We start from the raw sequence: 115,343 nt of genomic DNA on the forward strand, positions 1-115,343 counted from the left end.
ATCTTCGTCGGCGCCGGCACCGCGTCCAGGACGCGGTTTATGTAGGTTACGGCATATTCCTGAAAGCGCTTGCCTCCGAGGATCTCGCCGGTGCCGCTGGGCTCCGCGACACAGATGACGTCCGCTCCGGCCTTGACCTGCGCCCGCCCGAAGGCTATGAGGGCGTCGGAGATTATTCCCAGCAGGCGATGGCACGCCTCCGGCCGTTTGCGAAATTCCATCAAGAGGCTGCTCATATCCACAAGAGTGCCGGCGACGCTGATCGGCCCCGTGAGGTTGCCGACGACCGGCACGCCGTCTCCCGCGGCTTTCAGGAGGTGTATCGCCTCAAGGACGACGGACGGACGCCCCTTATCGGGATCGAACGGCCTGAGACGGTCCGCCTCCAGCGCGGAGGAGAGCGGGGAGCGGACCACGTGAGGCTCCACCTCTCCGTCTCCCATATCCACATCGGCTCCCAACGCTTCGGCCTCCACCGTCATACAGAAGGGGACGCCGTAGTTCTCGAAACCGCCGTTTTGGCAGAGAGCGCGGGTCAGCGAGGCCATTTTCGCCGGATCGAGATGCGACTCCGGCCATGTACAGCCGGTCGCTCTCATGATATCGGAGACGATCATGTTCATCATTCCGCCCGGACAGACGCAGGGAGGGCGGTCAACGGCCGCCAGATGCGCCGCCGCATAGAGCCGCTCCGCCAGCGTCATCGGCACCGGGCCTGCGCTTTCGCCGTGAGCCTGTTGACGAGCCTGACCGCGTCGGTCGCGTTCGCCGAATAGCCGTCCGCGCCGATCTTGGCGGCAAAGGAGGAGGAGACGGGAGCTCCACCCACGACGACATACACCTGGTCGCGGATCCCCTCCCGGACGAGCAGGTCGATGATCTTTTTCATGTTCTTCATCGACGTGGACATCAGGGTCGAGAGGCCAAGGACGCGGGCTCCCTCGTCTTTCACGGCGGAGACGAACTTTTCCACCGGCACATCGCGCCCCAGGTCGACCATCTCATATCCGGCGGATTCCAGCATGATCTTCACCAGATTTTTGCCGATGTCGTGCGTGTCTCCCTGCACCACGCCGATGACGACTTTGCATTTCCCGCCGGCCTGATTTTTCGGAAGCAGGGGGCGCAGGACGTCGAGCCCGTTGTACATGGCGGAAGAACAGATAAGAAGCTCGGGGATGAAGTATTCTTCCTGCTCGTAGAGGTCGGAGGCCCTGTTCATGCCGTTCACCAGTCCAAACAGGATGCCGTCCGTCGGATCGAAGCCAAGCCGCGCATACTCTTTCGCGGCCTCGGTCACCTCGTCCTCTTCCATCTCCAGAACGCAGCGGGAGAGTTCCGCTAAAAGTTCTTCTTTTGTCTTTGTCATATCAAGCATCCGTCCCTTCTTCATCCGGCATCTGTTCCTTACAGGCGGCGATCATCTCCCGGACGCGGTCCGGGCACACCGGGTAACCCACCTCGCGGACTGTGTCCAGCATGGTTTGGATGTTTTCCGGCGGCGTTTCCACGGGCAGGCTGCAGCCGGACATTACGACATATCCTTTGGGATTGTCATGACCGTCGAGGATGCACTCCAGAGTTTTCAGCCTCACGTCAAGTACCGTGCCGGAATACATGATGCCGCCGGGGTCGACGTTGCCAAGGATCTTTGTCTTATCTCCCACCGCCAGCTTGCAGCCGGCTATGCTGGCCACGTTGTCGATGCTCAGGCCGGCGATGCCGAGGCCGGCGAGGTCTTCCCAGATTTTGTTGGTCTGTCCGCAGACGTGGATGATTACGCCCTTGCCGCGGCTTTTGATGAAATCCACCAGCTCGCGGAGATAGGGGAGGGAAAATTCGCGGAAGTCCTTGGGGCTGATGACGGTGCACGACGACATCGGTTCGGAGATGGTCGGCGTAAGGCCGATATCCATCGCGGCCGCGGCATAAGCCTTCACCGTTTCCAGAGATACGCGGCAGAGACGGTGGACCGACTCGGGGTCTTTCTTGAGCATGCCGAGAGTCTTATCCACGCCCATGAGGAAGAAGGCGTTGGTAAAAGCGCCGACGACGCCGCAGGAGCAGCCGATCTCGCCCTTGACCTCGTCGAGCAGGTATTTCATCGCCTCAAGCTGCACGGGGAGCCGTCCGTCCTTATAGGGATCGGCCGGCGAAAGCGTGCCGATCAGGCTCACATCGGAGATCGCCGGCTGCTCGAGGTCGGCGGTGTCGTCCTCGGGAAACTTTACCTTCGCACCCATCGCCTCGGCCCACGGGAAAAGGTCGGTGAAGATACGGATGCTGTCATAGCCGAAACGGCGGTAAGAGGCGACCTGCGCCTGCGCGAGGATCTTGGGGTCGCGGTTGAACTGGGATATTTTACAGCCGTATATGCGGGCCACCCCGTTCGCCACATTAGGGTTGCAGGGCAGGCGATCCGCCTGAAGCCCCTTCGCTATCGCCGCGCCCCGTTCGGCGGGGGTCATTTGATCCAACATAAAAAATCTCCTCCTTTAAATCAAAGATTTCTATTTTATGAAACGTTTATCCGGCCCGGAGAGGGGCCTTAATTGTTGATCGTCCAGTGCAGGATGCGCCCCTTTATCAGGTCGAAGGCATAAAGGATGATCAGCAGTACGATCGCCATAAATATGAATCCGACCGCGACCAAGTCAAAGCGTCCGAAATCCGAATAATACTGAATGAAATAACCCATTCCCGATGTTACTCCGAACATCTCCGCCACGGCCAGAAGCATAAAGGCGAGCTTCAGGGCGATCGTGCAGCCGGTGAGGATCGCGGGAGAGGCCGCCGGCAGCACTATGCGGAAGAGGCGTTGAATGTTGGGGATCTCAAGCGTCGCGGCATTTTCAAGATAGCGCTTGTCGATGGTCATGACCGCGGTGATGGTCGAACCCAGGATGATCCAGAAACACCCCAGGAAGATTATAAAAATGGAGGCGACGCGGAAAGAGGGGAAGAGGTTGATCGCGTACGGAGTGAGCAGCGTTACCGGAATGGCGCTGAACGCGTTGATATAGGGGGTAAGATTTTTGCGCACCAGCTTTTGGGAGCCGATGAAGGCCCCCAGCCCGATCCCCAGTATCAGCGCGAGCATATACGCCCACACAAGCAGGGAGAGGGAGCTCCACAAACCGTCCATCAGCTGCCCGAAATATTCAACAAAGAGCGGCGGTACCTTGGTGATGCTGTGGAACAGAAAGGGGTTGAGCACATGGAAGACGTCCGTCAACAGGACATATCCGCCAAGCACCCCGATAAAGATGAGAGTGACCCCCAGTCTGTCTTTAATAAAATTCATCTATGACTTCACGACCTTTCCAGAAAAAGCCGCGGCTTTGCGCGGCCGCGTGTGCCGTCAGCGCGGAACATCCCGAAGCCGGCGCGCGCGGCACCGGCCCGGGATGTTCCGCGCGCCGGAATCCTACAGATTATTTGCTTTGAACTGCTCCATCTTGTACTTAAAGAACTGGCTGTCAGGATAGTCCTTGATAAGAGACTCCAACGCTCTCTTATATATGGAAGAATTCATGTGTTCTTCCAGCTTCACGTTGCCGACGGTCAAGTAGCCGAAGTTGGACATCTTGTTCCACATCTTCTCCACGCTCTTTGTGAAGGGGTCCGTGTCATACTTCATGTGCGGGCTGAGCACAAAGCTGTCGGCGGTCTCTTTTTTAAGGTCAAGGTTTTCCACGACGAGGTCGGAGACCTCGTTCATATTGGTCCGCATATACTCTTCGGCGCGCAGATAGGAGCGCAGCAGGCGGTAGATGGCCTCCTCGTTGTTCTGCAGATACTTGTTGGTGCAGAGCATCCGGCAGCAGGAGTGGTTGGGCCAGAGCTCGTCGGGCCACATCTTGACCTCCAGTCCGAGGTCCCTCGCCTGGATCTGATAACCGGTCGCGGTGGCGCCAAAATCGACTTCGCCGTTGGCGATGGCCTGCAGCACGTCGGTATTCTTTTTATACTCAAAAAATTTGATCATGTCAGTGTCGTTCTTATCGCCGATAACGGTGTTGCCTCCGTAGGAAAAGGGATAGCCGGCGTCGTAGAGGATGCCTTTAAGTACGATATCGGGCGTGCCGCCGCGGGTGATGCCGATGCGTTTGCCCTTGAAACTCTCCAGCCCCGTATAGACGGTCCCCGGCTTGCCGTAAACGGGCGTCTCGCCGATGATCATGTAGCCGCCGAAGATGTTGAAGTCCTGCCCGTTGGCGATATAGATCAGCGGGCCGCCTGTTCCGTATGTCGAAAGGACGTCCACCTGATCGGCCATCAGCGCGGAGGCGGCGTCAGACAAATTGCTGAGCCACACCATCTCCACATCGACGCCCTCCTCTTTATTGAAGCCATGCTTATTGGCGATAAACTGGAATACCTGGCCGGAGGTGGGCTGCGCCGCCACGCGGACCTTTATCACGTCCGTAGGTTTGGCGCTTGTAGCCGCGCCGTCCCCGCCGCCCTTCATCATAAAGAAGGCCGCGGCCGCCGCTGCCACTACGACAGCACAGATGATCACTATTTTCTTATTCATTTTTCGTAAGTCTCCTCAATATCGTTATTTCGGTCGTCAATGATAAATTTTTAAATTCTCCGCTTACACGGCTATCTTCAGGGGGATATCTTCCGCGGATTCCTCGGAAGCCCTTTCGTTGGCGTCGGTGTAGATCAGACTGATAAGATGATTGCGCAGAGCCGCGATCCCGGGATCGACGTACATGTTTTTGCGGGTTGGGCGTTCCTCTCCGGCAAAAGAATGATGATACATGACCTCGGCGGGCGACTGGCTCAATACGTAAATATCCGTCGCCAGCAGCAGCGCCTCGTCGACCTCATGGGTCACGAAGAAAACGGTCTTGCGTTTGTCGCCCTCCTGCTGCCAAAGTTTGAGGACCAGATCCTGAAGCTTGGCCTTGGTCACGGCATCCAGCGAGCCGAAGGGCTCGTCCATCAGCAGGATCGGCGGATCGATGGCGAAAGCCCTGGCGATGCCGCAGCGCTGCTTCTGTCCTCCGGATAGCTCTCCCGGCAGCTTGTCGTACAGCGATTTGTCCATCCCGACGTTGTTCATCCAGTGAAGGGCGAGTTCCTTGCGCTCCTCCTTATTCTTCTCAGGATAGCGGCGCTCCAGGGCGATGGTGATATTCTCCCCCGTCGTCATCCAGGGGAAAAGCCCGTAATCCTGAAAGACCATCCCGCGCTGAAGCCCGGCGCCCCTGACAGGTTCGCCGTCGACGAGGACGCTGCCGCCGCTGGGTTTCTCCAGCCCCGCCAGCAGGCGGAGCAGGGTGCTTTTTCCGCACCCGGACTGCCCGAGCAGACAGACAAATTCCCCGGACCGCACATTCATATCGATATCGTTTAAGATAACTTCATTACTGCCGCTGTAAGAAAATTTGAGGTGGTTCACAATTACATTGAGCATATTTTACCTACTTCCAACATAAGTGATAGATATTTGCCTTCCATGTCCCGGAAACCTGCCGGACATTCGATAATATGCCGACGGTTATCTGCCGATAAAAGAGATGGCGGCACCCGCCCCTAACGGGACATTCAAGGGCGCGGCGCTGATAAAAAATTCCTGGATTGCGTTGACCGGCTTTTCTCTAGTTTTCCATAAATGAACAAACCTTATCCGCTCAAACCGCCTTAAAACGGCTCAATCGGCGAAAAACAACGAACGGCGACCGAGCACAGCGGCGGCGTTGTGCTTCAAAGAGGCATAACGACAAAAACCTCCCCTCGTCACACGAGGTCAAGGTCCCGCATAGAGCAGGGATATTATCGTCTTTGCGTTAACAAACGGATTTATTTTATGGAAAGTCTTCTTACTCTTTTGGCGGATTCTGAGCAGGAGACTTGGCAAAAGCCCGCACCACAGGCCTGTCGACATTACGTCACATATACGTCTCCTCCTTTCAGAACCATTCCCGGCAAGTTAAATGATCATTGCCTTATATCTATAATATCCACAAATAATTATAAAAACAAGGCTTAGTTCTATTATGTTTTTATGCTGGTGAATAAAATAACGGCAAACGACATGCGGCCGCCGGATAAGCGGGCCAAAGGCCGGGGTCTTGACGCCGCAAGTCCAGCCGTTGATTTTTATACGCCTGTTGAATGGCGTTCACGTCTGTCAGCCCCGCAGAGCTCTGTGCCGGCGGTTCTCTCTTGAATAGAGGTTATGCGTGCAGCGCATCATGCAATAGACGGCTGCGGCGGCGACCAGCAGTTCGGTGACCGGCATCGCGAACCAGAGGGCTTTGGCTCCCGCGGCGGCGGGCAGGAGGTATATGAGCAGGCCGCTTATCACCATGCCGCGCGAAACGGAGATAAAAAACGATATCTCCGGCCGCATCAGGGACTGGAAATAATAGGCGGAGAAGATGTTGAAGGGCAGCAGCAGGAAAGATAGGCCGTAGCAGCGGATGATGTAGGGCGCGGCGGCAAGCACGCCAGCCGTCGGAGCCATAAATATGCGGATAAATCCGTTGGGCATCGTCAGCGCCGCGGCGGTCCAGGCGAGGCTGAAAAGGGCCGCCGTCACCAGGGCATATCGCAGCGTGGCCCTGATGCGCCCCCACCGGCCCGCGCCGAAGTTCGTCGATATTATCGGCTGTGAAGCCTGCCCGATGCTGTAGGCGCAGCATTGGACGATCGTGCTGATGTTGACTACGACGCCGTATACGGCGAGCGCCTCCGTGCCGGAATATCTCATTATCTGGCGGTTGAAAAGCACGGTGAGTATCCCCATCGCGGCGTCGATAAAAAAGGTCGAGAAGCCGGTGACAAATATCCTCCGCAGCTTTGCCGTCAGTTTTACCGGCTTTACCAGCCGCAGCGTGTTGTTTTTTGATAAAAAGTGGCAGAGCATCGCGGCGAAGGTGAGCGCCGCCCCGATCGCCGTGGCAAGCCCCGCGCCCATGATGCCCATATTGCAGGTGAAGACGAAAAAGTAATCGCCGGCGACATTGAAGAGTCCGCCGAAAAGCACCGCGGCGGTGGCGAGCCCGGGGCTGCCGTCGTTGCGCAGGAAAGCGGCCAGCATCTGGTTGAAGACAAACAGCGGAACGGCGAATTTTATCGGCTGAAGGTACTGCCGCGCAAGCGGCAGAAGAGTTTCCTCCGCGCCGAAGAGCAGCAGCATCCGCCTGTCGAAAAAAACGATCGCTATCCAACTGACGGCTGAAAATATCACCGTTCCGATAAATGCCGCCGTGAAATACTCGTTCCCATTGCTTTCCCCCTCGCCGCCGCAGCCTTTGGCGACGCAGAAGAGCACTCCGCCGCCGATCCCGGCGAGCAGACCAAGGCTGTATATGAGGTTCCACACGGGGGCGACGACGGCAAGCGCCGCCGCGCCGTCCGGCCCCTGATATTGCCCGACCATCGCCATGTCCGCTATCCCGTATATGGAACTTATCATCGCGCTGCCGAAGGCGGCGCCAAGGTACCTGAAATATATGGTCCTGATTTTCGTGTGCAAAAGATCCATGACGATCCCCCTTAAATAAAAAGCAAAGAGCCGGACAAGATAACGGGCGTTCCAGCCCGTCACCTTATCCGGCTCGTCATTTCCAACGAATGATCCGCCCTCCGAGTGAGCGTTGTAGTTTATAGCATCAACGGCCGAAAAAGGCAAGCGGAGGGTTTTTTCAGAGGAAAAGCTGATTTTATGAGGCACTCGCTGGATATCCCCATTTTTTCGCAAATTAACAGCCTTTTCTGGGATATATTTGAAATTTAATTAATTTAATTAAGCAATTTTACTGACCGGTGAATGATGTTCATGAAATATAAAAGAGAGGGTGATCCGGTGTTGTAAAACATTGTATACACCTGGGGTTGCTTAGGAGGGGGGACCTGGTCAAAGTTTTCCGCAGAGCTGGTATGGGTCAAGGTTTATCGCTGATTTTTCTTTTTTTCCGGGGTACGGAATCAAGAAAGGGGATATTAAGGGTATGAAAGATCTGTTGAAATTGACGCCAATTTGCGTGATCGCGGGGCTGATGCTCTCAGGAATGGACATTCTTATCGCCGCGCCGCTCTCTTTTATGTATGCCTCTATCGTTGCCATGGCTGTGGATCATTACAAGTTCCAAGAGCTTGTGGACGCCGCTCTCGATAATCTCAAGCACTTTCTTATTGTGTTCCTTATTCTGGAATTGGCTTATGCCGTCGCCGAATGCTTCATGTCCACCGGCGTCGCCGCCTCCGTCATCAACATGTCGCTCGCCGCGGGCCTTGACGCGCGGAGCATCGCCGTCGTCGCCTTCCTTCTGACCTGTGTGCTTTCGACGGCCACCGGCACCTCCTGGGGCACCTTTGCCGCCTGCGCGCCGATCTTCCTCTGGCTCAACCATATCGTCGGCGGCAATATACTGCTGACGATAGGCGCTATCGCCGGCGGTTCCTGCTTCGGCGACAATATCGGACTCATTTCTGATACGACGATCGTCAGCTCCGGGATACAGCAGGTCGAGGTCATCAAGCGTGTACGCCATCAGGGCGTATGGTCGCTGCTTTGCCTCATCAGCGGCGCGATCGTATTTTATATCGCCTCACTGGGACTATCCGGAGAGGCGGCGCAGGCCTCCGACGCGATAGCGCAGATCCCCGCCGACGTCTGGCAGAAGCTCGGCGAGGAACGCCCATCGGCGGTCACCCTGCTGAACCTTGTTAAGGAGGGCGTGCCCTATTACATGGTCATTCCCCTTATCATAGTCATTGGTACCGCGGTCAAAGGTTACAGCACGCTTATTTGCTTAGGATCAGGCATCTTCTTTTCGCTGGTCTTCGGGCTCATCTCCGGCACCGTGACGGGGCTGAACGGATTTTTCGACGTGGTCTATACGGGATTCTCGGACGCCGGCGGCTGGTCCATCGCGATGATGCTCTGGGTCGGCGCCTTCGGCGGCGTCATGCGCAAGATGAACGCCTTCGACCCCATAGCCGTCCTGATCGCGCGCATGGTGCATAAGGTCCGCCACCTGATGTTCGCGAACTCCGTTCTTTGCCTGCTCGGCAACGCCGCCCTCTCCGATGAAATGGCGCAGATCGTCACCATCGGCCCGATCATCAAAGGCATCACGGAAGAAAACGTCGTTGCCTCCAAGGAGGACATGTACACGCTGGCCTTGAGGAACGCGACCTTCTCGGACGCGATGGGAGTCCTCGGCTCACAGCTCATCCCGTGGCACTGCTATATGGGATTCTTCCTCGGCATCAGCGCCTCCGTCTATCCGCTGGCGACCGGCATCACGGCTGGGGACATCATCACGCACAACTACTTCTCGATGATCGCCGTCGCCTCGATGCTGATCCTCACCTTCACCGGCTGGGACCGCTACATCCCGCTCTTCAAGCTGCCGGAGGAGCCGCAGGTCTATCTCAAGAGCGAAGCGGCGCAGTTCGAGGGCAAGTAACGGGATATTAACAGGCGCGGCTCCGGAACCGCCGCGTCTTTAATATAGACAAAAAGGGCTCCCCGACGCCGGTATGCCTCTCCGGCGCAGGGGAGCCCTTTGCCGCGCCGTAATGATTTTGACGAAACCCGCCGTTACCTTAATGATTTTTTAATAATTCCCTTATATACTTACTTTAAAGAGATTTCAAAGCTACAGCAAGGAGGAAGTAAAGATGAAAAGAATAATCAGTTTGGCCGCGATCGCGGCGGGGGCCCTATCTCTGGGAATGGCGGCAGTTTCGGCCGAAGCAGCGAAGCTGATCGGCGAGACGAAGGCGAAGGAGATCGCCTTTAAACACGCCGGAGTGAATCCGCAGCAGGTCCAGTTTAAAAAAATGAAGCTCGACAAGAAGTATAACCACACCGAATATGAGCTGGAGTTTTATGTGGGCAGCACGGAGTATGAGTACGAGATAAACGCGGAGACCGGCGAGGTGCTCAAATTCTCGCGTGAGGAGAAGAACCGCGCAACACCGCAGACTGCGGGGCCGGCCGGCCTGATCGGCGATGCGAAGGCTAAGAGTATCGCCCTGGCGAGGGTCGCGGGCGCCAAGGAGAGCGATCTCAGGAAGTTCAAGCTCGATAATGACGACGGGCGGCAGGTCTACGAGGGCGAGATTTTCTATAATATGAAAGAGTATGATTTCAAGATAGACGCTAAAAGCGGAGAAGTGCTCAAGTGTGAGATAGGCAACTAGGGAGCCGCTGATTATATGCACCATTGATGGAAAAACTAAGTTCGATTACGAAAATTAAAGATTTTCTATCTTACTTACCGCGTCACAGACAGCCCCTGACCGTGGCTCCAACGTATGCAAATACGCCTGATGGAACTACCGGCCGATTCGCACAAATCAGAGAATCACTGATTTGGCTCTCTGTCCGTCCGCCCCGTTCAGGGACTGCCTGTTTAGCGGCTGGTACATCTGATGTACAAACCAGCCGATTCGCACGAAATCAAAGATTTCGGCTCTCTGGCTGTAATCAGCGGACGATACATCAGGTTTTATATGACAAAGTGTGAATTAGTCAGTGTTTCCCTAGTATTTTCAGCGGAGGACTGAGGGATCGGTCCTCCCCTGTCTTATTTGCCGCGAAAGGAAGGCGTTTTTATGAGAATACTTGTCGCGGAAGACGAGAGGGACTTGAACCGCCTGATCGCGAAGTCTCTCGAGGAGGCCGGCTATAGTGTTGACCGCTGCCATGACGGCGGCGAGGCGATGGATTTCATCCGCTCGGCGGAGTATGACGCCGTCGTCCTCGACGTGATGATGCCCGTCATGAGCGGACATGAGGTCGTCCGGCAGATGCGCGCGGAGGGGATCGCCGCGCCGGTACTTTTTCTGACCGCCCTCGACAGCGTCGACGACAGGGTCAGGGGTCTCGATCTCGGCGCCGACGACTATTTGATAAAGCCCTTCGCCTTTCCCGAGCTGCTGGCCCGCGTCCGCGCGGTCACGCGCAAGTACGCGGGCGTGAAGAGCACGGTTATCGAAATAGGCGGACTTAAGATCGACACGGTCTCGCACCGGGTATCGCGGGACGGCAAAGAGTTGGCGCTCTCCGCGAAGGAGTTCGCCGTGCTTGAATTTTTGGCGAGGAACAGCGGCGCGGTGCTTTCGCGGGAGAGGATAGAGAACAATGTCTGGAACTATGACTATGACGGCGGCTCAAATGTCGTCGACGTATATATAAGCTATCTCCGCCGGAAGATCGACGACGGTTTTGAAAAGAAGCTGATCCACACGGTGTGGGGCGCGGGCTGGACGCTGAGGGAGACTGAATGAAGAGTTTCTCGGTGAAGGCGCGCGTTACTATATGGTTCACGCTTCTGATGCTGCTGATAACGGTGGCGTCTCTCGGCTTTATCATCACGGTGGGCGGCTCGCTGATGGAGAGCTACTCGCTGAGCCGTCTCGAGGAAACGGTGGACGACAATGCGGATGAGATCAAGTTCGGCAGAGACGGCCTGGACGTCGGCGACGATTTTGAACCCTACGCGGGCGGCGCCTACACGCTGGTCTACTCTGGCGCGGGGCTCCTGCTCCATGGGCGCGTACCGCCCGGATTCAATCCCGGCGAACCTTTCCTGGAGGGCGAACCCTACATTGTCGCCTGTCCCGGCGGAGATTTTTACCTCTATGACCGGCGCTTGGATGGAGGCGCGCTGTGGCTGCGCGGGGTGCTTCCCGTTTCCGCCGTCGGGGGCTTTCCTCTCATCGCCGCCCGGCTCGCCTTCTTTATCCTGCCGCTGCTTGTCTTGCTCGCCGCGGGCGGCGGCTACCTGATCGCCAGGCGCGCCTTTCTCCCGATAGAGAGGATCATCGCCGCGGCGGACGCGATAAGCGAAGGGCGCGACCTCTCGGCGCGTATCGGCCTGCCGCCGCGCGATGACGAGATACACAGGATCGCCTCCTCCTTCGATAATATGTTCCGACGCCTTGAGGCCTCTTTTGAGGCAGAGAAACAGTTCGCCTCCGACGCCTCCCATGAGCTGCGCACGCCGACGGCGGTGATACTCGCGCAGTGCGAGGCGCTTGAGAAGGGCGGGCGCGAGAGAGATGAATACGCGCAGGGGATCGCGGCGATCAAACGTCAGGCGCTGAAGATGTCGAAGCTCATCGGCGCGCTGCTCCAGATAACGCGGCTTGAGCAGGGCACGGCGAAAGCCTCCTTTGAGCGCGCCGACCTGAGCGAACTTGTCAGCGTCGTATGCCGCGAGTCGCGGCTCCTCTGGAAAGACGCGGCGTTGGAGACGGAGATCGAAGATGGTATATACGCGGATTTTGACGTGGCGCTCATCTCGCGCCTGACCGGCAACCTGCTGGAGAACGCCTTCAAGTACGGCGGCGGCCTGGTGCGCGTATCGCTTCGCAGGGAGCCGGAGGCGATAAGGCTCTGCGTCTCCGACAACGGCCCCGGCATCCCCCGCGCCGAACTTGAAAAGATTTGGCAGCGTTTCTACCGCCTGGAGAAATCACGCTCCGGCGGCGGACTGGGGCTCGGCCTCGCGCTCGTGAAACAGATCGCCGATATCCACGGGGCGAAGGTGACGGCGGAGAGCGGCGCGGACGGCACTGTATTTACGCTGCTGCTGCCGGTGATCTCGCGTGGAGAGGGAGAAACGCCGCTCACCGCTTATTAGTATCTAAAAGGTAACTACGATACAATATTGTGCTTACTTTACGACGGGAACCGATAGGATTATCTTATAGTCACGCTCCGGCGCGGGCCGGAGATTCTGAGATAATTAGGAGGAACCCGATATGGACAAAAACTGTTTTGAAAAAATTACTCTCGCGAAGGGCGAAGTAAACCTTTATGATTTCGGCGGCATGAAGCTCCACGCTTACCGGACCAACGACTTTCTCGCGGACGAGGTGTTCGTCGTTGAAAAGGACGGGCAGGCCGTCGTCATCGAGTCGCCCTGTTTCTTTGATAATGACAGGGAGCTGGAAGGATATATCGCCGGTACGGGGCTTGCGGTCGCGGGACTGCTGTTGGCCTATCACATGGCGGGCGGCGGTTTCCTTCCCGGCGTGAAGCGTTACGCGACGAGGCAGGCCGATGAGTACGGACATCGCGGCGGCGGCAAAGCGCTCATCGACAGCTTTACGGACGCCTTTGGCGCGGCCTTCGACAATGCCGTCCATCAGGTGACGGACTATGTCGAGCCCGGCGAGGTCACGATCGGCGGCATCCGTTTCAATATCATTCCCACGCACGAGGCTTTTGACGTCGAGATACCGGAGATCGAGGCCGTCTACACACATATGCTCGGCCACGACTGCCACTCGATCGTGGCCGGCGCGGCGCACGCCGGGGCGATGATCGGCCGGCTGAAAGGCTTCCTCGCGAAGGGGTACCGGCTGGTGCTCACCTCGCACTACACCCCCGAGGACTTGAAGGATGTCGAGACGAAGATCGCCTATTTGGAGGCGCTCACGGAGATCGCTTCCGGCTGCGCCGGCGCTGATAGCTTCAAAGCCGCGGTCAAAGAGCGCTATGGAAATTACGGCGGTGAAAATTATCTTGATATGACGGCGCGTTTTTTCTTCGGCTAACGAAGTATAGAAGAACGGCGATGGCTTGAGAGGAAAGATCATGACACAGGAGGAACGGCTCGATTACCTTATCTGGGCTTTGGCGGCGGAAGAGCCAAAGTATGCCGGTTTGAAAGTTCCCGCGGATACGGAGGAAAAAAAGAGGCTGCTTCGCGCGCTCTTCAATCTGCGCCCGCCGCGGGCCGCCGGCGAGAGGCTGCTGGCGGTACAGGACGCCTATCTTAAGGAAGAACTGTCTGCCAGGGGCGCCGTACCGGCTGATGAACTGGCTTCGGCGGCGGGAGACGGCATCTGCCTCTGGCAGGGCGATATCACGACGCTGGCGGCGGACGCCGTCGTCAACGCCGCCAACAGCGCGCTGCTTGGCTGCTTTGTGCCCTGCCACCGCTGCATTGACAACGCGATACACACATACGCCGGCATCCAGCTGCGGCTCGCCTGTCATGAGATCATGAGGCGGCAGGGGCACGCGGAGCCGGCGGGAGGCGCGAAGATAACTTCGGCCTTTAACCTGCCGAGCCGCTATGTGATCCACACCGTCGGGCCGATAGTCGACGGCGAGCCGACCGGGCGGGATTGTGCCGAACTGGCCTCCTGCTACCGCTCCTGCCTGAAGCTCGCGAAAGAAAACAAACTGCGGAGCGTCGCCTTCTGCTGCATTTCGACGGGAGAGTTCCGCTTTCCCAACGAGGCGGCGGCGAAGATCGCGGTGGAGACGGTGCGGGAATTTCTCCGGGAAAAGAACGCGGGGATGAGGGTGATATTTAATGTATTCAAGGATATCGACCGTGAAATATACGCGAAATTGCTGCGCTGAGCCCGCGGAACGGCTGCGGGAAGCGCTGGCGGGCGCGGATGCCGTCCTCGTGGGCGCCGGCTCCGGCCTCTCCGCCGCCGCGGGGCTCGTCTATTCGGGGCCGCGCTTTGAACGAAACTTCGCCGGCTTTATCGCGAAATACGGCTTCACCGACATGTATTCGGCGGCCTTCCACCGCTATCCTTCACTTGAGGAGCACTGGGCCTACTGGAGCCGCCACATCTGCCTCAACCGCTACGACCGGCCGGTGGGCGCCCCATATCGCGACCTGTTGGCGGCGGTGCGGGGGAGGGACCATTTTGTCCTGACGACGAACGTAGACCACCTCTTTGCCGACGCTGGCTTTGAGGCGGACCGCCTCTTTCCCACACAGGGCGATTACGGCCTCTGGCAGTGTTCGCGTCCCTGTCATGATATGACCTACGGCAATGAGACGGCGGTACGGCGGATGGCCGCCTCGCAGCGGGAGATGCGCGTGCCGCAGGCGCTGGTTCCCCGTTGCCCGCGCTGCGGCGCGCCGCTGGCCATGAACCTCCGCGTTGACGGCAGCTTTGTCGAGGACGCGGCCTGGCACGCTGCGAAGGGGCGCTATCTGGCCTTTCTGCGGCGCACGGAGGGCCTGCGCGTGGTATTTCTCGAGCTTGGCGTGGGCGGCAATACCCCCGGGATAATAAAGTATCCCTTCTGGCGGATGGCGTTGGCAAACCCTGATTCGCTCTATATCTGCGCGAACCGCGGCGAGGCCTTCGCGCCCGCCGAACTGGGGGAACGCGCACTCTGCATAGACGGCGACATCGCCCCGCTGCTGGCCGCGGCGAGGGACCGCGCCGCCGGCTGATCAGGATAGGCCCGTAAATGAGAAAAGAGACTCCCCGTCAATTTTCGGAAGTCTCTTTTTCTCTCTGTTCCGTATGTCAGGCTGCCGGAATCAGTTTTTTGTCAGCAGCGCGAGCGCCCCTCGGACCTGAAGTTCGACGCCGGTCATTATGCAGCGTTCGTCCGCTTCAAACCTCGCGCTGTGCAGGGGAAAGTTTGTTTCTCTATCGGAAAAGCCGCAGCCCAGCTCATAAAAGCAGGAGGGGCGCGCCGCGGCGAAGTATGAAAAGTCTTCCGTGCCTAAGGTCGGTTCTTTTTTTATGACGACGTTCTCCGCGCCGATCGCCGCGCGCGCCGAATCGACGGCGATTTCCGTCACGGCGTCGTCGTTTATCAGCGCGCCGTAGCTTGGGCGCAGGATCAGCTCCGCCTCCCCGCCGAAAGCGCGCGCGACGCCATCCGCGGTCTCCTGTACGCGGCGGCGCAGCAGCAGGCGCGTCTCTTCGCTGAGCGAGCGCATGATGCCCGCCATCTCGACGCGGTCGGCGATGATATTCCCCTTTGTTCCGCCCGCGATCTTTCCCACGGTGACCACGGCGGAGTCGAGCGGCGAGAGGTTTCGGCTCGTAATGTTCTGGAGCGCGGAGATGAGCTGCCCGGCCATCGCCACCGCGTCGCAGCCCTCTTCGGGATGCGCGCCGTGGCAGCCGCGCCCGTGTAGTATGAGCGTGAATTCGTCGGAGGCGGCGTGCATCTTGCCGAACTTGAAGGCGGCTTTTCCGGCGGGGACGGAGGGGTTGACGTGGAGCCCGAGCACGCGGCTGACGTAAGGCGCTTCGAGGCAGCCCGCCGTGATCATGCGCTCGGCCCCTCCCGTGCCCTCCTCCGCGGGCTGAAAGAATATCTTTACATTTCCCGGCAGCTCCGCCTCCATCTCTTTGAGCACGACAGCCGCGCCGAGGGCGACGGCGGTATGGACGTCGTGGCCGCAGGCGTGCATTACGCCTCTCTTTTGCGAGGCGAAGGGCAGTCCCGTATCCTCGGTGAGAGGCAGCGCGTCGGTGTCGGCGCGCAGCGCCACGGTCTTCGCCCCTTCCCTCGGGGCGATCGCCGCTATGACCGCCGTGCCGTCGAGCGTCAATTTATGTCCGATCCCGTAACGGGCCAGCGCCTCCGAGATGCGCGTGCAGGTCGGCCCCTCTTCGCCCGAAAGGTCGGGATATTCGTGCAGCGCGCGCCGGAATGCCGTTATCTCCGGCAATATTTTCGCGATCTTTTCTCTGATATCCATGGACCAGGCCCCCTTAAAATTTAATCAACACCGCCGCGGCGATGAAGAGCATCATCGCGAGCCACATGATGCCGAAGAGCTTGAGGAAGAACTTCCACCACTTTGAGAGTGAAATGCCCGCGATACCGCAGCCGGTGGCGATGCCGCATGTCGGCCACAGCAGATTTGAAAAACCGTCCCCAAGCTGGAAGGCGAGCACCGTGACCTCGCGAGAAAGCCCTGCGACGTCGCCGAGCGGCGCCATTATCGGGATGATCGTCGCCGCCTGCCCGCTGCCGGAGGGGATGGCGAAGTTGATGAAGGTCTGGATGAAGAGCATTCCCTCCGCCGCGATGATCGGCGGCGTGCCCTCTATCATCGCCGCCATGAAGTTGATGATCGTGTCTATAATATGCCCGTCGCGCATGACGACGAGGATCGCGCGCGCCACGCCGACGATCAGCGCGCCGAAGACGATGGCGCGCGCCCCGGCGAGCAGCTCCTCCGCGATCTTGTCGGCGCTCCAGCCGAAAATGAGGGCGACCGCGATCCCCATCAGGAGGAATACCGCCGTAAGCTGCGTGTTGCCCCAGCCCAGATAGAGGCAGCCGTAGAAGATGAGGGTCAGGCTTATAAAAATAACGGCGAGCGAAGCGGATTCCCGCCGTCCCATTTGTAACCTTTTAAGCTCCTCGCTGTCGTAGGAAAATAGCGCCTCGCCGCGCGGGACGAGCGAGCGCGAGGGATCTTTTTTTATATGCCTGCCGTAGCGGAAGATCCACCAGAGCGCGATCGCCGAGAAGACGACGAAGATCGCGATACGCATGCCGAATCCGGAATAGAGCGGGATGCCGGCGATCGACTGCGCCACCACGATGGTATATGGATTTGTCAATGCGGCGGCGAAGCCGACCCCGATGCCGAGCATGACCACCGCGAAGCCGAACATCGCGTCATAGCCCATCGCCACGCCGACGCCGACCATGATCGGTATCATGCCGTTGAAGTCGTTCCACATGCCGAAGAGGCTCGCGCCGAGAGCGAAGAAGAGGTAGAAGATGACGACGACGATGTTCTCACGCCCTTCGAGCTTTCGCAGCAGCGTGCCCAGCATCTTTTCAAAAGATCCCGTCTTGATGACAAGGGCGAAGGCGGCGTTGACGATGAAAATGAGCGCCACCAGGTCCGCCACCTCTATAATGCCGCGCTGGAAGGAGCTGAAAAAGCCGAGAATGCCGACAGGGCTCGCATCGGTGAGATAGCGGAAGGAACCGGGGACGACGATATTCCTCATCGTGCCGTTTACGTCGACGGACTGATATTGGAATTCGCCTGCCGGAATGATCCAGGTCAGCAGACAGGCCGCCGCGACGATATAAAAGAGCAGTACATAGGTGTGCGGCATTTTGAATTTTGCGGTTGATGATCTCATTTTTTCTCCAATAACTCCTTTTTGCCGCTGCCTTGCCGGCCGAGAGGCGGCATCCGTTCTGATAACCGGTAAAAACAAAAAATCCAGCACAAACTAAACGCCTTCCGGCGTTAATTTGGCTGGATCTCTCAGATTATATCCCCGCGCTGAACGCGCGGGTCAACTGACAAGGCAGTCGTTATTCAGTTTTTTCTCGGAGGGCGTTTTGCCGTCCCCCTGTGCGCACGATTATATATTATTTTTCTTCCCCGTCAACCGCCATCTTCGTTTTTCCGGAAGCCGCGGGACCGTGAGCGCTGAGCCAGGTGCGGTACTTTTTTACCGCCTCCATGTAGGCCATCTGGATCGCCTTCTGCGAAGAGGCGAGGTATGAACCGCGGATGAGTTCCAGCAGCTCCTTGTCCACCTCCGCGAGCGAACGGCCGAGGAAAAGCTCTTTGATAAAATTGCTGGTCGCCGGCAGCATCACCGTCACGTCAAGGTCGACGATCTTTCCCGTACCGGCTTCGGCGATGAAGACAATAAAAAAGTGCGAAAAGCGCGCGGTGATAGGGTTCTTCTGCTGCGTCCGCGCGTTTCCGATTATACAGAGCTTATCAAATGGCATACGGACGATCCTCCCCTCTGTTTAAGATGCCTCTTATCTGCCTCAATTATACCGCGAAGGAGCGACGATATCTCCCGTAACGGACAAGAAAGATGGCGATAGCGCCGCAGGGGTAAGATAAAAAGTGCTAAATAACATTGACCTTAATAGACTATTTGTGGGACTGTCAAAACTTGTAGAAAACGCGCAAAGACAGGACAGGCCGCGGTACTGGAGAGTCATCTCTCCGTACCGCGGCCTCACAACGGCAGCGCGGGCGGTGCCTGGCCGCCTCTTGACGGGCGAAGGAGCCCTGTCTCCTACGCGAGCCCCTTTACGAACTCGCTGAGCTTCGCGAGGCCCTCTTTCAGTTCTTCCTTACTGCAGGCGTAGCCGATGCGGAAGCAGTGCTCTTCGTCGAAGCAGGAGCCGGGCGTTAGGAAGGCTCCCGTCTCCGCGAGCAGTCGGGCGCAGAACTCTTCTGACGGCATATCGACATCGCAGTATAACAGCGCCGTCGTGCCGCACTGCGGCTTCACGTATGAGAAACGCGGCTCCTTCGCGATCCATTCGTCAAGGATCGCCAGGTTTTCGCGCACGATCGCCCTGTTGCGCGCGATGATCGCCTCCTTCGCCTCGAGGGCGACCGTTGCCAGCGCCTCGTCGATCATGCCGCAGCTTATTGTGTCGTAATCGCGGTGCAGCAATATCTCGCGCATCGCCTCCCTGCTGCGCGTCGCGATCCAGCCCAGGCGCAGTCCGGCGAGGGAAAAAACCTTGGACATACTGCCGACGGCGATCCCCTTCTCATAGAGGTCGGCGATCGACTCGGGATAGCCCTCCTCCTGTGTGAGGAAGCGGTAGACCTCGTCGCAGATGACGTAGGCCCCCACGCGGCGGGCGATCCCGACGATCCCGCGCAGCGTCTCCTCCGGCATCAGCGCGCCGGTCGGGTTGTTGGGATTGTTGATGCAAATGACTTTTGTCTTTTCATTGACGAGCGTGCGCAGCCTGTCGAGGTCCGGCAAAAAATTCTCTTCCCTCTTCAGCTTCAGTATGCGCACCTTTGCGCCGTATGACTCGGGAATCGAATAGAGCTGCTGATAGGTCGGCATTACCGAGACCACCGCGTCGCCGGGTTCGACTAGCGAGTAGAGCGCGAGGTGGTTTGCCCCCGCCGCGCCGTGCGTCGTGACGACATCGTCCGCGCCGGCGGAGCGGTAAAGCCCGCAGATAGCCGCCTTCAGCTCCTCCGCGCCGAAAATTGCACCGTAAGTCATGCGCCGGCGGGAGAGCGTATCAAAAAATTCCCGGCGGCCGCGCCCCGCGAGGCTGAAAAGCTCATCAAGGCTCACGGAATCGACGCAGGTCTCCGCGATATTGTATTTCGCCTTTGTTTCGTTGAGGTTCATCCATTCTTCGACTTTGAATGTGGCTATCTTCATCTTTCTGCCCCTTTTCTATGAATTTGTCAGTAACCGATATTCAAATCGGAAAAGCCGTTCTGTACGTGGATGCCGATCTTTTCCACCGCCGCCGCCGTATCGCGGCTTCTGAAAAGTTCCAGCAGCTCCCGATGCTCCGAGAGGCTGCGATTGTTGGCGAAGTCAAGATAATTTTCGTAGAGGATCATATAGATATCGGTACGGTTGATGGCGATCCTGATGTGCTGGCAGAGGATGTCGTTTCCTCCCGCCTCGGCGATGCTCAAATGAAAGCTGCTGTTAATGTCAGAATAGCGGTCCGGGTTGATCCTGCCGTCGTAGACCGCCTGTTCCTCTTCGATATTTTCTTCGAGGCGCGATATCAACAGCGGCGTGACGTTGGGCATCGCCGCCTCCGCTCCCCATTGTTCGAGCTTCGCGCGCACCTCGTAGGCGTTGATGATCTCCCGCCTGGTCGGCGAGGCGACCCATACGCCGCTGTTCGGCACCATCTTCAGCCAGCCCTCCGATGCGAGCTTGCGCAGCGCCTCCCGCACCGGCGTGCGGCTCACGCCGATCTCCTGCGAAAGCGATATCTCGGCGAGCCGCTGCCCCGGCGTGAGTCTTTTGAGCATTATCATCTTCTTTATCTCCGTATAGGCGACGCCCGGCGCCGTCTGTTCCAGAAAACTGTCCATAAAAAATCCCCTTAATTGTTTTATTGTATCCCATTGTATATATTGTACCTCCGTTCATGTAATAAAAACAATAGGCAATTTTGTTGACGAATGAATCTTTTTGATTATAATACAATTGTATTCAATAGAATACATAGGGATGCAACGAGATCCAACTGTAACGAACAACTATATTATGGAGGTGCGGCAATGAAGTATACGCGTATGCCAATCGAGAAGGAATCGCCGGAGCAGTTCGGATATGAGAAGATCAAAAACAATCTCACCGAGACCTCCGTGCGCGACCGCAATATCAGGGACCTGGGGATAGTGCTTGACGATATCCTGCTGCCCTATGGGGACCATCTCGGCGATCCCCGCCTGAGAAGGCTGATCGCGGAGCAGTCGGGCATTACGGACCCGGACTGCGTGATCGTCACCGGCGGCGCGGCCTCCGCGCTCTTCCTCGTCGCGTCGTCGCTGCTTGAGCCCGGCGACCACATGATCGTCGCGCGTCCCAACTACGGGACGAATATCGCCACGCCGGAGGCGATCGGCGCGGATATCAGCTATCTTGACCAGAAATTTGAAGAGGGTTTCCGCGTCGATATCGAAAAACTTGAGTCGCTGATCCGTCCCGATACGAAATACATCTCGCTGACGAATCCGCACAATCCAACGGGGACGATGATGGGGCTCCGCGAGCTCAAACGCGTCATCGCGATCGCGGAAAAGCATGGCGTCCGGCTGCTCGTAGACGAGACCTACCGCGATATGTTCAAGGACGAAAGGCTTCCCGTCGCCGCCTCGCTATCAAAAAAGGTCATCTCGATCTCTTCGCTTTCCAAGACCTACGGCATCCCCGGCATCCGTATCGGCTGGGCCGTCTGTCAGGATAAGGAGATGATCGAGTTGCTCACCTGCGCGAAAGAACAGGTCTGCATCGGCGGCAGCGTCGTGGACGAATATATCGGCTATGTCGCCCTTTCACAGAAAAAAGAATGGATCGCGGAGAACGACGCGCTGATCGCCGGCCGCTTCGCGATCGTCAAAGAGTGGGTCGCGAACGAGGAGTTCATCGAATGGGTGGAGCCGCGCGCGGCCTGCACCTGCTTCCCGCGCATCAAAGAGAGCGCCGGCGTCGACGTGGAAAAGTTCTATAAGATCATGAACGACAAATACGGCACCTATATAGGCCCCGGCCATTGGTTCGGCTTCGACGACCGCTACATGCGCATCGGCTACGCCTGGCCGCTTGAAGATGAACTGAGAGCGGGCCTCGCCGGCATCTCCGCGGCGATAAGGGAAGCGAGAAAGTAAGAGAAAGGGCAACGCCGGGGGGTGGCTGCCTGACGTTGCCCGGAGAACCGAGATGAATGAAAAATACCCGATTCTTGAGATAAATAAAAATATAATCCGCAGGAACGCCGAGACGATTCTTGTGCTTTGCAGGAAAAACGGTGTGGAACCATTTGCGGTCATCAAAGGTTTTAACGCTCTTGACGGTGTCACGGAGGCGATTGTTGAGGCAGGCTACAAGACTCTCGCCAGCTCGCGGCTGCCGCACCTCGCGGCAGTTAGGCGTTCCGCCTATGACGTTGAGACGCTCGCACTGCGCATACCGATGCTTTCCGAAATTCCTGAAGTCATTGAATATTGTGATATCAGCCTAAATTCAGAGCTTGAAACGCTGAAAGCTCTGGACAAAGAGGCGCGGAGTGCTGACAAGATCCACAAAGTCATACTGATGCGTGACCTTGGCGATCTGCGCGAAGGGATTTTTGAACGTGAACGCTTTATTGAAACGGCGATATCTGCGGAAAAACATCTTCCGAACCTACGTCTGTTTGGTGTGGGTACAAACCTGACCTGCTACGGTTCCGTAATTCCGACCGTTGAAAATTTGTCCGTCCTTGCGAAGGACGCGGCGGAGATAGAACGCGCGATCGGCAGGGAACTTGAGGTTGTTTCCGGAGGCAACACGACTTCCATACCTCTAATGGTCAGTGGCAAGATGCCGAAGAAGGTCAACAATCTGCGTATAGGAGAGGCAATAACCGTTCCATGCGACCTTGCCGGGCATTGGCATTGCCCAGTGGAGGGGCTTTCCAACGAGGGGCTTATACTGCGGGCCGAGGTTATCGAAGTTGGCTCGAAGCCGACCCATCCAATAGGCGAGCTTGGCGTCAATTGTTTCGGTTCCTATAGTGATTATGAGGACAGGGGCGTTCGCCGTCGGGCGCTTGTCGCGCTTGGGGCTTTTGATATTGGAGCGTGCGATAAGCTTATACCTCAGGACAAAGGCGTAAAAATACTCGGCGCAAGCAGTGATCATATGATAATAGACATTGAGGACAGCAGCGTGAACTACGGGCTGGGAGACGTAATGTCTTTCACCCTGCACTACCAGGCGATGCTTTTCGCCACCGCGAATCCGTTCATCACAAAAAAATACGTCAACTGAACAAAAGCGAACGATCAGGAGGAGCCATGACAAAAATAATAAAATTCTGCGTGGCGGGCTTTGGAAACGTCGGAGCCCGGTTCATGAAACTACTGCTCGAAAAAGAAGCGCAGCTCAAAGAAGAATATGACTGTGAAATGTGTTTGACGGGAATCTGTACCCGTTCGAAAGGCGCTCTTTTGAATAGCGGCGGTATCGCGATAAAAGAAGTGCTAGAAATGAATGAGAAACTTGGGCGCTTCGACCCGGGGCGCACCGATTTCGTTTCCTGCGATACTTCCGAAATGATCCGCAGGGCCGACGCCGAGCTTTTTATCGAGCTGACGACGCTCTCCATCAGTGACGGCGAACCGGCGACCGGTTACATCAGAGAGGCATTGAGGCGAGGCATGGACGTGATAACGGCTAACAAAGGGCCGGAAGCTTGGCACTTTGACGAGCTTGCGGCGCTCGCCGAAGCAAAAGGGCGTCTCTTTCTTTACGAGACGATCGTGATGGACGGCACACCTGTTTTCAATCTCGTAAAAGAGACCCTGCGTGGGAATAAGGTCCTCGGTATCAAAGGCATCCTCAACGGCACGACGAATTTTGTCCTTGGCGAGCTTGAAAAGGGGGGCACATACGAAAGGGCGTTAAAGGAAGCTCAGCGTATCCAACTGGCCGAAGCTGATCCGTCGATGGATGTGGACGGCTGGGACGGAGCGGCGAAAATATGTGCGCTGGCGAATATTCTTATGGGTGCGCGCACGAATCCGAAGGCCGCTTCGGTAACAAGCGTCGCGAGGGTAGGCCAAGAAGATATCAAAAAAGCGCGCGAAAGGGGCCGCAAAATAAAATACATTTGCAGCGCGGAGTGCGACGAGCAAAGCGGAATAGTAGATCTTCGTGTGGAACCGCGGGAAATTCCGTTCGACGATCCTCTTTGCAGCGTCAATGGAACGTCGGCAGCGATCACCTTTTACACAGACTTGGCGGGCGAGATATCGATCGTACAGACGAACCCCGGTATTTTACAAACGGCATATGGAGTATACAGCGACCTGCTCACACTTATAATGTCTCAAAAGTAAAAATCAATACGAAACGCATTTAGAAATGGGGTAATGATATGTTAACTTTTCTGAAGCTTTCTCCAGTCATCCTTCTCGCGGTAATGGTCATAAACGGTATCGATATTCTCATATCCGCCTCCATCGGATTATTCGTTGCTGCGTTTATCTGCAAATGCACGGAAAAAATGAAATTCGGTGACATCATGAACGAAGCTGTGGAGGGCGCCAAAGATGCGACTCTGCTTGCCTTCATTTTGATGCTGGCCTATGCTTTGGCCGAAATATTCATGAGTACTGGTGTTGGTGCGGCGGCGATATCTATCTTTATTCACGCCGGTGTAACAGGAAAAACAGTTGCCGTCGTGGCGTTTCTTACGACCTGCGCGTTATCCGTCTCTACCGGCACGTCTTGGGGAACCTTCGCCGCTTGTATCCCCATCTTTATCTGGCTCTGCAACGTAGTAGGCGGCAATCCCGCGATGACCTTCGCAGCTGCGGTGGGAGGTTCGGCATTCGGCGACAATATCGGACTCATATCCGATACGACGATACTCAGCTCCGGGTTGCAGGGAGTAAAAGTTGTCGACCGTATCCGTGCCCAAGGCCCGTGGTCCGTGATCTGCGTCATACTTTCTGCCATATGTTTCTACGCTTTCAGCGTGGCGATGGATCTTCCCAACACTGTCGGTGACCCAGCGCAGATTTTGGCAAGCATGTCGAAGGAGACTGTTGCTATACTCCAGGAGGAACGCCCGACCGTACTGACGTTGCTGGCGCAGGTGAAAGACGGTGTTCCTATTTATATGATTATACCCGTAATAATAGTTATCACGATGGCGGTCATGCGTATGGATACGATTAGCTGTCTTTCAACGGGCATTGCCTGCGCGATACTCTTTGGTTATGTGGCGGGAACCGTGACCTCTTTTAAAGATGTAGTCGACCTCGTGCAGTCAGGGTTTGAAAGCGCTGGCAGCTGGGCGGTGATCATGCTTTTCTGGGCGATGGGCTTCGGTGCGGTCATGCGCAGGATGGACGCCTTTGGCCCCATCGCCGCTCTCTTCGTCAGGGTAAGTCGCCGGGTGCGCCATTTAGTCGTGTGCAACGGAGTTCTTTGTCTCATCATCAACGCCACGCTCAACGAGGAAATGTCGCAGATGGCTACCGTAGGGCCGGTAATAAAAGATATCATCGATAAAAACGTGGAGGGCTCAGAAGAAGGCAAATACAAACTGCGCAACAGAAACGCCCTCTTCTCCGATGCTGTCGGCGTGCACTCCGCCGCGCTGATCCCCTGGCACACCGGCGTTGCCTACTACATGGGGCTCGCGGCTGCGGTTTACCCTCTCTACCATTTCACGATCGGCGATCTTTACTATAACTTTATGGGGATAATATGTGTGATCTCGATATATGTTTTGACTTTTACGGGCTGGGACAGGTTCATACCGCTTTTCGGCTTGCCGTCTGAACCTGATGTGAAACTGAAAAAGGCCGAAGCCTAGCCTAACTTCGTGAGGAAATTATTGTAAACGCTGTACGAGTGGGAGGATCGGAGAAATTCCGATCTTTCCACTCTTCGTCTGGCGGACCAATATGAACCGCTGTCCGCCAAACGGCGTTTTTTCCGCCGGATATCCGCTGCTCCCCGGTTTCAGTGCGTTCGGCATGTTGCCGCCGGCATAGCATAAAATGAAACGATACTGAATATGCTAAAATAAACAGAGCTTATTTGTATGGGGAGTGTTCTTTTGAAGAGTTTGAAGAGGATCCTAACGGCGCTTTTCATCGCCGCCGTCACGACCGCCGCCGCTTACGCCGGCCCCTCGCTGCAAAGCCGCTCGACACTGACGCAGCCCGACGGCGGGAGTTTTGCCGCGGTGAAGCGCGGAGACGAATTTATGCACTGGTACGAAACATCTGACAAATACGCCGTGCTGAAGGATGACGCCGCCGGCTGCTGGGTCTTTGCCCTCGCCTTGGCGTCGGGCGGACTGACGCCCTCCTCGGTCCCCTATTCGGAGGGCGCCTCCGCTCCGGACGGCGCCGTTAAGAATTTTATCCCCGCCAAAGAGACGGTGAACAAGCTGCGGGAAAAATACGCCGGCCCCGCCTCTTCAAGGACAAGCTCGGCCAAAGCCGCCGCCGCGAAGACATGGACCTCGAATCCCGTTTCAGGCGAGCGCGATGCGGTGTTTATCCGCGTCAACTTTCAGGATATTAAATTTAAGTCGACAGCCGGAGATTCCAGAGCGCAGATATGGGGCGCGGAGCATTCCGTCCGCCGCTATTATCTCGACCAGTCGCACGGAGAGCTGAGTATCGTCTCGGCCGACTTCGGCGCGGCGGGCAGAAAAGATATCGTCGAGATCACTATGACTTCCGCCGATTACAACGAGGGAAAGCATCCCGACCGTTTGCTGAGCGACGAAACCTACGGCGGCGATTATTATAAATCGCATAAAAACGAAGTCGCTTTCGTGACCAGCGTCCTCAAGCGCACCGGCCTTGACTTCGGAAGATTTGACAAGAACGGCGACGGTATTATCGCGGCGGACGAACTTGTCGTCTATCTGCTTTTCGCGGGCTATGAGAAATCCGCCTCCGATAAAACCCCCTCCGTCTGGATGCACGCATGGGAATCGTGGGACGGCGAGGGGGCCGAACATATCGTCTACGCCTCGAACGATATTATCCTGGGGCATTGGTCTTACGGCGGAGAGCTTTCGGAGCTGATGGTGCAGTCCCGGGATGTCTCCCTTCCGGTCGTCGGCGGCATCGTCCACGAACTTGGCCACCAGATATGCAGTCTGCCCGACCTCTATGACGTGGCCGGCGCCAACAGCGGACTCGGCGTCTTTTCCGTGATGGCCGGCGGCTCGTGGGGCTGCAGGAGCGGCGGCGTGGAACTTCCCGGCGCGACGCCGCCAAACCTCGACGCCTGGAGCAGGAAGTATCTCGGCTGGGACGCCCCGGAGGCGCTGACGCCGACAGGTACGTCCGTCAGCCTTATCTGCGGCACGCCGAGGAACGGTAATTTCCCGATCGTGCGCCTCAACTCCCCCTATCTCGATTCCACTTATGAATATATTCTTGCCGAAGTCAGGAACCCCAACGCCGCCGACTGGGACGGCGGTATCGGCGGGCGCTTGGAGAGCAGGGGCGTGGACGTGCCCGCGTCGTTCAAAGGCGGCGTCCTGCTGCAGCATATCGACGAACGCTCCGGCTCCGGCTCGCTGGGTGGGGGAAACGATTTCAACGCCTATACCGAGCAGGGACATCAGGGCAACATGGCGATCTGGGCCGACGGCGATCCTCGCGCGGAGGAGGCTGGGCAGGGAAGCTATCTGTCACTCTGGTATGCCGGCAACGGCATGAAGCCTGATACATATTTCTATGGAACGCGCGACGCGGCTGTCGCCAAACAGTTCTCGGGAATCGAGCTTTCCGCCTTTTCGCCGTCCGGCGAAGTCGCCTCCGTCGCGGTAACGCAGGCGGGAACTGGCGGCGGCGGCTGCGCGGCGGCGGTATTCCCGCTGCTTCTGCTCGTCGGCGCGCTGCCGTTTATCTTCAGGAAGAAGAAATAAGATACCGACGGCGGGGGATCCGGCAAATCCCCCGCTTTTTGCAAAGGAGGCCGATCCCATGAAAAAAATATCCTTCACGCTGCTGCTGTCTCTGATGATCTGTGCTTCCGGCGCCTGCGCGGGCCCGGCGCTTGACATTCCCAGGAAAGCGACGCAGCCGGACGGTTCCGTGATCGAGATACGTAAGCGGGGCGACGAGCGCGCGCACTGGTATGAGAGCGAAAACGGCGCTTACGCGCTGCTTTGCGACGCTAAGACCAAGTGGTGGTATTTTGCCGTCTCAAAAGAGGGCCGTTTGGTCTCGTTGGGCGTGCCCTACCGTGAAGGCGCATCAGCGCCGCTCGAGGCGGCGAAAAACTATCGCCCGGCGGCGGATACGCGCTCCGAAAATAAGCGACCGACGTGCGCCGGCGCAAACCGGGACTGACGATTCTACAAAAACGATGAATATTCTTCTCTCCGCGAATATTTGAGCGCGAAGAGTTTTTCCGCCGCGCAGAGCAGCAGTTTGTTCAGCGACCTTGCTCCCTGCGGACATATCTTGACGCATCGCATGCAGGTGACGCACTTTTTATCGTCCGTTTTGTTCGGGGCTTCCTCCGGGATCGCCCTTACCGGACACTTGGCCGCGCAGAGGCCGCACCTCACACAGCCGCTGTCCGCCGACGGCTTGAAGGGTACGCCGCCGTAACCGCGGTAGGGTCTGTTGCCTTTGACCGTTACCGGGGCCAGTTCTTTCACATCAACGGCGGCGGATATCTTTCCCGCCGCTTTCGCGGCAAAATTGTCGATGAATTCTATATCCCGGGCGTCGGGGCGCCCGCCGGCGACCGAGCGCATGATGTTATGCTCGGCGACCGCCGCCAGCGCCGCCGCGACACGGAAGCCCTGCCCTTCCAACAGATCCTTCAGCTCCAGCAGCGCGTCGTCGTAGTCCCTGTTGCCGAAGACGGCGACGATGACCGCCGGCGTATCGCCGCCGCGGATGTTTTTGAGCCGCCGGACGGCTGTCGCGGGTACGCGCCCGCCGTAGACGGGGACGCCGGCGAGCAGCAGTTCGCGGGCGGTCATGCGGCGCACTTCGTCGTTTGCCGAATAATCGGTGACGTCCAATTCACGCGACGGCCACGGTAAGTTTCGCGCTATCTCGGTCACTATCCTGCGCGTGGAGCCGGTTGGACTGAAATATAGAGATACCGCATTGTTGATCTCCATTATTTTTCGTATCCTTTCGCCTTACGCGAGGCAGCGCGCGACGGTGATATAGTGGCAGACGGAACCGCCGATCACGAAGAGATGAAATAGCTCGTGCGAGCCGAACCACGAGAGCTTGAAACGCGGCCGTTCGAGCCCGAAGATTATAGCGCCCGCCGTGTAGAGCGCGCCGCCGGCGATCAGCCACAGCGTCGCCGAAAGCGGCAGCGCGCGTACCAGCGGCACGATGAAGAAGGCCGCGATCCATCCCATCGCCACATAAACCGAACAGGAGAGCCAGACTGGCGCTCCCATCCAGAAAATCTTCATCAAAAGCCCGGCCAGCGCCACTCCCCAAACGAGCGCCAGCATGATATATCCCACCGGATAGCCGAGCATTATCACACATATCGGTGTGTATGTGCCCGCGATGAGCAGGAAGATCGCCATGTGGTCGAGCCGCTGCATAAAGGCCGCGGCCCGGGCCCGAACGGCGCAGCACCAGTGATAGAGCGAGCTTGTGGAATAGAGCAGCACCATGCTGACGCCGAAAACAAGCACAGAGGCAAACGCGCCCGCGCTCTTCTCGCCAAAAGCGTCATAGGCCAGCTTTATCGTTCCCGCAAGGGCGAGCAGCGCTCCCGCTAGGTGTGTGAGAGAACTCGTTACCTCTCTTTTATCCTTATTCATTCCGGCGAATGCCTCCTTTAGAGCCTTGTAGGGATATTATACCGCGAATAAGAAAAGTATAATAAAACCCCTTTATATTTAATCAATAAAGATCAATAAAATTTTTCTCATTTTTATATAATCAAGTCGCCAATCCCGCCTAAAGAAATAAACCATAAGATGATAGAATAAAATAAAACATCCTTAAAGTATGCTTAATATAAAATGTCGGCGATAATAAAAAGCGGCACCCCGCAATAAATCGGAGTGCCGATGGGCATATTAAATTCATGTTCGTAACGGGATTTTATTGGCTGCGATAATTTTGCAGCTTCTTTAGGATCTCCACATCCGCCGGGCAGAAAGCATAAAGAGGTATATCCTCTCTTCTTATCCAGCGGATGTCGTTGTGTTCGAGCATTTGCGGAACGCCCTCCGCGATCTTCGCGTTGAAAAGGGTCAGGCGCACGGTGATATCGGGATAGCGGTGCTCGACCTCCATGAACACGCCGCCGACGGATATCGTGACGCCCAGCTCCTCGCGGCATTCGCGTATCAGCGCCGCCTCCTTTGTCTCACCAGGCTCGACCTTGCCGCCGGCAAATTCCCACAGCAGCCCGCGCGCCTTTTCCTTCGGCCTCTGGCAGATCATGAATTTATCGTCGTCCCAAACCAGCGCCGCCACTACTTCCGTCATGTTTGTCCCGCTCCTTTATGCTTTCGGTTCTCCGTCCATTATAATATCATTGAATAGAGCGCCGCTTTGGACGCGGATGTGATTTAATATATGGTATGAAGCGAGGAGGATAAGAACGATGCCGAATATAATCGCCGTGATATGGGATTTTGATAAGACGCTGGTCGACGGCTATATGCAGGATCCGATATTTGAAGAATACGGTGTCGACGCCGCCGATTTCTGGCGCGAGGCCAACGCGCTTCCCGGGATGTACTTGAAGACGCAGGGCGTCAAGGTCAACCCCGATACTATCTATCTGAACCATTTTATCCACCGCACGCGCGAGGGGCTCTTTCCTGGGCTCAATAATAAAAAACTTCGTGAATTCGGCGCTTCGCTGAAATTTTATCCCGGCGTGCCGGAGATTTTCAGCGTTATCAACGAACTCCTCACAAACGAGCGCAAATACGGCGATTACGACATCAAAGTAGAACAGTATATCGTGAGCACGGGGATGGCCGAAGTGATAAAAGGCTCCTCGATAATGCCCTATGTCGAGAATATCTGGGGCTGCGAGCTGATCGAAGAAACCGGCGCCGACGGTGTGCCGGTGATCGCCGAGGTCGGCTATACGATAGACAACACCACCAAGACCCGCGCGCTCTTTGAGATAAACAAAGGCGTATGGAACTCCGGCGGCCTGATCGAGGTCAATACCAACATCCCCGAGGATCGGCGCCGCGTCAGCTTCAAAAACATGATCTACATCGCCGACGGCCCCAGCGACGTTCCGGCCTTCTCCGTCGTCAACAAGAACGGCGGCGCGACCTTCGCCATCTATCCGCGCGGCAATATGAAAGCCTTCGCCCAGGCCGAGCAGCTGCGCAAAGACGGCCGCATCAACATGTTCGCGGAGGCCGACTATCGAAAAGACACCACCGCCTATATGTGGATAACCGCGAAGATACGCGAGATGGCCGACCGTATTTACGGCGAGGAAAAACAAAAGATAATAAAAAACATCTCCGAACTCCCGCGGCATCTGGCGTAGAAAGCCGTACTTCTATAGGAAACAGCGGTATCAGGGCAAAAAAAGCGACAGGGGTTGGTTCTTGGTGAACAGAGTGATCTTAGCTGAAATAATAGAAGCGTATAAGGCAAATTTTACACAAATCGATAAGGACGAACGATATAAGTGGGAAGCTGTCGCGAATTTCCAGAATAATTGGGACCCCGACGCTTCGGATTTCGCCATTATGCTTGGTAAGTCACTTGCAAAGTCTCAGAACCTTTTGTCAGCCGCGGGTTATTTTGCAAAAAGGATGATAACGGCGTTTGCGGAGAAATATCCGGACGAGGTAAAAGCGTCGTTTGCCGACCTCTTTGACGAAACGAGGCCGATATTGGAAAGAGTGCGAGATTTCAAAAGCTCAATAGAAGATATCTTTGTGCAATACGCTGTGGAGGAACCATCCAGGAAAAACCATTATCAGGATCTGCACGCGATCAGCGTATATCTTTCATTCGCGTATCCAGACAAATATTATATTTACAAAAGAGGGCTCTTTACCGAATTTGCCAAAAGGACGGATTTCATAAATGTTCCCAAGCGGGGAAGAGATGAAAACCTGCCCAGCTATTTTGAAATGTGCGATGAGATTCTGGCTTTTATTGCCGGGGACGAAGATTTGCGGGAGCTAAGCCGCTCCCGCCTTGACGATAAATGTTATGCCGATAAAAATTACCACATATTGGCCGCGGATATCGTATATTTTGGATGCAGCTGCACGCTGAATCCGCACACATGGTGGCCCGCCGAGAGCGAATACAGTCCAGGCATATCAAAGGAGGAATGGCTTCGCCTATTGGAAGACAAGACGGTCTTCACGCCGGACGCCTTTGCCGTCATGAAGCGCATGAAAGATATGGGCGGAATGGCGACCTGTACGGAACTGAGCAAAAAGTATGGAAGAAAGACCAATTTTTACAATAGTATCTCCGCTAGCCTCGCTAAGCGGGTGGCGAAGGCTACAAATTGTCCCGTGCTGGAAAGAGACAACTGGGGGTCCAAATGGTGGCCGATTCTTTTCGTCGGGCAGTATGCAAAGAAAGAAACCGACGGAAGCTATATATGGAAGCTTCGCCGCGAGCTGTCTGAAGCGCTGGACCTTGTCGACCTGAGCGATATCCCCCTTTTTGCCGCTGACGAACGAACCTTAAAACATCAATATTGGTGGCTCACCGCCAACCCCCGGATTTGGAGCTTTAGCCAGATCCGTGTCGGTGAGGAACAGAGCTACACGATACGTAATGAAAACGGCAACAAACGGAGGATCTTCCAAAATTTCCTCGACGCGAGAGCCGGGGATATCGTCATCGGTTATGAATCCACTCCTGTAAAGCAGATAACGGCCCTTTGTAAAATTTCAAGAGAGAGCGACGGTCAGACCATCCTTCTTGAAAAGACGGAGAGCCTGATTTCTCCTGTGGATTACTCTGCGCTGAAAAACATCGAAGAATTACAGGAATCGGAGTACTTTGTCAATCCGCAGGGAAGCCTGTTCAAGCTTACGGAGCGGGAATATAACATCATAATGGACGAGGTCAGAGACGCGAATCCGCTGGCCGGAGACGAAGAGCCTCCCGTATATGGCAAAGATGATTTCATTGACGAGGTATATATGGACGAAGCCCAATACGACTCTTTGGTCATGTTGCTGAAACGAAAAAAGAACATTATTTTGCAGGGACCTCCGGGGGTGGGCAAGACCTTTGCCGCAAAGCGCCTCGCCTATTCGATTCTGGGGAAAAAAGATGATCGGAAGGTTGAATTTATACAGTTCCACCAGAATTATTCGTATGAAGATTTCATGATGGGGTACAAGCCGCAGGGCGAGAACTTTGAGCTTAAGTACGGCGTATTCTATAAATTCTGCCAGCGAGCCGAAAATAACCCCGACGATAAATTCTTCTTTATTATCGACGAAATCAACAGAGGCAACATGAGCAAAATTTTCGGGGAGCTCCTGATGCTCATAGAAGACGGATACAGGGGGAAAAAGATAATCCTGGCGTACAGCGGCATGCCGTTCGCCGTGCCGGAGAATTTATATATTATCGGGATGATGAATACGGCTGACAGAAGCCTTGCGCTGATCGATTATGCCCTGCGCCGCCGGTTTAGCTTTTTTGCCTTTTCTCCCGCGTTCGAGAGCGAAGGATTCAAAAAATATCAAAAAAGACTCGGCAGCGATGTTTTTGATGAATTGATAGGAAAGATAAAAAAATTAAATAAAGCGATTACGGAAGATCCCGTTCTTGGGGAGGGTTTTCAGATCGGCCACAGCTATTTCTGTGAGCTGTCTTGTCCCGAAGAGAGAATCGCCGAAATAATAGAATATGATATCTTGCCGACCATATCGGAATACTGGTTCGATGATATAGAGAAAATCGAAAATTGGAGAAAAGAATTGCACGGTATTCTTGATGGTTGATAACAAGGGAATAATTATCAGGAATATATACTATATGCTTGCCTATGCATATAAGAACCTGCGGCAGAGAAACTATACTGATATTGCCGCCGAGGGCTTTGAGAACATACAAGACCTGTTCGCCGCGATCCTTGCCGAGGGGATATCATCCCAATTGAAATGCGGCCTCACCTTAGACTATGTCAAGTATACGGAAGAGCTCACGGCGCTGCGGGGAAAGCTGGATGTCGTCGGAAGCTGCCGTCTCAAAAAGAGGCGGGCGGGCAAGTTGTTATGCGAGTATGACGAGCTTTCAGAGAATAATCTTATGAATCAGATACTCAAGACAACGGGATCTCTCCTTATGCGGTCAAAAGAGGTGACATTGAAAAATAGGGCTGCTTTGAAAAGGGTGATGCAGCCCTTTTCCGATATTGATATGTTGAAAATAGCTGAAATTCAATGGGAAAGGCTGCGTTACCATAGAAACAATCAAACTTACCGTATGCTGATGAATATGTGCCATTTGTTGTTGAACAACCTGCTCATGTCTGACGACAAGGGCGAGATACGGTTTGCGGAATTTATTGACACACAGGCGATGCCGCGTTTGTACGAAAAGTTTATCATGGAATACTACAAAAGACATTTTCCCGAACTTCACGCGCATGCGTCGCAGATATCATGGAATACGGATGACGGATACATTGATTTTTTACCAACGATGCAGACGGACGTTTCTCTCTATTACGGCGGTAAATGTCTGATCATCGACGCAAAATATTATGGGAACACTATGCAGCAGGCGAGAGGTTTTGACGCCAGGACCCACCATTCCAACAATCTTTACCAAATCTTCTCCTATGTGAAAAATAAAGATATATCACATAATGGCAGCGTCATGGGCATGATCTTATATGCAAAAGTCGATAAAGAAACGGTCCAGAGGCATGAGTACAATATAGATGGGAACAGGATAATGATTCGTACTCTGGATTTATCCGGCGAGTTTTTTGCGATTCAGCGTCAATTGAATGAGATAGCAGCTTTGCTTAAGCCGTAGTTCTTCACAAAAATATTTTATATGCACCGAAAAAAGCCTTGAAATGTGATATATTCATCCATGTGCCGCTTTCTTTGGCAGCGGGCGGTTTGAATCATATGGATGCGGCGTGCGGCGGCCTCGTCTTGGAGGTAATTAATTTTATGACTTTAAACAACTATTGGCGCGGGGCCGGGCTGGCGCTCTTTGCGGCGGCCTGCTGGGGGCTTATCAGCCCGATCGCGAAGGTGCTGTCGGCGGCGGGGATGGACCTGATGTCCGTAATGGTCTTCCGTTCGCTCTTCACGATGACCTCCGTGGGCGTCGGACTTCTTGTGATGGGAAAGTTCGACGTCTTCCGCGTCGACCGCGAAACGCTGCGTTTCTACCTTATCTCCGGCATTCTCTCCGTCGCCTTTTCCGGCGGCGGTTTTCTCACGTCGCTCGAATACCTCACCGTCGCCGAGGCTCTTGTCATACACTATACCTTCCCGCTCGCGGCGATCATCGGCTCGCTCTTCATCACACGCGAGAGGCCGACCCTTCTGCAGACGGCCGCGGGGCTTCTGATCGTCGCTGGCGTCTATATCGGCATGGGCGGAAGCGTCGAGGCGATGAAGACGATCTCGCTGCCGGGCCTTCTCTGGGGCCTGCTCGCCGTATTCGGCATGGCGGGACAGGCGCTCGCCGCGCGCCGCTTCTCGCTCTCACATAAGATGAACGAATTCGGCCTGCTGTTCTATTCAAACGTGTTCGGGGTCGTGCTGCTGTTTCTCTTTAAAACCTTTTACTACGGCTGGGACGACCTCTGCTGTCTCACCGTGCCGCTGTTCTCGATCATGACCCTGCAGGCTATAACCGGCAGCCTGCTTGCCTACGGATCGTTCTTTGCGGCGCTGAAATATATCCCCGCGGCGGTGGCGAGCCTGCTCTGTACGCTCGAAATAGTCGTCGCCGTCGGCTTGACGGCGCTATTCGTCGATCAGATCCCTTCGGCCCACGAAATCGCCGGCTGCCTGCTGATACTGGTCGCGATAGTCTGCACCTCGATGCCGCCGCGGAAACGGAGTTAATGTGCATTGTGATATTGATGGCTGCCATTTGCATTGCACTTGAGATCTATGCGATCGCGCAGAAGCAAGCGAAGCCGAATAGGATGAATGAGATGTATAAAAATACATAATTATCAGAGGTGGCTCCGACATAGGCAAAATAAAATCCTATCCATAATAGAACAAAAGATATTTTCAAAAAGTTTTTTCTAGTTATTTTCATTAGCTATTACCTCCATTTTCTGGTGTCATGCAAGAAACCATACAATTAGTCCGACGAAAATAAGATTTAACATGCAATACCTGATGGTTTTTGATAGAATTAGACTTTCTTTACCAGTCATACCTACATTAGCGGCTCCCATCATAATTGTAGATGGAGCCATCGCTACTCCAAGCGAACCGCCTACTGATTGGGCTGCAGCCATTAAAACAGCGTTCTTTCCAAGTAATATCGCTGTTTCATACTGAAGCGCTCCGAACATGATGTTTGAGTTGGTATTACTTCCCGTAATGAATGTGCCTAAATTACCGATAAAAGGTGATGCCAATGGATAATAGTTTCCAAATGCAGAGGCCACACCTTTAGCAATTAAATTAGTCATACCAGAGTCACTCATTACTAACGCCATCATCACCATTGTTGAAATACCAACACTTGTGGGGATACATTTTTGTGTTGTCTTAATGATTGCATATTTGAAAAGTTCATGAGGATTCATAGACGTTACATAACGTGAATATACAAAGTACCCTAGAAATGCGGATAAAAATAGGATTGGTGCAGGATGCGAGAAAAATTTTATCTTGGAGTATCCTATCGTGCCTTCTACAATATAACCAAGTGCGGTCTGTGTTTGAGGATAGTCTAACCCCCAATAATAACCTGATAGACATGTTTTTACGACAGGGATTTGTGTGACGACGGACATAAAAATTAAAGCAAGATATGGTGCTGATGCTATATAAAAAGACATATTTCCTTGAAAAAAACCTTTTGGTTGTATTTCTTTTTTAGTTTTTCTGTGTAAATATGCCCATATAGCAATTATTGCACACCCTCCAGCGGCAGCCATTAAAGACGCTAATTGTGGGGTCCCGATGAAGTTCATTAACCAAAGTAAGAGAGACATTGTTGTGGCCGCGCTGACAATTGGCAAAATGCTTTTCTTTAACCCTTTTTTACCCTCGTATATGTGGGCAACCTCAAGCCCTGTAGCTAGAATCGGAATAGCAAACGATAACGCCATACAAGGGCCAATAATCTCGCCTGGTATTTTGGTGACTAGCTGTATCGAATTATAAGAGGAGCCCATTGATCCAAAAGAGATCGCCCAAGAATGGCCGATTAGGCAAGTTGCGACGGCAGTAAGCGGCTCAAACCCTATCGCCACCATGATCGGAGCGACTATAGCGACCGGGACTCCAAAACCGGCAAGTCCTTGCAGCAACGAGGTGAAACACCATGCTAATAATAGACATTGGATTAATCTGTCATTTGAAATATTGCGGATGGTTTGGCCGATGACATTTATTGCCCCGGCCTTATCTGCAATATTAAATAAAAAAATTGCACCCCAAATTATAAGCAAGACATATAATGATAAGCTCAACCCTTTGCAGTTTGCAAAAGCAACAAGTCGAACATCAGCACCGAAAAAACAGTAGGCAGTAATAACCGCGATAAGAAGGGCTATTGAGCCAACACGTGAAGTTTTCCATTTGAGCAAAAGGATTCCAACTAATAAAACTACCACAGGTGATATTGCTAATATCCAGTTTTCAATGCTTAATGGCATATATATTCATATCCTTTTTGTTGTTTTTGGGTGATATTAAAGGTAAATAAATATGATAACTAAATAGATTTTAGGATTTGAAAAATTAAAAAGCTCTCGTGCCATAGGCTCCAAAATGCTACAGCTCATATTTTTGTTATAATTCAGAATTTCTTTGGCACGAGAGCGTAATTGCAACTATGCTTTTACTATTTTTCCTCTGTAGCGTCTCGCTCTGAGAATGATGATGGCTAAAATACCTATAGTGCCTATAATGTCAGTATAAGTTTCCGGTACTATCAGCAGCATGGCACATATACAACATAACATCCTTTCGGCTATAGATAAGTTCCCCTTGTAATACCCAGTAACAACCATGCCCACTCCAACAATTCCAAGTAGTGTTGTTGAAAATGTTTGTATGATATTTCCATAATCCCCTATACCTAAAAGACCGGGGTTGTATACAAAAACGAATGGAATTAAGAAAAGAGTAAGAGCGAGGCGCATACCCTCAAGGCCTGTTTCCCATAGTCCTGTTTTGCATATACCGGCAGCGGTGTAGGAGGCAATAGCGACCGGCGGCGTAATGAGCGATATTATAGCAAAATAAAACATGAACATATGTCCAACTAATGGCTGTATATTTAGATTCTCCAAAGCTGGCCCCAACAGAATGGCGCTCATAATATATGCGGCGGTCGTTGGCATCCCCATACCCATTATTATTATCATCAACATTGCCAGCAGGAGGGCGAAGATAAGGCTTCCTGCGGATGCGGCGGCAATCAATGCACTGAACCTCAAACCCAATCCGGTGTAAACAATGACGCCGATCACTATTCCAGCAAGAGCACAGGGAAGCGCTAATCCTACGCAAGATGTGGTCGCTTCAACACCCATATCTATTATTTGCTTTATACTTAATCGGCTTTCTTTTCTGATTTGGCACAGAATGATTATTAATAGTGTAGATGCCAATGCTGCAAACATCAAAGATTTTCCGCTTGCTATGAAATATATCACTGAGAAAATTGGCAAAACCAAATAACAATATTTCTTTATCGATGCAACTAATTCAGCTTTATCGACATGAGGGTTTTTTATATTATGTTTGTCCGCTTCTAAATGAACGATCCACAAAAGTGAGATCACGTAAAGCAACGCTGGAAGAGACGCGCATTTTGCAATAGTGAGGTACGGTGTACCAATCATATCCGCCATCACGAAAGCGGTAGCTCCCATTACGGGAGGAATTAAAAGCCCACCTGTTCCACCAACTGCAAACAAAGCTGCGCTGAATTTAGGGGAGAACTTTGCTTCATTCATCATTGGAAGCATCAATGCGCCTACGGTTGCTGTATTACCCGGGCCGCTTCCGCTGATCATTCCGAAAAGCCCTGCGGAAATAACGGTTGCCTTTCCAGCTCCGCCCAACGAATTTCTGGTGAGGTATTTTGCACATGAGGCGAATAATGTTCCTGCAGGGGTTGCCGCGAGGAAGCCGCCAAAAATCATGAAGTAATAGACAGTGCTGACCGTTGTTGCTATGGGACTTGAAAAAATACCACCTGTTGTAAGAAATTGAACTTCAGTAAATACGTGAAGATCTATACCTGAATGAGTGAAAATGCTTGGGAGGTTAGCACCGAAAAAACCGTATACTAAAAATATTAGGCATACTACATTCATTGACCACCCAAGATATCTACGTCCCGTCTCGAAAATTAGGATTACATATAGGATGCATAGCGCAATGTCTAGTGAAAAAATTTCGTCCACATACGGAATCCTTGAACTTAGCCTAGTCGTGTTTAATGCTATGTAAAGTAATACTCCGATAGAAATAAAATAACCTGATGTATCGATTATAATGTTTATATACCTATTGGATGTTCCTGAAAAAGGTTTTGCAAGAAATGCGATTGCAAGGGAACATGATAACAGAATGGCCCTCATAAGCATTGCGTCCACTGGTTGGAATGCGCAATATAACTGTGCAGTAAGCCAAAATAACCCGGTGGCATATATCAAGTTTTTTCTAGTAAATGCCATGATGCCCAAACCTCTCCTTTTTTAATTTAAAAAGTTAATATATCTTTTGATATGGAAAATAAAAAGGGATGTTATTTACGCTGAGCCATTTATAACATCCCTTAAAGACAATATTTTTATTCTTTATTTAATCTGACTTATTTCCTTGAAATACATTACTGCTCCTGGATGAAGAGGAACACCGCCTAGAAATTCGGGAGATGCGGCTTTTTTGAGATCAAAATCATTAAATGATTTGTGACCTTTTGTCAGATCCTCTTTGTGTTCCATAATCGATTTTGTGATCTTATAAGCAGTCTCGTCATCCATACTGGAATGTACGATGAGCATAGTCGAAGCCATGACGGAAGGGATAGCTTGATCTTGATTTTTGAATACACCTGCTGGAAGTTTATCCGGGACTAGTCCATACTTTGTCTCCATAAGCTTCTGCTGTTCTGGGACTAATCCAAGGAATTTCATTTTCCCGGTCAATGCGATTTCGGAAACTACGGGATGACCTTTATTAACGAACAGAACAAAAGCATCGCAACGCCCATCCTTAAAAGCGTTTATGATATTTTCTGTATCCGTGAATTCAACAGAACCGCCCCATTTCTTTATATCATCATAACCAACTTCACCGCATTCTAGCAAACGCGATGTTAGCAATTCTGCACCAGAGCCCTTTGCCTGGGTATATAGACGAATTTTAGCGTTGGCTTTTAGCAATTCTTCCCATGTTTTATACGGAAGATCTCCTCTTACCATAACTCCCGCGTAATATCTGTCCATATTACCCAAAAGACATCTTATATTTTTGCTTTTTTGAAACCCTGAAATCCCTCTCATGGCTGCTGCACAGTCAACATTCAATGGCAACGCTAATTCCATCTTTTCATTTTTTTCTATAAGTTTGACATTTCCTACAGACCCCGCAAGCGGTACCGCTTCTGCCACAATACCCCCAGTATATTTTGTCACGATATCTGCAGCAGTCGCTCCCTGTACGTAATTAGAGGTACCAAGTCTATTAGAACCCACTCTAATGCGTTTTTCGGCAAAAGCTTGACTGCTAATTGTAATAAGAGCAAAGGTTAACATTGTTATGATACTAATAAGCTTACTCCATTTTTTCATTTATATGCCCTCCTCGGTCCAATATAAGAATGTAATATTTATTCTGGATATACTAAAGACTTTTTTTAAAAAATTCTCCGTTCTTCATGATAACGTGTATTTTGTCCCTATTTTGAATTATTTGGGGGTCTTTTAGCGGATCGCCTTCAACCAATAAGAGGTCTGCCAATTTCCCTTCTTCAAGCGTGCCGATTTTGTCTTGTTTTTTTAGTAGTTCGGCATTTCTTTTAGTCATTGCCAACAATGCGTTCATTGACCCCATAACCTTCGCTTTTAACTCGAGTTCTGTTCCTTTAAATGGCTGGCAATCTCCGACAAGGTCAGACCCGGATGCTATTTTAAGACCTGCTTTGTACGCAATATCCAACGCTTCAAATGCATGATCTGCTACGTATTTCATTTTACGCATAAAATAATCTGGGAATCCCATAGAGTCCCCCTTTCTGCTCATTATGTAATATGTCGATATAGTCGGCACAAGCCAGCACTCTTTGCTTTTTATCAGGGCGGCTGTCTTTGCGTCCAGGAAATTACCATGCTCTATACTGTATACTCCAGCATTGGCACATAGAGTCATACTTCTATTTGAGTAGCAATGTCCAATGGTGTCCTTGCCGGCTGCATCTGCTTCCTCGACTGCGGCTTTTATTTCTTCAATAGAAAACTGAGAAGATTCCGGTTCATCTGATTCGCTTGAACACCCGCCCCCTGTCATCAATTTAATGTGGTCTGCTCCTCGCCGAAGTTGTTCTCTTGCCATTTTTCTCACTTGATCAACGCCGTCGCACACAACTCCTTCCAGTGGATCCTCAATGGGTTCTCTTATTTCGACAGAGAGTCGATGGTCGGAGTGTCCGCCAGTCATTGTAAGAATATGGTTGCATACAGTCATTCTTGGTCCTATGGTAATGCCACAGTTTATTGCTTCTCGAAATCCTGCGTCTACGCCCCCACAGTCTCTTACAGTTGTAAATCCTTGGAATAAGGTATCTTCTAAAATTTTGAAAGCCTTCATATACCTCATTCCAATGAAATAGCGCCGCGATTTTTCCACAGAGTTATTTTGATAACTTGATGCATGTATATGTGCATCAATCAATCCAGGCATCAATGTCATGCCCTTACAATCCACTTTTTCTGTTACATGAATATTAGGTGGAGTCTGTGAAAAACCAATCTCTTTAATACAGCCGCTATCAACTAATAGCCATGCTGGATACTGTGGCTCTCGTCCTGTACAATCCAATAACGTCGCATTATAGAACAGTGTCACTATATCGCCTCCTAAAATGTCAAAAAACTATGATGCAATAAATAATTTAAGTTCAGTGAAAAGATTATATAGAATTGACATATCATATGTCTAAGACTAATATATTTATAATTAATATAGGCGCAAAGTTATAAATCGGAGGAATAGATGATGAGTCTCAGAGAACAGGAATACATGACGACGGTGGAAAAATGCGGTAGTATTTCGAAAGCTGCAGATTTACTCCATATCTCTCAACCTTCCCTTAGTCAATATATTCAAAAAATTGAAAGAAGGACAGGTTATCAAATTTTCGACAGAAGTAATAAGATTCTTTCTCTGACGGTTGCTGGTGTGGAGTATATGAATACATGTCATGAAATATTGCGATTGAGTAAAGAACTTATAAAAAAAATTGACGATATTTCTGAAATAAAGAGGGGGCGCATAGTAATAGGAGTAACATCTCATCGTAGCCCTTATTTGTTGCCAGAAATACTTTTCAATTTTCAAAGGAAGTATCCTGGTGTCAATTTAGACATCATAGAAAAATTATCTACAGATGAATTAGAGGATATAACTCTGCGCGGGGAAGTTGATCTTTTTTTTACGACCACCCCGTTAAAAAATAAAGGTTTTTCAATAGAACATTTATCGGATGATATCCTATCCTTAGTAATTCCGCCTGATAGTTACATTTCAGGAAACATGCAAAAAATGACGTTTGATGAGATTGGCGATTTTATTTGTTGTTCTTTATGTAACATGAAGTTTGTTTTATCGCCGCAAACCATGAAATTAGGCAGGTTAATACATAAATTATTTGAAAGGATAAACTTTGAGCCGCAGGTTTTTTTTGAAACATATAACATGGATACTGGAATTGCAATGGCAAGCAAGGGATTGTGTGCCTCTTTCACTTTTTCAACGTTAAAACCGCAAAAGGACTATGGAGAGGTTCCTCTTTATATACCAATCATGGATAAAGATTTTACTGTATCTCTTGTAATAGCCTTTCCTCGACAACGCTATTTGAGTAGGGCGGCGTCTGCGTTTATTCAGATGAGCAGGGAGATACTGGGGCAGCGTAACCTATTAAATTGTTAGATATAACATCGTGCTTCACCTAATCGTTGCTAAAAAGGCCACTCGGTTAGGTGCCCTAAAATTCCGCAGGATCCACCAAATAGATATTGCCGCCTATCTCCTAACACGGCGAAATTTTTCCGTGAAACGGAAAGATAAACTAAATTTCTGACATAATTTGGTATCTTACTGAAAAAATATTTGAATTTTGGCAAACAGAAAGCTATGCATAGCCAGGTTAAATCCACAGCTAACTAGTCTCCGCTGAAAAACTCAAAGAATCCAGTAATAGCCTGCATAAATCTTTAAATTTGAAGTAAAATATACGTAGAAAATATACAGTTATCAGGAGAAAACTACGATAATGAAGCCAAAGACCACAGAAGAACCTCAGGATAGATTATTTCAAGACAGGCTCGAAAACATGATCAATATGGACCATGAACTCGTAAAACTGGGCGATAAAATAAACTGGAAGACCTTCGAGAGTACATTAGGCGAGGTCTACATTGCGAACAAAGGTCGCCCCGGGCTTCCGACAAGGCTTATGGTCGGCCTTCACTATCTCAAAGGTCTTCGCGATCTTTCAGACGAAGCGACAGTTATGGAATTCCTAGAAAATCCATATTGGCAGTATTTTTGATGAACATACTAAGTTCGATTACGGAAATCAAAGATTTCCTATCTCACTTATGCGGAATGGAATACTTTATGACAGAGCTGCCGCTGGACTCCAGCTCAATGACGCGATGGCGCAAGAGGACCGGTCCCAAAGGTTTTGAAACGATGCTCAAAGAAAGCCTTGAGACGGCGATGCGCATGTGAAATGCCTTAAACCGAAAGACCTTGGCTGTGTCATCGTCGACACGACGGTACAGGAAAACGGCATAACATTTCCTACGGACCCCAAGCTCTACGCCAAGGGCATAGAATTATTGGTACGCGAGGCGAAACGAGCTGGAATGAAACTCAAACGGACCTACGCCAGGACGGTGCCTGCCCTTCAGCGCGCGAGCTGCAGGAATTTCCTGAAAGGCCGGATCGGAGATGAAATCAACGCTCTGATGGCAAGCTTTGCCCATAACCGGAAAAAGACCCTGAACCGCCTCAGGATTTTTGTTCAAATTTATCTAAAGGCAGAAAACCCGGCGTATACACATTTTGTAACATCACAGGAAATGAGAAAAATATATAAACTTACAAAAACAGAATAGACAGTGGTGTAGGTGGCAGTACGGGTAGGGGTAGGTAGTGTAGGTGTAGGGGGTACTCAAGTCGGGGATGCGGACATTTTTCCGGACCGATTTATGCTGCATAACAATGCTTCCGATTTAATAAAATTTGTGATTTCGGGGTGTTTCAGTATGAAATACCCCAACGCTTTACCACAATCTTTGATGGGGACGGTCCACTTCTTAGATGCCTCGAGTATACCCAATGTAATTATCTTGAGGGCCGACTCGTCGCTGGGGAAGATACGCCGATTGCGTGTCAGCTTACGAAGCGACATGTTGAGCGACTCTATCGTATTGGTCGTATAGATGATGTTCCGTATTTCGGCAGGGTAACTGAATATTGTGTTAAGATTTCCCCATTTACTCTCCCATTGCCTTGGTATCAGCGGATATACGGAGCCCCACTTCTCTTTAAAGCACTGAAGCGCATCAAGGCCAGCTGCTTCTGTCGGGGCGTTGTAGATGCTCTTCAGGTCATGCGATACAGTCAGAAGGCGGTCCCTTCGTTTTCCGTTATCCAGGCGCCGAGCAGTTCTTTACGGCTTTCGCTGTTGAGCCCGAGCGCGATCTGCACTGCTTTGTTGATGACTTTGCGGTCGCTGTGTATCTTTACCACCACAGCGTCAAGCCAGACTATGGGGTACATTGGGTCCAGCATCCTGTTTTGCCACTGCCGGGCGTCGTCCTCCATTGCTCCGGCAATTTCGGCCACAAGCGTCGCTGAGACGTCTACGCTGTAGAGCTCTTTGATCGTCGAGGATGTCGCGTGTGGTCATGCCTTTAGCGTAAAGGGCCATTACCGCCTTATCCAGAGGCCCGATTCGATGCTGCCGCTTGGGGACGATTTGAGGTTGGAATGTGCTTTTGCGATCGCGAGGGGTCTCTATCTTTATTTCTCCGAAGTCTCCCTTCACTGTTTTGCACCCTTTGCCGTTGCGGGAATTCCCTGATTCTCGGCCGCTTTCCGGGTTGTATTCATCGTCAAGATGGTAGTCCATCTCGGCGTCCATTATCCGTTCGATTGCGCGTTTGGTAAGCTGTTTTAGGATCCCATCTTCTCCAAGCAGGTCGCTCGGTTCCTTGTAATCTTTCAGCAGCTCGTCGATAAGTGCATCGCTTATCTTGTTCGGCTGTTCCTCTGTGTTTACTTTGCTCGTTTTCATATCTGTGCAAGGTCTCCTATCTTCTGGTAATTTGTTGTCCAGCGTATTGTCATTTTGCGTTGGCCCTTAACGGAGGCCTTACACAGATTATCTCACAGAAGAAATTGGTTGGTATATCTTTCTATGAATCAGCGTTTCCCTAGAGGTATGAGGCTATACCTCGCTTTGCCGTACTGCGTTAATGAAATGCCGATCGCGCTCTTTCTGCGTGTATAATAGACATTATGTGGAATAATATCTTATCGTGGACAGGGGCGGAGTTATGCGGGAAGAAACTTACAGCGCCGGGATGGTCTCTAAACCTTTCTGGTATCTAGAATTCAATACGGCGGCGCAGCTTGCGGCCGAAGGCTGCGGCTGGGATGAGATAAAACGGCGTGCGCTCTGCGAGAACCTTTTCGGCGCGGCGAAACTCTATCGCGCCAAAGAAATTTTTAACGCCGTCAGCCGCCGCGTTCAAACGCTGGACGGCGTGCTGCTTGCGCTCTTCTGCGAATCTGGGCTGCCTGTTAAAAAGACCTTAGCGCTCTGCGCCGTCATGCGGACGGACCGGCTCTTCTTTGAATTTGTAAACGAGGTCTATCGCGGCAAGCTCGAACTCGGCGAAGCTAAACTGCGCGACGTCTACATCAACGCATTCTTTACACAAAAGGCGGAGCAGGGCGAGCCTGTTGCATCATGGACCGACTATACTTTAAAGAAACTTGCTAACAGCTATAAAAATGTTCTCTTAGAGGCGGGCGCGCTGCGGCGCGGCAGCGACGGATATATACTGACTCCGCCGGTCCTTGCCGAACCGGCGCGGGCTCTGTTCCGGCAGCACGGCATGGGGCCTTGCGTCGCGGCACTTACGGGGGCGAAGTAAATGTCCAATACAGAACAGCGGCTTGACAGGCTCGAACAGGAGATAGCCAGCCCGCGCTTTCTTGAAAACAAAGGGCTGGGCAACGAGGTCCGCTATTACGTCTTTGACTACCCAGCGGCAGACGAGCTGGCCGTGCGCGCCCGCACCGCCGCCATACTGAAGAAGAACGCCGGCGGCGGCGCACCGTTTCGGATAGCCGCATTCGACTTATATGACCTGATTATGGACCTTCTTAACGAAAAAGGTCTGCTTGAAAAATGCTTTGAGATGGAGAAAACCAAGGGGCTGCCCTTTGTCGGCCATGCGATAGGCAGCGCGCTGCGCTTCTCGGGCGACAACAGCCCGGTCATACGGCGCATTCAGGAAAATACTCCGGACGGCGCGGTCGTCTTCCTCTCCGGCGTTGGAAAATGCTATCCTATCCTACGCTCGCACAAGATACTCAACGACCTTCATCAGGTGATGAACAAAGCGCCGGTCGTGCTCTTTTACCCGGGGCGATACGACGGGCAGGAGCTCGTCCTCTTTTCTGAGGCCGCAGCGAAGGACGACAACTATTACAGAGCTTTTAAGATCGTAGATTAAACGACAGAATAAAATCGGGAGGGACCGCGCATGCTGCTTAAAGATATGTTCGCAAAGCCGATAGACAGAGATATCCAAGGCGTCATTACGATTGGGCGTGAGGCCGATTCGAATGTCCGGCAGGAACTAGAGGAATATGTCGTGACGCGCGAGATGCAGAAACATTTCGCAGCTTTTTTCAGCAGTTATAAAAAGAGCCTGAACGAGAAGACTGACAGGACCGGCGTCTGGATATCGGGCTTCTTCGGAAGCGGTAAATCTCATTTTCTGAAAATGATCTCGTATATACTTGATAACAAAACAGCCGACGACAAGCGCGCGCTGGATTACTTCATCGACGGCAGTAAAATTGAAGACCCCATGGTGTTGGCCGACATGAAGCTCGCGGCCTCCGTCCCAAACGACGTTATCCTGTTCAATATAGACTCGAAGAGTGACGGCGGCTCCTCCGGTTCCAAAGATAAAATAACGGCGGTCTTCCTGCGCGTCTTCAACGAAAAACTTGGCTTCTGCCCTACCAACTCCATAGTCGCGCAGCTTGAGCGCGAGCTGACGGACAAAGGGCTTTACGGCGGATTCAAAGCCGCTTTTGCGCAGGCGAACGGCGCCGAGTGGCTGGAAGTGAGGGACGCCTTCTCTTTTTACCACGACGATATCGTCTCCGCGCTTGCCTCCATAGGCTTCATGACAGAAGAGGCCGCGCGTGCGTTTTGCGCCGGCGCAGATAACGACAGCGTGCCCGCCTCCGAGGATCTTGCCAGGCTCATCCAGAAATATCTCGATAAACAGGAACCAAACCGGCATATCGTCTTCCTCGCTGATGAAGTGGGCCAGTACATAGGTTCGGACGCGAAGCTTATGCTGAACCTGCAGACCCTCCAGGAAGACCTCGCTAAATACTGCGGCGGCCGCGCCTGGATAGTCGTAACCAGCCAGGAGGCGATAGACTCCATCGTACGGATCACAGGAGACGACTTCTCTAAGATACAGGGCCGCTTCGCCACACGCCTCTCGCTCTCATCCGCCAACGTTGACGAAGTGATACGCAGAAGGCTGCTTGTAAAAAACGCCCCCGCTGCGGAAACGCTCTCCGCGCTCTACGACGGCCGCGCAACTGTGATAAAGAACCTCATAACCTTTCGCGGAGAGGTTGAGCGCAAACTCTATGCTGGGCGCGGGGATTTCGCGGCGGTCTATCCTTTCGTTCCCTATCAGTTCGACCTGCTCGTCGACGTGCTGAAATCCATCCGCACGGAGGGCGCGGCGGGCCGTCATCTTGCAACCGGAGAGCGCTCCATGCTGGGGCTCTTCCAGGAATCGGCCGTACGCCTCAAAGAATGTACGGAAGGCGCGCTGGTCCCGTTCGATATGTTCTACGACGCGCTGGAACGTTTTCTTGACCATGGTATCCGCGTCGTCATAGCGCGCGCGTATGATAGCGGCATCGTCAATCCGCGCGGCGAAAAGGACTGCTTTGAAGTAAAAGTCCTCAAAACGCTCTTCATGGTGAAATACGTTCCCGGGTTTGTCGCCAATGTGGAAAACATAACCAGCCTTATGGTGACGAATATCGACGAAGATGGCCTCGCGCTGCGCGAAAGGGTACAGGCGGCGCTCGACCTGCTTTGCGGACAGATGTTTGTCCACAGGGCCGCCGACAGGTACATCTTCCGGACGGACGAAGAACAGGAAGTCGACCGCGAGATAGACGGACAGGACGTGCAGATCGCGGAAGTCACCGCCGTCATATCGTCCCTCATTTTTGAAGATATCTATCAGGACCGCAAATATAAGCTGCCGCGCCTCAATAACCGTTATGCCTTTGGATTCAACCAGTTCGTCGACGAACGGCCGCATCGCGCCGCGCAGAACAACGACATCGGCCTGCGCGTGCTGACGCCGGATTGGAGCGGCAGCCGCGATCCCGGCGTCCTCGCCCTGCGCTCCATGAAAGAGGTCATAGTGCTGCTGCCTGACGACGCCGCCTTCGCAAATGAGATACAGAAGGCGCTGAAGATCGAAAAATATCTGCGCCTCAATGTACATTCAAAGGCGCTCGTCAACTATGACAATATCAGCCGTGAAAAATCCGCCGAAATGCAGGACTGCAGGGCAAGCGCTGCGGCCTATCTGAAACAGGTGCTCTCAGATTCCGCCGTATTCGTCAACGGCAGCGAGCTGAAGCTTGGCGAGAGCGACCCCGTAAGAAAGATGAACGCGGCGATGGAGCGCCTTGTGGAGACGATGTACAGCAAGCTGGGCTACATAGACGCGCCTAAGGGCGAGGCCGACATCATCGCAATGCTGCGCGCAGAAGACAAACAGACCTCTGTGCTCGGTGAAGGCGAAACGTCGAACCACCTGGCGCTGGCCGATCTGCTGGACTTCATAGAAAACGAGACCATCAGCCATAGGCGCACATCGCTGAAAACAGCAGCGGACCGCTTTATGAAGCCGCCGTACGGATTCGTGCCGGACGACGCCGCGTGGCTTGCGGCGAAGCTATTCAAAGACGGCGCCATATCGCTCTATATAAACGGCGCGCAGATCACGGCGGGCAGCAAAACGCCGCAGGAGCTGGCCGCCATGCTGACAAAATCGGCCTTCGCTGAAAAGCTGCTGATGGAAAAACGCGAAAAAGCAAGCGACAAACAACTGCGGGCAATCAAAGAGGTAATGAAGGAGCTCTTCAGCGTCACGGAACTGCCGCAGTCCGAAGACAGGCTGCTCGCAGATTTCCGCACGCAGGCCGATAGGCTGCGGCTCAGCGAGATCGCGGAATTTCTGAAAGACACGCGCAGAGACGCCGGTCTTCCGGGCAGGGAAATACTTGAAGCCGGCGAAAAGCTGCTTATAGACCTCCGCCGCGTCACAAGCACCTCGCAGCTCTTTGCGCTGATAGAGAAAGAAAAAGACGCGCTGCTGGAATTTGCCGAAGACTACGAACCGATAAAGAATTTCTACAGCGGCGCGCAAAAAGATATATTCCTGCGCGCAATGCGTATATCCAGGCTTTGCGCTGATGCCGGCACCTTCGCGTCGCAGGAGCCTGAACTAAAAGCCGCCGCGTCGCAGATAAACGACATAATATCAAGGAACGCGCCGTACGGAGAAGTTTACAAACTGAGCGAACTGATAGAGCGCTGCAGAAAGTCTTACGGAAAAATGCTAGAAGAGATGCGCGCCCCGATACTCAGCGAGCTTGCCCAGTCGCAGGAAAACACGCGGCGCGCGCTCGCGGCTGGAGGTCCGTACAGCGAAGGCCTGCGCAGCGCCTTCGAAGGCAGCTACAACATGCTGAAAAAGAAGATATCCGAATGTGCCGGCATACCGCTGCTGCTGACGCACCGCGCAGAAATAATGAACGTTGAACGGGAGCTTGCACGGCGCATAAAGATGGAATCCGACAACAACGCCGAAAAGCTCAAAGCGATCGGCGCAAAGCCGACGGCGCCGCAGCACACCGACAACGCGCCGGAGCCGCCTGATGAAAACACGCCGTCCCGCACCGCATCCCCTAAACAGGTGAGCCTAAAATGGGCCCAGCTCGGCCTTGGCAGCACATGGCGCATAAACAGCGCGGCGGATGTGGAAAACCGCGTCGCGGCGCTGCGCGAAAAGCTCATGAAAGAGCTCGAACAGGAAGGCTGCGCGGAAATAACCGTCAGCTTCGAGGACTAGCCTACAATGGACAAGAACGCGATAAAAAAATTCGCCGTAAAAGCGCGCGTGCGCTCGATAGAAGACGCCAGATACAGGGCCCGGCTCTGCGGAATCACGGAAAACGGCATAGCGCCCGCCGCCCCCGGCTCCACAAAAGACGCGCTCTTCATCGACATAGGCGCGGCGGAGCCCGTGATGCTGACGGGCCGCGAAGCCGCCATGCGCGCCGCGCTCGCAGATAAAATAAGCGAACGCGCCAAAGGCGGAACATACGCGGAAGCCTACAAAGCAGTAATGGAAGAGGCCGCCTACACCTGGTTCAACCGCCTCATAGCAGTGCGCTTCATGGAGGTCAACGACTATCTGCCCTCCGGCGTGCGCGTGCTGTCGTCGGAAGACCGCGCAAAGGCCGAACCGGACCTGGTAACGCGCCCCTTCGACTCGGACCTGGAATTCACAGAGGCCGAACGGCAGACGGTGCAGAAGCTGAAATTCGGCGAAACACGCCAGCTCGACGAGCTCTTCCGGATGCTCTTCATAAAGCAGTGCAACAAGCTCAACGAAATACTCCCAGGCCTCTTTGAAAAGACCGACGACTGGACGGAACTGCTACTCAACATTTCATACAGCGATCCCGAAGGCCTCGTGCGCAGCCTGACGTCGGAGATATCCGAAGACGACTTCAACGTCGAAAAAGAGGGCCAGGTCGAAATAATCGGCTGGCTGTATCAGTTCTACAACACCGAGCCGAAGGACGAAGCCTTCGCGCTGCTCAAAAAGAACGTGAAGGTGACGAAAGAACGCATCCCCGCCGTAACGCAGCTCTTCACGCCGGACTGGATAGTGCGCTACATGGTGGAAAACAGCGCCGGCCGGATTTGGACGGAACACCTGCGCGCTGTGGGCCAAGCCGCCGACGACGCGCAGACGGTGGCCGGGTTCGGATGGAAATACTATCTGCCAGAAGCTCCGCAGGAGCCCGAGGTCGAAAAAGAGCTTACCGCGATGCGCGAACAGCGCCGCGACCTGCACCCGGAAGAGATAAAAATAATCGATCCCTGTATGGGCAGCGGTCATATTTTAGTCTATGCCTTCGAACTTCTGATGCAGATCTACCAGTCCTGCGGCTACGCGCCGAAAGACGCGGCAGTCTCTATAATAAAAAATAATCTCTACGGCCTGGACATTGACGACCGCGCCTATCAGCTCGCCTACTTCGCCGTGATGATGAAGGCGAGGCAGTATGACAGGTTCCTCTTCCGACACAGGCCGAGGACGAACCTCTGGTCGATACAGGAGAGCAATTTCATAACCGAAGAGCTGATCAAATACGCGGCGCACGGCGATGAAAAGCTGGAAGACGCGATAAGGAGCATAAAAGCAGACCTCAGCGACGCGAAGGAATACGGTAGCATCTTGGACGTGAAGCCTGTGGATTTCGGTGCGCTGATAAAAAGCATAGAAGAGACAAGCGAAGCCGAAAAAATCGGCATCGGTTTAGGAACGGACGCGCTGGAAGAATTGTTGCCGCTTGTGAAGCAGGCAAAGGTAATGGCGCAGAAATACGACGCAGTAATAACAAATCCGCCGTATATGGGCAGCAGCAACATGGACGCTGCGCTGTCGGAGTATGTTAAGAAGAATTACCCGGACACAAAGTCTGACATGAGCACAGTATTCATGGAAAAGTGCCTGCGGTTCTGCTCTAAAGACGGATTTATTGCTATGCTAAACATTCCTGTATGGATGTTTTTATCAAGTTATGAAAAGCTGCGGAAGAGCCTGATTGAAAAAGACTTGTTCATAAACATGCTTCATTTAGGACGCGGCGTATTTGGGTCTGATTTCGGGACTACTTCATTTGTTATTGAAAATACAAGCGTACAGAAATATATAGGAAATTATAAGCGCCTTTTCCCAAGGCAAGGTGCTGTAGATACTATTGAGCAGAAAGAAATGTGGTTTCTTGATGGATTTGGGAATTACATCGCGGATCAGGGTGATTTTACAGGAATCCCAGGAGCCCCTGTAGCATACTGGGTGAGTAGTAAACTATTATCTATAATTAGAGAGAATCGGAACTTAGACTCTTACGCATCTCCACGACAAGGTTTAATAACAGGCGATAATAATAGATTCTTGCGACTATGGTTTGAAGTAAGTGCCATTAAAACTGGTTTTTATAGTAATAAAAATTATAAATGGATGCCTATTAATAAAGGTGGCGAGTTTAGACGGTGGTACGGAAATCAGGAGCATGTTATAAACTGGGAAAATGAGGGAGCGGAAATATTAAATTACAAGGATGAATACGGAAAACTTCGTTCTCGTCCGCAAAATTTGTCTTACAATTTTCAAGAGAGCCTCAGTTGGTCTTTAGTAACAAGTGGTGGCTTTTCTGTGAGATACTACCCCAATAGCTTTATGTTTAATGTTGCTGGAATTGCTTGTTTTCCACAGAAATTTCTTCTATATATTCTCGGTTTATTGAATACAAAAATTACATCTTGTATTACTCAAATACTTAATCCCACCATTAATATGAATGCAGGGGATGTAGCAAAGGTGCCAGTTGTTATTTCATGTCCTCATGAATTAATTATTTGCAAATATGTCAGTGAAGCTATCGACATCTCCAAATCCGACTGGGACTCCTTTGAAACCTCCTGGGACTTCCAAACGCACCCGTTCCTCGCGTTCAAGACCGACGGTTTCGCCGAACACGCCTTCGACGCGTGGCAGACTCACGCCGCGGAACAGTTCGCACAGCTAAAGGCGAACGAAGAAGAGCTGAACCGCATCTTCATCGACATATACGGCCTTCAGGACGAACTTTCACCGGAAGAAGAGGATAAGGATGTCACCGTACGCCGCGCCGACCTCGCGCGCGACGTGCGCAGCTTCGTCTCCTACGGTGTTGGCTGTATCCTCGGGCGGTACTCGCTCGCCACGCCGGGCCTTGCCTACGCTGGCGGAGCTTGGAACGCATCAAAATACTCCACGTTCATGCCGGACGCCGACAACTGCGTCCCCATAACGGACGAAGAATATTTCAGCGACGACATCGTGACGCGCTTCGCGGCTTTCGTCAGCGCCGCCTTCGGCGCGGAAACGCTGGAAGCAAACCTGGACTTCATCGCGCGCGCCCTGGGCTCTAAAGGCGCAACGCCGCGCGCCGCGCTGCGGAATTATTTCCTGAACGACTTCTTTAAAGACCACTGCAAAATTTATCAGAAGCGCCCGATCTACTGGCTCTTCGACAGCGGCAAAGAAAACAGCTTCAAGGCGCTCTTCTACCTGCACCGCTATAACGCGGACACGGTCGGCAACATGCGCGTTGAGTACCTGCACCCGCTGCAGGAAAAGTACGAGCGCCGCCTAGAAATGGAAAAACAGGCCGCTGAAAAGTCCCCCAGCGCGCGCGACAAAGCCATTGCAAAAGCCGCCGCGGAAAAACTGACGCGCCAGATAAAAGAGATAAAAGCCTACGACCAGAAAATATCCCACCTGGCCGCAGCCCGCATCTCCCTCGACCTCGACGACGGAGTAAAAGCCAACTACGAAAAACTCCAAACCGCCAAAGACGCCCAAAACCTCGAGATCTTAGCTAAAATAAAGTAGAAATAATAAAAATAGGAGAACATAATGATAAAGTCTATTACATTAAGAAATATAGCTACATACGATGGCAATGGTATTCTTATCAAAGACTGTAAGCCTATTAATATAATCTATGGTGACAATGGGACAGGAAAAACTACTATCAGCAATTATTTAAAAGACATGAGTAATGTATGTTATAAAGATTGCAATGTGAAATTTGAGGAGTCAGAATTACCAGAAATATTAGTCTATAATAAAAAATTTAAAGAAGAAAATTTTGGTAATGATGAAGTTCCAGGAATATTTACTCTTGGAAAATCTTCTAAAGAACAACAAAACAAGATAAATGAAAAAAAAGGCCTACTTCAAAAAGATATAGGACAGTTAGATTTTGTGCATGATTCAATAGATAGATTAACAAAAGAAATGACTAATGATACCACCGATTTCATTGAAGTTGTCTGGGGACAACTTTATAAGAAATATGAAGGACCTTTTGCTATGGCATTTAAAGGTTACAGGGATAGTAAGCAAAAGTTTTTTGATAAAGCAATGCAAGAATATCAAGCATTAAATGAAAATAGTAATACGTATGAGGAATTAAAAGATAAAGCTGATATCCTATTTAATAAAGAGTCTACAGTTTTAAATAATATAACAAACATTGATGAAAGCAGCATAAAAAGACTTATTGATGTTGAATTCAACGAAATATGGGGAAAGAATATAATAGGAAAGCAAGATATAAAAATCGCTTCTCTAATCAATTACTTACAGAACAATGACTGGGTTCGTCAAGGACAAAATTATATAAGAGAAAATGACGTTTGCCCATTTTGTCAGCAACATACAATTACATCGGAATTCAAAAATGAATTACAGGAATATTTCAGCGGCGAATTCGAAAGAGATATAAATTTAATAAAAGATCTAATACAAAACTATGAAATTTGTTCAGCTCGGATTATAAAGCAGATAGGTGAGTTAGCTGACAAATACGAAATTAAAGTTAATAAGAATGTAAATATACCCCATTTAATAGAGGTGCAAAAATCTTTATGCGAGCAGATTAAGCATAATCTAGAATATTTTAAGAATAAATTAAAAGAACCTAGCCGAATTATTAGTATTTCCTCTACTGAGGAATCTATAAAAAAAATAGCAGATATAATAAAAAATGCTAATAGGTTTATTGATGATAATAACGCATTAGTTCTAAATCAGAAAGAAGAAATTTGCAATCTTACTAGCCTGATATGGAGTTTTATATTAAGTGAAAACAAAGATATATTTGAAGGCTATTGTAAAAAAAATGCCGGGCAGAATAATGGTATGAAAAATTTAAAAGAAAGAGTTGGGCAGATTAATCAAGATATTGCCTCATTAAAAATGGAGTTAGAAACATTAACCAAAGGGATTGTGAGTATTGAGCCTTCAATTAATGAAATGAATAATATCTTAAAATGCTCCGGCTTTTCTGGTTTTAAAATTACCAAAACAGAAAAAACGAATTTTTATCAAATTCAAAGAGACGATGGGACGTTGGTAAAAGACACGCTCAGTGAAGGAGAAATAACTTTTATAACGTTCATTTACTTCTTTCAGCTTATAAAAGGTAATTTTGATACTAATAATATTGGAAATAATCGTATTGTAATAATTGATGATCCCATCTCAAGCCTAGATACACACATACTATTTATAATTTCCAGTCTAATAAAGGCTATAATTACAGATATAAAGACTGGGGTAACAAATGTCAAACAACTATTTGTACTAACGCATAATTTATATTTTCATCAAGAGTTATCTTTTATAAACAGCAGAGAAAGTGAGAATGGAAAAACTTTTTTCTGGATACTAAGAAAAATGGACCGAAAGACAACTATTGATCATTATGAACAGCATAATCCGATACGATCTTCTTATACCCTCTTGTGGGATGAAATAAAAAATTATGATAGTTTGACCAATATCTCATTACAAAATAATATGCGTAGGATTCTAGAATATTATTTTACCATTTTAGGTGGATATAAATATGAAAATATTATAGAACGACTAGAGACAATACAAGAAAAAGAAATTTGCCATTCATTATTTTCCTGGATCAATAGCGGATCTCATGGAATAACTGATGATCTTTATTCTCCGCCGAGCAATGAAAATAACGAATTATATTTTAATATTTTTAAAAAGATTTTTGCCTTTGCGAACCAGATTAGCCATTTTAATATGATGTTGGGTTTAAAAGATGAATAACAGAATTCAAGATATTTTATCTGATTTAAGTAAATTCAAATACGAGAATGAGTGCTTAGAAGCCAAAAGCGCAGCACACGGCCTTCCGCAGAGTGTTTGGGCTACTTATTCCGCGTTTGCCAACACGCTGGGCGGGGTTATATTGTTGGGCGTTGCGGAAAACGAGGATAAATCGCTGCGTGTTGTGGGGCTCGACGATCCTCAGAAGATCATCCGAGATTTCTGGAGCGCTGTCAATGACAGGGCAAAAGTCAGCGTCAATATCCTCCATGACAGGCACGTCCGTGTCGAAGAGGCTGATGGGAATAACATCGTCGTTATAGAGATTCCCGCCGCAGATAGGCATTACCGCCCCGTCTTCACTGGCGGAGACCTGCTGAACGGGACGTTCCGCCGCAACAGTGAGGGCGATTACCACTGTTCACGCGAAGAGATAAATGCGATGGTGCGTGACCAGACGGATATGCCGCTGGATACGGCGACCGTGCCGGAAATGACGCCGGCTGTTTTCAATGCGGATACGCTGAAAAGCTACAGAAACCGATTCAGGGTCTTTAAGCCTGACCATATCTGGAACAGCCTTGAAGACGTCGAATTCCTTGAAAAGATAGGCGCTGTCAGGATAGGCGAAGACGACAGGCTGCACCCTACAAAGGCCGGCCTTCTGATGTTCGCCAATGAATATGACATCGTTAAGGAGTTCCCGAATTATTTCCTCGATTTCCGTGAGACGGAGCCCGGGGCCGAGCGCTGGTCCGACCGCGTCGTCTCTTCTTCCGGAGACTGGAGTGGCAATCTTTTTGACTTTTATTTCAAGATAATAGCGCGCATGACTGCGGGGCTTAAAGTCCCGTTTGCTCTGAAAGACGGGCTGGACCGCGTAGACGATACAGAGGCTCATAAGGCGATGAGGGAAGCGCTCGCAAACGCGCTCATTCATTCCGACTACTGCGGCAGGCGCGGCATTGTCGTAGAAAAATCGCCTGGGCGCGTTGCTATAGGCAATCCCGGCTCTATGCGCATAAGCATTGAGGAGGCTATGAGCGGCGGCGTCTCGGACCCGCGCAACGCGGTTATTTTTAAGGTTTTTTCTTTCCTTGCAATAGGCGAACGGGCCGGAAGCGGCCTCTATAATATTCGGACTGTATGGCAAAAGAACGGATGGAAACAGCCGGAGCTTACGCAAAAGCTATCGCCCGACCGCGTGACACTGATACTGGAATATGAGACTGTTGAGCCTAATCAATCTCATAATGAGACTAATGGTGAGACTATTGAGCCTGTAAATGAGACTAATAAGGATGTGAATGATACTGTAAAGCCCTTAGATGGGCAGTTAGACAAGACTAATGACACTAAGGATGCAAGGCTTATAAAGGTTATTTTAGAAAACCCGCATGCGAGTTATTCTGAGATTGCCAATAAATTGGGAGTGTCGCGGGCAAGTGTTGCCAGGAGGCTAGCAACTCTTCGTTCAAAAAATATCATTAAGCGAAAAGGGACTAAACGTTCCGGAGTTTGGATACTAATAGAAAATGCTAAATGAGACTATTTACTGGAGCTGGCGTCAATGGACCTCAAAACGATAACCGATAAACTTAACGAAATATTCCGCTCCGGCGAGCGGCTCGTCTTCTGGTATGACGCTGCCGGAGACTTTGCCGAGGATATAAACGGCCTGTCGCTTGACGGCGCGAAGGTGCTACGGTTCGAGCCCGGCGCGCAGCTCCGGATGAAATATCTGCTTGAACGCCAAGACACGGAGTCCAAGTATCTCATTTATGCGCCGTATGCAAGGCCTGATATCCGCGGCGACCATCTTGCGGATACGCTGCGGTACTCGCGCGAGTTTTTTGCGGACCTTCCGTCTCTGATATGCGCAGACCTGGGGATACCGTCAGAGCTGAAGCCCGTCGTAGTGCGCCATATAAAATTTTTCACCGCGAAGGAACGCGCCGCGCGCTTCTATGAACTGAAGGCCGAAGTATGGACGGAAGACGCCGTCGTCATCGCGATGCTTTCTGCGCTGTGCCGTGCCAAGTCGGCTTCATTTGAAGAGACGCTGCGTGAGACGCTGTGCGCCGGTACCGACGCGGATAATAAATACTTTGCGGAGTTCGCGAAGTTCGGTCTTGCGGAGCCGTTCTGGCGTTTATGCCGCGAGCGTTACGGTTTTGCAGACGCGGAGCCTACTCTCAGGCGGCTCATGCTCGCCTTTTTTATTACCTTCGCGGGCCATTTTATAACTGCCGAGCTTCCTGCGAACCTGGCCGCACACAGATGTAGAAAGGCCGGCTCGGTCGTCGCCTTTATGGATAATATGATGAACAACGTAAAGTGCGGCGGAACGTTCGACGTACTCTCGGCGTCCGCGGTGTCGGAGCTGGATGCCGCAGGCTGGCTTTCAAAGATGCAGCCGGAGGAGCTTCTTGAATGCGAGGCGTTCGCGGAGATCAACGATATAATAATAAAGTGGATCGTCGGATGCCTTATGGCGGAAAATACCGGCGCTAAGCTCTTGAGCCTGGGCATACCGGAGATTTGCCGCCTGCGCGCTGCGAAGCACTTCGGCGAAGCGTACAAAGAACGTTATGCTATGCTTGAAAAAGCATTCGCAGTCGTCGGCGCGGCGGCTTTCGTCTGCCCTGAAAAGGCCGCGGATATAGCGAAATTCTACACGTCTGCCGGATGGCGCAACGACGCCGCCTACCGGGTTTTTTATCTCCATTATGACAGACTTGCTGACAGGACGCAGTTCGAACCGCTTCGCGAACGTGTCGAAGCCATTTATACCAACGTTTATCTGGACAAACTCTGCGGCGCATGGAGCGGCGCGATAGCCGCGTCCTGCGCAGAGACGGCACTGCCTCCGCAGCAGCGCTTCTGGAACAGGTTTGTGGACCTATCTAAAGGGCGCGTCATAGTTATCATATCCGACGCGCTGCGTTATGAAGCTGCGGCTGAGCTTGCGGAGCTGCTGGCGCGTGACGAAAAATGCTCGGCGCAGATAGAGGCTATGGCGGGCGTATTGCCTTCTGTCACGAAGTTCGGTATGGCGGCGCTTTTGCCGCACCAGGCGCTTTCCGTCACGAAAGATTTCAAGGCGCTTATTGACGGGCGCCCGTGCGAGTCTACCGAACAGCGCGAGGCGATACTCCAGGCGGCCGCGCCGAAGAGCAGATGCTTGCTGTTCGACGACGTCATGAATGCAAAACGGGAGGAACTGCGCCCGATATTTGCAGATAAAGACGTTATTTATATCTACCATAACCAGATAGACGCGCGCGGCGACAAGGCAAATACTGAAAACGAGGTATTCGCCGCCTGCGAAGAGGCCATTTCGGAGATTTACGGACTTATCAGAAGCCTTACCGAGACTGTCTCCGCGCGGCATTTTATTGTCACTGCGGATCACGGATTCATATATAAACGCGACAAAGTGCAGGAATATGACAAGCTCGAAGGGCTTGCGAAGGGCGCCGGCGCGGGCAAGCGTTACGTCATTACGGGCGAACGGCCTGACGCAGATGGGATATGCAGCTTTCCGCTGTCTGCTTGGGCTTCTGCGGATGATAAGCGCACAGTCAGTGTTCCATGCGGTGTAAGCATATTCAAGACACAGGGCGGCGGGCTGAATTACGTGCACGGCGGCGCGTCGCCGCAGGAAATGATAGTTCCAATAATAGATGTGAAGACGCTGCGCGGACGCCAGGAGACGAAGCCGGCGCAGATAACGGTGTTGATGTCCGCCGGAACAAAGATAACGAGCCTGATGCAGAGTTTCGAATTCTTCCAGACGGAACCGGTGACTGACGTAGTGAAGGAAGCAGTTTACCGTATATATTTCACCAATGAAAGCGGCGGGAAGATCTCAAACGAAAACGTCTTCAACGCGGATATCCGCGAGGCTGACAGCGCAAAGCGCATAGTCAGGTTCAGATTCACCTTCAAGAACCGCAGGTACGGCACTGGCGAGAAGTTTTACCTGGTAGTCATGCCGGAGGGCGGGGACGGGTACCGCGAACCGCTTATAAGGCAGCAGGTCATTATGGACGTCGCTTTTGCCGACGATTTCGGATTTTAACGAGGAGGCCCCGGGATGGCTGACGAAGTTCAGGTCATAGATACCGCGCTTGAAGACAAGCTGAAGCAATACTTTGCCGGAAAGATCGTCCGCAAGGACCTTACGAAACGCATAAAAGAGGGCGCGAACGTCCCAGTCTATGTGCTGGAGTACCTGCTGGGCATGTACTGCTCGTCGGGCGACGAAAAGGACATTGAAGCGGGAGTCAACAGCGTGCGCAGTATCCTCGCGGAGAATTATGTGCGTCCCGACGAAGCGCAGAAGATACTCTCTAAGCTGCGCGAGGCCGGCAGCTATACTGTGATAGACAAAGTCTCCGTACGGCTTAATTTCAAAGAAGATATTTATACGGCGGAGTTCTCGAACCTGGGCATAAAGAACGTGCCGATATCCGACGATTACCCGAAACAGTTTGAACGTCTGCTCTGCGGCGGGATCTGGTGCATCGTGCGCCTTGAATATTTCTTCGATGAGAACGATAAATCACGCTGTCCGTTTATCATAGCCAAGCTCACCCCCGTTCAGATGCCGGGCCTGGATATTGCCCAGTATACCGAGGCTCGCAAAAATTTCACGAAGGACGAATGGATAGACGTCATTCTCCGCAGCGTGGGCATGGAGCCGTCGCATTTCGACGACCGCGTCAAATGGCTGCATCTGGCGCGCCTGGTCCCGCTTGTCGAGAATAACGTAAACCTGTGCGAGCTGGGGCCGCGCAGTACGGGCAAGTCGCATATATATAAAGAGATATCTCCGAACAGCATCCTCATATCCGGCGGGCAGACGACGGTCGCGAACCTCTTTTATAACATGGCTACCAAATCCGTCGGCCTTGTAGGGCTGTGGGACTGCGTGGCGTTCGATGAAGTCGCAGGCATAAATTTTAAGGATAAAGACGGCGTGCAGATCATGAAAGACTATATGGCCTCCGGCTCGTTCGCTCGCGGCAAAGAGGAGAAGAACGCGTATGCCTCGATGGTTTTTGTCGGCAATATAAACCAGAGCGTCGACGTTGTGCTGAAGACGTCGCATCTCTTTTCGCCGTTCCCGGAAGCAATGGCCAACGACACTGCGTTCCTCGACCGCCTCCACTGTTATGTGCCGGGCTGGGAGATACCGAAATACCGGCCTGAGTTTTTTACGAACCAGACGGGCTTTATAACGGACTATTTTGCGGAGGTCATGCGCGAGCTGCGCAAGCTTTCATGGGCCGACGCATATACGCGCTGGTTCAGGCTGGGCAAAGACCTCAACCAGCGCGACGTAATCGCGGTGAAGAAGATGGTGTCTGGACTTGTGAAGCTTCTTTACCCGGACGGCGCGTTCTCAAAAGAAGAGGGCGAAGAGGTGCTGCGCTTCGCGCTCGAAAGCCGCAGGCGCGTAAAGGAACAGCTGAAGAAAATTGGCGGCATGGAGTTCTACGACGTCAATTTTTCCTATATGGATAATGATAGCTTCGAAGAAAAGTACGTGCCCGTGCCGGAGCAGGGCGGCGGCAAGCTCATCTCTGACGGTCTGCTCAACCCCGGGAGCGTTTATACAGTGTCGCGCGGCTCGTCCGGCATGTTCGGCGTTTTCAGGCTTGAAACGCAGGTAACACAGGGCGGAGGAAAGTTCGAGCGGACGGGCCTCGGCTCTGACCGAGAAGCTAAAGAGGCGGCGAATACCGCCTTCGCGTATCTCAAAGCTAACGGCGGCTCGATAAGCCGCTCGATCAGCATGCAGCACAAGGATTACATGATAGATTACCGTGATATGAACGGCGTAGGCATGACAAGCAGCCTGACGCTGCCCACGGTAATAGCGATAGCCTCCGGCGCGCTGTCAAAGCCTGCGCTTGCGGGGCTCGCCGTGCTTGGTGACGTGAGTATCGGCGGTTCGATCATAAAAGTAGGCGAGCTGGCCAACGCCCTTCAGATCTGCCTTGATAGCGGAGCTAAAAAAGTGTTGCTGCCCATTACCTCCGCCCCCGATATAGCCGCCGTTCCGTCAGACCTAATAGGGGCCTTCAGTCTGATATTCTACACCACCCCGCAGGAAGCGGTATTCAAAGCGCTCGGCGCGGAATAGAAGTTTTCCCTGATTTTTGTACTTTCTCTCCGCACAAAGATCGCTGAGTCGTTGGTCTCTCAAGGTTCAGCGATCTTTATCTTTTGCAAAATTTGTAGATCAAGGCTCTCTAAAGGCACGGTATTTTTGCCAATATAGACCTATATATGTAGTCTCCGCTGAAAAACTCAAAGAATCCAGTAAGAGCCTGCATAAATCTTTAAATTTGAGGTAAAATATACGTAGAAAATATGTAGTTATTAGGAGAAAACTACGATAATGAAGCCAAAGACCACAGAAGAACCTCAGGATAGATTATTTCAAGACAGGCTCGAAAACATGATCAATATGGACCATGAACTCGTAAAACTGGGCGATAAAATAAACCGGAAGACCTTCGAGAGTACACTAGGCGAGGTCTACATTGCAAACAAAGGCCGCCCCGGACTTCCGACAAGACTTATGATCGGCCTTCACTATCTTAAAGGCCTTCGCGATCTTTCAGACGAAGCGACAGTTATGGAATTCCTAGAAAACCCATACTGGCAGTATTTTTGATGAACATACTAAGTTCGATTACGGAAATCAAAGATTTCCTATCTCACTTATGCGGAATGGAATACTTCATGACAGAGCTGCCGCTGGACTCCAGCTCAATGACGCGATGGCGCAAGAGGACCGGTCCCAAAGGTTTTGAAACGATGCTCAAAGAAAGCCTTGAGACGGCGATGCGCATGTGAAATGCCTTAAACCGAAAGACCTTGGCTGTGTCATCGTAGACACGACGGTACAGGAAAACGACATAACATTTCCTACAGACCTCAAACTCTACGCCAAGGGCATAGAATTATTGGTACGCGAGGCGAAACGGGCTGGAGTCAAACTCAAACGGACCTACGCCAGGACGGTGCCGGTCCTTCGGCGCGCGAGCTGGCAGTTTTCAAGGAGGCGCAAATACAGGAAGGCCGCCGCCTACTGCGATAAAGGCTACAGAGGCAAAGCAAAGCACAAAGAGATACCCTGCGTGCGCCATCCATATTCCGGGCATGAAAGGCGCAATGACGGTATCGCTCAAGAAAAAACTGAAGCGAAGAAACGCCATCGAGCCGATAATAGGACATTTGAAGCGAGATTACGGGATGGACAGGAATTTCCTGAAAGGCCGGATCGGAGATGAAATCAACGCTCTGATGGCAAGCTTTGCCCATAACCTGAAAAAGACCCTGAACCGCCTCAGGATTTTTGTTCAAATTTATCTAAAGGCAGAAAACCCGACGTTTTGGGGGTTCAACGCCGGGTTTTTGAGTTGGTGCTTGAAATTTTAGGAAAAACTGCGTTTTTCAGCGGCGGCTAAGTATAGCCAATTTTGCACCCTGTTTTTATATATTTTACTATAGGCACTTATAGTGTTGCGTATCTTCGTTCTATACTATCACTGGTTTCATTGGCCTACTTATCCTCAAGACAGGCTTCCATGTAGCCCAGGCCGCAGCGCAGATGCTTTTCCACGGCATCTCTCAGCGCGGCGCCGTTCCGGTCTTTGATGGCGGCGATTATTTCATTGTGCTCCTCGTAGAAGTTGTTGAGGAACTCTTCGGACGAGATCCAGATCAGCCTCGCGTACCGGAGGTTGTTCCATGTCTGCTGCAATATTTCGATCATAATGTCATTGTCGTAAAACTTAAAGATGTACATATGAAAGCGGTCGTTTGCCTCAAGGAGCCTCTCAAGGTCAGGTTTCCCGCCGGCACAGGGCTTGAACAGCTCCCTCATTTCATTGTTCAGCAGGATCATCTGGGGAATGTCGTTGGGCTTTATAAAGGGCAGCGCCCGTTCCGCAAGCGTGATTTCGAGCAGGGATTTTACCTCCTGCAGTTTGCGGAACTCCTGCTTGGATATCCTAGATATTTTCCAGCCGGTCCGCGGTATGTACTGTACCAGCCCCTCCTGCTGAAGCTTTGAGAGCGCTTCGCGGACGGGGGTGGTGCTGACCCCCAGATTCTCCGAGTATTGGTCGATGTTTATCCGTTCACCCGGGCGTATTTTGCACGATAGGATCTGTGCCTTTATGCTTTCATAAGCCAACTCGCTCAACGTAGGTACTTTGACTATGGGCTGCATCATAAATCCTCCAGACAGAATAATGGCTTGTTCGCGTCGTTTGTCCCATTATAGAATAATTCCGGAAATAAATACAATACGGCGGACCGCGCGAAAACCCTTAAAATAGGGAAGCCGCGCGGCCTGCCGCAGCCGTAGGTATATATCCTGTTGGGAACAGGTCTTTAGAAGGGCCCGAGCTTGGTGAATGTCGCGATGAGCAGTCCGACCGCGCCGATTCCCATCAGCATCGCGTAGAGCGGCAGCACCCACTTGAAGTAGGTCGAAAATGGCACTTTCGCGACGCCGATGTAGACCACGAGCGCGCCCATCGTCGGGATGACCATGTTTGTAAGCCCGTCTCCAAGCTGGAAAGCCATGACCGCGGTCTGGCGCGTGAGTCCGACTACGTCCGCAAGCGGGGCCATGATCGGCATCGTTACCGCCGCCTGACCGGAGCCGGATGGGATGAAGAAGTTGATGATCGACTGTATTACCAGCATTCCGAGTGCCGAGAGGGAAGAGGGTATCTGTTTGAGGGGGATGGAGAGGCCGTAAATGACGCTGTCAAGGATATTCCCCTTTGTCAGTACGACGGATACCGCGCGCGCGAAGCCGATGCAGATAACCCCGACAAATACGCCGGCGCAGGCCTTCCCCATTATTTCGCAGATCCGTTCGTTATTGAATCCCGCGACTATCCCCGCGATGATGCCGGAGATGAGCCAGAGCGCTCCGATCTCGGCGAAGCTCCACTTCCAGAGCATCGGCCCGACCATCTGCAAACCGATGGTCGCGAGCAGCATTATCATCAGGAGCTTCTGGCGTCCGGTCATTTTTTCCTTCTGCAGTGCGGCGATATCGATATCCGCCGCCGAAGGGTTGGTAAAGCCGGTGACGCTGGCGGAAGGATCTGCCTTTACCTTCGCGGCGTACCGCAGGACGAACCAAAAGGTGACGACCATCATCACAAGCCACACCGCGACGCGGAAAGTCATCGCAGAATAGACCGGCAGTCCGGCTATGCCCTGCGCCACGGCGACGGTGTAAACGTTTATCGGCCCGTACGCGAACGCCGCGAAGGTCGGGATCATCGCGATCGCGAGCCCGGTCATGACGTCGCAGCCGCAGGCTAGGGCGAGGGCGATCGTCATCGGGACGAACGGGATATGGAGCTCGAAGGCTCCCATCGCGCCGCGGACGGCGAAAAATGCCATCAGCGCGCCCATCACTAGAAGGTAATTGCCGCGGCAGACCTTGATGATCCAGCCGACCATCTTATGAAGAGTCCCGCTTTCCGTATAAACGTCCGTCGCCGCGATGGTGAACCATATCATCGACATAATGGCCATCGAGGCGGTGAGCCCGTCGATGATGCAGACGAACCAGTTGAAAGGTGTGACCGGCGAGGGTTCGACGAAGTGGAATGTCGCCGGATCGATGACCTGGCGCCCTGCCACCTCCACCCTGTCATACACGCCCGCCGGTACGATGTACGTCATGATTCCGGCCATTATGAGACAGAGGAGGATGATCGCCCACACATGGGGAACGCGGAAACCTTTCGTCTCGATCTCTGGTGATTGTGCTTTATTGCTCATTTTTTGTTATCCCTCCATACGAAAAAATATAAGAATCAGCGCCGCCCTGTTTTAAACGAGGATGTTCTTGTGGACGCCGCCGCCCTGCATGATCAGCAGCAGGTTTTTCCTGTGGTCCTTAAAAAGGTCGATATTATCAAGCGGGCTGCCGTTGACCACGAGGATGTCCGCGAGTTTGCCCACCTCAAGGGTCCCCGTTTCTTCTTCCACCTTCAGGACCTTCGCGTTGGTCTTTGTGAAAGCGACGATCGCCCCCATCGGGCCCATCGCCTTGGCCTGGTACGCGATGGCTCCCGAAGCGTACTTTGTGTTTTCGCCGGTAAGATCTGTTCCACCTCCTATTGGTATCCCGGCCTCCATGGCGTTCCGTATCGCCTCATATCCGCGTTCGCAGACGGAGACAAACTTGTCGTATATAAACTTTGAGATGATATCGCGGCTTTTTTCGATAACGATCTCATAGGTTATCTGCGTCGGTATGATGAAAGCTCCCCTTTGCGCGACGACGGCGGCCGTCTCCCGGGTCATCAGGTTCGCGTGCTCGATCGTGCGGATTCCCGCGTCCGCGCTGAGCAGGATGCTCCTGTTTGAATAGCTGTGGGAGGCGACGTAGCTTCCCACCGACTCGGCCACGTCCACGGCGGCCTTCAGCTCTTCAAGGGTGTATTGCGAAGTTTCCGGCCCCTGCGTGGGGCTTGCGCAGCCGCCGCCGCACATCACTTTGATGAAATCGGCGCCGCGCCTGATATTCTCGCGGGCCGTCCGCAGCATCTCCGGCACGCCGTCGGCAAGAACGGAGCGGAATCCCATATAGGGCTCCGAATAGGGACGGGTCTCCGAAGCGACGCGGTCATCGCCGTGGCCTCCGGTCTGGGCGATCGCCGCGCCGCATACCTTCAGCCGCGGCCCGGCGGCGTATCCGCGTTCCACCGCTTCTCTGAAACCGGCGTCGGCGCCTCCCGTGTCGCGCGCGTACGTATAACCCTGATCAAGCGCCTCGCGGAGATTCTTGAACATTCTTGCCGCCATCAGGCCGGGTGCGTTTCTGCGGGAGAGGTTGATCACCTCTATCTCGACGAGGCCGAGATGCATATGCGCGTCGATCAGGCCGGGCATGACGGTATTGCCCTTGCAGTCGAAGACTTCGTCCGCGTAAGGCGCGTTGATGCTCCCGCCTATCTCTTTGATACGGTCGTCTTCCACGAGGAGCGAAACGTTTTCCTTCACTTCGCCGCCGTTCCCGTCAATAAGATTTGCGTTTTTGAAAAGCTTGTATGTCATAAGATTCCCTCTTTAAGCAGGCGCGATGTTGTTTTTTTGAATTGTACAACATGCACGATATATGGTACATGTTGTATTATATATTTACCCCGGCAAATATGCAATAGGTTTGTTGAAAAGTATAAAATTACTGAAAATTAATTAAAAATATGAAAATTTGCCGGCGGGGCGATCCGGCTGCGGGTGAAAGTCGACTTGATTATCTGGGATAAAAGCTATTTCACATAAAATCGTTTGTATGCGCCGAGATAAAATATATACTTTTACGGACTCGCTGCCGGCGGCGGCGCGTCGTTAAAAAAATACCGCCGCCCTGATCCCCCACCGCCCGCATCGTTCTTTTATCTCCCCGCGCAGCCTGTGCCAGTAATCCTTTCGCCCCCGGCGGTAGATCTCGTCGTAGAGTCCCGCCAGCTCCGGACGCAGCGCGGCGGTCATGGCGAGGAGGCGTTCCCTGTTCTGGCTGCGGAAGTTCAGCGAGTCGAAATTCATCTCCGACACGTAGGGGGCTGCCGCCTCTATTATCGCGGCGCAGTCGGTGATCGCGGGAAATATCGGCGCCGCCATCACCGCTGTGTCGACGCCGGCCTCGCGCAGTTCGCGCAGCGCCGCGAGCTTTTTCAGCGGGGCGGCGGCGTGAGGCTCCATTTTTCGGCGAAAGCCGTCGTCCAGCGAGCTGAAGGAGAAGATCACCTTCACGCGGGGAAACTCTTTGAAGAGGTCGATGTCGCGCGTTACAAGCGCCGACTTTGTGAGGATCGTGATCCCGGGCTGTGCCGGCAGCAGCGAACGGAGGATGTCGCGCGTCGCTTGCGAGCGTTCCTCATAGGGGTTGTAGGCGTCGGTCATCGAGCTTAGAAGTATCTCTTTGTGGAATATCCTGGCGGGATCGACCGGAGCCGTCGGGTGTTTCACGTCAAGAAAGGTCCCCCACGGTTCGGTACGGCCGCTCCTCGCCCGCGTGATGCAGGCGGCATAACAGTAAACGCAGCCGTGCGGACAGCCGACGTAGGGATTTATCACAAAATCCGCGCCAAGTTTTGTCGGCGAGAGGAGACTTCTTACCTTTACATGCCTTACGACGACATTCATCTTTCTCCGCGCGGCCATTCTCCGGCGTTATGTTTATAGAGCAGAAAATCTATAAAGGAGTCAAGGAGCGCGCCCTCTCCGCCGGCGTCGCTTTTTATCAGCCAGGTGTTCCTCTCCGCCGGTTTCCCGCTTTTATCGTACATGGGGATGTGATAAAACTCTCCCGCGGGGTCGAGGTCTTCCACCATCGATATCCCGTATCCCAGGCCGCGCATCACCATCTCGCGGCAGATGGACAGGCTTCCGACCCGGTAGCTTTCGTTGGGGGCGACGCTGAAATGTTCGTTCCACCATCTGTTTACGATGGAACTGCTGGGGGCGCTCATCGGGTGCGAGATCATCGGCAGCAGCGGCAGGTCCATAAGATCGATCGGGCTTTTGGAAAAGATATAGCACTGATCTTTTTTCAGGAGTTTTTTGGATCCGTGAAAGCTGAAATCGCCTCTTATGATTCCCGCCTCCGCCTCGTTCGATCTTACGAGTTTCAGGACGTTGCCGCTCAGCGTCGTGATAACGTCGAAGGCCACGTTCGCGTGAAGCGCCTTGAACTGCTGCAGCAGGGCCGGCAGCGTGTATTCGCCGTATGAATTCGCGACGGCGATCTTTATGCGCCCGGAGCTTCCTCGCTCTATCGCGCCGGCCTTTTCCCTCATCTCGCCCATAAAATTGAGCAGCTTCTCCCCCTGCGCCGCAAGGTATTCGCCCTGCGGGGTGAATACTACGCCCTTGTTGCTGCGCAGGAGTATCGTCGTCCGGAACTCTTTCTCGATCTGCTGGATGCGCCGGGTCAGCGTCGGCTGGGTAATAAAGAGCCTTTCCGCGGCTTTCGTCATGTTTGGCGTACGATACAGCTCCGTCAAAAGTCTGAAGTCTTCTTCTCTCAACCTTCTCTCTCCTTTCCCGGCCATTTCCATTATACAGCTTTCGTATGGAGGACGATGAAATACGGTAATTTTACAGCCGGATGTTCCTCATTTAAAGTTATGTGCATCAAGAAATCGCATAAGAACATATATAGGGGGCATAAGGCATGGGCGAGAATATTACCCGGAAAATAATCGGAAGCCATCTGCTGGGCGGAGTTATGAGGGCGGGGGAGGAGATAGCGATCAGGATCGACCAGACGCTGACGCACGACGTCACGGGGACGCAGGCCTATCTTGCCTTCGAGACCCTCGGGATAGAGAGGGTGAGGACGGAGAAATCCGTCAGCTACATAGACCACAATCTGCTCTACGCCGACAATAAAAATCCCGACGATCACCTCTATTTACAGACGATCGCCAAGAAATACGGCATTTTTCTCTCAAAGGCGGGAAACGGCATCTGCCACACCGTCCACTTTGAGAGGTTCGGCGTTCCGGGAAAGACACTGCTGGGTTCGGACAGCCACACGCCGACCGGCGGCGCGATAGGGATGCTCGCGATCGGCGCGGGCGGCCTCGACGTCGCCATGGCGATGGCCGGCGAGCCGATATATATAAAGATGCCCGCCGTCGTCCGCGTCGAGCTCAAGGGGAAGCTGCGCCCCGGCGTCTCCGCGAAGGACGTGATCCTTGAGATGCTGCGCCGGTACACCGTAAAGGGCGGCCTCGGCAGGGTCTTTGAGTATGGCGGCGAGGGGCTTTCGTGCCTCAATATAAGAGACCGCTCGACGATCGCGAACATGGGCGCCGAGATGGGGGCGACTACCTCGGTATTTCCCGGCGACGAAGCCGTGCGCGAATTTTTCGCGGCGCAGGGGAGGGCGGATCAATGGAAGGAGCTGCTTCCCGACCCGGACGCCGGATACGACGAAAGAGCGGAGATAGACCTCTCGGAGCTGGAGCCGCTCGTCGCGATGCCCGACATGCCCGACAAGGTGGCGAAGGTCTCGGAGCTTGGCCGCGTGAAGGTCGGACAGGTCTTTATCGGCAGTTGTACGAACGCATCTTATACCGACTTTGTCAAAGCGGCGAGGATACTTGACGGGAGGATCGCCCACGAGGACGTCAGCTTCGTCGTCGCGCCTGGAAGCCGGCAGATATTCTGCGAGCTGCTGCGCGACGGCGTCATCGGCAGGCTGGTGGAGAGCGGCGCGCGCGTGCTTGAATGCGGCTGCGGCCCATGCGTCGGCATCGGGCAGGCCCCCGCGACGCACGGAGTCTCGCTGCGCACCTCGAACCGCAACTTCAGGGGGCGCGGCGGCACGCTCGACGCCTCGTTGTATCTGGCGAGCCCGGAGGTCGCTGCGGCCACGGCCCTCACCGGATATATCACCGCGCCCTCCGAGGTGTGCGACTGCTCCGTGCTGGAAAGCATAAGGGAACCGGAGACGTTCGCCGTCGACGACCGCCTCATCCTGACGCCGCCCGCGGAGGGCGGCGCGGTCGAGATAATACGCGGTCCCAACATCAAACCGATGCCGGTAAATACCCCGATGCCGGAGGAATATTCGCTTAGGGTCTCCGCCGTGCGGGGGGACAACGTCACCACGGACGACATAATACCGGCCAACGCCCAATTCTCTGCGCTGCGCTCGAACATTCCCGCGATCAGCGAAATAACCTTCGGGCGTGTCGACCCCGGTTTCGCCGCCCGCTGCCGCGAATATGGCCCGAGCATCATCGTCGGCGGAGAGAACTACGGGCAGGGCTCGAGCCGCGAGCACGCGGCGATCGCGCCGATGTACCTGGGCGTCAAGATCGTACTCGCCAAGAGCATGGCGCGGATACATAAAAACAACCTCATAAATCACGGCGTGCTACCGCTCGTTTTTAAAGACCCGCGCGACCTTTCCAAATTCTCCGAGGGGGACGAGATCACAGTCGCCGCCCCCGCGGAGCAGCTTCGGCGGCGCAGCGTCACGCTGCTTAACAAAACGACGGGGGAGAAGGCCGAGGCGCGCGCCGAGCTTACCGACCGCGAGGCGGAGATCCTCATCGCCGGCGGGCAGCTGCGCATGGCCCGGAGCCGCCGCCTGGCCGGACCGGAAAAATGACGATGAAATTTGCCTATGTGGGATGCAGGACGACGAAGGAGAGGAACGCGCGCGGCAGAGGGCTCAAGGTCTACCGCGTAGACGGTCTTGGGCGCTGGGAGGAGACGCAGCTCGTCAAAGGGCTGGAAAACCCCTCATACCTGGCTTTTGACCGGGAGGAAAAATTCCTCTACTGCGTACACGGCGACAAAGACTATGTGAGCTCATTCAAAATAGACGAAGAGAGCGGAGGGCTCACGCAGATCGGGCGCGCGGCGGCGGGAGGGAAAAATCCCGTCTTCATCTCCGTCGACAAGGGCAACAGGCGGTGCTTCGTCGCCACGCTGCAGGGCGGTAAGGTATCCACGCTGGAACGCCTGCCGGACGGGAGTCTTTCGGAGCCGGTACATGAGGCGGCGATCCCGGGCATCGAAGCCGGTTCCGTATCTTACCCGCACCAGTGTCTCCAGGATGTCGAGGGAAACTTTCTCATCGTGCCGATTCAGGGCAGAAAGACCGGCACGGGCGCGCTCAACCTTTACCGTATCGAAAAAGACGGCTCCCTCTCGCTCAGCGACCGCCGGGAGGCGCGTCAGCACGACGAACCGCGCCATTTCGCGTTTCACCCGAGCAACCGCTGCGGCTGTCTCATCAACGAAAAGGGGAACTGCGTCACCTGCTTTGACTTCGACGCCGCCGCCGGTAAGATCACGCCGAAGCAGATACTGAGTTCGCTGCCCGAATACTACACCGGCGAGGGACAGGCGAGCGCGATGCTGATCCACCCGGGAGGCCGCTTCGCTTACGCCTCTAACCGGATTCATGACAGCATAGCCTCGTACTCTATCGACCCTCATACCGGATACCTGCGGCTGCTGGGCTTTACCGACGCGCTCGGAAAAACGCCGCGCTTCATGACATTCGACGAAAAGGGCGAAAAACTTTACGTTGCGAACGAAGACAGCGACACTATCGTTGAATTCGCGATCGAGGCCGACAGCGGCCGGCCGGTCTTTACGGGCCGTACCGTCGCCGCGGAAAGCCCCGTCTGCGTTATCTTTACAAAAGAGAGGTAATTTCATGACGCATCCCAAAATATCCCCGGAACTGATCGCGCGCGCCGCCGCCCTCTCCACCCCGGAACTCTGCGACGGCATGGAGCCATTCCGCGCCATGCATTACGAGATAAAGCCGCTTGTGGGAGATCGTGTCGTCGGGCAGGCCTTTACCGCCGACCTGCCGATGGGCTCCTCGGAGCTGGCAGCCCGCATGATAGACGAGGCCGGGGCGGGCGACATCCTTGTCCTCGCGGGGCGCGGGGACTGCCGCGGCTCGCTGTGGGGAGACTACAAGAGCCTCTGCGCCTCGCTGAAAAAGATCGGCGGCGTCGTGATAGACGGCGCGCTGCGCGACATCGCAGGCTGCCGCGAAATCGGGCTGCCGGTATTTGCCCGGGCAGTCGTCTGCGGCGCGGTGAAGAAGAGCGATTACGGCGCGCTGGGCGTGACGGTCTCCTGCGGCGGCGTCTCCGTGCGCCCCGGCGACCTGATCGCGGGCGACGCTAACGGCGTCGTCGTGCTGCCCTATGAGGAAGAAGAACTGGCGAAGATACTCGACCGCGCGGAAAAGAAAAAAGCGGCGCAGGAAGAAAAAGAGCGGAAACTGCTGTCCGCGGAAATATAGCGCGAACGCGGCAGGTAACGGGTAATTTTAAAAGGGCGCGCGGCGCGGCGTGACCGTTTGCCTGCCGCAAGTCATTCCATCAGCGCCATGCAGCCTTTGATATTTCTTTCCCTGTCGATGTCGACGACCTTCACGCGCACGCCGAAACACTCACTCACCGACTTCTCCGTTATCACCTCGGAGGGCGCGCCCCAGGCGGAGATCGTCCCGCCCTTGAGCATCGCCGCGAGGCTCCCCGCGAGAAACGCCTGCTCGGGCGCGTGCGTCGCCATGATGACGCTGATGCCCCTCTCCGCGGAGAGCTTTTTCACCGACTTCAGCACCCTCATCTGATTGCCGAAGTCGAGGTGCGAAGTCGGCTCGTCGAGCAGCAGAAGCTCGGGTTCCTGCACCATCGCCGCGGCGAAGAGCACCATCTGACGCTCGCCGCCCGAAAGTTCGGTACAGTTCTTGTATTCGAGATGTTCGATGCCGAGCTCCGCGAGCGCCGCCCGGACCATCTCGTAATCCCTATGATCGGGCTGGTCGAAAAAGGCCTTGTGCGGCGTGCGTCCCATCGCGGCGATGTCGCGCACGGGGAAGGGGAATACGGGGGCCGCGCTCTGAGGTATGTAGGCGACGCGGCGCGCGAACTCCTTACGGCGCATGGTCCTGATACTCGCGCCGTCGATGCGGATCTCTCCGGCGCCGGGGACAAAGATCCCCGCGAGGCACTTGATCAGCGTCGATTTGCCGGCGCCGTTCGGCCCCAGCAGACACAGCACCTCGCCCGCCTCGAGCGTAAAGGTTATTTCCTCAAAGACCCGCCGTCCGCCGTAGGCGAAGGCGAGATTTTCAACGGAGAACCTCATCCGCGCCACCCCGCGCGCCGCCGCATGAGCAGCATCGCGAAAAATGGCGCGCCGATGAGCGAGGTGAGTATCCCCAGCGGTATCTCGTTCATCGTGAGGGCGCGCGCCGCGTTGTCTATCAGGATAAGATAGATGCCGCCGAGCGATATGCAGGCCGGCAGCAGGCGGCGGTAGTCGGAGCCGACGAGCAGCCGTCCCACGTGCGGGATCACCAGGCCGACCCAGCTTATCGTGCCGGCGAGGCAGACCGCGAGGCAGGAGAGCAGCGTGCAGACGAAGATCACCGCGCCCCGTTCAAGAGTGGTGTTCACGCCGAGCGCGCGCGCCTCCTCATCCCCCAGCGCGAGAAGATTGATGCGCCAGCGGCAGAGATAAAGCGCGCCCATGCCCGCGGCGAAAGCCGGCAGCGTCCACGAGAGGTCGCCGGCGCTGACGCGCGAGAGCGAACCCATGAGCCAGAAGATGATCGAGGGCAGTTTGTCGTAGGGATCGGCGATGTATTTGAGCGAAGAGAGCAGCGCCTGAAAGAAGGCCCCCACGATGATGCCCGAAAGGACGAGGACCAGAACGGGAGCGCCCTTAAAGAACCGCGCCATCGTATAGGCGGCGAAGACCGCGAGCATCCCGAAGCATATCGCCGAAGCCTGTAAATAGACGCCGCCGTTCGTCAGCAATATCGCGAGCGCCGCGCCGAAGCCCGCGCCGTAAGAGACGCCCAGGATGTCAGGCGAGACGAGCGGGTTCTTGAAAATACCCTGGAAGATCGCCCCCGAGACCGCGAGAGAGGCGCCGACGAAGAAGGCCGCGGTGATGCGAGGCAGCCGTATCTGGAAAAAGACCGTCTCCATCGTCTGCGGCCACGTCTTTTCCAGCGGGAAAACGGCGGAGAGCAGCATCTTGCAGAGCGTCTCCACCGGTATGCCGTAGCGCCCGATGAGCAGCGAAAGGACGAAAGAGGCGGGAACGGCCAGCGCCAGCCCCGTCTCTATCATAAACTCGTTTTTGCCGTCTCCGGGCTTCAGCATCAATGCTTTCCCTTATACGGCACGCCGTAGAAGGTCGTGTAGAACTCCTGCACGGCTTTATTCATATCGATATCCTTGAAACGTTCGGGATAGAGCTTCTTCGCCATCCAGAGCTCGCCGAGCGCCATCGACTCGGGGCAGGGATGTCCCCACGGCTTCACATACTCCGGCGTTTCGTAGACACGGCGGTCTTTGACGGCCTTGATCGGGGCCCAGGCCGCGCCCTTCGTGATCTCGGGGAGGACCTTCGCCGCGTAGCGGTCCTGCACGAAGATCACCTGCGGGTCCCACTTCAGTATCTGCTCCATATTGACGGCCTTGTAGCCGGAGATGTCGCGCGCGACGTTGATGCCGCCGGCGCGGTCCATGATCACGCCCACATACTTGCCGCTGCCATAGGTGTGGAGGTCCGGGTTCGCCATATAGCAGGTTATCTTTTTATTGTCGGGGATCGCCGAGAGTTTGTCTCCGACGATCGCGCGCTTCTCGGCGACGAAATCGTTGAGCTTCCTGGCCTCTTTCTCTTTGCCGTAGATCTCGCCGAGCAGATTGACGCCCATCCTCATGCCGATCGTGTAGGCCTTGTCGGGATTTTTCAGCTTCGGGTTCAGCTTAGAGGCCTCTTCAAAATCGGCCTGATAAAGCGAGACCGCGACCACGGGAATGCCCGCCGCCTCTATCTTCTTCAGCGTATCCTGGGGGAAATAATGCGTGACGATGACGAGGTCGGGATTCGTCTTCAGCAGCTCCTCCATATTGACCTCGGTCAGAGTGCCGACCTGCGGCAGCTTTTTGATCGGCGGATAGATATCCGCGATGCCGGGGAAGAGCAGCCCCTCCCAGCCCTTCATCACGCCTGCGAGGCGGTTCCCCGCCTGCAGCTCGAGCGTGATGTCGAGCGCGTGGTGCATGAGGCAGACGACGCGTTCCACCTTCTGCGGGATCACGACGCTGCGGCCGAGCTGATCGACGACGACGCGTTTCCCGGCGGGAACGTCGGCGGCAAGAGCCGAGGCGGCGACGAGAAGCGTAAGAGCGATTGTGAAAAACAGACGAACGATTTTGTGTTTCATGCAAATACCTCCAATATATGATATCAAGTTGCAATTATAGCACCGGCGGCGGGATTTATATACGGCCGACTGAAACTTCGCACGCCAATAAAGCGGCTCGCACCCTGAAAAATCAATATCCGGCCACTATAAAGGAGACCTTTTTTATACGAGGCTTTAAAGGCGTAGCTGGCGGTTACGCCGGATGGCGCGTATAATCGAACGGTTCTCTAAGAATTAAAAACGCATCGCGGGATAATAGATGTACAATATAACCGCCGTCTTAACAATCTGATGGAGGGGAGATTCCATGACGAAAAAGACGATAAAAGTTTGTATGGCCGGATTTGGCAACGTTGGAGTACGATTCACGCGGCTGCTGCTGGAAAAGGAACGCGAGCTGCGCGAGGATTACGGCTGCGGGATATTGGTCACCGGCGTCTGTACGCGCAGCAAGGGTACGATGATGAACCCGCGCGGCCTTGACCTCGGCGCGCTTCTGATAATGAACGAAGAGCTGGGGCGCTTCGACTCGGAACATCCTGATTTTGTCTCCGGGTGCGACACTCACGGGATGATCGCCGCCGCCGGGGCGGACCTTTTCATAGAACTCAGCACCCTGTCGATCGGAGACGGAGAGCCCGCCGCGAGCTACATCAGAGAGGCTTTCGCGAACGGCATGGACGTCATCACCGCGAACAAGGGGCCGGAAGCCTGGTGCTTCGACGAACTGAAAACGCTCGCCGAAGCCGCGGGGAAAAAATTTCTCTACGAGACCATCGTGATGGACGGCGCGCCCGTCTTCAACATGGCGCGCGCGGGGCTGCGCGGAAACAGGATCCTCGCGCTGCGCGGCATCCTCAACTCCACCACGAACTTCATCCTCGGCGAACTTGAAAAGGGCGGCAACCTGGCTGACGCCGTCGCCGAGGCGCAGCGGCTGCAGTTCGCCGAGGCGGACCCCTCGATGGATATCGACGGCTGGGACGGGGCGGCGAAGATATGCGCGCTTGCCAACATCCTCATGGACGCCCGCCTGACGCCGAAGGACGTGAAGGTCAAAAGCCTCGCGGGAACGTCGGCCGCCGATGTGAAGGCCGCCGGAACCGAAGGATGCCGCATCAAATATATCTGCGGCGCGCGGCGCGCCGACGACGGGAGCGTGGAGCTCTCCGTGGAGCCGCGGCGGCTGCCCTTTGACGACCCGCTCTGCTCCGTGGGGGGACGCTCCTCGGCCCTCATCTTTTACACCGATCTCGCGGGAGAGATAATGCTCATCGAGCGCGACCCGGATATACTGCAGACCGCCTACGGCGTCTACAGCGACCTGATGACGCTGATAGAGGATAAATAGAGCCGCGCAGGCTATAAAAAAAGAGGGGCGGTCCCGCGAAAGGCCCGCCCCCTTTTTTTGCCGTCGGGATTACCCTTGTGTAGCTGGCGGCGTGATGGTAGAATTACATACACGATATTCGCCGGTCAGTCAAGGGTTGTCTCCCTTAAATATAAAAAACTGACGCGGCGGGCCCGTGTTCTTAAATATGCCGTTTAGACTGACGACAGAAGGAGTTTTTATCTATTATGTCAAGCGAAGACAGGATACGTTTTTCTTTTTTACTTATTATCACGATAATCGTCTTTACCATGAATGTGCGGCTGATGACGCCGGCCGACCGCCGGGGCCTCGGCGAGCTGGACGCCATTTTCGACGGCTACCTGACGTCGACGGCGCGCCAGTGGGCGGAGGCCTCTCCCCCGGATATGGGAGAGGCGCGGATCGCGGAGTCGGACCGCTAAGGATGCGGAGGGAGGCGCGCCTCCCTCCGCTTTTTTGATCCCTTTTTCCGCGGCGGAGGCGGCAAACTTTTGACCGAAACATCTGGCAGCCCGCGCTGCCGGGCGGGGCGGCGCCGCGGAAGACTATTTTTCGTCAGGCGGCCGCCTTTCCGGCGGTCGTTTGCTTCGGCGTGATTATCTTTTCTTCCGGCTTTTCGTCCTGCCGCTCTTTTGAGGGGCGGGCAGCGGCCTCTGTTCGGAAAACCACTGCGCGAGTCCGCTGGCGCTCATCGCGGCGTCTTTTTTAAGGATTATCGAGGGATGTTTTTTTATCATCTTTTTAGCCATGCCAAGGTCTTTTAGCTTGGGGCAGTCCGCTAGCTGCACCGTTTTTTTGTTTTTTAGCCTGTGAAGGTAGTTTTCCAGCACTCCCAGGTCGGTATAGGTGAGTTCGTCAGGCAGTTCCGGTTCATGAAAATCGGGAGTTTGGGATAGGTCCGCCAGCGAGCGGAATGAATCTATAGATAGCTCCTCCGCGATTTTCAGCGCCAGCATCGCGCAGCCTTCGGCGTCAGAGCCCGCGTGATGCGGGCGCAGCGTGATGCCGTAGCGCCCGCACAGCGCCTCGAGGTTGTATTTGTTGTTTTCTCCGTGGATATCCGCCCTCTGGGCCAGGTCGAGGGTGCAGAGGTGTCCGTATTTTTGATACCTGTATTTTATCCGGTAGCTGCAAAGTATCGCGTCCAGAGTCAGCGCGTCGTCGCGGAAGCTGTGCGCGGCGAGAGGACGCCCCTCGATGTCGGGGAATATCTTTTCCCAGACCTTGTCGAAGGTGGGCGCGCCCTCCACGTCGAGGGATGTGATGCCGTGTATCTCCATCGCCTTTTTCTGAAAGTAGAACACGCGCTGCGGCGGCCTGACGAAAAACTCGCGGGATCGTACGATCCTGCCCCGTTCTACCGTGCATATCCCCACTTGGCAGACGGAGTTCTGGCTGTTGTTGGCCCGCTCGAAATCGATCGCCGTGAAGGTGAATTCGTCGCTTTGCGGCAGGTTTTTCTGGACGTTGATTATCATTTGCGGCTTCCTTTATATCTCATAAATTTTACGCGAAGCGGCCTCGCCGGACGCCGGCGCGGATCAATCCGCCGGCAGGCTGTCCTTTAAATAAGGCCTCGTCACGGAGCTTGCGCAGGCGAGCATTTCCCGCGGCTCTCCGTGGAAGATCACTTTGCCGCCGGAGCCGCCGCCGCCTGGCCCCATCTCTATTATATAGTCAGCCTCTTTCATGACGTCGACGCTGTGCTCGACGAGAAACAGAGTGTTGCCGGCGTCGGTCATCTCGTCCCAGAGCTTCATCAGCGTCTTTATGTCGTCAAGGTGCAGTCCGTCGGTGGGCTCGTCGAGGATGAAGATGGAGCCCCGCAGCGCGAGATGCGAGGCGAGCTTGACCCGCTGCAGTTCGCCGCCGGAAAGGGTCGTCATCGACTGGTTGAGGTGGAGGTAGCCGAGGCCGACGCGCCGGAGCGAAAGGAGTTTTTCACAGAGCGGTTTGCCGGCGAAGAATTCCGCCGCTTCGTCCACGGTCATGTCCATCACTTCGGCGATGTTCTTCCCGTTATAAGTGTAGGCGAGCGCCTCTTTGGAGTAGCGCTTCCCGCGGCATAGGTCGCAGACCGTTTCGATGGAGTCCATAAAGGCCATGCCGGATACGATCGTGCCGGAGCCGCCGCAGGCGGGGCAGCCGCCCTTGGAGTTGAAGCTGAACCAAGCGGCGGCCACCTTATTTTCTTTCGCGAAGAGCGCGCGTATCTCGTCGGAGATGTCGAGGTATGTCGCGGGCGTGGAGCGGAGGTTGATGCCGATGTTTTTCTGCCCGATGAAGATAGTATCCTCGGGACAATCCCTCTGGAATGATTCCATCAGCGAGCTCTTGCCGGAGCCGGCGACGCCGGCGATCACCGTCATCACGCCGAGCGGCAGTTTGACGGTGACGTTTTTCAGGTTATGCAGCGAGGTCGGCCCCAGCGTGAACCAGCCGGTCGGCCGCCGCAGATTCTCTTTGAGCGGGCTTTTCTTTTTCAGCAGGCGTCCGGTAAGGGTATCGGAGGCGAGAAGCTCTTCGTAGCCGCCCTCGAAAATGATGCGGCCGCCCGCGCTCCCGGCACCCGGCCCCATGTCGACGATATGGTCGGCGAGCTTGATGACTTCGCGGTGGTGCTCGACGATGAGCACGGTGTTGCCGTGATCCCGCAGCGCGCAGAGGGAATCTTTGAGAAGGCTGATGTCTTTGGGATGAAGGCCGACGCTCGGCTCGTCGAGGACGTAGGCCATGTCCGTCAGCGCCGAGTTGATGTATTTGGCGATCTTGATCCGCTGTGCCTCGCCGCCGGAAAGGGTGCCGGTGCCGCGCGAGAGCGAAAGATAGCCGAGGCCGATCTGAACGAGCGCGCCGAGGCGGCGTCCGAGCTCGCGCTTGATGTCCGCCGCCATCGGGTCGCTTATCGAGGCGACGAACTCCATCGCCTCCGGTATGGCCATCGCCGTGACGTCGGCGATGTTTTTGCCGTTGATAAGGCAGCTGCGTACCTTTTCGTTGACGCGCGAGCCGCGGCAGTCGGGACATTCGTAGCTGCTGACCATCTTGTCGAGGATGTGGCGGAAGCGTTTGCCCTCTTTTGTCGTGATGATGCTGCGGTACATGCGCGGGTATATCCCCTCGAACTTTGCGGACTTCGGCCAGTTGGCCGGCGGGTTTTTCAGCCTTATCTGCGGCGAATGGAGGAAGAGCTCCAGCTCCTCGGGGCTATAGTCCCTGATCTTCTTGTCGAGGTCGAAGAGGCCGCTGTAGGCGTAGCGCTTCCAGCGCCAGAGGCCGAGGCCGAAGGTGGGAAAGTGGATCGTGTCCTCGTCGTTGAGGCTTTTGTTGAAATCCACGAGCTTGTGGATGTCGAGATCGTTGACGATGCCGAGGCCGTCGCAGCGCGGGCACTTTCCGGCCGGATGGTTGAACGAAAAGACATCGGAGTAGCCGATAAAGGGCCGGCCGACGCGTGAAAAGAGCAGGCGCAGGATCGAATAGATATCGGTGTAGGTGCCGACCGTCGAGCGTGTGTTGGCCGCCGGCTTTTTCTGGTCGATGACGATCGTCACCGGCAGGTTGGCGATGCGCTCCACCTCGGGGCGTCCGTATTTTGGCAGATACTGCTGCACGAAGCTTGGGAAGGTCTCGTTCAGCTCGCGCCGCGATTCCGCGGCGATGGTGTCAAGGCAGAGCGACGATTTCCCCGAGCCCGAGACGCCGGTGAACACGGTCACGACCTTTTTGGGGATCTTGACGGAGATGTTTTTGAGGTTGTTTTCAAAGGCGTTTGTTATTTCGATAAATTCATGAGCCATTCTATTTTCCACTCCATTTGCTGCCGAAAGATTGCGGCTCCCTGCGCCGCCGCGGATCGCCGCGTTTGTCCGATAATCGGAGGCGAACTCTTGACATAGCTCGCATTAAATGTTCCAATATTCACTAAGGCGGATGACGCCTCCTTAATATAAAACAGAAGAATAACATAACTCCTAAGGGGGAAAAAGACAATATGAAAATATTAGCGTTACAGGGCAGTCCTCGTCTGCGCGGAAACACGGCGATCCTGCTATCCCAGTTTGTAAACGGTGCCCGTGCCGCCGGCAGCGACGTTGAGGTGATAAACCTGCAGGAGCAGAGTATCCATCCCTGCGACGCGTGCGACATGTGCGAGTGCGGCGAGCGAGATTTTTGCGTATATAACGACTCGATGCGCGAGGTGATGAAAAAGATCAAAGAGGCCGACGCCCTGGTCTTCGCGACGCCGGTATGGTGGACGGGCGCCTCTACGCTCACCAAAATATTCCTTGACCGCCTTTACGGTTATAAGACGCGTAAATACTTTGAGGGCAAGGGCGTATTCCTCATCACGACATATTTTGACAACCACGCCCATGAACAGCCGCTTCCGGGCGCGGATATCGTCGGCTATGTGTTCCAGTCCGTGTCGGATTTCACCGGCATGGAATTTCTGGGCCATCTGCGCTCCGCGGTAACGGGGACCGTTTTGGAGAATACGTCGATACTCGATAAGGCGTTTACAGAGGGAAAGAAATTCGCGAAGGTGATAACTGCGGCGAAATAAAAATTTAATCTGAATTTAGAATGATTTAAAGTTCGTCCCCTTCGATTTTCTTAAAGATCGAAGGGGACTTTATTTATGAGATATTATTGTAAGGGTTTTATGCGGCCTAAACAAAAAATATCTTGCATAAAAAATAAATATAGGCTGTTTAGTGAGTTATTGAATAAAATTAAGCAGATTTTTGGGCGGTTATGATTGCATACATCTGGGCGTTTGGGTTATGATTCCTGATAAAACAACCGTCAATCAGAGGATTTATGCATATATCTGTAAGTGCAATTTGTGATTGCCTTAAAATATTAAGTAAAAACTAATAAAGTCGTTTTTTAAAATATTTTATTCAATAGATTGCGGCTATTATTTAGGTTTTTAGAATATTGTGATATAATCCCTTTGGAGCAAGGTGTTATATTTTAATTGACCTTTTGGTCAAAATATAAGAAAGTATGGTGATCTACATGAAGAAATTGGCGGTATTTTTACTTTTTGTTTCTCTGTTGGCCGTAACCTCGGCGCCCGCGGCGGCGGCTCCCACGCCGAAAGCGGGATGGCCCGCGCAGCTTAAGTTTATGGCCGGACCTCCCGGCGGCAACTGGTTCGCGCTTGGCAGCTCCCTGGCCGATATGTGGTCGAAAAACACGATATCAGTAACCAGCAGCACCGGCGGCGGCGTCTCGAATATCATCAACGCCAACGGACATAAGGGCGATTTCGGCTTCTCCGTCACCTCGCTCCTCGGCGCGGCCATCAAGGGAGAACAGGACTTCATGGGCCGCCCCGCGAAAAACGCGGCGATCCTCGCGAACCTTTACACCCAGTACACCTACTTTATTATGCGTAAGGATTTTGCCGCAAAGAACAAGATAACGAAGCTCGGCGATATCTTTGATAAAAAGATCCCCGTCAAGATGGCAACTCTGAAGCCGGGCACCTCTTCGGAATTCGTCGTGAAGTCGCTCTTCATGAAGGGCTATGGCGTGACCTATAAAGACATCAAGAAGATGGGCGGCTCGATGGAATTTGCCTCATACGAGGGCGGAGCCGACCTCATCGCCGACGGACATATCGACCTCTTTATCTTTTCTGTGGGCAAGATCGCTTCGATCGTCATGAACATTGAAAGCAAGGCCGACATCGTCTGCCTCCCCGTTGACGACAGCGCGCTCAAGGCGCTTGCCGACGCCTACGGCACGGTCACCTTCACGATCGAGCCCGGCACCTATAAGAGCGTTAAGAAGCCCGTCAAGACCGTCGGCGACTATACCTGCATCGTCGTCCGCAATGACATTCCCGATTCGCTCGCCTACGACCTCTGCAAGTCCCTCTGGGAAAACAAGGCGAACCTCGCGAAGGCTGTGAAGGACATCGACGAACTGACGCCGCAGATCGCGGTGCCGAATGGCGTCCCGACACAGGCCGGCGCGCTGAAGTTCTGGAAAGAACAGCAGGCCAAGACGAAAAAGTAACGCCCCGGCGCGAACCTTTCTCTGAAGCGGAGGGGGCATCCCCTCTGCTTCTCTTCCCTCATTTTTATGAACCATAGACGGCGTTTCCCGCCGTTATTCGATCTGATGCCGGACAGCCCATCATGTTTAGGCCAGGAGTGTGTATAAATGCGAAAATTAAGCGGATCAAGTCAGAAATTTATGTACGTCTATTTTGTGGTTATAGGCCTCTTTCATCTCTATACCTCCGTTTTTGGAGCCTATGAATCCTACCTCCAGAAAAATATCCACCTCGGGCTCGTCCTCCCGACGGCCTTTTTCCTCTTCCCGATGTTCAAGAAGGCCCCGATGGACCGGGTCCCCCTCTATGACTGGGCGCTGGGGGCCATCTCCGCGATCCCCTCTATCTATGTCATCCTCAACTATGATGAAATCGTCATGCGTATCCAGCAGGTCGACCCGCTGACGGCGGCCCAGTTCTGGTGCGGTATACTTCTTTTCGTGCTGCTTCTCGAGGGCACGCGCCGCGTGGTCGGGCTTCCCCTTACGATCATCGCCTTCCTTTTCGCGGCATACATGTATTTCGGACAGTCTCTGCCCGGCATCATGAAGGGGCTTTCATTCTCCATGTCCGAAGTGGTCGAACAGGTCTATCTCACCGATGAGGGAATATTCTCCATGCCTCTCGGCGTCTCCGCGACTCTGGTCGCCGCCTTCCTCATCTTTGGCGGCTTTCTTGAAAAATGCGGCACCGGCCCCTATTTTATGGAGGTGGCGCAGGCCTTTACCGGCACGGCTCCCGGCGGCCCGGCCAACATCGCCGTCATGAGCTCCTGCCTCTTTGGCTCGATCTCCGGCTCCGCGGTCGCAAATGTCTACGGCACCGGCACCTTCACCATACCGCTTATGAAAAAGATCGGCTATCCCGCGCACTTTGCGGGGGCGGTCGAGGCGGTCGCGAGCTCCGGCGGCCAGATAATGCCGCCGGTCATGGGCGCGGGGGCCTTCCTTATGGCCTCCTTCCTCGGCGTTCCCTTCGTCGACATCATCATCGCGGCGATCACTCCGGCGATCATCTACTACGCGGCGGTCTTCCTCATGATCCGCCTCGAGGCGATGAAGCGCGGGCTCAGGGGGCTCTCTCCCGAGGAGCTGCCGGATAAGAGACAGGTGCTGAAAAAGGCCTACCTTTTCCTGCCGATCATCGGCCTTGTCTACTTCCTCTTCGTCGGGATGACGCCGATGCGCGCCGCGGCGATCGGAGTCGTCATCTCCTGGCTCGTTTCACTGCCGCAGCCCGATAAGCGCATGGGGCCGAAGGCGGTGATCGACGCCATTTACGGCGGCGTCAAGAATATCACCCTCGTCTGTGTCGCCTGCGCGACGGCGGGGATAGTCCTTGCCTCCGTATCCCTGACCGGCGTCGGCGTCAAGCTTGTCGGCCTTGTGCTGGCCTTTACGAGCGGCATTCCTCTTCTCGCGCTCTTCCTCGTCATGATAGTATCGCTCATCCTCGGCATGGGGCTTCCGACGACGGGCGCCTACATCCTCGCCTCGGCGCTCGGCGTTCCTATCCTCACAAAACTTGGCTTCCCGGCGATCTCGGCGCACATGTTTGTCTTCTACTACGCGATAATCTCGAACATCACGCCGCCTGTCGCCCTCGCGGCGTACGCGGCGGCTTCGATCGCGGGTTCCGAGCCTAACAAGACGGGCTTCACCGCATGCAAGCTCGGCTTCCTCGCCTTCGTGACCCCGTTTGCCTTCTGTTACGATCCGGGGATACTTTTGCAGGGCTCGATGGCGACGAACCTTTACGGCATCCTCGCCTGCGTCGTCGCCTGCTTCGGCTTTGGCTTCGCGATGATGGGATACCTGAACAGGAACCTCGTCCTCTGGGAGAGGCTGGTATTTGTCGTCTTCGCCGTCATGGGGCTCTCCCCGAGCCGCCTGATCACCACGGTCGGCGCCGTCGGCGTGATCGTGACCTGGATAATTTTATTGAAGATGGGAAAGAAAGAGGGCCAGACTCCGGCGGCGGCATAGACCCTTTCTCCTTTGAAAAGACAACGATAAAGACGGCGGGCCCGTGCGGCCCGCTATCTTCTTAGGAAAAACCAATAATCGCCGCTAAGTTCCTTTATTTCAAAGGGGCCGTGCCTTGAACAGAGGGAGAGCAGAGCGCGGTTTGAAAAATCGGCCGCGATCACGTCCTCGCTCCGCAGCAGCCCCTTATTGAAATGTGCCATCGCCGCCAGCACGGAGGCGCAGCGCCTCGCCCACGGCGCCACGCCGCAGCCGAGAACGTAGGTTATCCGCCGCCCCTCGTCAAGGAGGCCCGAGAGCGTGTGCTTGATCTCACGCAGAGGGGGCGTTTCGCCGGCGGCCTCCCCGTAGCTGAAAATCGCGCGGAAGAGCGCGCCGTTCTCGTCGCGCAGCCTGCGGTAATCGACCATGTACTCATAAGCGGCAAGCCTGCCGCCGGCGGTCGCCCCAAAAAGCCCCTTCTGCGCCGCGCAGTATGCGAGAGTCCTTTCAATACGGACGCGCATCAGCGATATCATCTCCGCGCGTGAATAACCTTGATATAGAAGGGCGTAATAAGAGTTGTCGGCCATACAGAGGGCCGCCAACGCCGCCGCTTCCGCCGCCTTCTCCGGCGCGAGCGCCTCCACGCCGGTCCTTTTTGCATCTTTCATCCTCGCCGGGCTCCTCTCTGTTGTTTTCAAAAATATTTTAAGTTATTGGACTATAAAAAGCGAGGCTTGCCAATTATCCGTAAAGCCTATAAAATGTCAGCTATGAAGAAGATGATCGTTCCGACTTCCGCCAATAAATCATGTTGTTGCTGTACGGTTTTTCATCCAAAAACCGTATGGCCGGCGCGGCTGTACGCATAGAGCCGCGGGCGAGTATCTTTCTACCTTATATAAATTATAGATATACCAAAGGGCCTGTCGCGAGACAGGCCCTTTTTTATCATCCGGGAGGGAATTTGAATGGGGATATGGAGAAACATACAAAGTGACTATACGGCTGCGAGGCGGAATGATCCGGCGATTCCCGCGGGATTCCGCGGTTTTCTTGAGGTGGTATTCTGTACGCCTGGTTTTCTCGCGATAACCGCGCACCGCGGCATCCACTACCTTCACACGCGCTGGCGCGTCCCCGTGCTGCCGCGCTTTATCTCGCTGATCGTGCGCTGGTGGACGGGGATAGAGATCCATCCCGCGGCACAGATAGGCGAAGGGTTTTTTATCGACCACGGCGCCGGCGTCGTTATCGGCGAGACGACGATCGTCGGCAAAAACGTCACCCTTTACCAGGGAGTCACCCTCGGCGGCACCGGCAACGAAAAGAGCCATAAACGCCATCCGACCCTCGGCGACAACGTCTTTGTCGGCAGCGGGGCAAAAATACTCGGGCCGATCGTCGTCGGCTCAAACTCACGCATCGGCGCCAACAGCGTCGTGCTGAAAAACGTCCCGGAGAACGCCACCGTCACCGGTATGCGGGCGCGTATCGTCAAGGTCGGCGGCAGGCCGGTCAGCAGCGCGGGGGCGGCGCTTTCGCCCGAAGAGCTGCTGGCGCGCATCATTCGCCTGGAAGAGGAGCTGTACTACCTCCAGCGTGAATTTAAACAGTGCCGCGGGGATGAGGTCGAAGAAGAGACGGAAATTTCGGATGAGCTGGAGATTGAGGTGTCCCACAAGTAAGGAGCGGTACTCCCGAAAAAACTGATAATCATCTCTGATATATCAAAATAAGTGCTCATTTTATGATAGTGTGATATTTCTGAAAGAGATATAGCGTGTTGTTAACGTTAAAATGATCCTCCCGCATGATAAGGCCTTCTTTATTGCGGCGAGGATCTTTTTCTTGCCGCGGGATTGTTTTTTGTAAGCAACGACCCATTGTTTAATCGGTGGTCGTTTCTGTGATCAAGATTTTAATAAATATAAAGGCAAGGGGGTTGTTCCAAAGTACACAGAACAAAACATAATTATTTTAGATTCAATAAAACTATAGAAATATCTGGTTGATGCAACATTGTTGATTTTTTGAGAAAAATATTCTAACGTTGACACAATTGCTCTTCTGATATATCTTGTATTCAATAAAACCGCCACATAATTTTACATAAATGTATATAGGTATAAGCACCGTATAGGCTTTTTCGGCCAAATTTGGCCGTATTTAATAAAAAGCAGAATTTGAAGGGAGAGGTACCAGTAATGAAGAAGTTTGCAATACTCATGACAGCAGTCATCGTATCCGCCATGATGGCGACGGCGGCAATGGCGGCGGAACAGATCACATTACGTTTTGCCGGTCAGCAGCCCACAGAGCATCTTTGCACAAAGATGATGCGCGATTTCGCGAAAGAGATCGAGCAGAAGACGAAGGGCCGCGTCAAAATCACAGTATTCCCCGCAAACCAGCTCGGCAGCTATGAGCTCGTCATGGAAGAGCTTATCCGCGGCACGGTAGACATGTCTGTGACATCGTTCGCCAGCGGCTTTGACCCCCGTTTCGACGTTATCTACACGAACGGCATCGTCAGCAGCTATGCCGAAGCCAAGAAAGTCTTCACTCCCGGCGCCTGGCTCCCCAACAAACTCGTCGAACTCGGCAAACCCCTCGGCGTCAACGTCCTCGGCTCCTATGTCGAAGGCATGATCGGCATCGCCTCCACGAAGCCGCTTAAAGAACCCCTCAACCCGAAGGTCGACAAGGGCGTCCTCGTCCGCGTCGCCAACATGGACGTTTACAACCTCGGCGCGAAGGCTATGGGCTTCCGCACGATCACCATTCCCTGGGCCGACATCTATCAGTCGCTCCAGACCGGCGTCTGCGACGCGGTCGACGGCATGTCCACAGCCGCCGCTTACACGACGCTGGGCGACGTTATGAAGTACTGGTACGCCACAAACTACTCTTTCGAGTACCTCCCGCTGATGGTCAGCGAAAAGGCGTGGAAGAAGCTCTCCCCCGAAGATCAGAAGATTTTCAGGGAAGCCGCGAAAAACTTCACCCTCAAATCGATCAGCACCGCCGAGTCTGAAGATACGAAATACATGAAGCTGATGGAGAAGAAGGGCATCAAGGTCCACAAGTATTCGGCGAAGGAACTCAAGCCCATCAAAGACGCCTGCGTCGGTATCTGGGACGAGCTCGGCAAGAGGGGACTTACTCCCGAACTCATGAAGGGACTCAGAGAGAACCTCGGCAAATAAAATTTCCGCGGCGCTTTTAATTTAAAAAGACGATAAAGGCCGGATAAGGGGCGTTTTGCCCTTTATCCGGCCTTTCATCATCGGAGATGAATAAACGAAGATAGGATTTTCGCCGCGGCGCCGCCCTGTCATTAGACAGGCAAACGCGTCAAGAAAGGTCAGGTAAATGGTAAACTGGGATTTACTCGGTTGCAGGAGAAAAGGTAAATTGCGGTTTAGCGGGCACTCGCAAAAAACAATTTATCGATATTCAGCGATTGCGGTTTACGCTTTTAAAGGCCCCCTCGCCGAGGGGGCCAGGGAGCCAAATCAGTGTTTTTCTGATTTGTGCGAATCGGCTGGTAGTTACACCAGGGCTGGCTCGGCGGTGTTTTTCCGCCGAGACTGGAGGAGGCTTGACCTTGGGTTTTGTTTTGATTTTAGCCTTACCATCTTCCGCATCTTCCGCGGCTGTCGCCGCGGGCTCCGTTCGGCGCGAAAACCGCGCGCCAAACGGAGCAACACTCCTTCCGTCATGACGCGGAAAAACACCGCGTCATGCCACCTCCCTCGGCGAGGGAGGCTTTAAAGGCATAAATCGCTGTTTATCTTTTCCCTACAATCGCGTAAATCGGCGTTTAGACGTGCCGGATGCTAAATAACTTACCCTCTGAGTACCGGAGCCGTATTGGTCATACGGCGATTGCAAGGCAAAGTTTCCCGTCATTAGCGGGGAACTCTTTTCAAATTATCCACATTGCCGCGGCATGCGGGTGCGTTTGCCGCAGGACACTCAGAGGGCAAGTTATGACGCAGACGGCGCGTATAAACGCCGATTTACCCTCTGTTGACCTGTTGATGCGTCTGTCGAGGCTGTAAAGTTATTTTACTTGACACCAGTCGCTTCTTTTGTTATTATGCTCGGGTTGACTGGGGAGCGTGATTGTTGTGGCGGAAAAGGATTCTTTGGACCAGCGTATCAGGGACGGGCTTCTGCTCGACAATTACGGCGCGCTGCTCACCGGGAAGCAGCGGATGGCCTGCGCAATGATACTCCTGCAGGATCTCTCGCTCTCGGAGGCGGCGGAGACGCTCGGCGTTTCGCGGCAGGGCGTGCACGACCTCATCACGCGCGCGCGCGAACATATGGAGGGCTATGAAAGTTCTTTCGGCCTGATCGCGCGCCGTCAGCAGACGGACAAAATGGAGCAGATGCTTGAAGAGAACAGGGAGCGTCTGCCGGAAGATTTTTATACGACATTCAAAAAAATCCTTGAGGCGTAGGTGACGGCATGTTTGACTCATTGAAGGAACGTTTTGAAAATATATTTTCCAGCCTCCGCGGCAAGGGAAAACTTTCGGAAGAGGATATAAATCTCGCTCTGCGCGAAGTGCGCCGTGCCCTGCTTGAGGCCGACGTCAACTATAAGGTCGTAAAGGACGTCGTCGAGGCGATCCGGGCGCGCGCCACGGGACAGCAGGTCCTCGAGTCGATAACCCCGTCGCAGCTTATTTTCACGATAGTCTATGAAGAACTGATAAAGATAATGGGAGAGGCCCCCGCGCCGCTCGTCATCTCGCCGAAGCCGCCGACGGTATACATGATGGTCGGCCTTCAGGGTTCCGGTAAGACCACCACCACGGTAAAGATCGCGCGCCGGATGTCGAAGGGGCACAAGCCCCTCGTCGTCGCCTGCGACCTGCGCCGGCCGGCGGCCGTAGAGCAGCTGCGCGTGCTCGCGGAGAAGGCGAACATCCCCTTCTTCGGTCCCGAAGCCGGCGAGACCGACCCGGTGGCGGTCGCGCGCAAGTCGCGCGCATACGCGGAGTCGCGCCTCTGCGACATGATACTGCTGGACACCGCGGGACGGCTGCAGATGGACGACGAGCTCATGCACGAGCTCGAAGCCATGAAGGCGGCGACCGCTCCGACGGAAATACTGCTTGTAGTCGATTCGATGACCGGGCAGGAGGCTGTCAACGTCGCGGGAACCTTCCACGAGCGCCTCGGCCTCACCGGCGTCGTGCTGACGAAGCTCGACGGCGACGCGCGCGGCGGCCCCTCGCTTGCGGTGCGCGCCAGCACGGGCGTGCCGATAAAGCTTGCCGGCTGCGGTGAAAAGACGGAAGACCTTGAAGTATTTGACGCGCGCCGCATGGCGCAGCGCATCATCGGCATGGGGGATATGGAAGGGCTGCTGGAAAAGGTGCAGTCCGCCACCTCGGAGTCCGATATAGAGCGGATGACCGAGAGCCTCAAGAAGAACCGCTTCACACTTGAGGACATGCTGATGCAGCTGCAGCAGATAAAGAAGCTCGGCCCCCTGGAAAAGGTGCTTGAGATGCTCCCGATACCAGGCGCGAGCAAGGCGCTGAAAAACGCCGATCTGGACCCGAAACGCATGAAACAGACCGAGGCCGTCATCCTCTCGATGACGACAAAGGAACGCCGCAATCCCGAGATAATCAAGGGCAGCCGCCGTAAGCGGATAGCCCAGGGCTCGGGCACATCGGTGCAGATGGTGAACCAGGTGCTCGCGCAGTATGAACAGATGAAGGGCATGATGAAGACCTTCGGCAAGATGTCGGGGGGTAAGGGCGGATTCAAGATGCCTCCGGGAATGGGCGGCATGATGAAGGGCAAAAGAGGTTTTTTCCGCTGAACAAGGATTGACTCGGAGAATAAAATCCCCGTTTTCAATATAAAGCTTTAAGAGAAAATAACACAGGAGGTGTTAGCGCAAATGTCAGTTCGTATTCGTCTTTCCCGTCACGGGAAAAAGAAGGCTCCCTTCTATCGTCTGGTAGTGGCCGACTCTCATTCACCGAGAGACGGACGCTTCATCGAGATACTGGGCACATACAACCCGCTCATGGAGCCCGCGGAGATCAAAATAGACGCGGAACGTGCGGCCCACTGGCTGGCCAACGGAGCTTCTCCGTCGGACACAGCGAAGGTGCTGCTTAAAAAAGCGGGAATCATCGACGCTCCCGCAGCGGAATAGGTGGACGCAGGATATGGCAGACTATGTCGACCTCGTTGACCTGATAGTACGCCGGCTCGTCACCAAGCCAGAGGAGGTCTCCGTCGCGGAGGAACGCTCCGAGGCCGGCGCCATCCTTATCACGATAAGGGTGGCATCTGACGACATCGGCCGCGTAATCGGCAAGAAAGGTTCCACGATCAACGCCATCCGCCACGTAGCGAAGGCAGCTTCGATAAAGTCCGGCGAAAAGGTGGATGTTGATGTCAAAGAAGACTGAGGGGACCCCGGAGGATAGATGCGAAATCGGTAAGATCGTGGGAGTCCACGGCGTGCGCGGCGATATGCTGCTGCTGCCGCAGACGGACTTCCCCGAGCGGTTTCTGGGCATGAAAAAACTCGACGTGACAGTCGCGGGAAAGCCCATGCGCACCTTCAAGGTGAGCAGGATCGAGCCATACGAGGGAAAAAACACCTTCTTTCTTCGCCTTCAGGGCGTAGAGAGCCGCGACGCGGCGGAAGCCATGAAGGGAGCCGTCATCACGATCGCCAAGGACGAACGGGTGGATCTTGAAGAGGATGAATACTGGCTGGACGACATCATCGGCCTTGCGGTATTCGACCACGCCACGGGGGAGAGGCTCGGAGAAATAACGGAAGTTATGTACACGGGCAGCAACGACGTTTACGTCGTCAAGACCTCCGGGGGGACCTCGAAAGCGATACCGGCAGTCGCCGACGTGATAAAAAACGTTGATCCGGCAAACGGCACCATGACAGTAAATATTCCGGAGGGTCTGTGGGACTGATATGAAAATATCGATAGTCACCGCCTTTCCAGAGCTCATGCGCAGCTACCTTGCCGCCAGCGTCTTAGGACGGGCAGTCGCGGCGGGAAAGCTGGATGCCGGCGTTATCGACATCAGAGACTTTGCGGAGGGCGACTACCGGCAGATAGACGACTACTGTTACGGCAGCGGCGGCATGATGCTGATGGCGGAACCGCTTGCGAAGGCTCTGGCCTCCGTTTCGGAGGGCGGGAAGCCGTACGTCGTCTACCCGAGCCCGCAGGGGACGCACCTTTATCAGGAGCTTGTGGAAGACCTCTCGCGCAAAGAGCATCTGGTGATAATCTGCGGACATTACGAGGGCGTGGACGAACGTTTCACGCAGAAATACGTGGACATGGAGATATCGCTCGGCGACTTTGTGCTTACCGGAGGCGAAATGCCCGCGATGGCGATAGTCGACGCGGTCTCCCGCCTCATACCGGGAGTGGTCGGCAATAACTCCTCGGTCACCGAGGACTCCTTCTACAGCGGCATGCTCGACACACCGCATTACACGCGCCCGGCCGAATGGCGGGGAGAGCGTGTGCCGGAGGTGCTGACCAACGGCGACGCGAAGGCGATCGACCGGTGGCGCCGCCGCCGTTCCGTGGAGCGGACGCTTGACCGGCGGCCCGATATCGCGGCGAGGGCGGGGATAATTCCCTGGCTTTCCGGGGGAGCCTACGTGATGGAGGTGCACTATCCGGTGCTCGATAAACGCGGAGAAAAATCATCCACCGCGATAACGGGGATGGATCTGCACGATATCGCGCGCGCCTGCCGCACCTACGGAATAAAAAAATACCTGCTGGTGACGCCGCTCGCCCAGCAGCGTGAGATGGCAAAGCGGATCGCCGGACACTGGACGTCCGGCTGGGGATCGGAATACAATCCCGACCGCAAGGAGGCCTTCTCAACGCTGAAAATATTCGCCTCCGTCCAGAAGGCGCTGGCGTGGGTGCTCGAGAAGGAAAAGAGAGAGCCCTTCAAGATAGCCACCACGGCGAAACGTCACGCGGGAGCCCGGCACTGGCTCTCCCTTAAGAGGGAGATCCTTAAAAAGGACCACAGCCCGGTCTTCATGTTCGGGACCGGCTGGGGGCTTCACGACGAGGTAATGGATATCTCCGACGCGGTGATGACGCCGATAACGGGCGGCTGCGACGGCTGGAACCATTTATCCGTGAGAAGCGCCGTCGGCATAACGCTTGACAGGTTCTTCGGCTGGCGATAGGAGCCTTTGGCTCAAAAAGTAAAAAGAGAGGCGCGCGGGAGACCGCCCGTCCTTTCAAAAGATAAAAATCATCAAAAAAGATAATTAAAGAAGGAGGGAAAACCTTATGCAGGATCCCAGAATAGCTCTGGTTGAGAAGAAATTCCATAAAGACGCAGATTCGATTCCTGAATTTCGTTCAGGGGATACGGTCAAGGTCCACGTCAAAGTAAAAGAGGGAAACCGCGAGCGTATCCAGGTATTTGAGGGCGTAGTGATCGGCCGCCAGCACGGCGGTCTTCGCGAGAACTTCATCGTCCGCAAGATGTCGAACGGCGTCGGCGTGGAAAGAATCTTCCCCGTCCACTGCCCGTCGATCGACAAGATCGAAGTGACGCGCAAGGGCAAAGTCCGCCGCGCGAAGCTCTACTATCTCCGTAAACTCAGCGGAAAAGCCGCGAGAATCAAAGAGCGCAGAGACTTCAACTAAGTTTAAACGCAGCGCCAATACTAAGCGACTCACACAAAACGCGGAGGCTTTGCCTCCGCGTTTTGTGTGAGTCGCTTATAAACGCCGATTTACGCGATTGCGGGGAAAGATAAACTGGGGTTTATATTTTTAAGCCTCCCTCGCCGAGGGAGGTGGGCCGGCGCGCGATTTTGCGCCGGGTCGGAAGGAGTGTTGCACTGCGCGGCGCATGTTTTCCGCGCCACACAGTGCCCGCGGCGCAAGCCGCGGGAGAAGATAAGGCCAGAACAAAAACAAAACCCAAGGTCAACTCTCCCTCACCCCGCTTCGCGGGGAGCTCCCTCGGCTGAACAGAGTCCCGCAAACCGGACAACGCTATAAAAGCTCCCAAGGGTATCAAAAATTTATTCAATAAAGAGACTTCGATATTGCATCGGAGCCTTTTTCAATTTTATCTGTATCCTGTCGTTATTATAATACCTTATATATTTGTCTATAGCATCTTTGGCCTCCTCGTAGTTCTCCCATTTTTACTCGGTTGACGAGTTCTGATTTAATGTGACTAAAGAAGTTTTCTGCACAGGCATTATCCAAACAATTTCCTTTCCTTGACATCGAGACCTTGAGTCCGTATCTTTGTGTCAGGTTGAAATATGCATGGCTTGTATATTGAAACCCCTGGTCGCTGTGGAGGATTGGTCCATCAGCGACCACCTTATTATTATTTTCAAATGCTTTCTTCAATGTATCGGTTACTAACTTAATATTATTATTACGACTGATTTGATATCCCTGTATGGAATTATCAAAGAGATCTTTTATCATGGAGAGGAATATATTACCCTTTTTGTTCGTATATATGTAATATCAGTAACCAGTTTCTGGTTTGGTCTGTCGGAACGAAATTCTCTGTTCAGGATATTCTCATAGCTGTGGATATTTCCTGACATCACTTTAAACTTTTTCTTTTTTCTTATTTCCGCTTGAAGTCCCGCTTTTTTCATAACACGCCTTACCCTCTTATTGTTTACATGAATGCCAATGAAGTTGTTGAGCCACAGAGTCATTCGCCTGTACCCATAAGTGTTTTTGTTGATATTCTGTCACGTTCTTATTGCTTCTATGAGAGGAACGTCTTTATCTTCCATTCCACGCCGCCTTTAGCCAACTGTAGTATGTCGAACGAGATACGGACAAAAATCTACACATTACACAGACAGAATGTTTTGTTGAAAATTCAAAAATGATTCTGTATTTAATATTTCTTTCTATCACCACCTTTGCAGCTCTAAGGCTTTTTTAATACATCGACCTGCATTTCCAGCTCTTTAATCTTTTCTATGCTATTTGTAACTTCCAATTTCTTATCTGGACAGTCTTGTTTTGAACTAGAAATATCCCCTTGTTCGATAAATTCCTTACACCATCGTCTTAAAAGAGAGGGACTTGAAATGTTAAAAGATGAGGTAACATCTACCATAGTACGTCCCTCTTCTAAATGAGCCGAAACAGCTTCAAGTTTTACAGCCTTGCTGTAGGTTCTTTTTCCTTGTATCATCCAGTAAGTCCTTCTGTCCGCTCTTATATAAAGATATCCATGTTTTAACAGAATCATGACTAACACCAAGTTCTTCAGCAATCCGCCTTCGTGGAATTCCCTGTTTGTGCATCTCAATTGCTTTTATTCTTTCTTCTGTTTTACGTTTACGCATAGAAGAGCCCCCTTTATATGTAATATGTATTTAGTTTTATTATAATCCAGGGGCTTTATTTGGCTGCCCGATTTTCGGGACTCTGTTCACCCCGAGGGGGCTCCGGCGAAGCCGGTGGAGGAGGGGTGCGCCCGACATGCACATAAACTAGGCGGTGTAAGTCCGCTACAGGCATTGCAGTGTGAACTGTTAGCCAAAGGCAAGGGTGTCCATCGTGAGGTGGAATCTGAAGGAAGCCGGAGGCAAACCCTCGGTCCGACGAACAGGGACCGCATGTGAGGCATTATGGGACGGACGAGTCTACCCCCCAAGACAAAGTCCTACACTGCACGAATCCCATGGTGTAAATGCGGCGGATATATGAGGAGAAAGTTTATGTGCTTACTCGGGGAGATCTTGCGGGGGCTTAACCTGAGTGCAATCCACCCAGAGATGGATGGATGAACCGCAAGAAGTCAGCAGAGGCCATAGTACTGGTAGAGAAAAAAAAAAAACAATACAGGAAGGGCTGAACGGTAACAAACTTCTCAGACGAAAGAAGGTCGGGCAATGCGAAGAAAGCAGAAAACTGCGCAAGCAGGCTGTTCATGCGAGGACAAGCTGGAAGCGGAAAGCACCATGAAAGCGCCGAGTATTGCCCACACAGAAAACGCAGGAGAAGAAAGAGCGCAAACGTTGCTCGAATGTATCCTCACCAGAGCGAACATGGCAGAGGCGTACAAACGGGTAGTCAAAAACGGAGGTGCGTCAGGCATAGATGGAATGACAGTCCAAGCGATGTATGGACACCTGAAGGAGCACTATCCCGAACTTATCCAAAGCCTCTATGATGGAAGCTACAGGCCCCAGGCAGTAAAGAGAGTAGAAATCCCCAAAGCGGACGGAGGAAAGCGCAAGCTGGGAATCCCCACGGTCATAGACCGTATGATACAGCAAGCCATCTCCCAAGTGCTGACGCCAATATTCGAGAAGCAATTCTCCGACGGCAGCTATGGATTCCGCAAAGGGAGAAGCGCCCATCAGGCAATAGAACAGGCTAGGATATATTACGGACAGGGATACAAAGTATCAGTGGATATCGACCTGGCCAAATACTTTGACACAGTCAACCACAACCTGCTCATAAAGATGCTTCGGGAAGAGATAAAAGACGAGCGTGTAATAAGGCTCGTCAGGAAATACCTCAAAAGCGGAGTAATGGAAAACGGGCTCATCAGCTCGACCACAGAAGGAACTCCGCAGGGAGGCAACCTCTCACCGCTCCTCTCCAACATCTACCTTACAAAATTTGACAAACTGACTGGAAAACAGAGGACACAAATTTGTAAGATATGCCGACGACTGCAACATATATGTCAAAAGCGCAAGAGCCGCCCAAAGAGTAATGGGAAACTGCGTCAATTATCTTGAAGGAACGCTGAAACTCAAAGTGAACCAAAAGAAAAGTTGTATCGGAAGCCCGACAAAACTCAAATTTCTTGGTTTCTCCCTCTACCCTAGCAAAGGAGAAACGAAGATAAGGGCACACGAACAAAGCCTGAAACGGTTCAAAGACAAAATCCGAAAACTTACCGCCAGGAATCAGGGACGCTCGATAGAGACCATCATGCTAAACCTCAGGAAATACACGACGGGATGGCTGGGCTACTATGCGATAGCCGAAATGAAAAGCGCGATGTTACAGCTGACTGGATGGATAAGACGCAGGATACGGCAAATCTACTGGAAACAGTGGAAAAGGATATGGCCGAAATACAAGAACCTCAGGCAGCTGGGGATCCATCACAGGGACGCGTGGCGATGGGCAAACAGCAGGCTCGGATGCTGGCATATAGCCAGAACGTGGATACTGACCACCTCACTGACCAACAAATACCTCGCCTCGCAGGGATATGACGATATCCTGCTGCGATATGAGGCAATGCGCGCTCGTTACCGAACCGCCGTATACCGAACGGTACGTACGGTGGTGTGAGAGGACGGCCTCTCAAATAATGGGAGGCCTCCTACTCGATTTGACTTTGGGTTTTGTTTTTGTTCTGGCCTTATCCTCTTCCGCGGCTTACGCCGCGGGCACTGTTTGGCGCGGAAAACCGCGCCAAACAGTACAACACTCCTTCCGACCCGGCGCAAAATCGCGCGCCGGCCCACCTCCCTCGGCGAGGGAGGCTTTAAAGGCGCTAAATCACAGTTTATCTTTTCCCCGCAATCGCGTAAACCCCAATTTATCATCCTCTCGCAATCGCATATAAGCGCCAATTCCCATGTCGATCTATTCACCCTAAATTATTGATTCATACCCAAACATGACGCGAAAGGGCCTTGTTATCCCCGTCACTTACTGTTAGAATAAAATCGTTCCATAAAAATATCTCTTATTTCGGGAGTTTCCGGGAGTAAGGGGCGCACATCAAAATCACATTACTGTCCGCGGCGGAATCTTCCGCGCGGGGAGAAAGGATGATCAAATATGTACAGTAAGACGGAGTTTCAGGATTCTTCATTCATTGACGACGCGGAGATATTAGGTTCGCTTGAAGAGGCGAAAAAACTCGCCAAAGACCATGGCGCGGTGCGCGCTATCCTCGACAAGGCGCGCGAGTGCGGCGGCCTCACCCACCGCGAGGCGGCGGTGCTGCTGGAGATCGACGACCCTCAGTTGGAGCATGAACTCTACGCGCTTGCGAAGGAGATAAAGGAGCGCATCTACGGCAGGCGCATCGTGCTTTTCGCGCCGCTTTACGTCGCGAACCACTGCGTCAACGGCTGCGTTTACTGCGGCTTTCACGCCGGCAATGCCGCGATGTGCCGCAAGAAGCTGACGATGGAGGAGATCGACCGTGAGGCGGACGCGATCTTGGCCCTCGGCCACAAGCGTATCGCGATGGAGGCCGGAGAGGACCCTGTGAATATACCCCTCGACTATATCATCGAGTGCATGAAGCGCGTCTACGCCTACAAGAACAGCCGCGGCGACTCGATACGCCGCATCAATGTCAACATCGCGGCAACCACCGTTGAGGAATACCGGCGGCTGAAGGCGGCGGAGATCGGGACTTTTATTCTCTTTCAGGAGACCTTCCACCGCCCCACCTACGCGAAGATGCATCCGAAGGGGCCGAAGAGCAATTACGACTGGCACACGACGGCGCTGTTCCGCGCGCAGGAGGGCGGCATAGACGACGTCGGCACCGGCGTGCTGTACGGGCTTTACGACTATAAATATGAGACGGTGGCCCAGCTGCTCTTCGCCGAATCGATGGAGAAGGCCTGCGGCGTGGGGCCGCACACGATCTCTGTTCCGCGCCTCCGCGAGGCCGAGGGCGTGGATATGAAGAAGTTCCCCTACATGCCGACCGACGAACAGTTCCTGCGCATCATCGCCGTCATCCGCGTCGCCACCCCCTATACGGGAATGATACTCTCGACGCGCGAGACTCCGGAGACACGCCGCCGGGCCCTCGACCTCGGCATCTCACAGGTGAGCGCGGGCTCCTGCACCGGCATCGGCGGCTACCACAAGGAGATCGGCCAGCCGGAGCAGCCGGACACGGCGCAGTTCAAGGTCTCTGACGAACGCACCCCCGACGAGGTGCTGACCTGGCTCTGCGAGGACGGCTATATCCCCAGCTACTGCACCGCCTGTTACCGCCAGGGACGCACCGGCGACCGCTTCATGTCTCTCGCGAAGTCGGGGCAGATACGCAACATCTGTCAGCCGAACGCCCTGCTCACCTTCAAGGAATACCTGATCGGATACGGCTCCGACCATTTGAAGGAACTTGGGGAAAGGGTGATCGCCGGCGAAGTGGAAAAGATACCGAGCGACAAGATCAAGGAGCTGACGAAGGAGCGCCTGCACAAGCTCGAAAACGGCGCGCAGGATCTCTATTTCTAATCTTTACAGGGCAAGCGGGGCCGCGGTCAAACGGCGGCCCCGCTTTTTTGATTGTCTATTGCAAAAACGACCGCAGGTAATCGTCGACCTGGTCGAAGTCGATCAGGAAGGCGTCGTGACCATTTTCGCTCTCTATCTCCTCGTAGCAGGCGGCTACGCCGCTTTCGGCGGCGGCGCGTACCGCCTCCTCCACCTGCCAGTTGGGGAAGAGCATGTCGCTCGAGATGCCGAGGCCGAGGAGCCGGCGGCCCGAGAAACGTTTCCAGGCTTCGTCGAGGCCTCCGCGCCCCGCGCCGATGTCATGCAGGTCCATCATCTTCGTTAAGTAAAGGTAACAGTTGGCGTCGAAGCGCTTGACGATCTCTTCGCCGTGGTAATGGAGGTAGCTCTCGACCTGAAACTGGCCGTCCCCGTCGCGCGTGGAGCCCTGCGCCATTTCCCGCATGTAGCGGTGGGATAAGGACTGCTCGACATTCGCTCCGTCCGGCTCCGCCTCGCCGTATCGGCTGTAGGCCTGCTCCAGCCTCTCAAAGAAGGCGCCTGAGGGCAGCGTGACGTTTTGCAGCGCGACAGAGCCTATCTCCTCTTTCATCGTTATTTTCCCGCCGCCGCAAGACCCTTTTCAAGATCCGCGATAATGTCTTCCACATTTTCGATGCCGACAGAGAGACGCAGCAGGCCGTCCGAGAGTCCGGCCGCCGCGCGCTGCGCCGTCGTCAGTTGGCTGTGCGTCGTGCTCGCGGGGTGGATTATCAATGTGCGCGACTCGCCGAGGTTCGCCATGTGGCCGATGAGGCTGAGGCTGTCGACGAGTTTGCGCCCCGCCTCTACGCCGCCTTTGACGCCGAAGGCGACCATGCCGCCGCAGCCGTCTTTGAGGTAGACCTTCGCCATGTCGTTCTGCGGATGGCTGGGCAGACCCGGATAGCGGACCCATTCCACCTGCGGATGGTTTTCAAGGAATTGCGCCACGGCAAGGCCGTTCGCGCTGTGGCGTTCCATGCGCAGCCCCAGCGTGCCGAGAGAGAGGTGGAGCAGATAGGCGTCAAAGGCCGAGGGACAGCCGCCGAGATCGCGCAGGATCGCGGCGTGGAGCTTCGCGGCCAGCGCCGCCTTGCCGAAACGCTCCGTAAAGACGATATCGTGATAGGCCCTGTCCGGCTTCGCCAGCTCGGGGAACTTATCGGGATAGGCGGCCCAGTCAAAATTGCCGCCGTCGACGACGGCGCCGCCGATGAGGTTGCCGTTGCCCGAGATATACTTCGTCGTCGAATGGACGACGACGTGCGCGCCCCACTCGATCGGGCGGCAAAGCGCCGGCGTCGCGAATGTGTTGTCGATGATGAGCGGCACCCCCTGGCGGCGGGCGATGCGCGAAAGCGCCTCCAGCGGCGCGACGTTCATCATCGGATTGCCGACGACTTCGGTGATAATGCCGCGGGTCCCGTCATTGACGGCCTGCTCCACCTGGCAGGGATGGTCGCTGTCGACGAGGATCGTCTCCACGCCGAAGCGCGAGAAGATGTTTTGCAGCAGCGTCAGCGTGCCTCCGTAGACCTTGCGTGAGACGACGAGGTTCGTGCCGGAGGAGCAGAGCGCGGTGATCAGGTGGGCAAAGGCCGCCTGCCCGGAAGAGGTGGCCAGCGTGCCCACCCCGCCCTCAAGAGCGTTGAGCCCAGCCTCAAAGGCCTGGACGGTCGGATTCGCGAGCCTCGAATAGATAAAACCGCCCTCTTCGAGGTTGAAGAGCCCCGCGGCGTGGGCGCTGTCGCGGAACTGGAAGGCCGAAGAGGCATAGATCGGCAGCCCCGCCGCCCCCGTTGCCGAATCGCAGCTCCACCCCGAGTGGAGCGCCTTTGTCATAAAACCGCGCTTTTTGTTCTCATCCATCTAAAATATCCCCTTCCGCATAATAAAAAAGGCTCTGCTAAAAAAAGCAGAGCCGGCTGAACAGATTACGAAATTTTTCGTCTACTGTCTCAGAGAGGCCCTGCCGCTATCGCACATCATCATGCACATCCGCATATATGAAAAGCTCCCCACGCAAAGCCCTCCCGAAAAAATAGAATTTCAGACATTCTAACGGCGCGCGCGATGCTTTGTCAAGGAGCAATAAAAATTCATGCAATGAAAATTCAACACGAAAATGAAAATTCGACTGTCAATAGCCAGAGAAAAAGTCACCCCAAATGGTCAAAGAAAATGTCACTATTCCTTTGAATTATGGTATCATCCTTGGTAGTCACATTTGTAGATCTGCCCCGCCAGGGGTGGTCTGAAGCAGGTTTGTGTGGTGACACAACACCTGCTTTTTTCTTTGAATCACTATGGGTCGCTTTTTTCGGCATCTCCACCTGTTTCATCAATATAGCCCTGTCGTTACGCATGATGTATATCTCTCCTTTAACGGTCTGTCTAACTTCAACGGTGCTTCCTGGAGTCATGTATATACTGCCGTCAACCGGAATATATATCCGACTGTTGTAAGATATAGTGTTTCCGCCGCCTATCTTTCTTTCACAGCGCAGAACAAAGACCAGATCCAGATCAATTCTCTTGTCGAATTTGAGATACACAGAGTTTTCTACTTTTGGTTCAACGGAAAATCTGGCGTTGTAATCATCCAGAAAGAGTGGGAGGAAGCTATTAGCCTCTTCAATGTTCCTGATTCCATTGAGCCTGAGTTCCGCCGCAAGCCTGTCCTGAAAAGTATTCCACAGCCGTTCTATACGTCCTTTAGCCTGGGGCGTATTGGCAAATATCTGCTTTATGCCTAAATCATTCAGTGCATGGCCAAAATTCGACAGGTGAATTGATACGCCTTTCAATTCGTCTTCGAGGGTCAGCTCCTTAGGAGACTTGAATATCGTGTGCCTGTCGCTGTAAATATAAAGGGGCAGTCCATAATCCCTTATACCCATCTTTATAGCCTCCGCATATCCGACAAAACATTCACTCTCTATGAAGAATGCACCGGTAACAATACCTGCGGCATCGTCCATAAAAGCATGCAGGGTTGCACTATCTCCATCTTTGCCAAACCACTTATGGCTGCTCGCGTCTGTCTGCCATAACATGCCGGACGATTCCTTCCTTTGCCTCGGACGATGTGCTTTGGGCTTTTTATTTACCGACCTCTTACTCCTTATTCCCTCCAACTTCAGAATACGAGACACCGACGACCGGCTGATACTGATACATTCCCTTTCATTAAGATGTTCGGTAAAATGAGAGATATTAAAGTCATAATACCTTTCCTTAAAAAGACTCACTACCTCCCCTCTGACCTCATCGGTAATCGCATGGACGGGATTCCTACCACGATTACCGTGAACCAACCCTTGTGCTCCTTCCTGTAAAAACTTCTTCTTGATTCTGATAAACTGCCTGACGCAAACACCGAGCAGCTCCGACGCATCTTTGTTAGTCAATCCTCCTGATAATGCGATACTCAACACCTCAACGCGCCTTACTTCCTTCTTCGTCATTGTCACTAGCTCCTGGCTCATAGTGACATTTTCTCAGATCTGTTATGGAGTGACTTTATCTCTGAGCAATAACAAAAATGAAAATTCGACTTGACAGAAAAAAAAGATAGGCGTATCATTCACTTCACCAACGAAAAGTGGTAAAGATTTTCGAAGCAAAAGGAGGCACGGATGATGGGAAAAGCATTATTTAACAACAACTATTATTATTACTTTTATGCTTATCCCCGCACATACGATGCCTCGGGGTTTCTGGTGTTTTCCACGAAGTGATTCAGACCGCATAAAGTAATAAATCTGAGAAAACTTCAAGGACCGCCGCCCGCAGGGGCAGCGGTCCTTTTTAATATCGCAGGCAATTAAAAATTATCAATAAAAATTTTCAGAGAGAAAAGGAGTAATGAAAAATGTTTGGAACGGATCTTTGGGTAATATGCGCGGGGGCTTCACTTTTATGGAGTACAGCTTGGTCGCTGGCAATGATCATAAGGAGGGTGAGGTAAAATGTTCACCTTCGCTCCGCTGTGGATAGGTTATGCTTTAATACTCGTCCTTATCGCAAAATACTCGCGCAGTCACGACGCGCTGCTTCCCGGCAAGGTAGGAGTCGTCGTTCAGGCCTTAGCCTATGTCGCCACCTACATTTCAGCGGTCGCGCTCGTCGGATTCGGCGGCCTCTGCTACCTCTTCGGCCTGCAAATGCTGCTCGTCGCCGCTGGCAACGTCTGGTTTGGCACCTGGTTCGTTTACAGATACCTCGCCTGGCCGACGCGCCTTTGGCAGAGAAAGCTTGACGCGCGCACGCCTGCCGAACTGCTCGCGAAAGCCTACCAGATACCGGTCCTGCAGACCTTCATCGGCGCGATTTCCGTCGTTCTTTTGGTAGTCTACGGCTCGGCGGTATTCAAGGGCGCGGCCGTGATGGTGGCTGGAGTGCTTCCCATCTCGGTGAACGCCGCGCTCATCGCCCTTGTAGCGATCGTCGGCCTATCGGTCATCTGGGGCGGCCTGCGCGGAGTGCTTTATACCGAAGCCATTCAGGGATTCGTAATGATCATCGGCGTCGGCGCACTGCTCATCGCACTGCTTAAAGCGGTGGGCGGCCCCGTCCACGGCCTCCAGCAACTGGCGGCGCTGCCTCCCGCGAAGGGCGCCGACAACGGCTTCCTGGCTCTTTCCAGCGGCGCCGGCGGCCTCAACGTGATCTTCCTTACAATAGTGACCTCCGTCGGCATCTGGGCACAGCCACAGCTCATACAGCGCCATTTCGCGCTGCGGAGCATGGAGGAGACGAAAAAGGCGGCGCCGCTGGCAATGCTCGCCCTCTCGGTGGTAGTTGGAGGAGCCTACTTTGCCAGCGCCCTCTCGAGGGTGATGCTGGGCGACGGCATCACCAACCCAGACATCGTGCTGCCGACGCTCGTCCACCAGCTGCTCCCGGCCTTCGGACAGCAGATGTTCGCCTTAGCGATCGTCTCCGCCTCGCTCTCCACGGCCTCCGCGCTGCTTCACATCGCAAGCGGCAGCCTCGGACGCGACGTCTTTAAAAAAGAACTCAAAGGCTGGTCATGGCGCGGAGTGGTGGTCCTTTGCACGCTGGGAAGCGGCATCTTCGCGATCAAGAGCGGCTCGATCATCGCCGTCATCTGCGCGACGAGCTGGACGCTGCTGGCCTGCGCGATCATGGTCCCCTACCTCGGACTGCTCGCCTTCGGCCCCAAGGCCGGCCCGCAGGCGGCGCTCGCAAGCTCTCTCGGCGGCTTCGTCGGCTCGATAGCCTGGTACATGACGGCCTACGCCTCGACCTCCAAAGCGATCACCGGTCTCGCCGCCCCCGGGATACTGGGCGCGATCCACCCTATAATCCCCGGGATCCTAGCCTCAGCCGCGATCTTCGCGCTCTGCGCGAAGAGGGTAAGCGTGAAAGCCGAAGCAAAAGCAGAGGCAGAGGCATAGGGAGTTATAGAAAACCGGCGATAACGTTAACCAAGGGCCTCCGAGAGGAGGCCCTTTCCTTTATAAAGCTACGTTATTGCCGCCTATAGAAGCCATCTCCAGAAAGAGCAACTATACGACGAAGCGACGTTCTGCTTAAAAAGACCGTGGCTTTAAGCGCCTAATTACAAAATGAGATCCGTAACGGCTTTACGCACAAAGAAAAACAGCTGGATATATTCACGCGTGAATTGCTGTCCGCATATCACAAGTCAAAAAACGCCGGAGAGCCGAATAATATTCCGAGGCTCTCCGGCGTTTATGTCAGCGTATCTTATATCTTAGTCTATCGCTTCTTCGGTTTCCTTAAATTCAATCCCTAATTTTTTCAGCTCTTCGAGCTCAGGCTCGTAGACCTCTGGCATCGTCGGTGAAATGACGCCTTTCTTGTTGATCTTGCCTTCCAATATAAGCTGCGCACCGATCGCTGGAGGCAGCCCCGTCAGCTTCGCTACAGAGAAATCCGTGTCGCTGCTACCGTAATCGATCAGAGTCGAGGTCTTGACGACGCGCCTGTCGGGATACTCAACCACGTAACGGTGCATCATAACGGAAAGGTCCTCTTCGCCAGAGGCAAAACCGAGCTTATCTTTATATAGACATTCGACGAAATCATACATATCACCATATTCGATAGGCACTGTCGTTTCGTCAAGCAGGCCAAGCCATTCCAGTTTCATCATCACGAAGGAGCAGTTTTCCAGTTCGAGGAAACTGCGGAGCGCCTCTTTCAGATTCTCTTCTTTGCCAACGCCCACGAGCTCACGCGTCACGTCCGCGTACGTCTTGCCTTTGAAACTTCTTTTCCGGTCGTCGTACAGGCCGAGATCCTGCATTTTGCAGATCATCTCGCACCAGCCGGGAAAACGCAGTGTGCCGCGATATACCTCTTTGACCTCCGGCATGTTGTAGGTCTTCACATACGGGGTGGAATCCGCGTTCGCATATTCTTCGAACCAGCCGAGCCCTTTTACCTCGATAAGCCCGGCGTGCGCGTACGTCTCTCCGTTCGGCCAGAGGATGACCTTGCCGTCTCTCACTATGCGCGCGTCCCTGCGGCTTGCGTGGACGAGGCTTGAAGGCGCCCACGAAAGCTTGTACCCGAGCGGATTGTTGTTCGCCGCAAGCGCGGGCAGAGCGCCGCACCACGATTTGAAAGAAAGCACCTTACCGTTGTTCTCGTGTATCTCTTCGATCGTTTTGCTGGCCGACATGTGGTCGATCCCGGGGTCGAGGCCGAGCTCGCAGAGCAGAGTGACGCCCTTTTCCTTCGCGGGGCCGTCCAGCGCGCGCATCTCGTCCTTTATATACGACGGGTTGACGTAGTCGACGCCCTTGTCCACGCAGACCTTGGCCGCCTGCGCCATGCAAGGCTGCGGAAGGAGGCAGATCACGATGTCGGGGCTGATGTCGTCGATCGATCTCGCAAGGTTCGGCAACACGTCTCCGACAAGCGCATGACCATTTTTATTGCCGTCGATGCACCTTTCGATATTTTCCTTTGAAATATCGGCCACATATACTTCGTAACTCTTATCAATCAAATAGGAGATACATGGTTTCGCAATTCTTCCCGCGCCTAAAACTAATACTTTTTTCAAAACGTTCACCCTCTTATAAGATTTAAACTCTTTTTAGTAATTCCGAAAATCTCTAATTCTCCGCGACATCGGCCGGCGCCGCAGCCTCGTCCGGTTCGTCGGAGAGGCGTTTGCCCCAGATCATGCTGCAACCGAGGATCATCACAAGCACTCCGGCAAGGACGCCAAAGAGAAGAAGCGGCGTCTCGTATATACCGGCGAGAAGATAGCCCACACTGCAGACTACGCACACCATCAAAGCGTACGGCAGTTGAGTCTTAACGTGGTCGATCAAATCACAGGCGGCGCCGATGGCCGAAAGGACCGTCGTGTCAGAAATCGGCGAGCAGTGGTCTCCAAAGAGCCCGCCCGAAAGGACCGCGCCTATCGAGGCGTACAAAGGAGCGCCAAGCTTAACGGACATCGGAATGGCAAGCGGAATAAGGATAGCGAACGTTCCCCAGGACGAGCCGGTCGCAAACGAGATGCACATCCCGACGAAGAAGAGCAGAAGCGGCACCGCAAATGTGGGAATATTGCCCCTTGCCAGCTCAACTATGAAATTGGCTGTTCCAAGCGCTTTGCAGACAGAACCTAAGACCCAGGCGAGCACCAGTATCATAAGAATAAAGGTGACGCTCTTGGCGCCGTTCATATACATTCCAAAACTTTCTTTGAATGTGGCGACCTTATTTTTGACCATGAGCAGCATGCAGACGAAGGCGCCGAGCAAATATCCGGTGCAGAGGGCAGAGCGAAGGACTGCGCCCTTGACCGGCTGCAGCGGGAAACCCTGCGGAATGAGGAGCCCAAAAATGGTTACGAACAAAACGATAAGCGGCAGCAGCATCATATTGTATGTTGCTCCGGGATGGACGTCCTGCGTATCGATCGTCGTTCTTGCCGTCTGAGATCCGGGAGCGTATGGCTGATTCAGCTCGATAGCCCTTTTTTCCGCTCTGAACATTGCGCCGAACTCTCTGCCGGTCAGCGCGACGATAGGAATCATGAAGAGAGTGCCGATCGCATAGAACTGGAACGGGATGACTCGCACAAAAGTCTCAAAATCAGTATAGCCCAGGTGAAGCGCGTCGAATTCCTTCTGCATCAGTCCCATGATGAAAATTCCCCAGCCGATGAACGGAATCAAAATGCAGACGGGCGAAGCTGTGGCGTCAAGCAGCCATGCCAGTTTTTCGCGGCTTACCTTTATCCTGTCGGTTATCGGCTGGAACGCCGGGCCGATGATAAGCGGATTTCCGGAATCCGAGAAGAAAATCAAAAGCCCCATGAACCAAACGGCCAGCTGAGCCTTGCACCGCGTATTGATGATGTGCGCGACCCTGTTGGCAAAAGCCGAAGCACCGCCGGATTCCGTAACAACCCCGACAAAACCTCCGATGAAGATCATCATCACGAGAAGGCTGGAATTGTACCCGTCGGCAGCCTGCACAAAAATATAATCTTTGATATACATAGGAACAGCGGTGATCGGGTTTCCTCCTGCCAGAACAAAAACTCCCAGAAGGCCCGACCAGAAGAGAGCGGTAATGACATTTTTGGTCCTGATCGCGATGATGACTGCCAGCAGAGGCGGCAACAATGAAAGAATTCCGTAGCTATCCATAAAAATATTCCCCCTGTTTCTCTGATAAGATTTAGAAAATCGCTGTACCTGTCCATTCCCGGGTTGTCTGGGCAGGCGATTGGCGCCAGATCGGATACTTAAGCAATTAAATTATTTTTTCACTAAGTCGTATCCTGTTCTGGATTCAATAAATGTATCTTAAGAGACTATCTGCTCAATGTCAAGCAGCAAAAACAAAATATTCTGAAAAAACCGCAAGTCTATTGAACTGTAATGAGTAGTCTAAATTTAATAAATATAGGTGACAATTATTGAGACAGAGAGGGACAACACCAGAAATACCCCTAAACAACAGGCTTAAATAGCAAATCCATAGCGTAGTTTAAGTATGACGCGAGCCGTCCTTGATTATTAACGATCAGCGGGCGGCTCGGAAAAATATGGCGTACCTTTGGGATACGATGTAATGAAATTATATTGTTTTTGTGAAAAACCCGGGGACGCAAATGCCCGCCTGCGGGTTTCGACCTGACATTTTTGAAAATGTCGTGTAGATATGCGAGCGCATCGCGCCCTCCGCCAGAGCGCCGTCGGCGGCCACGATCGCGTTGACGATCTGAAGATGCTGACTGCAGCTGATAGATTCGTCAGGATTCCGCAGGAGCTCCTTTGGGTTTGACGGCGTGTAAAACCTATCGAAATGGAATATATAAAGTTCCGACCGCCAGAACAGTTGGCGCGTGAATTTTTCTATATATGTGTTTTTGCATATCCTCGCAATGGACAGATGAAAGGCGTTGTTTACCTCAGAATATTCTTTAAGTTTGCCTTCGCTGTAAAAAGCCCGCTCTTTGTGAATCATTTCTTCGAGCAGCAGAATATCCGCTTCCGTGCGGCACGAGGCCGCCTCAAGGCTCGCGTGCCCCTCCATGTAGGCTCTGGCCTTAAAGACTTCGTACATATCCTGCGGCGTGAGTTTTGGAATGTAGCACCCTTTATTCTCTTTCACTTCCAGAAGGCCCTCCGCCACGAGCTGGCGCATCACGTTGCGCACGGGAGTCCTGCTGAGATTTAATCTTTCCGCTATTTCAGACTCGACGAGCCTGTCTCCCGGAGAAAATTCCTTGGACAGGATCATCTCCAATATAGCTTCATACGCTAAATTTTCCGCGGATTTATTCAATCATTTTCGCCTCATTTCACAATATTGTATCCAATATGTTTTTCGACGTTCATTATAACACATATATTTTATCAAAAGAGACCTTCATAGTTATTATCCCCTGCTAATTCATAAAAAATCAAAATACGACACGAATGGTTATAACGATGAACAGCTTTGCGCGTTATGATTTCATTTACGCAACATGATGTGTCCATTTTATACCCCGCCTCTGTCCAGATTTAGTTTACCACTACATGTGACGGGGCTACAGGTCCGGCTCGGCAGGTTAAAGCTCGTTTTGTTTTCACAGGATACTCACGGACAGGCCCTATCTTTCACATCGTTTTCACAGCTTTCACGTTAGAATCCGCCTCACAAGATGATAAGGGAGGCTGCGGAGATGCATCTGCTCGTAATGATAAGCGGCGCTATCGCCTGCGTTTATTTTTTCTGGCTGGCTTATATATTGCTGAAGGAAAGGGATTCGTGAGCCGCAAAAACGCGGGGAGATAAAAGGAAAAAGATATGGGAGGAAACAGCGATGGATGAAACAATGACCGCGTCAAACGACGATAAAAGGGTACTGACGGCGCTCTGTTCCGATATAAAGAGAGAGATCGCCGGCAAAAGATACGACCACGCCGAATGCGCGCTGCGGATCGCAAAGGCGATGGAGCAGTACCCGGACGCCCCGGAGCCGCATAATCTGTTGGGCATACTTCTTGAGGAGAGCGGCGACCACCGCGGCGCGATGAAGCATTTTCGCGCCGCCTGGGCTCTCGATCCCGGTTACAGGCCGGCGCATTTTAATATGGAGTCACTGGGGGGCTTTTTCCCGGAGGATTTCAGCGTTAAAAAGTACGCTTTTGACGACAGCGACTGCGGGCCGCGAGAGGACGCGGCCTCGCCGCAAAAATCAAAGGGTGTGACCGGTAAGTTTTTTAGAAAAGAGGATGGAAGAGCATGAGTTCAGTGATACAGTATGTCGTCTATGTCGCGATCCTCGCCGCGGCGGCGCTGCCGCTCGGCAGTTATATCGCCAAGGCGATGAACGGAGAGAGGGTCTTTCTCTCGCCCGCCCTCGTCCCCTGTGAGAACGCCATATACAGGATACTCGGCGTCGATAAGGACGAGGAGATGAGCTGGAAGTATTATGCTCTCTGCGTTCTGGTCTTTTCAGCGGTCTGCCTCGCCGGCCTCACCGCCATGCTGATGCTGCAGGGACATCTGCCGCTCAATCCGCAGAAGTTGCCGGGCCTCGGCTGGCATCTGGCTTTCAACACCGCCGCCAGTTTCGTCACCAATACGAACTGGCAGGCATATTCAGGAGAAAACACGCTGAGCTATTTTTCCCAGTCGCTCGGCCTGACGGTGCAGAATTTCGTCTCCGCCGGCGCGGGAATCGCGGTGCTTTTCGCGCTGATACGCGGCATCGTCAGGGTGAGGTCAAAGGGGGTCGGCTCTTTCTGGACCGATATCACGCGCGCCGTGCTTTATGTGATGCTCCCGCTTTCGCTGATCGTCGCCGTGGCGCTCGTCTCCCAGGGCGTAATGCAGAATTATTCTTCCTATGAGACGGTGGAGCTGATGGAGCCGATAGTCCTCGAGGACGGCGCGAAGGTCTCGCGGCAGGTCGTCCCGATGGGGCCGCAGGCGAGTCAGGTCGCGCCGAAGCAGCTCGGCACGAACGGCGGCGGCTATAACGGCGCGAATTCGGCAAACGCCTTGGAAAACCCCACGCCATTTTCCAATTTGCTGGAGCTTCTGTCGCTGCTGATGATCCCCGCCGCCCTCTGTTTCTCATACGGGCGGGGCGTTAAGGACAAGCGGCAGGGGCGGGCGGTCTTTCTCGCGATGTTCATCGTGCTCGCCGCCTCGCTGGCGATCGTCGGCTATTATGAACAGGCGGCGACGCCGCAGTTGGCTCAGGGCGGAAATGTCGATCTCGGCACGGTGATGCAGCCGGGGGGAAATATGGAGGGCAAGGAGAGCCGCTTCGGCATCGCGAGCTCCGCGGCGTGGGCGGTATTCACGACCGCCGCCTCGAACGGCTCCGTCAATTCCATGCACGACAGCTACACGCCGATCGGCGGCCTCGTGCCGATGCTGCTGATGCAGCTCGGCGAGGTCATCTTCGGCGGCGTCGGCTGCGGCCTCTACGGGATGATCGGTTTCGTCATTCTGACGGTCTTCATCATCGGGCTGATGGTCGGGCGCACGCCGGAATATCTCGGCAAGAAGATCGAACCCTTCGAGATGCGCATGGCCGTCCTCGTCTGCCTCGCGACGCCGGTGGCGATACTGGCCGGCTGCGGCATCGCGGCGCTGGTCCCCTCCGTGCCCGCCAGTATGAACGACCCGGGACCGCACGGTTTTTCGGAGCTGCTCTACGCCTTCTCTTCAGCCGGGGGCAATAACGGCTCGGCCTTCGCGGGCTTCAACGCGAACACCCCCTTCCTGAACTCGGCGCTCGGCCTCGTGATGATCTTCGCGCGCTTCGTGCCGATGACCGCGACGCTGGCGATCGCCGGAAGTCTGGCGGGGAAAAGGCGCGCGCCGGAATCGGCGGGGACGCTCTCCACCTGCAATATGACTTTCGCCTTCCTGCTCATCCTCATCGTGCTGCTCATCGGCGCGCTCTCTTTTTTCCCCGCGCTGGCGCTCGGACCGGTCGTCGAGCATCTGAGAATGTTCCGGGAAACTTTTTGAAAGGAAGCGGATCGCAATGTCAGTCAATAAAAATGTACCAAATTATTCAAACGGCAAGATAGCTGCGGAGGCGTTCAAAGCCGCTCTCATAAAGCTCGCGCCCGCCGCGCAGGCGAAGAACCCGGTGATGCTGCTGGTATATATTTCGGCGATACTCACCACGGCCCTCGCGGTTCTTTCGTTTTACGGCGTGCGGGACGCCCCCTTCGGCTTCACGGCGGGAATCGCCGCCGTGCTCTGGCTGACGGCGCTCTTCGCGAACTTCGCGGAGGCGATCGCCGAGGGGCGGGGCAAGGCCCAGGCCGACTCGCTGAGGGCCGCGCGCCGTGAGGTCACGGCGCATTTGCTCTCGAAGGCAGACGACCACGCGTCCGGCACGGATATCGCCTCCGCCATGCTGAGGAAGGGCGACATCTTCATCGTCCGCGCCGGAGAGCAGGTCCCCGCGGACGGAGAGGTGATCGAGGGCGCGGCCTCCGTCGACGAGTCGGCGATCACCGGCGAGTCGGCCCCCGTGATCCGCGAAGCCGGCGGCGACCGCAGCGCGGTGACGGGCGGCACGACGGTCCTCTCCGACTGGCTCGTCGTCCGCGTGACGCACTCGTCGTCCGCGTGACGCAGGAAGAGGGGGAAAGCTTTCTCGACAAGATGATCGCGATGGTCGAGGGCGCGGCGCGCAAACGCACGCCCAATGAGATAGCGCTTGAGATATTGCTGATCGCCTTCACGATGATATTCGTTCTCGTGACGATGTCGCTCTACGCCTTCTCCGGCCTCCTGGCGAATGGGGAGGGGCAGGCAAACCCGCTCTCCGTCACGGCGATGGCGGCGCTGCTCGTCTGCCTCGCGCCGACGACTATCGGCGCGCTGCTTTCGGCGATCGGCATCGCCGGCATGAACCGCCTGAACCGCGCCAACGTGCTCGCGATGAGCGGGCGGGCGATCGAGGCGGCGGGCGACGTCGACATCCTGCTGCTCGACAAGACGGGCACTATCACTCTGGGCAACCGCCAGGCGAGCGAATTCATCCCCGTCGACGGATGCGGCAAGCGCAGCCTCGCCGACGCGGCGCAGTTATCGTCGCTCGCCGACGAGACTCCCGAAGGGCGCAGCGTCGTCGTCCTTGCGAAACGGGAGTTCGGCATCCGCGAACGCCAGCTCGAAAACGAACAGCTGACTTTCATCCCATTCACCGCGGCGACGCGCATGAGCGGCGTGAACGGCAGGGATGGCGAGATCAGGAAGGGCGCCGCGGAGGCGATACGCGCTTATGTCGAGAAAGCGGGCGGCCGTTTCAGCGAGGAGTGCCGCAACGTCACAGACCGCGTCGCGAAGCTCGGCGGGACGCCGCTCGTCGTGGCAAAAAACGGCCGCGTGCTCGGAGTGATCTGCCTGAAGGACATCATCAAGGACGGCGTGAAGGAAAAGTTCGCCGACCTGCGCAAGATGGGCATCAAGACGATAATGATCACGGGCGACAATCCCGTAACGGCGACGGCGATCGCGGTGGAGGCGGGCGTCGATGATTTCCTCGCCGAAGCGACGCCGGAGGCCAAGCTTTCGCTGATCCGCGAGTATCAGGCCAAGGGGCATCTGGTGGCGATGACGGGCGACGGCTCGAACGACGCTCCCGCGCTCGCTCAGGCCGACGTCGCGGTGGCGATGAACACCGGCACACAGGCGGCGAAGGAGGCCGGCAATATGGTGGATCTCGACTCTTCGCCGACAAAGCTGATCGAGATCGTCCGTATCGGGAAACAACTGCTGATGACCCGCGGCGCGCTGACGACCTTCTCCATCGCCAACGACCTCGCGAAATACTTCGCGATCATCCCCGCGCTCTTCGTCGTGCTGTTCCCGCAGCTTCAGGCGCTGAATATCATGAAGCTCCACAGCCCCGAGAGCGCCATCTTCTCGGCGGTGATCTATAACGCGCTGATCATCGCGGCGCTCATCCCGCTCGCGCTCCGAGGGGTGAAATACAAAGAAGAGTCCTCGGGACAGCTTCTGATGAGAAACCTGATGATCTACGGCGCCGGCGGGATCATCATCCCCTTCGCCGCGATAAAGATCATCGACATGATCCTTATCGGAACGGGAATCCTGGCCTGAAGGCCGTTTGAAAAGAGGAGGCAGCCTATGACATTGAGAGCAGTTACGATTCGTTCGCTAATATATTTTGCGCTGATGACCGTGATCACGGGGATCATATATCCTCTCGCGGTGACGGGGATCGCCAAGTTGGTCTTTCCCTATGAGGCCGGCGGCTCCATCATCCGGGTCGATGGCCGGAAATACGGCGCGGAGAATCTCGGGCAGCCATACCGCTCGCCCGGCCGCCTCTGGGGGCGTCAGATGAACATCGACGCCGGCTTCACCGGCGCGGACGGCGGGCCGGCGGCCTACGCCTGGCCCTCAAATCTGAGCCCCGCCGGGAAAAAACTTGAAAGGCTGATCGCCGGGCGCGTGAAGGAGATACGCAAGGCAAACCCGGCTATGGGGGATAAGCCGGTGCCCGTCGAGCTCGTAACAAGCTCCGGCGGCGGCCTCGACCCTCACATCTCCCCCGCGGCGGCCCTCTATCAGGTGCCGCGCATCGCGGCCGCCGCCGGCCTCTCCGAGGCGGAGGTGACAAAAATCATCAAAAAACATACCGAGGGGCGTTTGCTGGGAATAATCGGTGAACCGCGCGTCCATGTTTTGAAGGTAAACCTCGAACTGGGCGGAATCCTGAAATAACCCCGCCGTCCGAAAGGGAGTGAATATTCACTATGGAAGAGCTGAAACGCCCCTCGCCGGAAGAGCTGCTCTCACGGCTGAAAGATCAGCGGGAGAAAGAGGAGGGGACGCTGAAAATATTCTTCGGCTACGCCGCCGGCGTCGGCAAGACATA

100 protein-coding genes and 2 pseudogenes (2 of these 102 cut by a window edge) are annotated in these 115,343 nt (G+C 53.8%); 59 read left to right on the plus strand and 43 right to left on the minus strand.

Annotated features, from left to right (window positions below):
- From CLOEV_RS14755 to CLOEV_RS14785, 7 genes are all read right to left on the minus strand, one after another.
- Window positions 1-704, minus strand: partial view of a uroporphyrinogen decarboxylase family protein gene (locus tag CLOEV_RS14755; RefSeq protein ID WP_034444708.1) — the 5' portion only. It extends 319 nt beyond the left edge of the window; only the first 704 of its 1,023 coding nucleotides appear in the window; it begins with the start codon at window positions 702-704; its stop codon lies beyond the left edge, outside the window.
- Window positions 701-1,369 (minus strand): corrinoid protein, encoded by a 669-nt coding sequence (locus tag CLOEV_RS14760; RefSeq protein WP_034446162.1) that lies wholly within the window; start codon window positions 1,367-1,369, stop codon window positions 701-703. Before CLOEV_RS14760 ends, CLOEV_RS14755 begins: the two co-directional genes overlap by 4 nt.
- Window position 1,370: 1 nt before the next feature.
- A complete protein-coding gene (locus CLOEV_RS14765; protein ID WP_034444710.1) occupies window positions 1,371-2,480 on the minus strand; it encodes a uroporphyrinogen decarboxylase family protein in 1,110 nt (369 codons plus the stop codon).
- A gap of 68 nt (window positions 2,481-2,548) precedes the next feature.
- Entirely contained in the window at window positions 2,549-3,304 is a 756-nt protein-coding gene (locus tag CLOEV_RS14770) for an ABC transporter permease (RefSeq protein ID WP_034444712.1), read from the minus strand.
- A gap of 123 nt (window positions 3,305-3,427) precedes the next feature.
- Window positions 3,428-4,537, minus strand: coding sequence for an ABC transporter substrate-binding protein (locus tag CLOEV_RS14775; RefSeq protein ID WP_034444714.1), 1,110 nt, complete (start codon window positions 4,535-4,537; stop codon window positions 3,428-3,430).
- 63 nt (window positions 4,538-4,600) lie between these two features.
- Window positions 4,601-5,428: an ABC transporter ATP-binding protein gene (locus tag CLOEV_RS14780; RefSeq protein ID WP_034444715.1), complete on the minus strand. Its 828-nt coding sequence runs from the start codon at window positions 5,426-5,428 to the stop codon at window positions 4,601-4,603.
- 717 nt (window positions 5,429-6,145) lie between these two features.
- Window positions 6,146-7,504, minus strand: a complete 1,359-nt coding sequence (locus CLOEV_RS14785; RefSeq protein WP_034446164.1) for an MATE family efflux transporter — start codon at window positions 7,502-7,504, stop codon at window positions 6,146-6,148.
- 466 nt (window positions 7,505-7,970) lie between these two features.
- Between CLOEV_RS14785 and CLOEV_RS14790 the strand changes: the two genes are divergently transcribed.
- The 7 genes from CLOEV_RS14790 (at window position 7,971) to CLOEV_RS14820 (ending at window position 15,194) form a co-directional block, all read left to right on the plus strand.
- Complete coding sequence (locus tag CLOEV_RS14790) at window positions 7,971-9,434, plus strand: Na+/H+ antiporter NhaC family protein (protein ID WP_034444717.1); 1,464 nt, start codon at window positions 7,971-7,973, stop codon at window positions 9,432-9,434.
- A gap of 214 nt (window positions 9,435-9,648) precedes the next feature.
- Window positions 9,649-10,173 (plus strand): PepSY domain-containing protein, encoded by a 525-nt coding sequence (locus tag CLOEV_RS14795; protein ID WP_051485146.1) that lies wholly within the window; start codon window positions 9,649-9,651, stop codon window positions 10,171-10,173.
- Window positions 10,174-10,587: 414 nt separating this feature from the next.
- Window positions 10,588-11,262 carry a response regulator transcription factor gene (locus CLOEV_RS14800; RefSeq protein ID WP_008708693.1) on the plus strand — a complete coding sequence of 225 codons (675 nt, stop codon included), beginning with the start codon at window positions 10,588-10,590 and terminating at the stop codon, window positions 11,260-11,262.
- Entirely contained in the window at window positions 11,259-12,620 is a 1,362-nt protein-coding gene (locus CLOEV_RS16275) for a HAMP domain-containing sensor histidine kinase (protein WP_051485147.1), read from the plus strand. Before CLOEV_RS14800 ends, CLOEV_RS16275 begins: the two co-directional genes overlap by 4 nt.
- Window positions 12,621-12,741: 121 nt before the next feature.
- On the plus strand, window positions 12,742-13,539 hold the full coding sequence (locus CLOEV_RS14810) for a hypothetical protein (protein ID WP_034444719.1): 798 nt from the start codon (window positions 12,742-12,744) through the stop codon (window positions 13,537-13,539).
- Window positions 13,540-13,579: 40 nt separating this feature from the next.
- Window positions 13,580-14,356, plus strand: a complete 777-nt coding sequence (locus CLOEV_RS14815; protein WP_034444721.1) for a protein-ADP-ribose hydrolase — start codon at window positions 13,580-13,582, stop codon at window positions 14,354-14,356.
- Window positions 14,307-15,194: an SIR2 family NAD-dependent protein deacylase gene (locus tag CLOEV_RS14820; RefSeq protein WP_034444724.1), complete on the plus strand. Its 888-nt coding sequence runs from the start codon at window positions 14,307-14,309 to the stop codon at window positions 15,192-15,194. The genes CLOEV_RS14815 and CLOEV_RS14820 overlap by 50 nt, the downstream gene beginning before the upstream one ends.
- 90 nt (window positions 15,195-15,284) lie before the next feature.
- On the opposite strand, the gene CLOEV_RS14825 is transcribed toward CLOEV_RS14820, so the two are convergent.
- The 5 genes from CLOEV_RS14825 to CLOEV_RS14845 form a co-directional block, all read right to left on the minus strand.
- Complete coding sequence (locus CLOEV_RS14825) at window positions 15,285-16,463, minus strand: M20 metallopeptidase family protein (RefSeq protein ID WP_008708698.1); 1,179 nt, start codon at window positions 16,461-16,463, stop codon at window positions 15,285-15,287.
- A gap of 13 nt (window positions 16,464-16,476) precedes the next feature.
- A complete protein-coding gene (locus CLOEV_RS14830) occupies window positions 16,477-17,874 on the minus strand; it encodes a YfcC family protein (RefSeq protein ID WP_034444726.1) in 1,398 nt (465 codons plus the stop codon).
- Between the two features lie 235 nt (window positions 17,875-18,109).
- On the minus strand, window positions 18,110-18,481 hold the full coding sequence (locus CLOEV_RS14835) for a DUF3870 domain-containing protein (RefSeq protein ID WP_034444728.1): 372 nt from the start codon (window positions 18,479-18,481) through the stop codon (window positions 18,110-18,112).
- Window positions 18,482-18,780: 299 nt separating this feature from the next.
- Window positions 18,781-19,905, minus strand: a complete 1,125-nt coding sequence (locus CLOEV_RS14840; protein WP_034444729.1) for an aminotransferase — start codon at window positions 19,903-19,905, stop codon at window positions 18,781-18,783.
- 26 nt (window positions 19,906-19,931) lie between these two features.
- Window positions 19,932-20,582, minus strand: coding sequence for a GntR family transcriptional regulator (locus CLOEV_RS14845; RefSeq protein ID WP_008708720.1), 651 nt, complete (start codon window positions 20,580-20,582; stop codon window positions 19,932-19,934).
- Between the two features lie 189 nt (window positions 20,583-20,771).
- Here CLOEV_RS14845 and CLOEV_RS14850 point away from each other — a divergent pair, with 189 nt between their 5' ends.
- The 6 genes from CLOEV_RS14850 to CLOEV_RS14875 all read left to right on the plus strand — a co-directional run bounded on the left by CLOEV_RS14850 (window position 20,772) and on the right by CLOEV_RS14875 (window position 28,091).
- On the plus strand, window positions 20,772-21,881 hold the full coding sequence (locus CLOEV_RS14850; RefSeq protein ID WP_034444731.1) for an aminotransferase class I/II-fold pyridoxal phosphate-dependent enzyme: 1,110 nt from the start codon (window positions 20,772-20,774) through the stop codon (window positions 21,879-21,881).
- Between the two features lie 52 nt (window positions 21,882-21,933).
- The gene (locus CLOEV_RS14855; RefSeq protein ID WP_034444733.1) at window positions 21,934-23,025 is read left to right on the plus strand and encodes an alanine racemase; all 1,092 of its coding nucleotides are present in this window, start codon (window positions 21,934-21,936) and stop codon (window positions 23,023-23,025) included.
- 26 nt (window positions 23,026-23,051) lie between these two features.
- Window positions 23,052-24,095 (plus strand): homoserine dehydrogenase, encoded by a 1,044-nt coding sequence (locus tag CLOEV_RS14860; RefSeq protein ID WP_034444735.1) that lies wholly within the window; start codon window positions 23,052-23,054, stop codon window positions 24,093-24,095.
- A gap of 38 nt (window positions 24,096-24,133) precedes the next feature.
- Window positions 24,134-25,582, plus strand: coding sequence for a Na+/H+ antiporter NhaC family protein (locus CLOEV_RS14865; protein WP_034444738.1), 1,449 nt, complete (start codon window positions 24,134-24,136; stop codon window positions 25,580-25,582).
- Window positions 25,583-25,828: 246 nt separating this feature from the next.
- Complete coding sequence (locus tag CLOEV_RS14870; RefSeq protein ID WP_034444741.1) at window positions 25,829-27,664, plus strand: immune inhibitor A domain-containing protein; 1,836 nt, start codon at window positions 25,829-25,831, stop codon at window positions 27,662-27,664.
- 58 nt (window positions 27,665-27,722) lie between these two features.
- On the plus strand, window positions 27,723-28,091 hold the full coding sequence (locus CLOEV_RS14875; RefSeq protein WP_034444744.1) for a hypothetical protein: 369 nt from the start codon (window positions 27,723-27,725) through the stop codon (window positions 28,089-28,091).
- A gap of 5 nt (window positions 28,092-28,096) precedes the next feature.
- Here the strand turns inward: CLOEV_RS14875 and CLOEV_RS14880 are convergent, their stop codons facing one another.
- The 3 genes from CLOEV_RS14880 to CLOEV_RS14890 all read right to left on the minus strand — a co-directional run bounded on the left by CLOEV_RS14880 (window position 28,097) and on the right by CLOEV_RS14890 (window position 30,224).
- Window positions 28,097-28,879: a 4Fe-4S binding protein gene (locus CLOEV_RS14880; protein ID WP_034444746.1), complete on the minus strand. Its 783-nt coding sequence runs from the start codon at window positions 28,877-28,879 to the stop codon at window positions 28,097-28,099.
- 21 nt (window positions 28,880-28,900) lie between these two features.
- The gene (gene trhA, locus CLOEV_RS14885) at window positions 28,901-29,548 is read right to left on the minus strand and encodes a PAQR family membrane homeostasis protein TrhA (protein ID WP_008708727.1); all 648 of its coding nucleotides are present in this window, start codon (window positions 29,546-29,548) and stop codon (window positions 28,901-28,903) included.
- Window positions 29,549-29,834: 286 nt separating this feature from the next.
- Window positions 29,835-30,224, minus strand: a complete 390-nt coding sequence (locus CLOEV_RS14890; RefSeq protein ID WP_034444748.1) for a (deoxy)nucleoside triphosphate pyrophosphohydrolase — start codon at window positions 30,222-30,224, stop codon at window positions 29,835-29,837.
- 118 nt (window positions 30,225-30,342) lie between these two features.
- Between CLOEV_RS14890 and CLOEV_RS14895 the strand changes: the two genes are divergently transcribed.
- The 4 genes from CLOEV_RS14895 (at window position 30,343) to CLOEV_RS14910 (ending at window position 35,794) form a co-directional block, all read left to right on the plus strand.
- Complete coding sequence (locus tag CLOEV_RS14895; protein ID WP_034444751.1) at window positions 30,343-31,257, plus strand: HAD family hydrolase; 915 nt, start codon at window positions 30,343-30,345, stop codon at window positions 31,255-31,257.
- Between the two features lie 64 nt (window positions 31,258-31,321).
- Window positions 31,322-33,700: an AAA family ATPase gene (locus CLOEV_RS14900; protein WP_245591144.1), complete on the plus strand. Its 2,379-nt coding sequence runs from the start codon at window positions 31,322-31,324 to the stop codon at window positions 33,698-33,700.
- The gene (gene mcrC / locus CLOEV_RS14905) at window positions 33,693-34,742 is read left to right on the plus strand and encodes a 5-methylcytosine-specific restriction endonuclease system specificity protein McrC (RefSeq protein WP_034444756.1); all 1,050 of its coding nucleotides are present in this window, start codon (window positions 33,693-33,695) and stop codon (window positions 34,740-34,742) included. Before CLOEV_RS14900 ends, mcrC begins: the two co-directional genes overlap by 8 nt.
- Window positions 34,743-34,885: 143 nt before the next feature.
- A complete protein-coding gene (locus CLOEV_RS14910; protein ID WP_169732236.1) occupies window positions 34,886-35,794 on the plus strand; it encodes a DMT family transporter in 909 nt (302 codons plus the stop codon).
- A gap of 227 nt (window positions 35,795-36,021) precedes the next feature.
- On the opposite strand, the gene CLOEV_RS14915 is transcribed toward CLOEV_RS14910, so the two are convergent.
- The 4 genes from CLOEV_RS14915 to CLOEV_RS16645 all read right to left on the minus strand — a co-directional run bounded on the left by CLOEV_RS14915 (window position 36,022) and on the right by CLOEV_RS16645 (window position 41,998).
- The gene (locus tag CLOEV_RS14915; protein WP_034444761.1) at window positions 36,022-37,572 is read right to left on the minus strand and encodes an L-lactate permease; all 1,551 of its coding nucleotides are present in this window, start codon (window positions 37,570-37,572) and stop codon (window positions 36,022-36,024) included.
- Between the two features lie 177 nt (window positions 37,573-37,749).
- Complete coding sequence (locus tag CLOEV_RS14920; RefSeq protein ID WP_034444764.1) at window positions 37,750-39,606, minus strand: TRAP transporter permease; 1,857 nt, start codon at window positions 39,604-39,606, stop codon at window positions 37,750-37,752.
- Window positions 39,607-39,729: 123 nt separating this feature from the next.
- Window positions 39,730-40,725: a TAXI family TRAP transporter solute-binding subunit gene (locus tag CLOEV_RS14925; protein ID WP_034444766.1), complete on the minus strand. Its 996-nt coding sequence runs from the start codon at window positions 40,723-40,725 to the stop codon at window positions 39,730-39,732.
- A gap of 52 nt (window positions 40,726-40,777) precedes the next feature.
- Complete coding sequence (locus tag CLOEV_RS16645) at window positions 40,778-41,998, minus strand: metal-dependent hydrolase family protein (protein WP_084482483.1); 1,221 nt, start codon at window positions 41,996-41,998, stop codon at window positions 40,778-40,780.
- 150 nt (window positions 41,999-42,148) lie between these two features.
- Here CLOEV_RS16645 and CLOEV_RS14935 point away from each other — a divergent pair, with 150 nt between their 5' ends.
- From CLOEV_RS14935 to CLOEV_RS16980, 3 genes are all read left to right on the plus strand, one after another.
- A complete protein-coding gene (locus tag CLOEV_RS14935) occupies window positions 42,149-43,084 on the plus strand; it encodes a LysR family transcriptional regulator (RefSeq protein WP_034444768.1) in 936 nt (311 codons plus the stop codon).
- A gap of 343 nt (window positions 43,085-43,427) precedes the next feature.
- Window positions 43,428-43,706 carry an IS5 family transposase gene (locus tag CLOEV_RS14940; protein ID WP_034444770.1) on the plus strand — a complete coding sequence of 93 codons (279 nt, stop codon included), beginning with the start codon at window positions 43,428-43,430 and terminating at the stop codon, window positions 43,704-43,706.
- 319 nt (window positions 43,707-44,025) lie between these two features.
- Window positions 44,026-44,277, plus strand: a complete 252-nt coding sequence (locus tag CLOEV_RS16980; RefSeq protein WP_156938447.1) for a hypothetical protein — start codon at window positions 44,026-44,028, stop codon at window positions 44,275-44,277.
- 56 nt (window positions 44,278-44,333) lie between these two features.
- Here CLOEV_RS16980 and CLOEV_RS17620 read toward each other — a convergent pair whose 3' ends face one another.
- Both CLOEV_RS17620 and CLOEV_RS16995 read right to left on the minus strand, forming a co-directional pair.
- Window positions 44,334-44,819: a transposase gene (locus CLOEV_RS17620; RefSeq protein ID WP_156938462.1), complete on the minus strand. Its 486-nt coding sequence runs from the start codon at window positions 44,817-44,819 to the stop codon at window positions 44,334-44,336.
- Window positions 44,786-45,461, minus strand: a pseudogene (locus tag CLOEV_RS16995) (IS256 family transposase). Before CLOEV_RS16995 ends, CLOEV_RS17620 begins: the two are co-directional and overlap by 34 nt.
- 262 nt (window positions 45,462-45,723) lie before the next feature.
- Between CLOEV_RS16995 and CLOEV_RS14955 the strand changes: the two are divergent.
- From CLOEV_RS14955 to CLOEV_RS17625, 12 genes are all read left to right on the plus strand, one after another.
- Window positions 45,724-46,326, plus strand: a complete 603-nt coding sequence (locus tag CLOEV_RS14955) for a DUF1819 family protein (RefSeq protein WP_034444772.1) — start codon at window positions 45,724-45,726, stop codon at window positions 46,324-46,326.
- A complete protein-coding gene (locus tag CLOEV_RS14960; RefSeq protein ID WP_034444774.1) occupies window positions 46,327-46,911 on the plus strand; it encodes a DUF1788 domain-containing protein in 585 nt (194 codons plus the stop codon).
- A 30-nt stretch (window positions 46,912-46,941) separates the two neighbouring features.
- Window positions 46,942-50,592 carry a BREX system P-loop protein BrxC gene (gene brxC, locus CLOEV_RS14965; protein ID WP_051485152.1) on the plus strand — a complete coding sequence of 1,217 codons (3,651 nt, stop codon included), beginning with the start codon at window positions 46,942-46,944 and terminating at the stop codon, window positions 50,590-50,592.
- Window positions 50,593-50,598: 6 nt separating this feature from the next.
- The gene (pglX, locus tag CLOEV_RS14970) at window positions 50,599-54,195 is read left to right on the plus strand and encodes a BREX-1 system adenine-specific DNA-methyltransferase PglX (RefSeq protein WP_034444776.1); all 3,597 of its coding nucleotides are present in this window, start codon (window positions 50,599-50,601) and stop codon (window positions 54,193-54,195) included.
- A gap of 24 nt (window positions 54,196-54,219) precedes the next feature.
- The gene (locus CLOEV_RS14975; RefSeq protein WP_034444779.1) at window positions 54,220-56,439 is read left to right on the plus strand and encodes an AAA family ATPase; all 2,220 of its coding nucleotides are present in this window, start codon (window positions 54,220-54,222) and stop codon (window positions 56,437-56,439) included.
- Window positions 56,432-57,985: an ATP-binding protein gene (locus tag CLOEV_RS14980; RefSeq protein WP_034444781.1), complete on the plus strand. Its 1,554-nt coding sequence runs from the start codon at window positions 56,432-56,434 to the stop codon at window positions 57,983-57,985. Before CLOEV_RS14975 ends, CLOEV_RS14980 begins: the two co-directional genes overlap by 8 nt.
- Window positions 57,986-58,009: 24 nt before the next feature.
- Entirely contained in the window at window positions 58,010-60,523 is a 2,514-nt protein-coding gene (pglZ, locus tag CLOEV_RS14985) for a BREX-1 system phosphatase PglZ type A (RefSeq protein ID WP_051485153.1), read from the plus strand.
- A gap of 15 nt (window positions 60,524-60,538) precedes the next feature.
- Window positions 60,539-62,593, plus strand: coding sequence for a protease Lon-related BREX system protein BrxL (gene brxL, locus CLOEV_RS14990; protein WP_034444785.1), 2,055 nt, complete (start codon window positions 60,539-60,541; stop codon window positions 62,591-62,593).
- Window positions 62,594-62,851: 258 nt separating this feature from the next.
- Window positions 62,852-63,130, plus strand: a complete 279-nt coding sequence (locus CLOEV_RS14995; RefSeq protein ID WP_034444787.1) for an IS5 family transposase — start codon at window positions 62,852-62,854, stop codon at window positions 63,128-63,130.
- Window positions 63,131-63,186: 56 nt separating this feature from the next.
- Window positions 63,187-63,312, plus strand: coding sequence for a hypothetical protein (locus tag CLOEV_RS17420; RefSeq protein ID WP_281172957.1), 126 nt, complete (start codon window positions 63,187-63,189; stop codon window positions 63,310-63,312).
- Window positions 63,309-63,749 carry a hypothetical protein gene (locus CLOEV_RS17095; RefSeq protein WP_169732171.1) on the plus strand — a complete coding sequence of 147 codons (441 nt, stop codon included), beginning with the start codon at window positions 63,309-63,311 and terminating at the stop codon, window positions 63,747-63,749. The genes CLOEV_RS17420 and CLOEV_RS17095 overlap by 4 nt, the downstream gene beginning before the upstream one ends.
- Window positions 63,631-63,897 carry a transposase gene (locus CLOEV_RS17625; protein ID WP_169732238.1) on the plus strand — a complete coding sequence of 89 codons (267 nt, stop codon included), beginning with the start codon at window positions 63,631-63,633 and terminating at the stop codon, window positions 63,895-63,897. The genes CLOEV_RS17095 and CLOEV_RS17625 overlap by 119 nt, the downstream gene beginning before the upstream one ends.
- Before the next feature lie 124 nt (window positions 63,898-64,021).
- Here CLOEV_RS17625 and CLOEV_RS15005 read toward each other — a convergent pair whose 3' ends face one another.
- The 5 genes from CLOEV_RS15005 to CLOEV_RS15025 all read right to left on the minus strand — a co-directional run bounded on the left by CLOEV_RS15005 (window position 64,022) and on the right by CLOEV_RS15025 (window position 69,530).
- A complete protein-coding gene (locus CLOEV_RS15005) occupies window positions 64,022-64,696 on the minus strand; it encodes a GntR family transcriptional regulator (RefSeq protein WP_083829523.1) in 675 nt (224 codons plus the stop codon).
- A 161-nt stretch (window positions 64,697-64,857) separates the two neighbouring features.
- Complete coding sequence (locus tag CLOEV_RS15010; RefSeq protein ID WP_008708732.1) at window positions 64,858-66,273, minus strand: YfcC family protein; 1,416 nt, start codon at window positions 66,271-66,273, stop codon at window positions 64,858-64,860.
- Window positions 66,274-66,324: 51 nt separating this feature from the next.
- On the minus strand, window positions 66,325-67,554 hold the full coding sequence (locus CLOEV_RS15015) for a metal-dependent hydrolase family protein (protein WP_034444793.1): 1,230 nt from the start codon (window positions 67,552-67,554) through the stop codon (window positions 66,325-66,327).
- 294 nt (window positions 67,555-67,848) lie between these two features.
- Window positions 67,849-68,646 (minus strand): radical SAM protein, encoded by a 798-nt coding sequence (locus tag CLOEV_RS15020; RefSeq protein ID WP_034446176.1) that lies wholly within the window; start codon window positions 68,644-68,646, stop codon window positions 67,849-67,851.
- Window positions 68,643-69,530 (minus strand): LysR family transcriptional regulator, encoded by an 888-nt coding sequence (locus tag CLOEV_RS15025; protein ID WP_034444795.1) that lies wholly within the window; start codon window positions 69,528-69,530, stop codon window positions 68,643-68,645. The genes CLOEV_RS15020 and CLOEV_RS15025 overlap by 4 nt, the downstream gene beginning before the upstream one ends.
- Before the next feature lie 146 nt (window positions 69,531-69,676).
- Here CLOEV_RS15025 and CLOEV_RS15030 point away from each other — a divergent pair, with 146 nt between their 5' ends.
- The 3 genes from CLOEV_RS15030 to CLOEV_RS15040 are packed head-to-tail and all read left to right on the plus strand — an operon-like array spanning window position 69,677 to window position 73,288.
- On the plus strand, window positions 69,677-71,626 hold the full coding sequence (locus CLOEV_RS15030; RefSeq protein WP_034444796.1) for an aconitate hydratase: 1,950 nt from the start codon (window positions 69,677-69,679) through the stop codon (window positions 71,624-71,626).
- Entirely contained in the window at window positions 71,623-72,681 is a 1,059-nt protein-coding gene (locus CLOEV_RS15035) for a lactonase family protein (protein ID WP_051485155.1), read from the plus strand. The genes CLOEV_RS15030 and CLOEV_RS15035 overlap by 4 nt, the downstream gene beginning before the upstream one ends.
- A 4-nt stretch (window positions 72,682-72,685) precedes the next feature.
- The gene (locus CLOEV_RS15040) at window positions 72,686-73,288 is read left to right on the plus strand and encodes an RraA family protein (protein ID WP_051485156.1); all 603 of its coding nucleotides are present in this window, start codon (window positions 72,686-72,688) and stop codon (window positions 73,286-73,288) included.
- Window positions 73,289-73,359: 71 nt separating this feature from the next.
- On the opposite strand, the gene CLOEV_RS15045 is transcribed toward CLOEV_RS15040, so the two are convergent.
- Genes CLOEV_RS15045 through CLOEV_RS15055 form a run of 3 tightly spaced genes read right to left on the minus strand, consistent with a single transcriptional unit; the run spans window position 73,360 to window position 76,237 of the window.
- The gene (locus CLOEV_RS15045; protein WP_034446183.1) at window positions 73,360-74,139 is read right to left on the minus strand and encodes an ABC transporter ATP-binding protein; all 780 of its coding nucleotides are present in this window, start codon (window positions 74,137-74,139) and stop codon (window positions 73,360-73,362) included.
- Window positions 74,136-75,164 (minus strand): FecCD family ABC transporter permease, encoded by a 1,029-nt coding sequence (locus tag CLOEV_RS15050; protein ID WP_008708742.1) that lies wholly within the window; start codon window positions 75,162-75,164, stop codon window positions 74,136-74,138. The genes CLOEV_RS15045 and CLOEV_RS15050 overlap by 4 nt, the downstream gene beginning before the upstream one ends.
- The gene (locus tag CLOEV_RS15055; RefSeq protein ID WP_034444799.1) at window positions 75,164-76,237 is read right to left on the minus strand and encodes an ABC transporter substrate-binding protein; all 1,074 of its coding nucleotides are present in this window, start codon (window positions 76,235-76,237) and stop codon (window positions 75,164-75,166) included. Before CLOEV_RS15055 ends, CLOEV_RS15050 begins: the two co-directional genes overlap by 1 nt.
- A 289-nt stretch (window positions 76,238-76,526) precedes the next feature.
- Here CLOEV_RS15055 and CLOEV_RS15060 point away from each other — a divergent pair, with 289 nt between their 5' ends.
- Entirely contained in the window at window positions 76,527-77,570 is a 1,044-nt protein-coding gene (locus CLOEV_RS15060; RefSeq protein WP_034444800.1) for a hypothetical protein, read from the plus strand.
- Between the two features lie 227 nt (window positions 77,571-77,797).
- Entirely contained in the window at window positions 77,798-78,013 is a 216-nt protein-coding gene (locus CLOEV_RS15065; RefSeq protein WP_008708748.1) for a hypothetical protein, read from the plus strand.
- A gap of 174 nt (window positions 78,014-78,187) precedes the next feature.
- Here the strand turns inward: CLOEV_RS15065 and CLOEV_RS16295 are convergent, their stop codons facing one another.
- Window positions 78,188-79,069 carry an exonuclease domain-containing protein gene (locus CLOEV_RS16295; protein WP_051485158.1) on the minus strand — a complete coding sequence of 294 codons (882 nt, stop codon included), beginning with the start codon at window positions 79,067-79,069 and terminating at the stop codon, window positions 78,188-78,190.
- Window positions 79,070-79,132: 63 nt separating this feature from the next.
- Complete coding sequence (locus CLOEV_RS15075) at window positions 79,133-81,391, minus strand: ATP-binding cassette domain-containing protein (RefSeq protein WP_034444802.1); 2,259 nt, start codon at window positions 81,389-81,391, stop codon at window positions 79,133-79,135.
- A 194-nt stretch (window positions 81,392-81,585) separates the two neighbouring features.
- On the opposite strand from CLOEV_RS15075, the gene CLOEV_RS16300 reads away from it, so the two are divergent.
- The 3 genes from CLOEV_RS16300 to CLOEV_RS15090 all read left to right on the plus strand — a co-directional run bounded on the left by CLOEV_RS16300 (window position 81,586) and on the right by CLOEV_RS15090 (window position 85,649).
- Window positions 81,586-82,158, plus strand: coding sequence for a flavodoxin family protein (locus tag CLOEV_RS16300; RefSeq protein ID WP_008708754.1), 573 nt, complete (start codon window positions 81,586-81,588; stop codon window positions 82,156-82,158).
- A gap of 458 nt (window positions 82,159-82,616) precedes the next feature.
- Window positions 82,617-83,624 carry a TAXI family TRAP transporter solute-binding subunit gene (locus CLOEV_RS15085; protein ID WP_034446192.1) on the plus strand — a complete coding sequence of 336 codons (1,008 nt, stop codon included), beginning with the start codon at window positions 82,617-82,619 and terminating at the stop codon, window positions 83,622-83,624.
- Window positions 83,625-83,771: 147 nt separating this feature from the next.
- Window positions 83,772-85,649 (plus strand): TRAP transporter permease, encoded by a 1,878-nt coding sequence (locus CLOEV_RS15090; protein WP_034444804.1) that lies wholly within the window; start codon window positions 83,772-83,774, stop codon window positions 85,647-85,649.
- A 53-nt stretch (window positions 85,650-85,702) separates the two neighbouring features.
- Here the strand turns inward: CLOEV_RS15090 and CLOEV_RS15095 are convergent, their stop codons facing one another.
- Window positions 85,703-86,302, minus strand: coding sequence for a hypothetical protein (locus CLOEV_RS15095; protein ID WP_034444806.1), 600 nt, complete (start codon window positions 86,300-86,302; stop codon window positions 85,703-85,705).
- 300 nt (window positions 86,303-86,602) lie between these two features.
- Here CLOEV_RS15095 and epsC point away from each other — a divergent pair, with 300 nt between their 5' ends.
- From epsC to rplS, 9 genes are all read left to right on the plus strand, one after another.
- Entirely contained in the window at window positions 86,603-87,319 is a 717-nt protein-coding gene (gene epsC / locus CLOEV_RS15100) for a serine O-acetyltransferase EpsC (protein WP_034444808.1), read from the plus strand.
- 519 nt (window positions 87,320-87,838) lie between these two features.
- Window positions 87,839-88,840, plus strand: coding sequence for a TRAP transporter substrate-binding protein DctP (gene dctP / locus CLOEV_RS15105; RefSeq protein WP_034444810.1), 1,002 nt, complete (start codon window positions 87,839-87,841; stop codon window positions 88,838-88,840).
- A 927-nt stretch (window positions 88,841-89,767) separates the two neighbouring features.
- The gene (locus tag CLOEV_RS15110; protein ID WP_008708780.1) at window positions 89,768-90,103 is read left to right on the plus strand and encodes a sigma factor-like helix-turn-helix DNA-binding protein; all 336 of its coding nucleotides are present in this window, start codon (window positions 89,768-89,770) and stop codon (window positions 90,101-90,103) included.
- 8 nt (window positions 90,104-90,111) lie between these two features.
- Window positions 90,112-91,482: a signal recognition particle protein gene (gene ffh / locus CLOEV_RS15115; protein WP_008708781.1), complete on the plus strand. Its 1,371-nt coding sequence runs from the start codon at window positions 90,112-90,114 to the stop codon at window positions 91,480-91,482.
- An 81-nt stretch (window positions 91,483-91,563) separates the two neighbouring features.
- The gene (gene rpsP, locus CLOEV_RS15120) at window positions 91,564-91,824 is read left to right on the plus strand and encodes a 30S ribosomal protein S16 (protein WP_008708782.1); all 261 of its coding nucleotides are present in this window, start codon (window positions 91,564-91,566) and stop codon (window positions 91,822-91,824) included.
- 13 nt (window positions 91,825-91,837) lie between these two features.
- Window positions 91,838-92,083 (plus strand): KH domain-containing protein, encoded by a 246-nt coding sequence (locus CLOEV_RS15125; protein WP_008708783.1) that lies wholly within the window; start codon window positions 91,838-91,840, stop codon window positions 92,081-92,083.
- The gene (rimM, locus tag CLOEV_RS15130) at window positions 92,067-92,612 is read left to right on the plus strand and encodes a ribosome maturation factor RimM (RefSeq protein ID WP_008708784.1); all 546 of its coding nucleotides are present in this window, start codon (window positions 92,067-92,069) and stop codon (window positions 92,610-92,612) included. Before CLOEV_RS15125 ends, rimM begins: the two co-directional genes overlap by 17 nt.
- Window position 92,613: 1 nt before the next feature.
- A complete protein-coding gene (gene trmD / locus CLOEV_RS15135) occupies window positions 92,614-93,867 on the plus strand; it encodes a tRNA (guanosine(37)-N1)-methyltransferase TrmD (RefSeq protein WP_034444813.1) in 1,254 nt (417 codons plus the stop codon).
- A gap of 106 nt (window positions 93,868-93,973) precedes the next feature.
- Entirely contained in the window at window positions 93,974-94,336 is a 363-nt protein-coding gene (gene rplS / locus CLOEV_RS15140; RefSeq protein ID WP_034444815.1) for a 50S ribosomal protein L19, read from the plus strand.
- A 383-nt stretch (window positions 94,337-94,719) separates the two neighbouring features.
- Here rplS and CLOEV_RS17630 read toward each other — a convergent pair.
- The 5 genes and pseudogenes from CLOEV_RS17630 to CLOEV_RS16660 form a co-directional block, all read right to left on the minus strand.
- Window positions 94,720-94,830, minus strand: a pseudogene (locus tag CLOEV_RS17630) (IS3 family transposase); the annotation flags it as partial.
- Entirely contained in the window at window positions 94,787-95,176 is a 390-nt protein-coding gene (locus tag CLOEV_RS17635) for a DDE-type integrase/transposase/recombinase (RefSeq protein WP_425393620.1), read from the minus strand. The pseudogene CLOEV_RS17630 and the gene CLOEV_RS17635, both read right to left, overlap by 44 nt.
- Window positions 95,137-95,412, minus strand: coding sequence for an IS3 family transposase (locus CLOEV_RS17640; protein ID WP_425393621.1), 276 nt, complete (start codon window positions 95,410-95,412; stop codon window positions 95,137-95,139). Before CLOEV_RS17640 ends, CLOEV_RS17635 begins: the two co-directional genes overlap by 40 nt.
- A gap of 191 nt (window positions 95,413-95,603) precedes the next feature.
- Entirely contained in the window at window positions 95,604-95,873 is a 270-nt protein-coding gene (locus tag CLOEV_RS15150) for a transposase (RefSeq protein WP_034444817.1), read from the minus strand.
- On the minus strand, window positions 95,830-96,027 hold the full coding sequence (locus CLOEV_RS16660) for a helix-turn-helix domain-containing protein (RefSeq protein WP_084482490.1): 198 nt from the start codon (window positions 96,025-96,027) through the stop codon (window positions 95,830-95,832). The genes CLOEV_RS15150 and CLOEV_RS16660 overlap by 44 nt, the downstream gene beginning before the upstream one ends.
- Window positions 96,028-96,576: 549 nt before the next feature.
- Between CLOEV_RS16660 and CLOEV_RS17425 the strand changes: the two genes are divergently transcribed.
- The 3 genes from CLOEV_RS17425 (at window position 96,577) to hydG (ending at window position 99,925) form a co-directional block, all read left to right on the plus strand.
- Window positions 96,577-97,437 carry a reverse transcriptase domain-containing protein gene (locus CLOEV_RS17425; protein WP_218915532.1) on the plus strand — a complete coding sequence of 287 codons (861 nt, stop codon included), beginning with the start codon at window positions 96,577-96,579 and terminating at the stop codon, window positions 97,435-97,437.
- Window positions 97,376-98,002 carry a group II intron maturase-specific domain-containing protein gene (locus tag CLOEV_RS17235; RefSeq protein ID WP_281172970.1) on the plus strand — a complete coding sequence of 209 codons (627 nt, stop codon included), beginning with the start codon at window positions 97,376-97,378 and terminating at the stop codon, window positions 98,000-98,002. Before CLOEV_RS17425 ends, CLOEV_RS17235 begins: the two co-directional genes overlap by 62 nt.
- A 495-nt stretch (window positions 98,003-98,497) precedes the next feature.
- On the plus strand, window positions 98,498-99,925 hold the full coding sequence (gene hydG, locus CLOEV_RS15160; protein WP_034444819.1) for a [FeFe] hydrogenase H-cluster radical SAM maturase HydG: 1,428 nt from the start codon (window positions 98,498-98,500) through the stop codon (window positions 99,923-99,925).
- Between the two features lie 55 nt (window positions 99,926-99,980).
- Here hydG and CLOEV_RS15165 read toward each other — a convergent pair whose 3' ends face one another.
- The 3 genes from CLOEV_RS15165 to CLOEV_RS15175 form a co-directional block, all read right to left on the minus strand.
- Window positions 99,981-100,517, minus strand: coding sequence for a homoserine O-acetyltransferase family protein (locus CLOEV_RS15165; RefSeq protein WP_051485159.1), 537 nt, complete (start codon window positions 100,515-100,517; stop codon window positions 99,981-99,983).
- 2 nt (window positions 100,518-100,519) lie between these two features.
- Window positions 100,520-101,815 (minus strand): O-acetylhomoserine aminocarboxypropyltransferase/cysteine synthase family protein, encoded by a 1,296-nt coding sequence (locus tag CLOEV_RS15170; protein WP_034444822.1) that lies wholly within the window; start codon window positions 101,813-101,815, stop codon window positions 100,520-100,522.
- Between the two features lie 290 nt (window positions 101,816-102,105).
- Window positions 102,106-103,413, minus strand: a complete 1,308-nt coding sequence (locus CLOEV_RS15175; protein WP_008710747.1) for an ISNCY family transposase — start codon at window positions 103,411-103,413, stop codon at window positions 102,106-102,108.
- 504 nt (window positions 103,414-103,917) lie between these two features.
- Between CLOEV_RS15175 and CLOEV_RS15180 the strand changes: the two genes are divergently transcribed.
- A complete protein-coding gene (locus tag CLOEV_RS15180) occupies window positions 103,918-105,369 on the plus strand; it encodes a sodium:solute symporter family transporter (protein ID WP_008708660.1) in 1,452 nt (483 codons plus the stop codon).
- 320 nt (window positions 105,370-105,689) lie between these two features.
- Here the strand turns inward: CLOEV_RS15180 and CLOEV_RS15185 are convergent, their stop codons facing one another.
- The 3 genes from CLOEV_RS15185 to CLOEV_RS15195 all read right to left on the minus strand — a co-directional run bounded on the left by CLOEV_RS15185 (window position 105,690) and on the right by CLOEV_RS15195 (window position 109,759).
- Window positions 105,690-107,009, minus strand: coding sequence for a saccharopine dehydrogenase C-terminal domain-containing protein (locus tag CLOEV_RS15185; RefSeq protein WP_034444825.1), 1,320 nt, complete (start codon window positions 107,007-107,009; stop codon window positions 105,690-105,692).
- A gap of 52 nt (window positions 107,010-107,061) precedes the next feature.
- Window positions 107,062-108,615, minus strand: a complete 1,554-nt coding sequence (locus CLOEV_RS15190; protein ID WP_034444827.1) for a Na+/H+ antiporter NhaC family protein — start codon at window positions 108,613-108,615, stop codon at window positions 107,062-107,064.
- 433 nt (window positions 108,616-109,048) lie between these two features.
- Window positions 109,049-109,759, minus strand: a complete 711-nt coding sequence (locus CLOEV_RS15195; RefSeq protein WP_008708654.1) for a GntR family transcriptional regulator — start codon at window positions 109,757-109,759, stop codon at window positions 109,049-109,051.
- Window positions 109,760-110,282: 523 nt separating this feature from the next.
- On the opposite strand from CLOEV_RS15195, the gene CLOEV_RS15200 reads away from it, so the two are divergent.
- The 6 genes in view from CLOEV_RS15200 to CLOEV_RS15220 are tightly spaced (at most 32 nt apart) and all read left to right on the plus strand, a layout consistent with a single transcriptional unit that may run on beyond the window.
- A complete protein-coding gene (locus CLOEV_RS15200) occupies window positions 110,283-110,708 on the plus strand; it encodes a hypothetical protein (protein WP_034444829.1) in 426 nt (141 codons plus the stop codon).
- The gene (kdpA, locus tag CLOEV_RS15205) at window positions 110,705-112,450 is read left to right on the plus strand and encodes a potassium-transporting ATPase subunit KdpA (RefSeq protein ID WP_034444832.1); all 1,746 of its coding nucleotides are present in this window, start codon (window positions 110,705-110,707) and stop codon (window positions 112,448-112,450) included. Before CLOEV_RS15200 ends, kdpA begins: the two co-directional genes overlap by 4 nt.
- Window positions 112,451-112,466: 16 nt before the next feature.
- Window positions 112,467-113,066 (plus strand): P-type ATPase actuator domain-containing protein, encoded by a 600-nt coding sequence (locus CLOEV_RS17430; RefSeq protein ID WP_281172959.1) that lies wholly within the window; start codon window positions 112,467-112,469, stop codon window positions 113,064-113,066.
- Window positions 113,063-114,562 (plus strand): potassium-transporting ATPase subunit KdpB, encoded by a 1,500-nt coding sequence (gene kdpB / locus CLOEV_RS15210; protein WP_281172960.1) that lies wholly within the window; start codon window positions 113,063-113,065, stop codon window positions 114,560-114,562. The genes CLOEV_RS17430 and kdpB overlap by 4 nt, the downstream gene beginning before the upstream one ends.
- Window positions 114,563-114,589: 27 nt before the next feature.
- Entirely contained in the window at window positions 114,590-115,189 is a 600-nt protein-coding gene (kdpC, locus tag CLOEV_RS15215; protein ID WP_034444834.1) for a K(+)-transporting ATPase subunit C, read from the plus strand.
- Between the two features lie 32 nt (window positions 115,190-115,221).
- Window positions 115,222-115,343, plus strand: partial view of a DUF4118 domain-containing protein gene (locus tag CLOEV_RS15220; RefSeq protein WP_051485160.1) — the beginning only. 1,876 nt of this gene lie beyond the right edge of the window; 122 of the gene's 1,998 nt are visible here — the first part of the coding sequence; its start codon is at window positions 115,222-115,224; the stop codon falls past the right edge of the window.

The sequence above is a fragment of the Cloacibacillus evryensis DSM 19522 genome, from assembly GCF_000585335.1.
GTDB lineage: Bacteria > Synergistota > Synergistia > Synergistales > Synergistaceae > Cloacibacillus > Cloacibacillus evryensis.

Bases quoted from the DNA above. Each gene is read 5' to 3' on its own strand.
- CLOEV_RS14810 (WP_034444719.1), top strand. From the start codon at position 12,742: ATGGACAAAAACTGTTTTGAAAAAATTACTCTCGCGAAGGGCGAAGTA.
- rimM (WP_008708784.1), top strand. From the start codon at position 92,067: ATGTCAAAGAAGACTGAGGGGACCCCGGAGGATAGATGCGAAATCGGT.
- CLOEV_RS15095 (WP_034444806.1), bottom strand. From the start codon at position 86,302: ATGAAAGATGCAAAAAGGACCGGCGTGGAGGCGCTCGCGCCGGAGAAG.
- CLOEV_RS15190 (WP_034444827.1), bottom strand. From the start codon at position 108,615: ATGGATAGCTACGGAATTCTTTCATTGTTGCCGCCTCTGCTGGCAGTC.
- CLOEV_RS14760 (WP_034446162.1), bottom strand. From the start codon at position 1,369: ATGACAAAGACAAAAGAAGAACTTTTAGCGGAACTCTCCCGCTGCGTT.
- CLOEV_RS14770 (WP_034444712.1), bottom strand. From the start codon at position 3,304: ATGAATTTTATTAAAGACAGACTGGGGGTCACTCTCATCTTTATCGGG.
- CLOEV_RS16980 (WP_156938447.1), top strand. From the start codon at position 44,026: ATGAAACTCAAACGGACCTACGCCAGGACGGTGCCTGCCCTTCAGCGC.
- CLOEV_RS15200 (WP_034444829.1), top strand. From the start codon at position 110,283: ATGGATGAAACAATGACCGCGTCAAACGACGATAAAAGGGTACTGACG.
- trhA (WP_008708727.1), bottom strand. From the start codon at position 29,548: ATGAATAAGGATAAAAGAGAGGTAACGAGTTCTCTCACACACCTAGCG.
- dctP (WP_034444810.1), top strand. From the start codon at position 87,839: ATGAAGAAGTTTGCAATACTCATGACAGCAGTCATCGTATCCGCCATG.
- CLOEV_RS14840 (WP_034444729.1), bottom strand. From the start codon at position 19,905: ATGAAGATAGCCACATTCAAAGTCGAAGAATGGATGAACCTCAACGAA.
- CLOEV_RS15045 (WP_034446183.1), bottom strand. From the start codon at position 74,139: ATGAGGTTCTCCGTTGAAAATCTCGCCTTCGCCTACGGCGGACGGCGG.
- CLOEV_RS15015 (WP_034444793.1), bottom strand. From the start codon at position 67,554: ATGACATACAAGCTTTTCAAAAACGCAAATCTTATTGACGGGAACGGC.
- CLOEV_RS15090 (WP_034444804.1), top strand. From the start codon at position 83,772: ATGCGAAAATTAAGCGGATCAAGTCAGAAATTTATGTACGTCTATTTT.
- CLOEV_RS14995 (WP_034444787.1), top strand. From the start codon at position 62,852: ATGAAGCCAAAGACCACAGAAGAACCTCAGGATAGATTATTTCAAGAC.
- CLOEV_RS14850 (WP_034444731.1), top strand. From the start codon at position 20,772: ATGAAGTATACGCGTATGCCAATCGAGAAGGAATCGCCGGAGCAGTTC.
- CLOEV_RS15125 (WP_008708783.1), top strand. From the start codon at position 91,838: ATGGCAGACTATGTCGACCTCGTTGACCTGATAGTACGCCGGCTCGTC.
- CLOEV_RS14765 (WP_034444710.1), bottom strand. From the start codon at position 2,480: ATGTTGGATCAAATGACCCCCGCCGAACGGGGCGCGGCGATAGCGAAG.
- CLOEV_RS15060 (WP_034444800.1), top strand. From the start codon at position 76,527: ATGACGAAAAAGACGATAAAAGTTTGTATGGCCGGATTTGGCAACGTT.
- CLOEV_RS14980 (WP_034444781.1), top strand. From the start codon at position 56,432: ATGAATAACAGAATTCAAGATATTTTATCTGATTTAAGTAAATTCAAA.
- CLOEV_RS15085 (WP_034446192.1), top strand. From the start codon at position 82,617: ATGAAGAAATTGGCGGTATTTTTACTTTTTGTTTCTCTGTTGGCCGTA.
- CLOEV_RS14815 (WP_034444721.1), top strand. From the start codon at position 13,580: ATGACACAGGAGGAACGGCTCGATTACCTTATCTGGGCTTTGGCGGCG.
- CLOEV_RS14825 (WP_008708698.1), bottom strand. From the start codon at position 16,463: ATGGATATCAGAGAAAAGATCGCGAAAATATTGCCGGAGATAACGGCA.
- CLOEV_RS15050 (WP_008708742.1), bottom strand. From the start codon at position 75,164: ATGCTGAAGCCCGGAGACGGCAAAAACGAGTTTATGATAGAGACGGGG.
- CLOEV_RS14845 (WP_008708720.1), bottom strand. From the start codon at position 20,582: ATGGACAGTTTTCTGGAACAGACGGCGCCGGGCGTCGCCTATACGGAG.
- CLOEV_RS14895 (WP_034444751.1), top strand. From the start codon at position 30,343: ATGCCGAATATAATCGCCGTGATATGGGATTTTGATAAGACGCTGGTC.
- CLOEV_RS14910 (WP_169732236.1), top strand. From the start codon at position 34,886: ATGACTTTAAACAACTATTGGCGCGGGGCCGGGCTGGCGCTCTTTGCG.
- CLOEV_RS14915 (WP_034444761.1), bottom strand. From the start codon at position 37,572: ATGCCATTAAGCATTGAAAACTGGATATTAGCAATATCACCTGTGGTA.
- CLOEV_RS15165 (WP_051485159.1), bottom strand. From the start codon at position 100,517: ATGAAAGAGGAGATAGGCTCTGTCGCGCTGCAAAACGTCACGCTGCCC.
- CLOEV_RS14795 (WP_051485146.1), top strand. From the start codon at position 9,649: ATGAAAAGAATAATCAGTTTGGCCGCGATCGCGGCGGGGGCCCTATCT.
- hydG (WP_034444819.1), top strand. From the start codon at position 98,498: ATGTACAGTAAGACGGAGTTTCAGGATTCTTCATTCATTGACGACGCG.
- CLOEV_RS14800 (WP_008708693.1), top strand. From the start codon at position 10,588: ATGAGAATACTTGTCGCGGAAGACGAGAGGGACTTGAACCGCCTGATC.
- CLOEV_RS14855 (WP_034444733.1), top strand. From the start codon at position 21,934: ATGAATGAAAAATACCCGATTCTTGAGATAAATAAAAATATAATCCGC.
- CLOEV_RS15005 (WP_083829523.1), bottom strand. From the start codon at position 64,696: ATGATGCAGCCCATAGTCAAAGTACCTACGTTGAGCGAGTTGGCTTAT.
- CLOEV_RS14780 (WP_034444715.1), bottom strand. From the start codon at position 5,428: ATGCTCAATGTAATTGTGAACCACCTCAAATTTTCTTACAGCGGCAGT.
- CLOEV_RS16275 (WP_051485147.1), top strand. From the start codon at position 11,259: ATGAAGAGTTTCTCGGTGAAGGCGCGCGTTACTATATGGTTCACGCTT.
- CLOEV_RS14775 (WP_034444714.1), bottom strand. From the start codon at position 4,537: ATGAATAAGAAAATAGTGATCATCTGTGCTGTCGTAGTGGCAGCGGCG.
- CLOEV_RS15150 (WP_034444817.1), bottom strand. From the start codon at position 95,873: ATGATACAAGGAAAAAGAACCTACAGCAAGGCTGTAAAACTTGAAGCT.
- CLOEV_RS15065 (WP_008708748.1), top strand. From the start codon at position 77,798: ATGTCAAGCGAAGACAGGATACGTTTTTCTTTTTTACTTATTATCACG.
- CLOEV_RS17425 (WP_218915532.1), top strand. From the start codon at position 96,577: ATGCGAAGAAAGCAGAAAACTGCGCAAGCAGGCTGTTCATGCGAGGAC.
- pglZ (WP_051485153.1), top strand. From the start codon at position 58,010: ATGGACCTCAAAACGATAACCGATAAACTTAACGAAATATTCCGCTCC.
- CLOEV_RS16295 (WP_051485158.1), bottom strand. From the start codon at position 79,069: ATGATAATCAACGTCCAGAAAAACCTGCCGCAAAGCGACGAATTCACC.
- CLOEV_RS15180 (WP_008708660.1), top strand. From the start codon at position 103,918: ATGTTCACCTTCGCTCCGCTGTGGATAGGTTATGCTTTAATACTCGTC.
- CLOEV_RS17420 (WP_281172957.1), top strand. From the start codon at position 63,187: ATGGAATACTTCATGACAGAGCTGCCGCTGGACTCCAGCTCAATGACG.
- CLOEV_RS15175 (WP_008710747.1), bottom strand. From the start codon at position 103,413: ATGACGAAGAAGGAAGTAAGGCGCGTTGAGGTGTTGAGTATCGCATTA.
- brxL (WP_034444785.1), top strand. From the start codon at position 60,539: ATGGCTGACGAAGTTCAGGTCATAGATACCGCGCTTGAAGACAAGCTG.
- CLOEV_RS14785 (WP_034446164.1), bottom strand. From the start codon at position 7,504: ATGGATCTTTTGCACACGAAAATCAGGACCATATATTTCAGGTACCTT.
- CLOEV_RS14875 (WP_034444744.1), top strand. From the start codon at position 27,723: ATGAAAAAAATATCCTTCACGCTGCTGCTGTCTCTGATGATCTGTGCT.
- CLOEV_RS14835 (WP_034444728.1), bottom strand. From the start codon at position 18,481: ATGCCATTTGATAAGCTCTGTATAATCGGAAACGCGCGGACGCAGCAG.
- CLOEV_RS15055 (WP_034444799.1), bottom strand. From the start codon at position 76,237: ATGAAACACAAAATCGTTCGTCTGTTTTTCACAATCGCTCTTACGCTT.
- CLOEV_RS16300 (WP_008708754.1), top strand. From the start codon at position 81,586: ATGAAAATATTAGCGTTACAGGGCAGTCCTCGTCTGCGCGGAAACACG.
- CLOEV_RS15040 (WP_051485156.1), top strand. From the start codon at position 72,686: ATGACGCATCCCAAAATATCCCCGGAACTGATCGCGCGCGCCGCCGCC.
- CLOEV_RS14865 (WP_034444738.1), top strand. From the start codon at position 24,134: ATGTTAACTTTTCTGAAGCTTTCTCCAGTCATCCTTCTCGCGGTAATG.
- CLOEV_RS14830 (WP_034444726.1), bottom strand. From the start codon at position 17,874: ATGAGATCATCAACCGCAAAATTCAAAATGCCGCACACCTATGTACTG.
- rplS (WP_034444815.1), top strand. From the start codon at position 93,974: ATGCAGGATCCCAGAATAGCTCTGGTTGAGAAGAAATTCCATAAAGAC.
- mcrC (WP_034444756.1), top strand. From the start codon at position 33,693: ATGGTTGATAACAAGGGAATAATTATCAGGAATATATACTATATGCTT.
- rpsP (WP_008708782.1), top strand. From the start codon at position 91,564: ATGTCAGTTCGTATTCGTCTTTCCCGTCACGGGAAAAAGAAGGCTCCC.
- CLOEV_RS14890 (WP_034444748.1), bottom strand. From the start codon at position 30,224: ATGACGGAAGTAGTGGCGGCGCTGGTTTGGGACGACGATAAATTCATG.
- CLOEV_RS15170 (WP_034444822.1), bottom strand. From the start codon at position 101,815: ATGGATGAGAACAAAAAGCGCGGTTTTATGACAAAGGCGCTCCACTCG.
- CLOEV_RS14860 (WP_034444735.1), top strand. From the start codon at position 23,052: ATGACAAAAATAATAAAATTCTGCGTGGCGGGCTTTGGAAACGTCGGA.
- brxC (WP_051485152.1), top strand. From the start codon at position 46,942: ATGCTGCTTAAAGATATGTTCGCAAAGCCGATAGACAGAGATATCCAA.
- kdpA (WP_034444832.1), top strand. From the start codon at position 110,705: ATGAGTTCAGTGATACAGTATGTCGTCTATGTCGCGATCCTCGCCGCG.
- CLOEV_RS16660 (WP_084482490.1), bottom strand. From the start codon at position 96,027: ATGCGTAAACGTAAAACAGAAGAAAGAATAAAAGCAATTGAGATGCAC.
- CLOEV_RS15030 (WP_034444796.1), top strand. From the start codon at position 69,677: ATGGGCGAGAATATTACCCGGAAAATAATCGGAAGCCATCTGCTGGGC.
- kdpC (WP_034444834.1), top strand. From the start codon at position 114,590: ATGACATTGAGAGCAGTTACGATTCGTTCGCTAATATATTTTGCGCTG.
- CLOEV_RS14925 (WP_034444766.1), bottom strand. From the start codon at position 40,725: ATGAAAAAATGGAGTAAGCTTATTAGTATCATAACAATGTTAACCTTT.
- epsC (WP_034444808.1), top strand. From the start codon at position 86,603: ATGGGGATATGGAGAAACATACAAAGTGACTATACGGCTGCGAGGCGG.
- CLOEV_RS14920 (WP_034444764.1), bottom strand. From the start codon at position 39,606: ATGGCATTTACTAGAAAAAACTTGATATATGCCACCGGGTTATTTTGG.
- CLOEV_RS14955 (WP_034444772.1), top strand. From the start codon at position 45,724: ATGCGGGAAGAAACTTACAGCGCCGGGATGGTCTCTAAACCTTTCTGG.
- trmD (WP_034444813.1), top strand. From the start codon at position 92,614: ATGAAAATATCGATAGTCACCGCCTTTCCAGAGCTCATGCGCAGCTAC.
- CLOEV_RS14940 (WP_034444770.1), top strand. From the start codon at position 43,428: ATGAAGCCAAAGACCACAGAAGAACCTCAGGATAGATTATTTCAAGAC.
- CLOEV_RS14935 (WP_034444768.1), top strand. From the start codon at position 42,149: ATGAGTCTCAGAGAACAGGAATACATGACGACGGTGGAAAAATGCGGT.
- CLOEV_RS14960 (WP_034444774.1), top strand. From the start codon at position 46,327: ATGTCCAATACAGAACAGCGGCTTGACAGGCTCGAACAGGAGATAGCC.
- CLOEV_RS14975 (WP_034444779.1), top strand. From the start codon at position 54,220: ATGATAAAGTCTATTACATTAAGAAATATAGCTACATACGATGGCAAT.
- CLOEV_RS15010 (WP_008708732.1), bottom strand. From the start codon at position 66,273: ATGAGCAATAAAGCACAATCACCAGAGATCGAGACGAAAGGTTTCCGC.
- CLOEV_RS15075 (WP_034444802.1), bottom strand. From the start codon at position 81,391: ATGGCTCATGAATTTATCGAAATAACAAACGCCTTTGAAAACAACCTC.
- pglX (WP_034444776.1), top strand. From the start codon at position 50,599: ATGGACAAGAACGCGATAAAAAAATTCGCCGTAAAAGCGCGCGTGCGC.
- CLOEV_RS15020 (WP_034446176.1), bottom strand. From the start codon at position 68,646: ATGAATGTCGTCGTAAGGCATGTAAAGGTAAGAAGTCTCCTCTCGCCG.
- CLOEV_RS14820 (WP_034444724.1), top strand. From the start codon at position 14,307: ATGTATTCAAGGATATCGACCGTGAAATATACGCGAAATTGCTGCGCT.
- CLOEV_RS14880 (WP_034444746.1), bottom strand. From the start codon at position 28,879: ATGGAGATCAACAATGCGGTATCTCTATATTTCAGTCCAACCGGCTCC.
- CLOEV_RS14790 (WP_034444717.1), top strand. From the start codon at position 7,971: ATGAAAGATCTGTTGAAATTGACGCCAATTTGCGTGATCGCGGGGCTG.
- CLOEV_RS17625 (WP_169732238.1), top strand. From the start codon at position 63,631: ATGACGGTATCGCTCAAGAAAAAACTGAAGCGAAGAAACGCCATCGAG.
- CLOEV_RS17430 (WP_281172959.1), top strand. From the start codon at position 112,467: ATGTCAGTCAATAAAAATGTACCAAATTATTCAAACGGCAAGATAGCT.
- ffh (WP_008708781.1), top strand. From the start codon at position 90,112: ATGTTTGACTCATTGAAGGAACGTTTTGAAAATATATTTTCCAGCCTC.
- CLOEV_RS15035 (WP_051485155.1), top strand. From the start codon at position 71,623: ATGACGATGAAATTTGCCTATGTGGGATGCAGGACGACGAAGGAGAGG.